Source organism: Methylosinus sp. sav-2 (assembly GCF_004366495.1).
Taxonomy (GTDB): Bacteria; Pseudomonadota; Alphaproteobacteria; order Rhizobiales; family Beijerinckiaceae; genus Methylosinus.
This window is the reverse complement of sequence record NZ_SOEJ01000009.1, coordinates 56225-167910: the sequence shown is the minus strand read 5'-3', so window position 1 is coordinate 167910 and position 111686 is coordinate 56225. Positions and strand designations below refer to the sequence as shown.

The window sequence follows — 111686 nt, the reverse complement described above, 5'->3', positions numbered from 1 at the left end:
GCAACACGTCGCGCAAGGGAATAGAGGCTGTCGCGACCGGCGTGCTGCAGGACGAACTGCTCGGCAAGACGACCTATCGCGGCAGCTACACGCGGCTGACCGAGGTCTACAGCAATTCGCTGGGAACCTATGACTGGCTGAACCCCTATCGCTTCCAGACGCCGAGGACGCAGATCAACTTCGCGCTCACCCATGCCTGGGATAGGTTCACCGGCACGGTCGCGCTCAATCATGTCTCCATGTACTGGTCCAATGGCTTCGCCGTCGACAACGCCTATCACCAGGTCGGCAACTACACGACGCTCGACGCGAACATCGCCTATAATTTCCAGCTCATGGATTGGGACGCGCGGCTCACCTTCTACGGCCGCAACATCACCAATAAGCGCTATGAGACGATCTACACCTACAAGGCCTGGGGCGCCGTCTGGGGCTCGGAGCTCAAGCTCTCCTGGGGCGAGCATTCCTCGCCCGCGCCGCTTCCGGGCATGGCGTGGCTGGCGACGGCCGACGACTCGCCGTCGCCCTGGAGCGGGCTCTACGCCGGTCTCAACGCCGGCGGCGTCTTCGGCGACGGCCATGGAGTCAACACGGTTCCCGGCACCTCCACCATTCTCGGCGACGGCGGCGACGACAAGGGCGCGGTCGGTCGCCCGGCGACCTTCTTCGGCCGCACGAGCGCCTCGAGCGCGGCGAGCACGATCCCGATGGGAATCGGCGGTGGAATCGGCGGCGCGCAGCTCGGCTATAATTGGCGTTTGCGTCCCGATGTGATCGGCGGTTTCGAGGCCGATCTGCAGGGAGTGGCGGGGGCGAGCGCATCGGGCTCCGCGTTGCGCTCGGCGACCGAGCCGGTCACGGGCGCGAATGTCGTGACGGCGACCAAGGCGACGAAGAGCCTCTCCTATCTCGGCACGGCGCGCGGACGCATCGGCTATCTCGTGACGCCGACGCTGCTGCCCTATCTCACCGCCGGTCTCGCCTATGGCGAAGGCGGTTTCTCGACCTCCTTGACGCAGGTCTCCACCTCGGCGTCCTTCGCGCCGAATAGCGGAACCATCGGCTCCTCGTCGATCCGCATCGGGTGGAGCGCGGGCGCGGGCGGCGAATGGATGTTCCGTCAGAATTGGAGCGCCAAGCTGGAATATCTCCGCTATGACCTCGGCAATCAGGGCGCTTACGGCGATATGGCGGGCTACAACCTCACCGCGGCCGGCAATCCCGGGCTCTATGCGTCGGCGGTGATTTCCTCGACGCGCCTCGCGGGCCATATCGTGCGCGCCGGCGTCAACTATCATTTCGAATAGAGGCCTTGCGACGCCGGAGCAGGCGATTCGCGAGCATTGGGAGAAGGCCGGCCTTCGCGTCAGCTCTCTCTTTTGCGTTCGGGCCTGAGCCGTCTCACTCGGCTTTCGCTGCTCGGAGCGGGTCGCCGAAAGGCGCAATCGGCTATTGCAAGAAATTTCCGCAAATTACCAAAAAAGATGCAACCTGTGCGAGAAACTGACAATATCGCCCCGGCTGGCCGTTTCGATCGAGCTTTGCATTCTGTCGTCGCGGCGATTATTTCCTCATTACTTTAGACTTACGTCGGTCGCCCAGCGCAGAGACACGTTATAGTGGCTGGCTGAAAATCAGGCGCCGGCCTCCGACGCCTTTGACTGCGCCCGAATTTTCCCGTTGACGCGATCTCGGTGGATTCGCAATGTATTGAATATAGATATCGCGGCGACGAGGCGGGCTCATCATGGGCTGGCGAATGTCGAGAGCGACGCGCATCGGGCTCTCGACATTCGTCGTCGATCGCCGCTGCTGGAGAATTGCGCAATGCAAATGGAATGGTTGTCGACGGCGATCGATTTCGGCGTCATCGGGCTGCTGGCCGCGCTCAGCGTCATCGTCGTCGCTGTGGCGCTGGAACGGCATTTCTTCTACCGGGCGATCGACATTACGACTTTTACCAGCATCAAGGCGCTGGAACTCGAGCTGAGCAAGCGGCTCATCGTCATCGCATCCGTCGCCTCCAATGCGCCTTATATCGGCCTGCTCGGCACCGTGCTCGGCATCATGCTGACCTTCTATAATTTGGGTCTCGACGCTTCGGCGGACGCCAGCAAGATCATGGCCGGCCTCGCGCTCGCCCTCAAGGCGACGGCGGTCGGGCTCGTCGTCGCGCTATTGTCGGTGGTGTCCTACAACGTCCTTTTGCGCAAGACGAAGGTGCTGCTGCTGAAGTGGGAGATCGCCAATGGATGAGAAGCCTTTCGAGACGCTCAACGTCATTCCTCTCGTCGATGTCATGCTGGTGCTTCTCACAATGGTGCTGACGACGGCGAATTTCATCGCGACAGGCCGCATACCGGTCGCCTTGCCGCAAGCTGCGCAGACGCAGGTCGACCGCCAGAAGGACAAGACGATCGAGATCGCCGCCGATGGAAGCGTCTATTTCGACGGCCATGTCGCGACCAAGGATGAGTTGCGGAGCCGGCTCACAGGGTTGCCGCCGGAAACGGGCTTCCTCATTCGCGCCGATCGCGCTGTGGCCTTGCAGAGCTTCATCGACGTCGCCGAGCTGCTCAAGCGCATGAGCTTCACCAAAGTCGCCGTGCAGACCAAGAACAGTCCGAAGTGAGAGGCGTCGAAATGGCTTTCCTGGCGGCGTCCGCGCCCACGAAAATTGCGAGACCGGCGAGCCGCTTCTCGCTCTATCACGGTCTCGCGCTCTCCTTGGCGCTGCACGCCCTGCTATGCGCGCCTTACGTCCTGCATCGTCTCTACACGACGGAAGAGGAGGCTTCGGTTCTCGTCTTCGAGCTCGATGGTCTCGTCGATGATGAGCAGACCGATGAGAAGCTGCAGCAGGATAATGCCGGCGAGACACACCAGACCGCGACGCAGGCGACCGTGGCGAAGCCTGTCGAGCAGCGCGAGCAGGCGGATGAAGGCGAGGCCAATGCAGCCGCTGTCGCCGCGGCGGCCGCTTCGCAGTCGAAGCCCGATCCGGCCGGTTCCGCCAATGTGGCCGGCGCGCAGGAGCAGCAGGTCGCGCGCACCATCTCTCGCCGCGCGGAAACCGAGGAGGACCGCATTCGCGTCTATATACGGCAATTGTCGAAGCGCATTCACACGCGGCTCGTCTATCCGGAGGAGGGGCGTCGCGCTGGGCTGCGAGGCGTCGCAAAAGTCTCCTTCGGCATTCTCGCGAGCGGACAAATCCGCGAAGAAACGCTCAAGATCGTTGCGACGAGCGGTCAGGAGCGTCTCGACGTCAGCGCGTTGAAGACGGTGCGGTCGAGCATGCCCTTCGGACCTCCGCCGCGGGAGATGAATGTGGCGATCGACGTTGTGTTCGGCCCTTCACGCTGATCGTGAATTCGGGGACGAATTTTTGGCGGAGCTCGGAAAACATCGCTCGCTCGCCGCTGGCGGTCGGGCGATGTTTCCCGCATTTGCGGCGCTCGCCGTCTATGCCGATAGGGCCTCTCTATTCGGCGTCTGCTCGGACTCGTCGGCGATGGCGGGAGCAGCCACGTCGGCGGCGGCAATTTCGGCGGCAGCCATGTCGAGACGCGGGCTGAAGAGCGAGGTGATCTTCTTGGCGATGATCGACCAGTCGAATTGCTCCTTGGCGATGGCGCGCGCCTTGGCGCGGATCGCCTCGCCGCGCTCGGTTTCCCAAACGCGCTCCCGCAGCAAGCTCTGCAGCTCGCTCGCATTCTGAGCCGCTACATGCCATCCGTCCGCGGAGACTCCGCGCGCGCCGAAGTCATTGGCGACGATCAGACATCCGGCGGCCATATAGTCGAAGAGCTTCAAATTGGTCCCGCCGCCGGAAAACAGCAGCTGCAGAGCGATGTCCGCCGAGCTCAAGAGCGCGATCTTGAGATCTTCCTCGACGTAATCGAACCAGAGTTCGTCGAAGGGCACATCGGGCCAGCCGGTGCGGTCGGCCTGCGCGATCGAGCCGATCAAGGCGACCGCGCCGTCGAATCCGGCCTCCGCCAGCAGCTGCCGCGCCTTGAAATAGGATTCGACATTCGGCCCATAGCCGCTGCCCAAAAAGACGGCCAGCGTCTTGTCGCCGATCTGCAGCTTGCTGCGAAGCTCGTCGCGGCTCGCCTTGTCCCAGATCGGATATTGCGAGCAATCGACGCCATTGGGCGCGACAGTGATGTTGCTTCTCGGCACGTCGTATAATTGCGCCATGCGGTCGGCGTCATGGGCGCTCACTGTCGTCACGAAATTCGCCTCGCGACAGGCCATTCTCTCGCCGTGGTACACAGTATCCACGAAGGAATCGAGCTGCGCTGCGCCCAGGCCGCCGCGGAAATGCTGCTCCTTTATGTCATATTCGACATTGTGCGCCTCATATATCTTGATGGCGTTCCGCTTGGCGAAGCCGAAGCCCAGAAGCGCGAGATAGGGATGCGAGGCGATGACGACATCCGCCGCGCCGATGATCTGCCGCGCATCGCGCACGAACTCGTCCGAGAAATGATATTCCCTGATGCAGAGAACATCATGCGCGAGGCGCCGCGTCTTTTCCATTATGTGCCAGACGTGATGCTGGTCGCCGGGCGCCGCGGGGAAGACGATCACGTCGAAACGATCGGCGAGCTTATAGCGCCTGATGTGATCGGTCTGCTTAAAATCATAGGCGATGAGCGTTACGTCATGCTCTTTGGCGATGTTCTTGTAGACCGAGACGTAACGCGTCTGCCCGCCGTCGCGGACCGGGGTGATGTCGAATGTGGAAAGGACAACGATCTTCATCGGCGCGTTCCTCTCAAGACATCGACGATTGTTCCGGCGACGCGATCCCAGTCGAAGCGCGACGCGGCTTCCTTCGCCTTGGAGGCGAGGCGCGAGCGCAGCTCGGAATTGAGCGAGAGCTCGCTCAGCCCTTGAGCGATCGAGCTCACCGACAAAGGATCCACGAGAACGGCCGCGTTCTTCGCTATGTCCTGCATGCTGGTTTCCTGTGAGGTCAAGACCGGGACGCCGCAGGCCATGGCCTCCAGCACCGGCATGCCGAATCCTTCATAGACGCTGGGATAGGCGACGAACATCGCGCCCGAGTAGAGCGCCGACAAATCCTCATTGTCGACGCCGCTCAGCACTTTCACATGCTCGGAGAGTCCGCTGTTGGCGATCAGCCTCACCAATTCGTCATATCCCCAGCCATGGGAGCCGACGATGGCCAGCTGCGGCGGATGCTCGGTGCCGCGGCGAAATTCGTCATAGGCCTGAACCAGACGAACATGATTCTTGCGCGGCTCCAGCGTCCCGACATTGAGAATATAGTCTCGACGAAGGCCGAATTTGGCGATCGCGGCGTCGACCACGGGAGCAGGGCGCGGCCCGATCGCGCCGGGTCCGATCCATGAGGTCGTCAGACGCTCGGGAGAGACGCCGACATTTTCGATAATGTCCTTGCGGGTCGTCTCGGAGTTGCAGAAAATATGATCGGCGCGCTTGAACACATCGATGACATTGGCGAAATTTTCGATCGCGTCCTTGCCGAAGAAGTTCGGAAACAGGATCGGGATCACGTCATGCGCCCAGCTCGCGAGAGCGAGGCCGGGGATGGCGATCGGAATGAAATGATTCGCGAAATAGACGGTCGCGCCCATTTCACGCAGCTCACGGCCCAGCTCCTGCAAATTGAAGGCGCGCCGCTGCTCGATCGCAGCTTGCACGACCCCATTGTAGCGACGATCGAAACGGCCGTCCGCGAGGCTATAGACGACCTTGTGCCTGATGTGCACTCCGATGCGCGCTCTTTCGACGCGCGGGAAAAATTCGAGCGGGATTTCGGCGGCGCCGTTCGTCCAGCGCCAAGCGCTCTCCGGATCGTGATAGCCATTGGCGAGGCGGGCGTCGTCGAAGGAGAATTCCTGCGAGCCCTTCTCCGATTCGATGACGATCTTGCTGACAGCGACCCCGAGGCTGCGGCTGTCCGGCGAGTTCATCGTGTCGCAAGGACGGGCCGCTCGGCTGCGCAGAAACACCGCATGCCGGGGCGTCGGGCCTTCATAATGATACCACATGCCGTCCGGCGTCGCGGTCTGCGTCGTCGGCATGATCCGGCCGTCGACCTCGAAGCGCGCGCGCTCCCGATTGGTGCGCAGAGAGAAGGAGCCGGATGATTTCAGCACGCTGCGATAGATCACCCGCGGCGTGAAGGTCAGGGCCGCCATGGCGTCGGGCCGCACCTCGCCGAAAAACGGGTCGGCGACGAAAACGAATTCGGTGTCGGGGGCGACCCTGGCGGCGGCGTTCAGAAATCCGACGGATACATTGAAAATTCCACCGCTGATCGATTGCTGAAAGGCGCCGGCGTCATATGCGATGATCATGAGTGCAACCCCGCGGAGATGTCGACGAATCCCTCCAAGAATGAGAGCCACCGTCTCGCGGTCGCTTCGGAGTAGAAGTCGGTCGCACGGTCCGCCTGCTCGCGAACGATATTGTTGCGCAGCGTCTTATCGCGGCGCAGGAGCTCCAGATAGCCTGCGGGAATCGATGGATCGAGCGTGTCGAATTTGATGCCGGCCGGCCCCATCGTCTCGCCCACTGCGGTTCCCGCATAGGCCAGCACCGGACAGCCGACCGTGAAGGCCTCCAGCACGGGCACCATGAAGCCTTCGTGCTCGCTCATGGAAATATAGGCGTCGGCGGCGGCGAACAGCGTCTTGATCGCGAGGCCGGTCGCATTCTGATAGATTTTGATGTCGGCGAGGACGCCGCCCTGCACCGCCCGGCCGAGCAGCGCATGGAAATATTCGTCGCCCCAAATCTTGCCGCCGAGATGCAGCGAGGCCGAACGGCCGAAGAGCCTCTTATAGGCGGCCAGAGTGTCGATCAGAAGATCGTGCCGCTTATTGGGAACGAAGCGCCCGACGAAGACGATATTGACCTCGGAGGCCGCCTTTATGTCGAAGTAGAGCTGATTGTCGAGCTCGCGCGACGAGAAAAAGGCGTCGTTGAAGAACACGGGGATCGTCACGGGATCCCGAAAGCCGAACTCTCTCAGCTCGGCGGTGTTAAAGTCCGAATCGCCGACGCCTTTCTCGAATGCGCCGGCGAAGCGCCGCATCTGCGCGCGCGAATGGTCGCACATGTCCCCGAGCCAGCTCATCGAGCCCTGGCCGCGGAAAAAATGGCCCGGCGTGACATTGTGATAGATGAGAATCTTGCGGACGGGCAGGTCCAGCAGCGCTTCGAGGTCTTCATTGAAGAACGAATAATGCAGCAGCAGCAGATCCGTATCGCTCCAAGCCATGCGCTTCAGCATGGAGACCGACAGCGTCGCATAATCGCTGACGGCGATATTGGAATCCGAGCACGCCACATAGGACGCCACGCCTCGTTCCCGAAGGATCTGATGCAGGGAGGAAATCGAGGCGCCGATGGCGTCGGCGCTAATTACCGAGGGATGATATTGAACAACACGTGACATTCATCCTCACCAGACAGATGTTTTGAAATCGAGCCCCCGTGACCGGGAGCGAAGCGGCCCGCTCGAAAACACCGTCCGTGCGATCGAGCCGCTTTCCATCGTTCCGGAGAAGCGACGCATCAAAGCCCCGAGGCTTCCGTCTCCGTCGAGGAGGGAGCGCGCGCGAGAGGCCCGAACACCTCCATTTGCTGCTCCAATTGCTGCGTGACCCCGGCGACGACGGCTTCGGCGACGTCGTTCATCTCCTGCTTGGCGTCCTCGAGAGCCTGCCTAAGCGTCTCTCGCTCGCGTCTCAAGCCATCCACTTCGCCGGCGACCTTGGCGACTTCCGTGGACAGGCGATCGATGGTCGAGGAGAGGGTGATGATTTGCGCGGAAATCTGCGCCGAGAATTTGAGGAGGTAACTTCTTTGCTCAGTCAAATGAAGCAGCAGAGAGTCCATCGTCGAAACGCCGCTCGTGAATGTGAGAGGCGGCAGCTCGCTCGACGTTTCGCTCTGTGGTTGCGATCTCGCGCGAGTGACGAGCGCATGAGCGAATTCCGACAGGCGCCGCTTCTCGGTCACCGATATCACTTTATTCATAAGAGCCTTCCATTTTTGCCAGCTCACAGCGAAAGATGTATAAAGTGGGCGGTGGATATGTCAATGAGCCTGCATTGTTATCGAAGCACATGACATGTCCTTCACGTACGCTGATGCGGCTCGGGGCTCGCGAATCGAACGACGACATTTCGTGTCGCCGTCGCTGACGAGGACGATGGCGCCCAGCGAACGGGCGAGCGCCGCTCGCTTTGTTTGCGGCGCGCCCATGCGCGAGGCAGCCGATCGCCGAAATCCGACTCGACGACGTGAAGGACGGCGCGAAGGCGCGGTCACAATCAACCGGCGAGGGCGCCGATGGTCGATCTCGCGCTTTGCGACATGCGCGTTTCGGCCCATTCGATCTGGTCGGCGAAGGACGCCGGCTCGGCCGATCCGCGCCGCGCCCGAATTTACCTATAGGTAATTTAACGCATTGTTAACCATGACGGCGTGAGATGACGGCGCAGCTGGAGCCCAGTCCGCCGTTGACCCAACCTTCGACTCACATTCGTTTTCGTGGCCGATCCTTTCCCGTCCTGGCCCTGGAGCCGGATGCGCCGATCGCCGGATGGTTCGAGCGGCTCGACGCCTGCCTCGAGCATTCTCCCGCCTTCTTCTCCCGCAAGGCGATCGTTATCGACGTCACCAAGCTCGGACTCGATCGCGACACCGTCGGGGATCTGGTCGAGCAGCTTTCGGGCCGTGGCGTCCGCATCATGGGGCTGACCGGCGTCGATCCCTCCTGGGCGTGCGACGACCTGCCGCCGATTCTTACCAATGGCCGCTCCATTGCCGCCGACGAGGCGCCCGCCGAGGGCGGCGAGGATGCGCTGAGCCTGACGCCGAGCGAACGCGCCGCCTTCGACGAGATCGCCCAGGCGCTCGCCGGCGGCGAGGCCGGGCCTGCGTCGCAGACTCACGATCCGGAGCCGGAGAGAAGCGCCGCGCCGCTCATCGTCGAGACGGCGGTGCGTTCGGGTCAGTCGATCTTCCATCCGGACGGCGATGTGATCGTCATCGGCTCGGTCTCCTCCGGCGCCGATATCGTCGCGGGCGGCTCGGTCCATGTCTATGGAACCGTGCGCGGCCGAATCATGGCCGGCGCCTATGGCGATTCGCGGGCGCGCATTTTCTGCCGCCGCCTCGAGGCGGAGCTTCTCGCCGTCGGCGGCTTCTATATGACGGCCGACGAAATTCGAGACGACGTTCGTGGACGCGCGGTTCACGCAAGGCTCGAGGACGAAACGATCAAGATCACAAAGCTCGACTGAGAGGGACGGTAAAAAATGCCCAAGATATTGGTCGTCACTTCCGGCAAAGGGGGCGTCGGCAAGACGACGTCGACCGCCGCGCTCGGCGCAGCGCTGGCTCAGTCGAATCAGAAGGTCGCGGTCGTCGATTTCGACGTCGGCCTGCGCAATCTCGATCTCGTCATGGGAGCGGAGCGGCGGGTCGTCTATGACCTCATCAATGTCGCGCAGGGCGACGCCAAGCTGCATCAGGCGCTCATTCGCGACAAGCGGCTCGACAATCTCTATCTGCTTCCAGCGTCCCAGACGCGCGACAAGGACGCGCTCACCGAGGAGGGCGTGCGCCGCGTCATCGACGAATTGCGCGAGCGCTTCGACTGGATCGTCTGTGATAGCCCGGCGGGCATAGAGCGCGGGGCGACGCTCGCCATGCGCTTCGCCGATGTGGCCGTCGTGGTCGCCAATCCGGAAGTCTCCTCGGTGCGTGATTCTGATCGCATCATCGGCCTGCTCGACGCCAAGACCGAGATCGCCGAAAAGGGCGGCCGCATGGAGAAGCATCTGCTGCTGACGCGCTACGACGCCGGCCGCGCCGCGCGCGGCGAGATGCTGAATGTCGATGATGTGCTGGAGATTCTGTCGATCCCGCTGCTCGGAATCATTCCCGAGAGCGAGGATGTCCTGCGCGCCTCCAATGTCGGAACGCCGGTCACGCTCCACAGCGGCACGAGCGCGCCGTCGCGCGCCTACGCCGATGCGGCGCGGCGCCTCTGCGGCGCCGAGGTGCCGATGGACATACCGTCCGACAAAAAGGGACTTCTCGTCAGATTGTTTGGTCGGAGGGCGGCATGAAGCTGTTCAACTTTTTCAATCGCCGCGCATCTGCGCCGGTCGCGCGCGAGCGTCTGCAGATTCTCCTCGCGCATGAGCGCGCGTCGGTGTCCAATTCCAATCTCGTCGCTCTGTTGCACAGAGAGGTGCTCGCCGCCGTCTCCAAGCACATAGAGATCGACCCGGACAAGGTAGAGGTCAAGCTGCGCGAAGGCGACAACATGTCGCTGCTCGAGATCGATATTGAGATTTCGGCGAGCGCCTCGGCGCGCGAGACGATCGCCGACGCCGCGGCGTGAGGCCTGACGAGACGAAGCGAGCGGCGGCGATCGGCCGCTCGCATCACGTAATCGTCGCGAATTGACGCGCGCCTCTCTCGTCGCCTAAGCCTCGTCGCATCGACGTCGGAAGACGTCCGCGACGAGCGGAGGAGGCGATGGCGGTTTCGACCACAAGGGCGCGCGCATTGCGTCTCTCGGGCGTCGTTCTCGTCAATGTGGCGTTGGCGATCGGCCTGCTCGCGGCGACGGAATTCATTCTCCATCGCGTCTATAATTGGACCAACCCTTTCCTCGATCACGGCGAGAATGCGCTGCGGTCGCGCGATCCCGTGTTCACTCATACGCTGCGCCCCAATTTCGACGGCTATGACGTATGGGGGCCGTACACGCCACGAATATTCACCAATTCGTTCGGCTTCAAGGATGTGGCGGCGCGCAGCGTTCCCTTGCGCTCTGACCGTCAGCGGATCGTCTTCATCGGCGATTCCTTCACCGAGGGCGTCGGTCTGCCTTATGAGCAGACTTTCGTCGGCCGCTTCGCGCAGGCTTTTCCCGAGATCGACGTGCTGAACGCGGGCGTGTCGAGCTACGCGCCCTCCGCCTATTACGAGAAGCTGAAATATTATCTCGACAAGGGCCTGAAATTCGACGAGGCGATCGTCTACATCGATATTTCCGATATTCAAGACGAGGCCATCTCCTATCGTTATGACGAAAACGGCGTTTTGGAGCTTGGCGTCTTCACGCCAAATCCAGAAAAATGTCTGCCGAGCGCCTATCAGCTGCTGCCGCGCTCGCCGCCAGGGTGGCTGGAGAAACGATCCTTCGTCGCCGAATTCGTTTCCAATCTCTTATTCGTCAAGAAAGCCAATGCGGCGAACGCCAGCGCCAGCCTGTCGGAGCTGATGCTGCCGGGGCGCGTCTATAGCCGCGATTGGAGCCGCGCCTCCTGGACCTTCGACGATGCGGCGAGCTGCTATGGCGATGCAGGCGTCGCCGGCGGCGTGCGCAAGGCGCTGCAGCAGATGGATCGTCTCCACGAGCTGCTGGCCGCGCGCGGAATCGCCCTCTCGGTCGGCGTCTATCCCTGGCCGCATCAGCTTCTCTACGATGTCGAGAATTCACGCCAGGCGCAGATCTGGCGCGATTGGTGCGCCGGAAAATGCAAGCGCTACTTCGACCATTTTCCCGCCTTCTTCTCCTATAAGGACGGGCATGCGGATTATGCGCGCGATCTGTATTTCTGGGCCGATGTGCATTTCAACGCCGAGGGCAACCGCCTGCTCGCCGCGGATCTCATAGAGAAATATCGTCGCCGATGAGGCGTCAGGACGCCAAGGCCAGTCCGCCCATCATCAGTCCGAGCGCGGCGAGCCAGCTGCCGAGCGCGCGAATGGCGATGGAGCGCCATGCGCGCGCATCGGCGCTCTCGCCGCGAAATGCGAGCGTCGCCGCAGAGACCAGCGTGACGACGACATAGCCGGCGATGGAAAGGCCGACGACGAATAGCAGCCGATTGGTCTCCGGCCCGATAGCGGCGGCGTTGGCCGCGCCGCGCATCGCTGCGAGAACCAATGCGAGCCCACCCAGCGCGGCGGCGGGAATGCGCAGGTCCGACGCCAGCAGCGCGCCGAGCAGCACCAGAGCGCCGGCGGCGAGCAGCACGCCCTCAGATGTCGCATTCAGCGCCATTGCGCTCGTCACTCCGGCGGCGAGGCCGAAGGGGAAAAGCAGCAGCAGCGGCCGCGCTTTCGACGCGCCGAGCGATCCGGCGAGCATGCCCAATGCGACCCAGAGGGTCACGTCCCTCAGATCGGTGAGAGGATGCGCCGCGCCGGCATAGAAATCGCCGAGCCGCGCCCCGATGATATGCGCCTTCGCGCTCGTCGCCGAGAGCAGCAGGAAGAGCGCGCCGACGCCGGCCTGTCGCGAGCGGCGGGTCATCCTGCGACGCCCGCGCCGATGAACAGAAAATAGCCGCCCAGCAGCGCGATCGTCGCGCCGAGACCCTGGATGACGCGCGCGCCGAGCGGCCATCGCGACAAAGCGCCGATGAGAATTCCAAATCCGTGCAAAAGCCCAGTGGCGGTGACGAAGCCGACGCCATAGGCCATGGGGTCGGCGGCGCTGGGCAGCTCGGCGCCATGCGCATGGCCGTGGAATATGGCGAAGAGCGCGACGATGAGCGCGGCGACGACGACAGGCGGCCGGATGCGCATCGCCACGGCGGCGCCGAGAAGAAGCGCCGAGAGCGCGATCATCATTTCCGGAGCCGGCAAGGCAATGTGCAGAACGCCGAGCACGCCGCCCAAAGCCATGACGAGAGGAAAGGCGATGGGCAGCAGAAAGATCGCCGGCGCGCCGAGCTGCGCGCCCCACAGGCCGACGGCGACCATTGCGACGAGATGATCCGCGCCCGTCAACGGATGCAGAAAGCCGCTCGCGAGGCCGCCCGCCACGCCTTCGCCATCATGCGCGAGAGCGGGCGAAGCGAGCGCGACGCCGACTACAACAGCGGCGGTGAAGAGGCGGGGGCGAGACGACATGGGTAGAGCGCTCCTCAATCGATCGCGAGCACGCGAAGAAGTCGGCCGATGAACCAGAAGGCCGCGATCGAGCCGATCGCATAGCCGGGAAGAAGATCGCGCGAGCCGGGGACAACGGCGCCGAGACGGCGATGCGCCCAGATGAGCGCGAGAGTGAGAAGCACGAAGGCGAGCTGTCCGATCTCGACGCCGATATTGAAGAAAGCGAGCGCCGCCGGCAGCAAGCGCCTTTCGATGCCGAGTCCGGCGAGCGCGCTCGCGAAGCCGATTCCGTGAACGAGTCCGAAGCCGCCCGCGACGGCCCAAGGGTAGCGCGCCGTCAATCCCGCTTCGCCGCGCCGCTGCTTCACGATCTCGACGCCGACGAAAACGATGCTGAGCGCGATGCAGGCGTTGAGCGGCCGCTCCGGCACGCCGATCACGCCGAAGGCCGCCGCCGCGAGCGATATGCTGTGCCCGATGGTGAAAGCGGTGATCGTCGAGACGAGCCTTCGGCCGATTCCGACGATCCATATCAATCCGAAGACGAAGAGAAGATGATCGGCTCCGAGCAATATATGGTCGACGCCGAAATTCAGATAGGTCGCGCCGAGCGCCATCCAGCTCTCCAGCGTCGGCGCCTCGGGGCCGAGAATCGACACGGTCGGATTGGCGGAGGTGATGGTGTAGCTGCGCGCCTCGCCTTGCAGCGGGACGATCTTGATGAGCGCCGCGGACATGCGCGAGCCGAGATTGCCGATCGTCATCGCGCCGACGAGGCCCTTTGCGCCGCATTCGAGCTGCGGCATGCGCAAGAAGCAATGCGGCGGCGCGCGCAGATCGACGCGCGCGGCGCCGATCGTCGGCTCCATCGTCCAGCGGCCGACATAGGCGCCCTGCCGCACCTCGCGCAATTCCAGCACGCCGAGCGAGGATTCATGCGCCAGCAGCGCGGCGGGCGCGAGCAGCGTCGCTGCGACGATCCATGCCGCGAGCAGTCGCATCGCTCGTCTCACGGCTCCATCCGCACGGTGTAGGAGGCCTTCAGCCGGTTGACCGCTTCCCATGCGCGCGAACGCGTCTCATCGACGCGCCATTGCCGCAAGACCTCGTCCCGTACATCCTCGAAATGCGCGGGATCGCCGGGACGGCGCGAGTCGAGGCGGACGATGTGCCAGCCTTCTTTCGATTGGAGCTTGGTCCAAGTTCCTTGCGGCAGCGCGAGCAGATCGTCGCGAAATTTCTCGCCGAAGGCGGGCGCGAGGCTGGTGACGGGGCGCGCGAGAATGGCGCGCGTGCGCTCGCGAAGCTCCTCCGATTCATGGCCGGCCGAGATGTCCTCGAGCCAATGTGTGGCCTCGGCGGAATCGGCGGCGGGCGTGAGATAGAATCCCACACGCTCCGGCTCGTCGAAGCGTTCGTGATTTTGCTCGAACCAGGCGCGCAATCGCTCCTCGCTCGGCTGCGGCAGCTTGATCTGATCGAAGATGAGCAGTTGCAGCTTATAGGCGATGCGGTCGCGGATCATGTCGTCGCCGCGATCGACGCCGAGCGACTTGCCTTCGCGATAGAGAATCTCGCTCGCCACCCAGCTGTCGATCATCGTCTGCAGCTGCGCGTCCGAGGGGGCGCGCGCTTTGTCCTCGTCGAAATTATCGATGAAGGATTGGCGCAGCGCCTTGCTCACCGTGATGACGCGCTCGTCCTTGGGCGGGGGATGCAGCGCGGCGTCGGCGGCGAAGACGAGCGCGCCGATCGCCAGAAAATGCAGGAGAGGCTCGCTTCGAAGGCGCTGCGCCGAAGCGCGGCCCGCCGACGCCGCATCGCCGAGCCGACTCCGAAGGAGAGCGAAGGAGAGGGACTTCACCATCGAGCCCATATGCTTTTCGAGTGCGTCACAAGGGCAGCCTTATGCATCGGCGCATGCCTTTTGTCATCTGCGCCATGATGAAAAAAGCGTGTTTCAGCAAGAATAAAAGCGCGTCCTTGTAATGAAACAGTCACAAGACTGTCGTTGTCGTTCTTCCATATTCCGCGCGCCGATGCGTCGCTCGACGCCGGGGGGCTCGTCTAGGTTTTTGCGGGGGATTGGCATGCACCGTTCGAAATCTGCCGTTTTGTTGACTGCTGCGTCTGTCTCGCTCGCTTTGGGTCAATCGGCGTCCGCCGGGGGATTCGGCGAGGAGTCGCGCAAGCATAATCCGTATGTCGCAGGCGACATGCACAACCACAACACCTGCACCGACGGCTCTGTCGCTGCGGGCTACACGATCGATCGCGCGGTCGGAACCGGTCAGGCCGCCGCCGGCGGAACCAATTTCGATCTCGATTGGTTCACGCTCGGCAATCATGGCGGCTCGGGCAATCGCGATTGCCGCTTCGCCGACACCAGCGCCAATATTCCGGGCGAGACGACCACCACCTGGTCGCAAACCCTCGGCCAGACGATTCAGGGCATCACCATCACCGGCCTGAAAGGCTCGGCGAATGGCTCGAACATGTGGCGCTGGCAGTCGATCGGCGAGGTCGAATATCCGATCATCGTCAATCGTTCCGCGCAATATGACAAGGTGCTCGTCGAAGGTCTCGAATGGATCGTTCCGGGCCATGAGCATACGGATGTGGCGGTGATCGCCGGCCAGCATCCGCGTCATGGCGGCGACGCCGACAAGATGGCGGAGTTCGAGTTTCGCTTCGACCGCGCCGACACCGACAGCATCGGCCCGGTCGACGTCAGCAATAATCCGCTGTGGCCCGGCAAGGACAATGTCAACAATGCAGGAACCGCCGGCCATGGAAAGGCGCTGGAAGGCGTCAAATGGCTGCAGGCGAACTACCCGCTGCAGTCCTACGCCATCCCGACGCATACGGAGCGCCAGGGGCCGTTCTCGGCGACGGCCAGCAAAGGTTACAATATCGAGCATTTCCGCGACTTCAACAATGCGGCCCCGACGGTCGCTTTCGGCATCGAGTCTCCCGGCCATATGGCGGAAGGCGGCTTGACCGGCGGCTCGGGCTCCTATGGCTCCGGCGCGGTCGGCGGCGGCACTTACGGCATGGTCGGCGTCTATACGGCGAAGGTCGGCGGACTCTGGGACGGCCTGCTCGCGGAAGGCCGCAACTTCTTCATGTTCATCAGCTCGGACTGGCATAGCCGCGGCGCTTTCGGCGCGCGTGATCGCTACACCACGGCGGACTTCATTCCGGGCGAATATACGAAGCTCTATGTCCCGCATACGGGCGGCTTCCGCAATCAGTCGATCATCGACGGCATGCGCTCCGGCAACAGCTATTCGGTGAATGGCGATGTCATCGGACCGGACTTCGAGTTCCGCGCCAGCGCGCATGGCCAGTGGAAGACAATGGGCGAGACGATCGTCGCGCATCCCGGCGAGAAGATCGTGCTCGAAGTCGAGCTGACCGTTCCGGCGACGAACAACAGCCCTTATAGCTTCGACAATCCGTTGCTGGCGCAGATCGGCCAGCATCAGCCGCTGAACAAGCCGTCGATCGATCACATCGATCTCATCACCGGCAAGATCACCGGCGTCGTGTCGCCGAGCGCGCCCAATTACGCCGTGGCCAACGCCGCTGGCGTCGCCGGCGCGTCGATCGTCTATAATCCCACCGCGGCGATCGCCAAGCAGATCAATTGGCGGAACATGAAGGTCAAGAAGCAGCGCGACGGCTCGACGCGCCTCTCCTTCGAGACCACATTCACCATGGGATCGGAGCCGGGCTATATTCGCGCGCGCGGCACCAATATTCCGGTCGCGACCCCCAATGTGACGGATAGCGCCGGCAATCCGCTGCTCGACGCCAATAATGCGGCGGTCAGCTGCACGGACAGCTCCTGCCCGGCGCATCTCGAATCCGTCAATGGCGTCAAGAAAGTGACCCATGACGTGCAGGCTTGGTCGAATCTCTGGTTCTATGGGAACCCGATTTTCCTGCGTCCCGTCGGCTCGCCGAAGCTGCTCGTCGAGCAGAACGCCGAGCTCGCGCGGCGTCTCGCTTTCCAGCACGGTTTCGATCGCTGGCGTGAGGAGCACGCCGAGCGGGAACACGCCGAGCGCCATTGATCGCGCTTTTTTAGCGTAGCTTAAACGCCGGCGGCGATTTATCGTCGCCGGCTTTCTCGTTTTGCGGGTTGTTCGACGATGCGGCTTCTGCTTGTTTTCATGGCGAACATTCTCGTTTGCGCGGCCTTGCTGCTCGCAGCGCGGCGGGAGCCGCCCGCGACGCCGAGCGCGCCCGCCGCGCCCGCCGCTGCGGCCATCGAGACGACAGCGTCGGAGGACGCCGAGCCGACCCGAGAGGATTGCGTCGCCGCAGTGGATAAGGCGCAGGCGCTCGCCAATGCTCTGCCGAAGGAGCATCCCTCGCGCTACTTTGCGGAGCGCCATCTGCATCAGTCGATGGCCGAGGCCGGCAATGGCGAGTTCGACGACTGCCTCTATTGGGCGGCGGCGGCGTTCGATGAGGTGCGCGAGCTGCGGCATCAGCTGCAGCCGGGGGAAACGCTCGGCGTGCTGCGACCGGACGAGACGCCCGCCGCGCTGGCGCCCGTTCCGAGCGCGGAGAAGAAGCCCATGCGCGACAAAGCGCGAAAATAGGCCGAGGATGGAAGATGGATCAGATCGAGCCGCTTTTTCCCATTCCGCTCATGCGCTGTCCCGGCCTTTTGGACGCGGCGCTCGTCGAGGCCGCCGTCGAAGCGATCGGCAATGCGCGCATAGAGAAAAACCTTCGCTCGGAGCAGCTGTTTCATACGGAGATCGCCGACCCGCGCAGCGACGAGCTGTTCCGTCGCATGTCGGATCTCGCCATTCCCAAGCTCGTCGATTTCGGCGGGCTCCTCTTCGGAGAGCGACTGGAATGGATGGTCAAGGAAATGTGGACCAATGTTCTCGAGCCCGGCGGCAGTCAGGCGCTGCATTCGCACGCCAACAGCTTCGCCTCGGGCGTCTTCTATCTCACGCCCTCGCATCCCGGCAGCCGCACCGCTTTCGTGCGGCCGCCCGGCGGATTCGAGTTCAATTTTCGGCATCACACGCGCTCTGCGGCGATGGGGCCGTTCAATGCCGGAAAATATGTGGTTCCCGAGGCGGAGCCGGGCGATCTCATTCTCTTTCCGAGCTATCTCTATCACGAGGTGCCGCGGAATCAGGGCGGCGTGCGCGTGACGGTCGCCTTCAACGCGATCCCCGATCGTCTCGACTGCTGGGGCTATCAGATCAAATTCGCTCCGTGAGAATGGCGCGCGTTCATTCGCCGCCGTTCTCGCGCGTCATTGTTTCGCGCGCCTTGCGTCTTTGCGGCGCGGCCTCGTCGATCGCCTGCAGTAGACGCGCCGCCTCTTCGCCGCTCGACGCCACGAGCGATCGCGCCATGGAGATCAGCGGCGCATAGGCGGGATCGAATTCCGGGCTGATACGAAGCGTCTCCAGCAATCCCGGCGCGGCGGCGTCGACGAGCGCGCGGCCGCGCGGATCGCCGGGCAGAGCGGCGCCGACCTCGAGGAAGTGGTTTCGTGCGCGCCAATAGGCGGCGAGGCGCTGCGCGAGAGCGTCGTCCTCGCGCGCGAGCTCTGCGGCGTCGGGCGTCATCTCGCGCATGACGGCGAGCAAAGTTGTCCAGGGCGGCGCCGTCAGCGCGCGAACATTGCGGCGCGCGTCGAAGGTCACGAAAGGCGCATCATCGACATTGAGCGGTCCGGAGCCGGCGAAAGCCGCGAGCGCATGCGGGCCGCCGGCGTATTGGCCGAGCAGATCGATCGGCGCGGCGAAGCCGAGCGGCCTCACGACTGCGGCCATCGCAGGCTCGTTCAGTCGCGCGGCAAGAGCGTCTATGTCGAGAGGCGCATCGTCGCGGCGTCCGACGAGCGCGAGCATGGGCGTGCGCACGCTGTAATGATTGAGCCAGGCGGAGGCGCCGGGATAGACGGCGCGAAAGCTGCGAATGATCGCGCGCAGGGACGGCAGATCGAGCTGATAGAGCGGCAGCCATTGGCAGAAGAGACCGCCGGGCGCGAGCCGCTCGCGCGTCGCCGCGAAATGCTCCACCGTGTAGAGCGCGCCGCTTCCATCCAGCGCCGGATGAAACAGATCGGCGACGATCACGTCATATTTCGCGCGATCGGCGAGAATGTAGCGGCGGGCGTCGGCGACATGCACTTTCGGCTCTAGCGAGCGCGTTTCATCGGCGAACCATGGCAAAAGCGCCACGACTTCCGGCGACAGCTCGACGCCCTGCGCTTCGACGCCGGGCGTCATGGCGCCGCCGATGAGAGTGGCTCCGGTCCCGACGCCGAGGAAGAGCGCCTCGCGCGGCGCCGGATGCAGCAGCAGCGGCAGCATGGCCTGCCGAAAGTCGGAGCGCGCCGAGCTGGTGCCGCCCATGCGAAAATGGCCGTTGACGTCGAGGTAGCGTACGCCGGCGGCGTCGACGACGACGCTGGCGGTGACGGTCGGTCCATCGCGCGTCGCCAGCACGCGTCCGCCTTGTGGCGCGCGAATGAAGTCGGGCGCGGGGAGCGAGAGCAGCAGAGCGCCGGCGAGCGTCGGCGCCGCGATGGACGTGAGCGAGGCGAGACGAGGGCGCAGCAGCAGCAGATAGCAGAGCGCGATCGGGATGGATGCGCGCCATGCGCCGAATGTCGGGATGAGAAATTGCGCCGTCACAAAGGGTGCGAGCGCGGCGCCGAGACTGTTGACGCCGACGGCCCAGCCGAGAGAGCCGCGCAAATCCTGGGCCTGCTGCGCCAAATGGCCGAATAGCGCGCCCATGGCGATGGAGGGCAAGGCGAAGAGCGCGAAGGCGGCGAGGAGCTCGCCGGCGGCGCCGAATCCGCTGGCGCTTTCGGCGGCGTGCAGCACGCTCGGCGCGAGCGCCGTCGTCAAAAGGCAGGCCGCGGCGGTGGCCGCGAGCAGCCAGCCTATGCTGGCGTCGCCGAAGCGCCGGCCGAATTTCTGCCACGCCAGGCCGCCGACGGCGGAGCCGAGGAGATAGGCGGCGAGCAGGCTCGCGAATGTGTAGACAGTGTCCTCGAGAACCTGCGCGGCGAGTCGCACGATCGTCATCTCGAAGGCGATGCCGAGAAAGCCGGTCGTGAAAAGAGCGCAGAGCAGGCGCGTGGCGGTCGCGCGCGGCATGCGGGGGGAAGGGCTCGGCTCCACCCTTCTCTGCAGCGCGACGGCTCCGATCGCGCAGGCGGCGTTCACGCAGGCGAGGACGAGCAATGTTCGTGACAGGCCGAGCTGCGGCATCAGCGCGAAGGCCGAAGCAAGCGCGCCGAGCACCGCGCCCGCCGTATTGGCGCCATAGACGCCGGCGGAGACGCGCGCATCGCCCGACAGCGCCTTGGTCATGCGCGCGAGCGCGGTCAGCGTTCCGCCCATCGCTGTCGTCGCGGGAAGCAGCAGCAAGGCCGGCAGGGCGAAGCCGAAAGCCCATAGCGCGGCGGGGGAGGGGTCGACGCCGAGCAGCGCTGGCGCAAGGTGCGCCGCCTGCTCGAGGACGAGGACGCTCGCCGCGCCCCAGAGTCCTATGGCTGCTTCCAGCAGCGCATAGGCGAGAAAGGGCGAAGACGTGTTGCGGATGATCGCGTCGAGGAGGAAGGCGCCGAGGGCGAGGCCGGCGAAAAATCCGGCGATCACGCCGAGAACGGCCATCATCTCGGAGCCGACAACGAGGCTCGCCATGCGCGTCCAGACGATCTCATAGCCGAGACCGGCGAAGCCCGATGCGACGGTGATCGCGATCAGCGCCGTGAGCTCGATCCGCGCCCGGCGCGCCGGATCGATATAAGTCCGCATCGTCTCATCATCCGTGAAGCCGCGAAACTTCCCGACTATCGCGGCTTCGATACGGTTTGATGACGATCAGCGCAGCGACAGCAGATGGCCGCGGGTCATGCGCTCGATCAGCAGGCTCACGAAAATCATGCCGACGCCGAATTCGAGCACATAGGCGCGGTCCAGGAAGCCGGCGCCCACGCCATCGTAATAAGCGTAGCGCATCCATTCGATCGATTGCGCGATCGGATTATAGGATTGCATCGTGCGATAGGGCTCCGGCAGATTGTCCGGCAGAAAAACGGTGCCCGAAGCGAGCCATAGCAAAATGCGGAGCAGCGCGAACATCAGCGCCCACATCGGCATGGCGAGAGCCAGCGTGCCGTTGAAGAATCCCACGCCGACGCCCAGTATGATCGCGGCGCCATAGGCGAGGGCCGCCTGCTCCAAGTCTCGCGGCATCAGATTCTCGCCGAAAGCCACTCCGATCACAATGAGAATCAGAACGACAGTGCAGGAGGAGAGAACCTCCAGCACGATGCTCGCGAGCAGGGCGTCCATCACCTTGACTTCTGGAAAGGCGAAAAGCGGCCGGCTCATGAGCACGGAGGTCATCATGAAGGTCGAGAGATAGGATTGCGCTTGATAGGGGACGGCCCCGGTCGCCACGAAAAGCGTGGTGCTTTCCCCGACGGGCGCCATGCGGCCATTGACGCCGAAGAGAGCAATGATGATCAACGTATGCACGAGGGGCCAGGCGATCGCGACCAGATAGCCGAGGCCGTGACCGAAGTAGCGCGTGCGAATATTGCGCAGCATCAAGGCGAACAGCACGAGCCGCTGGCGCCGAAACGCGTCCCGAAACTCCGATGTCGCGCTCTGCGTGGCGTACATGGGCTGCCTCCACTCGGGTTTGGCGATCTCCCGGTCGGAGCGCGCGGATCAGGGGCGAAGGATATCGCCTCGAATAGGTTTCGAATATGGCGCCCGTGCGGCGCAGCGTGCGCCGCCTTTCGGTCGGCGCGGCGCGGAAACTCGATAGAGCCCGGCGTTCGACGGATCGACTCGATATCGCAATCCTCCGGCGGCGGCAAGATCGGCGCCGCCGCCGCGAGAGGCGAGCTGCTTGATCCGACGGCGGCTTTCACCTAATAGAATTGCTCGACGCCAGCGCGTTTCGCATTGGCGGTCTCTTTGCGGAATGGGGCGTTTCGATGCGCGGAGCCGCGAGCGTCATATCGATCTGCGCCCTTACGCTCGGCGCGCCCTGCTTTGCGGCGCCGTCCGGCGTCAGCGTGGAGCCGGAGGCGCTCGCGCATTATTCCTATTGCGTCAACGAGGCGAAGGACCGCAGCTTCGTCTATGTCCTGTCACGCCAGATCCTCTATCGCTGTCACGGCGACGTCGCCATCTCCTATTTCAACTATCTCGGCCATCGTCATGTCCAGGAGCGGCGTCTCGAGGACGAGACCGGCGTCTATCTGTTTCGAATGATCAGCGGCGTTGGACGATGCTGGACCAAGATTCTCGACGAAGCGCGTCTTCCCGTCTCGGCCTTCGGCTGCGAGATCTACGTCGATATTTGAGCGTTCCGGCGCGCCGCCGCGCTGCGCTCGTCGAGACGGCCATCCGGGCGGCGACCGCGCGCGGCGAGGCGCGCGCGCTGGCGCATGTCGTCTGGATCGCGCTCGCCGCTCTCGCCTTCGCCTTTCTCGATCTCGCGCAGCTCGGATATTGGGCGGCGCCGACGCTGGTTCTATTCGCCGCGCTGGCTTTCGCCTCTGTCTTCGACGCGCGCTTCCTCATCATTCCCGATGGGCCGCTGATCGTCCTGCTGCTGCTCGGCCTCGCACTGCTGCCGTCCGATGGCGAAGAGGCGGCGCTGCGTCTCGCGGGCGCGGCGGGCGGCTATGCGACTCTGCGGGCGATCGATATGTCCTATCGGCTGCTGCGGGGGCGCGCCGGGCTCGGCCTCGCGGACGCGCATCTGCTGGGCCTCGCGGGCCTGTGGCTGGGGCCGGCGGCTCTGCCCGGCTGCCTGCTCATAGCGGTGGTCTCGGCCTTCCTCTCGGCGCTGATTGCCGCGCGTGACGGCGCGCTCGGCCATATGGCGCAGCCCATCCCCTTCGGTCCGCATCTCGCGCTCGGCTTTTGGCTCTGCTGGAGCCTCGGGCCGCTGGAGGCCGCTCAGAGCGGGTTTTGACGAATGCGCACGGTGAAGGAGGCGTCGATGCGCTTGCCGCGGCGTGTTCCCGCCAGCCGCACAGAGATGAGCTTCGGCGACGTGTCGCGGTCCAGCCACTCATTGGTCCAGACGGCGGGAGCATTGGGCTCCGGCGCGCCGAAATAGGAAAGCTCGAAGGTGGCGAGGCCGCGCAGCGCGGCAGCGGAGCGCGACTGGCCGCCGCCGCCGAACCACGCCTCCTGCCGCAGCACGCCGGAGCGCACGTCCAGATCGTCGCCGGAGGCGGAAATCTCGGTCAGCGTCAGGCCGCCCCAATCCGCGCCGCCATCGCTCGTCGTCACCAGGCGAATGCGGCTCGCGCGGCCTTCGAAGGCGACCGTCGGTCGGCCGTCCCGCCTGTCGAGCTGAACGGGAAAGGCGCGGGACAAGATCGCCTCCAGCGCGCCGGCCGCCTCCTCCACCTCCTGCACGCCTTCATAATCACGGCCGGTCTCCCAGACGCGCTTGCCGAGCCGAAAGCCGCCGGCGATGGTCCCGACGATCAGCGACATCAGCGCGATGGAGAGCAGCGCCTCCAGCAGGGTGAAGCCGCGGGCGCGGCGCGGAATTCTCATCGCGCGGGCCGATTTGCGTCGATTTTGACCGTGCGCAGCGTCAGCGCGTCGCCGGGGGCGGCGTCGCCCGGCCGGCGTATGGCGAGCGCCACCGGGCAGGCGACGATCTCGCCGAGACCGCCGGGGTCGGCGGAGGAGCGGCACGGGCCGACCGAAAGGCTCCAGACGAGTCCGTCCGCATAGCGCCCGGCGCTTTCGCCCATGGTGAGCGGCGCCGCGACGCCCAGCGCCTCCAGCTGCGAGCGTCCCTGCCGCGCCGCGCGCAGCAGGAAATCGCCGCGGCTCTCATTGCGGGCGCCGAAGCCGACGCCCTGCAGCAGACCGCCCAGCACCAGCGCGAGGATCAGAAAGGCCGCCAGCGCCTCGATCAGCGCGAAGCCGCGCCGCGCTAATGGAAGGCGCATCGCGTCGCTCCGGTGAGCCAATTGACGTCGATCTCCGCGCGCGCGCCGGCGACGCCGATCGTCAGCCCGCCGCCCGAGGAGCCGCCGTCGGGGAAAAAGGCGATGGCCCCGCGCGAGGGCTCCGTCCGTTCGCGCGCCGAAACGGCCAGCTCTATGGCGGCGTCCTCCGGCAGCGCCGTCTCGGCGACGGCGGGGGAGAAGAAGGCTTTGCGCCGCAGATCGATCGTCAGCGCCTGCTCGCTCGCGGTGGCGATGGCGCGCATGCGCGTCGCGCGCAGTCCGGCGCAGAGCGCGCGCGTCGCGCTCTCGACGCGCAGGCGCGGCGACGGCCGGCGCGCGAATTGGCCCGCCATTCCCGCGAGCAGCGCGACGATCAGCAGAATGGCGAGCATCTCCAGCAAGGAGAAGCCGCGCCGGCGCCGCACGCTGCGCGTCACAGGCGGTCTCATCGCAGAGCGAGATCATTGATGCCGAGAACGGCGTCCATCACCGTCATCACCAGCCCGCCGACGACGGCGGCGATGAGGATCGTCAGGCTCGGCGTGATGAGTCCGACGGCGCGCTCCAGGCTGCGCTGCGTCTGCCGCTCGAACATCGCCGCGAGGCGCAGCAGCATGTCGTCGAGCCGCCCGGCCTCCTCGCCGATGCGCGCCATCGTCGCCGTCGTCGGCGGCAGGCGCTCGACCCGCTCCAGCGCGGCGCTCAGCGCGCCGCCGCCGCGCACGGCCTCGATCACCTTGGCCAGCTCCGCCGAGAAATAGCGATCCGACAGCACGGCGCGCGCGCTTTCTAGGCCTTGCAGCAGCGGCACGCCGGCCTTCAGCGAGGAGCCGAGCGTGTAGGCGAAGCGCGCCGTCTGCAATTTGGCGCTCAGCGGCCCGGCATAGGGCAGAGCGAGCAGCGCGCGATCGAAACGCACGCCGAACTCCGGGCTCGCCGCCGCATATCGGCGCAGCGAGACGATGAGCGCGATGAGGAGCGCGAGCGCGCCGACCGCCCATCGCCAATGCGCCGCGACATCGATGACGAATTGCAGGCCCGCCGGCATGGGCTGGCCGCTGTCGACGAAGATCGGCGCGATATTGGGGACGAGCGCGCTCAGCACCACAGCCGTGGAGACGATGGCCAGCACGATCAGCAGAGCCGGATAGACGAGCCCGCTCTGAATGCGCGCGCGCATCTCGAGGCGGCGCTCCAATATATCGGCCATATCGCCGAGCGCCTGCGCGGCGGCGCCCATGGTCTCGCCGGCGCGCACGATGTTGATGTAATCGGGGCCGAAGAGATCGGCGCGCGTCGCCAGCGCGTCGGAGAGAGACGCGCCATCGACGACGCGCCGCAATATCTCATCCGCCAGCGCCCGCAAGGCCGGCGTCGCGCTCTGCGTCGCCAGCAGGCGCAGGCTGTGGTCGAGCGGCACATCGGCCTGCTCCAGCGTCGCGAACTCGCGCGTGAAGGAGGCGATGTCGGCGGGAGAGGGCTTGCGCGCGCCGAGTTGCAGAGACAGCAGCGAGCCCTTGGCGCCGGCGCGCGTCTCGCGCAGCGAGAGCGGCGTGAGCCCGCGTCGCCACAATGCGTCCTCGGCGTCCTCGCTGGAGCGCGCTTCTATGTCGCCCTCGATCAGATCGCCGATCGACGAATAGGCGCGATAGCGAAAATTGGACATGTCAATCGACCTGCGTCACGCGCAGCACTTCGTCGACGCTGGTCTCGCCGCGCCAGGCCTTGCCCATGCCGCATTGATACATCGTCGTCATGCCGGCTTCGCGCGCCGCCGCCGCCATCGTCGCCTCGGGCGCCGCCTCGCAGACGAGCCGTCGCATGGGCTCGGTCATGATGAGCATTTCCGCGATGGTCGAGCGGCCGGCATAGCCCGTGTGGCGGCAGGCGGGACAGCCGACCGGCTGCCTGAGCCGCTCCGGCTCGCGCGTGAAGCCTTCGCCGGCGAGGCGGCTGCGCCAGCTCGCGCGCTCCGGCAGTGGGGTGCTGCAGGATGGGCAGAGACGCCGCACCAGCCGTTGCGCCATGATCGCCTTCACTGTCGAGGCGATGAGATAGGGCTCGACGCCCATGTCGATGAGGCGCGTGATCGAGCCCACCGCGCTATTGGTGTGCAGCGTCGAGAAAACGAGATGGCCGGTCAATGAGGATTGTATGGCGATCTTCGCCGTCTCCGCGTCGCGAATCTCGCCGATCATGATGATATCCGGGTCCTGGCGCAGCATGGCGCGCAGGCTGCTCGGAAAGTCGAGGCCGATAGCCGGCTGCACTTGCACTTGATTGACGCCGGCGAGCTGATATTCGATCGGGTCCTCGACGGTGAACACTTTCACTTCGGGATTGGCCAGCTCCTTGAGCGCCGTGTACAGCGTCGTCGTCTTGCCGCTGCCGGTCGGGCCGGTGACGAGCGCGATTCCATTGGGGCTGCGCATCACCTTGCGCAGCGAGGCGATGACGCCGGGCTCGAAGCCGAGCGCGTCGAAATCGAGCGCGACTTGGCTGCGGTCGAGAATGCGCAGCACGATGCTCTCGCCATGCGCGGTCGGAATGGTGGAGACGCGAAAATCGATATCGACGCCGCGCACGGCGAGCTTTATGCGCCCGTCCTGCGGCAATCGCCGCTCGGCGATATCGAGCCGCGCCATGATTTTTATGCGCGAGGTGATGGCCGCTTTGAGTCCCGGCGGCAATGTGTCGACCGTGCGCAGCGCGCCGTCGATGCGATAGCGCACCTGCACCGCGTCGAGCCCGGGCTCGATGTGAATATCCGAGGCGCGCGCCTCAATCGCGCCGCCGACGATCTGATTGACGCGCCGAATGACCGGCGCCTCATTGGCGATGTCGCGCAGGCGCTGCAGATCGAAATCGCTGGCGTCTTCCGCGCGTATATCGGTCTCGACGAGCGCCGAGCCTTCCGAGCGCTCGCCATAGAGGCTGGCCCAGGCTTTCTCGAACAGCGCCGGCGTCGCGATGCGCAATTCGAGCGCGAGGCCCGTGGAATAGGCGAGCGCCTCCATCGGGCCGTTCTCCAGTGGATCGGTGACGGCGAGCGTCAACCGCTCATGCGTCGCGGCGAGCGGGAGAATGCCATTGGCGCGAATGAATTTCTTGGGGATTTTCGCCTCGAGCACCGGCTCGCCGGGCGTCTCCTCGGCCGACATCACGGGAATGCGCAGAAATCTGCCGAGATGAATGCAGAGATCATTCTCGGACACGAGTCCGAGCTTGGTCAGCACATGGTCGAAACGCTCGCCGCTCTGCCGCGCGGCGCGCTGCGAGCGTTGCAGCGCCAGCTCGTCGACGACCTTCTCGCTCAGCAGATAGGCGCCGAATTCCTCCAGCAACGCGCCGCTCTGCGCGTTCGGCCGCGGCGGCGTCGCTTGCGAAGACGTTCCTTGCGAATATGCGCCGTCCATCATCGCGACCACTCGTTGGGAAAAGCTCGGAATATCCCCGCCGCCCTCTGCTGTCGAGGCTCTGGCGCTATGCGGGATCGGATGGTAGCCTCGCAGCGTTCCAGGCGCAATCGCGCCGAGCAGCGAACGAGCGAGCGTCAATGTCGTCGGCGTCGGTGGAGCCGAGGCGCCGCCCCCTCGGAAGGGGCCGGCGCGCGTCTCATATTTTGTTATTTTTCGCGGCGATCGCGTCCGTTTGTCTCGTCGCGCCGCGCACTGTGGCGGGAACGTCATATTTATTCGCTACGGCGGAGGCCTGCATCGCTTCCGGGCGATTCTCGCGACAGGGGTGCGCGCATGCATTCGGCAATTCGCTGATCGAATTGCGCGAGCGCATCGCGCGTTTCCAGGCGCGGTGGAAATGCGAAGCGAAATATCGTCTATGCGAAAAAGACGCCGGCGCCGAGGAGGCCTATCGGCCGACATTGCTCGGAGTCGAGATCGTGACCGGCGGCGAGCCGAAGGTCACGCCGATCCTGGCCGTCGAGACGCCGCCGCGCACATTCATGGCGCAGCCGATCTCCCGTGCGATCGAGCCCATGCCGCATTTCGCCGTAGGTTTCGCGCCCATTCTGCCAGCCGGACGCTTTCATGCGAAAGCGAAGGGCGCGGCGGAGGAGGCCTCGCAGAACATCGACGAAGAGGTGGTCGATATCGACGCGCCGCCGCCGCGCGAGGATGTCGGCCCGGCGCGGCGCGAATCTTCTGCGGCGCGTCGCCAACGCCTGCGCGCGGCGCCTTTCGTCGACTGACTTTGTCGTCTGGCGAGCGGAGCGTCGCTGGGATTGGCGACTAGAGCGCGACTGTGCTAAGACCGCGGCGTATATCATTCTGCACTTGAAAATGAACTGTTTGGGGAGACGCTATGAAAATCGCCAAGATGAAAATCGCTAAGAAACTGATGCTCGCCGGAGCTTTTATTGCGCTGTCGTCGGCGACGGCTTCGGCCCATGGCCGACAGAATTCTTGCTCGAACCTGCCGAGCTGGTCCCAATTGCGTTCGGCGCTGATCGGAGCGCGCGGCGTGGCCGGCAACAACGGCCTCGGCTTGCACATGTGGGCGACGATCGTCGCCAATGACGGAACCGTCTGCGCCGTCGCCTTCACCGGCTCCGACTACCGCAGCCAATGGCTCGCGAGCCGCGTCATCTCGGCGCAGAAAGCCAATGCCGCCAACGGCCTCAGCCTGAGCAAGGGCGTCACGCCGAGCGGCAGCGCCGTGGGAACGAACGGTCTCGCGCTGTCGACCGCCAACCTCTATTCGGCGGTTCAGCCGGGCGGCAGCCTGTTCGGCCTGCAGTTCAGCAATCCAGTCGATCCAGACGCCGCTTATGAGCAGAGGAACGGCCGACCGGCAGATGCTGCGACCTTCGGCCAGCCGAACGATCCGATGGTCGGCGATGCGATCGGCGGCGTCAACGTCTTCGGCGGCGGCCTCGCTCTCTACGGGCCGAATGGCGTCAAGATCGGCGGCATCGGCGTGAGCGGCGACACGTCTTGCACTGATCACATGGTCGCCTGGCGAGCGCGCCACAGCCTCAATCTGGATTATTTGTCGGGCGTCGGCGGCGTGAACGCCACGGACGCGACGCGGCCCGACAACATCATCTTCGACATTTCGGGCGGCGCCAGCGCCAGTGGCTGGGGGCATCCCAATTGCGCCGGCGTGGGCAATGGAACGCCGGTTCTGAGCACGCTGCCCGCGGTTCAATGAACGCCGGCTGACGAAATTCGACGGGGAGCGCGACGCCGCTCCCCGTTCCTTATAGATGAGTTCATGCGCGTCGGAGCCTCGATGTCGTCGTCGTCCATCTGGCGTAGAGAACTCTTCGAAGGCTCGCTCGCGAGTTCCGCCAGCCGCGCGTGGAATTGGTATCGCGCCGAGTTCTTCGCGCTCTTCTCTCCAGGGACGCTCGCATGGCTGCTCGATCGCGGCGAGCGGCGCCTGCTGTTGCGCGCCGGGCGCGGGCGCGAGCCGCTGCAATTGCTCTCCGCGGATGGACAGGCGCTCGCCGAGCCCGTTTCGGCGGATGAGCTGTCGGGCTCCTCGATCGACGAAGCGCTGGAGCGTCGCGGCGCGACGCGTGCGGCGACGAAGATCGTTGTGGAAATTCCGCGCGAGGCGTTTTTCGTTCGGCGCTTCGACGCGCCGCTCGCCGCGCAGTCCGATCTGCCGCGTCTTCTCGCGGCGGAAGTGGAGCGCAAGACACCCTTCCTGCTCGCCGATATCGTGCATGGCCATATCGCCCAGCCGCATCCGCAATCGCCGAGCAAGCTCGTCGTCGAGCAATGGATTTTACGCCGCGATCTGCTGCCGGCTCTTCTCGACGGCTCCGGCCTTTCCATCGACGATCTCGACATTGTGCAGCCGGCGCTCGATGGCGCCGCTCTCGTTCCGACGCTCGCCGTCGGCCGCGCGGTGGAGGCGCCGCATCGGGAGCGCGCCGCGGCGCTGATCCTCGCTCTCGTCGCGATCGTTTTTCTTCTCGTCGGCGTCGGCGTCACGCTCTGGCGGCAGGACGTCGACGCCGCGGCGCTCGATGTCGAGATCGCCGAAGTGTCGCGCCGCGCCGCAGATGCGCGCAAGCTCGCCGAGCAGGCCGCCTCCGAGAGCCGCCTTCTCGCCACGCTCCGCGGGGAGCGCGCGAAATATCCGGCCTTCGCCGATCTCTGGGAGGAAGTCTCGCGCCTTCTGCCGGACGGCGCCTTCGTTTCCGATATGCGTCTCGTCGAGGCGCGCGAGGGCGAGCGCTCCATCGAGATCGTCGGCCTCGCCGATTCCGCCGCCAGCCTTCCCGCGCTGTTCGATCGCTCGGCGTTGTTCGCGGACGCCAAGCTGACGGCGCCGATCACGCCCGATCCGATCGAGAAGCGCGAGACATTCTCGCTGCAGGCCAAAGTGAGACGCAATCCATGAGCCGGTCACGCCGATGGCGCTGAGCCCGACATCTCTCTCGCATCCGCAATGGTCGCGGCGCGCGTTGTTCTTCGGCGCCAATGCGCTGGCGGCGCTGCTGATCTATTTCATCGTCGTCGAGCCGCTGCGCGCCTTGCTCGCCGAGCGCGCCGAGGGAATCGTCGATCGGCGCGCCACGCTCGCGCGCTATGCGGCCGTCGCCACGCAGGAGAAGGCGGTGCGGCTCTATGCGCAGCAGGTGGCGGAGAGCAATGCGCAGGGTGAATTGCTCTCCGGCGCGACGGAAGGCGTCGTCGACGCCAATCTGCAAGCGCTGCTGAAGGCCGCGGCGGATCGGTCCGGCGCCACGGTGAACTCTATTCGCATGCTGCCCGCCAAGACGGTGAATGGCGCGTCGCTGGTCGGCGCGCGGCTCGATGTGAGCGGCTCGATCGAATCGCTGCATGCGCTGCTCCGCTCGCTCGAGAATGAGACGCCGCTGCTGCTGGTGCTGACGGCGTCGCTGCGTCGTCAAATGCCGATCTGGGGCGCGCAATCCGCCAATGACGGCATGCTCGCCGCGCAATTCGACGTCTTCGGCGGCGCCTCGCCGAAGGAGCGCTCATGACGCGCGCGCTCGCCGCGCGCATTCGCACGCTCATGCGTGAGCTGCGTTTGTCGCCGCTCGCCGCGATGCTGCTCGCGTCGTTGGCGGCGTTGGACGTCGCCGCTCTCGCTTTCGCGCTTCTCGCATGGATCGGCCTGGACGAATCGGCGCCGCCGGCGACATCGGATTGGCGCCCGCCCAGCGTGCTCTCGTCCGCCTCCGGGCCGGCGCCGCTCGCGCGCGAGGACGCGCAGACATTGTCGCGCCCGATCTTCTGGAAATCGCGGCGTCCGCGCCCGGCGGTCGCCAAATCCGATCGTGACGGCTTTGCCGGAATTCCCACCGCGCCCGCCGGCCTCGCGGTCTCGGCGATCGTGCGCTCCGGCGGAGCGGTGCGCGCTTTCGTCGTTTCCGGCGATGATCCGGAAGGCCGCTGGCTCACGCCGGGAGAATCCGTGCAGGGCTGGACGGTCGCCGAGGTCGGCGAGCTGGAATTGAAGCTCGTCAATGGCGTGCAATCGGCGCGCCTGCAACTTTATCCAGAGCAATCGCAATGATTCTCCGTCACTTTGCGCGAGGAGGCGTGTGGCGTGTGACCGACAATCATGTTACGTGGCGTGAGCTTATCTATTCGGTAGCGTCCCAGAGGCGAATGTGCGTCTGCCTTTATTCCATTCGAGCCTGATCGCCCTCGTCGCAGTCTCTGGTTGTCAGAGTGCGAGCGACCCTCCCATCGCCGAATGGAGCCGAGAATCGCTCGACGTCGCCGCCGCTTCCAAGGGCGGGACGAAAAGCGGCGTCCCCGCCGCGCGCGGACGCCTTCCCGCGGAGGCGATCGTCGGCAGCGGGCGTTTCGTCGGCGAGAGCGTGGCGCGCCGCAAGGACGACGCCCGCGACGAGAAGGAAGGCGTCAGCCTCAATCTCGCCAATCTGCCCATTGCGCAAGCGGCGAAAGTGGTGCTGGGCGATATCGTCGGCGTCGATTATGTCGTCGATCCGCGCATCGACGGCAGAGTGACCGTGCATACGGCGCGGCCCGTCAAGAAATCCGTCGCGATCGACTTGTTCCAATCGGCCTTGCGCGTCTCCGGCGCCGCCATTGTCGAGAATGACGGCATCTACAAAATCGTGCCGCTGGATCAGGCGGCGGCCGGCTCCACGCTCTCCGTCGCGCCGCAGCCGCTCGAGTCGGAGCGTCTCGGCAGCGGCGCGCGCATCGTGCGTTTGCGCTATGTCTCGGCGTCGGAGCTCAAGCGCGTGCTGGAGCCGATCACGCGCCAGGGCGCCGTCGTGCGCGCCGACGATCAGCGTCGCACGCTGACCTTGACAGGCAGCGCGCAAGAGATCGCGGCGATGGAGGACGCCATCGCGCTCTTCGACGTCGACACGATGCGCGGCATGTCCTTCGCCGTCGTGCCGGTGACGAGCGCCGATCCAGACGCGCTCGCCGAGAATTTGCGCAAGGTTTTCGGCTCCGAGCGCGAAGGGCCGATGAACGGCATGATCCAGTTCATCGGCAACAAGCATTTGTCGGCCATATTGGCGATCACGCCGCAGCCCGGCTATCTCGCGCGGGCGCGCGCCTGGATCGAGCGTCTCGACGCGCGGGCGGAAGGCGTTCAGAAGCAGTTCTTCAGCTATCGCGTGCAGAATCGCCCGGCCAAGGAGATGGTGCAGGTCGTCGCGTCTATGTTCGGGCGCGACGCCGGCGTCTCCAAGAGCAATGAGGTCTCGCCGCGTTTCGGCTCCTCGGCGCTCTCCACTTCCTCGAGCGGCCTGTCGTCGGGCGCGGGCGGCGGCGGCTTCGGCTCTTCAAGCCTCGGAACCTCAGGCGGTCTCGGCTCTTCTGGCGGTCTCGGCTCGTCGAACGGCTCCTCCTCGGGACAGCTCGGCTCGATCGCGCCATTGAATTCGGGCGGCTCGGGCGGCGGCTCTGCCTTCGGCGGCGGCGCGGCGAATAGCGCCGCCAATTCCAATAGCGCGCAGGATCAGTCGTCATCGACGGCTTCCGCGCTCGGCGAGGACAGCCGTTTCAAGATCGCCGTGGACGAGGCCAAGAACGCCATTGTGGTGATGGCGACTCCGGAGGACTACAAGCGTCTGCTGCGCGTCATCGAGAAGCTCGACGTGCTGCCCAATCAGGTGTTCATCGAGGCGACGATCGCAGAAGTTTCGCTCAACGACGATCTGCATTTCGGCGTGCGCTGGTTCTTGCAGAAAAAATCCTCGCTCTCCGGCTTTTCCAACGGCGACGCCGGCACGCCGGCGGCCAATGACACGCTCGGCAATAATCTGCTCGGCACTGCGGTCGGCGCGGCGTCGCCCGGCTTCGCCTACGCATTGCGCGCCACCAATGCGCAAGTTACGCTCAACGCGCTCAATCAGATCACCAATGTCAACATCGTCTCGACGCCCTCGCTCACCGTGCTCGACAATCGTCAGGCGGTTCTGCAGGTCGGCGATCAGGTGCCGGTGACGACTCTCTCCGGCGCGACGGCGCAAGGCGGCATCACCACATTCAATTCGGTGAATTATCGTGACACCGGCGTCATTCTCGCCATCACGCCGCATATCAACGAGAGCGGCCGTGTGATGCTGGAGCTCGAGCAGGAGGTTTCCAACGTCGCCTCCGGCGCGAGCTCGACGACGACGACGCCGACGATCCAGCAGCGCCGCGTGAAGACGCAGGTCGTCGTCAATGACGCAGAATCGCTGATGCTCGGTGGCCTCATTCAGGATTCGCGCACGCGCGGCTCGTCCCAGGTGCCTGTGCTCGGCGATGTGCCTTTGATCGGCAACGCATTCAAGGACAAGACCGATTCCTCGGGCAAGACCGAGCTGCTCATCATGATAACGCCGCATGTGGTGCGCACGCTCGGCGAGGCGCGCGACATCACTGACGAATATAAGCGCAAGCTGCTGAATATATCGACGCGCGCGAAGGTGCGTCCGCATAATATCGAAGGCGCGGCGCGGCGCATTCTGCTCGACGAGTAGACGCGAATTCCGTCAGCAGGGCGCCGCTACGGCGCCGGAGAGCAGGTTCTGATTGCGCGCCGGCGCGCGGCGCGTCTCCAGCACGGTGAAGGGGAGACGCTCGTTCGGCCGCAGCGTCACGACCATCTCCACGACGCCGATCGCGCCATTGAGCAGAGCGGCCTCCGCGTGAATCGAATAGGTTCCGCCGCTAAAGACGCCGTTCTGGCGATATTCCTGCGGAAAGCGCGGATCGCGGCGATCGAGGCCATTGGGAAAAGGCTTGGCGGAAAAAGCGAGAACATCCGCCGCCGAATAGCGCGCCAGCGCCGCGAACAAGGCCGGCGGCGCCGTGCGCGCATCGACTCCGACGCTATGCGAATGAATGGTGACGACCGGCAGCAGCGCGCGCAGCAGCTGCGGCTCCATGCCCTCGACCTGATCCAGCTCGAGCGCGGTTTGGAAGGGCGCATGCTTTGGCGCGAATGGCCGCTCGGAGGAGGGCGGCGGCGCTGCGAGCCGCGCGAATTCGGAAGTTTGCGCCTCGCGAAAAGCGATGATCGCGCGGGACAAGGCGTTGGGGTCGGCCGCGCCGAATCCGCGCAGCGCCGCTTCGAGAAGCTGGGGAGATGCGGCGTTGAGATCGAGCTTGCCGCTCTCGTCCTCGATCGAGATTGCGACAGCGGCGCCGGCGAGCGAGCAGAGGCGCGGCGCGCCATCGTGAACGGGTGGCTCGGCCTGCTGCGCATTGGATGGCCGCTGCTCGGCGATCAATCCGAAAATCGCGAGATTGACGGCGCCTTCGGCGATGAGCCGCGTCTTGATCGATGCGGAATTATCGACGGCGCTGCGCAGGCGCAAGCGCGCCGTCGCCATGAAGGAGGTCATCAGCAGAATTATGACCCCGAGGCCGAAGATCACGATGAGAAGCGCGAAGCCTTTTCTCTCGGCGATCTTTCGGCCATGCATCATGCGACCGACGAATATGGTCAGCGCGCCGCCGTGTCGCGGCTGCGCGTGAGCGATCCGGGGCCGCCCTCGCGGCCGTCGGGGCCGAGCGAGCCTATGTCATAAGGCCCGTTCTGTCCGGGAGCGCGATAGAGATAATCATGTCCCCAAGGATCCTTCGGCACATTGGCGGATTTCAGATAGGGGCCGTTCCACACAGAGGCGCCGGCGGGCCGCCGTGCGAGCGCGGAGAGGCCTTCTTCCGTCGCGGGATAGCGGCCGACGTCGAGATAGAAAAGATCGAGCGCGCTCGAAATATTCTCCATCTGAATCTGCGCGGTCTTCACCTTCGACTCGGAGAGATAGTTCAGCACGCGCGGGCCGACGAGGCCGACGATCGAGCCGATGATCGCGAGCACGACCAGCATCTCGACGAGCGTGTAGCCGGCGCGCGCGGAGCGAAGCGCGCGGCGTTTCGAAAGGGTCGAGGCTTTGAGCGGAAGAATGGCGCGCATCGGACTCGTAGGGCTGGGCGTTTCACACGCGGAAAAAAGCGTCGCGAGACTAGGCAGAGCGGGCCGACGAGTCCAGCCGCGCGACGGCTTTCTCGGCAAAGGAATTCGCGCCTTTCGTCATCGTCGCGACATGCGAGCATGTCTTAGCGGGCGATGCGCGTTCGCGCCGCGGCTTGACACTCCTTCGTCCGTGGCGATCAACTCCGCTCATGCGCAGACGAATCGCACGACGGCCCTCGGCCGCGAGGCCGTATCCATGAAAGTCGTCGGCCTCTTCGCCGGCATAGGCGGGCTCGAGCTCGGGCTCGCTCGCGCCGGACATGATTGTCTCATGTTCTCCGAAAACTGGCCGCTGGCCGCAAAGGTGCTGGCGACGCATTTTCCGCAGACGCCCAATGTGGGCGATGTCGCTGCGCTGCGCGCGCTGCCGGGCGAGACGGAACTGGTCACGGCCGGCTTTCCTTGCCAGGATTTGAGCCAGGCCGGCCGCACGCAGGGCATTGGCGGGCGCAAATCCTCTCTGGTCGAGCATGTGTTCCGCCTGCTCGACGAGACGCGCTCGCCGCATGCGTTGCTCGAGAATGTCTCCTTCATGCTGAGCCTCGATCGCGGACGCGCCATGGCGCGGCTCGTCTCGGCTTTCGAGGAGCGCGGCTATCTCTGGGCCTATCGCGTCGTCAACACTCTGGCCTTTCTGCCGCAGCGGCGCGAGCGCGTGCTGTTTCTGGCCTCGCGCCTCGCCGATCCGGCCAATATTCTGCTCGTGGACGAGGCGACGCCGCGCCCGCGCGCCACGGCGCTGGCGACGCACGCCCATGGCTTTTATTGGACGGAGGGCGTGCGCGGCCTCGGCTGGGGGCAAGATTGCGTGCCGACATTGAAGAACGGCTCGACGCTCGGCATCGCCTCGCCGCCGGCGATTCTGCTGCCTTCAGGAGAGGTGGTGACGCCCGATATTCGTGACGCCGAGCGGCTGCAGGGTTTTCCTGCGGACTGGACCGCGCCGGCCGAGGCGCTGGGCCGTCCCGGCTGGCGCTGGTCGCTGGTCGGCAATGCGGTGAGCGCGCCGGTGGCCGAATGGGTCGGCGGCCGGCTCGAGGCGCCGGGGCGCTATGATCCGGCCCGCGACGGCCCGGTTCTGGAGGAGGGCGCCCGCTGGCCCCGCGCCGCGCGCTATGACGGCGAGCGGCGCCTCGGCGTCGAGATTTCGGCCTTTCCCGTCTGGCGCGAGCGCGAGCCGCTGCATGTTTTTCTGCAGCATAAGGGCAAGCCGCTGTCCGAGCGCGCGAGCGCTGGGTTTCTCGCCCGCACCATGCGGGCGAAGCTGCGATTCGAGCCCGGATTTCGGGAGGCGGTGGCCGCTCATCTCGAGGCGATGCGCGCCGGCCCCGGCCTCGCCGCCGCCCAATGAGGACGCCGCCGGCCAGCGATCCGGCGCGCGCAGCGCTGATGAAGCGGGTGCGGCAGTCCCGCACCGGGGCGGAGGAGGCGGTCGCCGCGGCGCTGCGGCTTGCCGGGCTCCATTACCGGCGCAACGCCAAGGGCCTGCCCGGCGCGCCGGATTTCGCCAATCGCAGCCGGCGCTGGGCGCTCTTCGTCAATGGCTGCTTCTGGCACCACCACAAGAATTGCCGCCGCGGCACGATCCCCAAACAGAACAACGCCTTCTGGCTGGAGAAATTCGCCGCCAATCGCGCTCGCGACGCCCGCAAGGCCAAGGCTCTGAGGGCGCTCGGGTTTCGCGTCGCGATCCTGTGGGAGTGCGAGGCGCTGGACCCGCCCCGCCTGACGGCGCGCGTTTCCCGGCTCGCCGGGCTGTGGGGGCTGGGACAATTGGACGGGCCGCAGTAGAGGGTGGTTCACGCCGATCGCCCACGCTTCTGGCCATGCGCCCGTCGAATTGCTACAAGCCGCGCAGGGAGCGGTCTATATTCCGTTCCAGCCCCTCGAGATTCACCGCGAGCCAGTCGAGCCATGCGCAGCGCCAAATACGAGCGCGACACGAAAGAGACCCGTATCGCCGTCGCCGTCGATCTCGACGGCGAGGGCAAATCCGATATTTCGACCGGGATCGGCTTTTTCGACCATATGCTCGACCAGATCGCGCGCCACGCGCCGCTCGACCTCACCGTCGCGGCCAAGGGCGATCTGCACATTGACGGCCATCATACGGTCGAGGATGTGGGCATTGCGCTCGGCAAGGCGGTGGATCAGGCGCTCGGCGACCGCAAGGGCATCGCCCGCTATGGCGACGCCCATGTGCCACTGGACGAGGCGCTCTCCCGCGTCGTGGTGGACGTCTCCGGCCGGCCCTTCCTCGTCTTCGACGTCGCCTTTCCGGCGGCCAAGATCGGCGATTTCGACACCGAGCTGGTGCGCGAGTTCTTCCAGGCTTTTGCCACCAATGCGCGCATCGGCCTGCATGTGGAGGCGCTGCGCGGCGTCAATTCGCATCATATCGCGGAATGCTGCTTCAAGGGCTTCGCCCGCGCCTTGGGCAAGGCGACAGCGCCCGATCCGCGCCGCGGCGGCGTGGTGCCCTCCACCAAAGGCACGCTCACCGGCTGAAAGGGAGGCGGGCCTATGGCCGTCTACACCGTCCTTATACCCAAGGCCGCGCCGGGCGAGGCTCCGCCGCCGGAGCGAATCGTCTTTCTGCGCGACGGCTTCTCGACGCCGGCCTTTCTCTTCGGCCCTTTGTGGCTGCTGTGGCGGCGTGCGTGGCTGCCGGCCGTCCTATGGACAGCTACGCTCGCGCTGATCCTCGGCGGCGGCGCGGCTCTGGGGATCAATCCCGCGGCGGCCTCGGTCTTGCAGCTGGCGCTCGGCCTGCTGCTCGGCCTCGAGGGGCCGCGGCTCGTCGCCTGGTCGCTCGAGCGCAAGGGTTACACGGAGAGCGCCGTAATGGTCGCGGCTAGGATCGATGAGGCCGAGGACGTGTTTTTCGCCAATTGGCGCCCCTCCGGCGTCCTCCCGACGACAGTGACGCCGCGGCCCGGCGGCCGGGCGGCGATGCGTTCGGTCATCGGCGGCCTGTTCGAGGAGCCGCGCGCGTGACCACGGCGATCATCGATTATGGATCGGGCAATCTGCACTCCGCCGCCAAGGCATTCGAGCGCGCCGCGCGGGAAGGCGAGGGGGCGGAGATCACCGTCACCAATGATCCAGATGTCGTGCGCCGGGCCGAGCGCATCTGCCTGCCGGGCGTCGGCGCCTTTCGCGATTGCCGCAACGGCCTCTCCGCCCTCGCCGGGCTGGACGAGGCGCTGCGCGAGGCGGTGATCGAGCGCGGCCGGCCGTTCCTCGGCATATGCGTCGGCATGCAGCTGATGGCGACGCGCGGCCTCGAGCATGGCGAGGCGGCCGGCCTCGGCTGGATCGCCGGCGATGTCGCGGTCATCGAGCCCGCGGACAAGAGTCTGAAAATCCCCCATATGGGCTGGAACACGCTGGAGCTGACGCGCCCGCATGCGCTCTTTTCCGGCATCCCCACGGGAAAGGACGGGCTGCACGCCTATTTCGTGCACTCCTACCAATTCCTGCCCGCTTCGCCCGGCCATATCGTGGCGACGACCGATTACGGCGCTCCGCTGACCGCGGCGGTGGCGCGCGACAATCTCGTCGGCACGCAATTCCATCCCGAGAAGAGCCAGAGGCTCGGCCTCGCTCTCATCGCGAATTTTCTGAGGTGGCGTCCGTGATCCTGTTTCCTGCGATCGATCTCAAAGAGGGTCAATGCGTGCGCCTCGTCGAAGGCGAGATGTCTTCGGCGACTGTGTTCAACGACGATCCGACCGCGCAGGCGCAGGCCTTCGCCGCCCAAGGCTTCGAATATCTGCATGTCGTCGATCTCGACGGCGCCTTCGCCGGCGCGCCGATGAACGCCCTCGCCGTGGAGGGCATTCTCGCCAACATAAAGATTCCGGTGCAGCTCGGCGGCGGCATTCGCGAGATGCGCACCATCTCGCGCTGGCTCGACAAGGGGATTTCGCGCGTCATCATCGGCACGGCCGCGGTGCGCGATCCGGCGCTGGTGCGCGAGGCGGCGCGTCTCTATCCGGGCCGCATAGCGGTGGGCATAGACGCCAAGGACGGCTTTGTCGCCGTCGAGGGCTGGGCGCGCCGCACCCATGTCTCGGCGCAGGATTTGGGCCGCAGCTTCGAGGACGCCGGCGTCGCCGCCATCGTCTACACTGATATTTCGCGCGACGGCGTGCTGAAGGGGCTCAACATAGAGGCGACGCTGGCGCTCGCTGACGCGCTGAGCATTCCGGTCATCGCCTCGGGCGGCCTCGCCTCGCTTGCCGACATTGAGCGTCTGCTGCAGCCCGACTGCAAGAAGCTCGCGGGCGCGATCACCGGCCGCGCGCTCTATGACGGGCGGCTCGATCCGGCGGAAGCGTTGGCGCTGATCCGCGCGGCGACGGAGGCGGCATGAGGCCGGAAGACGTCATCGCCCGCTTGACGTCCCGCGCCGGGGTGGTGCGCGTGAGAAACGTCATGAACCATGTCTTGTGGTTCATGACGGTGGGGACGCTCGCCTTTCTGACGGCGGCCTACGAATTCCAAGCCGACCCGGTGTTGAAGTATGTATTCGTCTTCTTTGCCGCCGTTCCGAGCGTCGTCTTTGTCATCACGCATTTCTACTTTATGTTGAAAAGCCCAGATCGCCTTCAGTCCGAAGAGTTTGTGGTGCGGCAGCACGAGCTTTGGATCGAGTCCCGAAGCAAGAGCGGTCTTCCGCAGAAAATCGAAGGAGAAGGCTTGGAGCTTCCCAATGTGATCGAGGTGGATCCGAGCGAAGGAGAGCAACCGTGAACGCTTTTCTCCTGGTTTACGATAGTTCGAGGACGTCGCGCGACCTCGTGTCCCGGCGCCTGGACAAGATTGCGGAGATCACGAACTGGTACGCCGTCTTCGACAATACTTTCTGCATCTCGTCCGAGCGCGACGCGCGGTGGCTCGCAGCGCAGATCAGGGAAGAGGTGATCCCTGACGTTCGATTCATCGTTACGGAAATCGAGACGAAGAAGAAGGGCGGCTGGCTCCCGAGAATTATCTGGGACTTCATCAATCGCCCGCAGTCTCCGGAATCCTCGGCCGCCTGATGCTCAAATCCCGCGTTATCCCCTGCCTCGACGTGAAAGAGGGCCGCGTCGTCAAAGGCGTCAATTTCGTCGATCTGCGCGACGCCGGCGATCCGGTCGAATGCGCCATCGCCTATGACGCCGCCGGCGCCGACGAGCTCTGCTTCCTCGACATCACCGCGAGCCACGAGAATCGCGGCATCATGCTCGATGTGGTGCGGCGCACGGCGGAGGCCTGCTTCATGCCGCTCACCGTCGGCGGCGGCGTGCGCAATGAGGACGATATTCGCAATCTCCTGCTCGCGGGCGCCGACAAGGCCTCGATCAATTCGGCCGCTGTGGCGGATCGGCAATTCGTGCGCGAGGCGGCGGAAAAATTCGGCTCGCAATGCATCGTCGTCGCCATCGACGCCAAGCGCGTCGGCGATCATTGGGAAATCTTCACCCATGGCGGCCGCCGCCCGACGGGCATAGACGCGGTCGAATACGCCAAGGAGGTCACGAGCCTCGGCGCGGGGGAGATATTGCTCACCTCCATGGACCGCGACGGCGCCAAAATCGGCTTCGACATCGGGCTGACCCGCGCCGTTGCGGATGCGGTCGATGTGCCGGTCATCGCCTCGGGCGGAGTCGGAACGCTGGATCATCTCGTCGAAGGCGTGCGCGAAGGCCATGCTTCCGCCGTTCTCGCGGCGTCTATTTTCCACTTCGGCGAGTTCACCATCCCGCAGGCGAAGCGATATATGGCGAAAGCGGGCATTCCGATGCGTCTCGACGGCCTGGAGCCCTCATGAGCGATTTCACCCTCGCCGATCTCGCGAAGATCATCGCATCGAAGCGGGGCGCAGACGCCGCGCAATCCTACACCAAGAGCTTGTTCGAGGCCGGAACGCCCCGCATCGCCAAGAAATTCGGCGAGGAGGCGGTGGAGACCGTCATCGCCGCCATGGAGGGCGACCGCAAGAATCTGACGAGCGAGGCGGCCGACACGCTCTATCATCTGCTCGTGCTGCTGGAGGCGGGCGGCGTCTCGCTCGCGGAAGTTCTCGCCGAGCTGGAGACGCGCACCGTCCAATCCGGCCATGCGGAAAAAGCGTCGCGCGGAGAGCGGAAATGAACGCCGAGGCTTATCTGGGAGCCGGCGTCGCGCTGTCGCCCTATCGGCGCTTCACCCGCGCCGAATGGGCGAGCCTGCGCGCCGACACGCCGCTCACGCTCACGATCGACGATTTGACGCGGCTCAAATCGCTCGACGATCCGATCTCGCTGGAAGAGGTCATCGAGATTTATCTGCCGCTCTCGCGCCTGCTCGCGCTCTATGTCGCGGCGACGCAAGGGCTGTTCAAGGCGACGCAGCGGTTTCTGGGCGCCGAGGACGGCAAGATGCCCTATATAATCGGCGTCGCGGGCTCGGTCGCCGTGGGCAAATCCACGACGGCGCGCATTCTCAAGGCGCTGCTGTCGCGCTGGCCCAACACGCCGAAGGTGGAACTCGTCACCACCGACGGCTTTCTCTATCCCAACGCCGTGCTCGAGCGCGACGGGCTGATGGACAAGAAGGGCTTTCCCGAGAGCTACGACAATCGCGCGCTGCTGCGCTTTCTCTCCGATGTGAAGGCCGGCCAACGCAATGTCGCAGCGCCGGTCTATTCGCATCTCATCTATGATGTGGTGCCGGACGAGTTCTTCTATGTCGATCGGCCGGATATTCTCATCGTAGAAGGCGTGAATGTGCTGCTCGCCAGCCGTCCGCGCGGCGATGGGCGCGAAATTCCCTTCGTCTCGGATTTCTTCGACTTCTCGGTCTATCTGCACGCCGAGGAGGCTGTGCTCGAGCAATGGTATGTCGAGCGCTTCCAGCGCCTGCGCGAGACGGCCTTCCGCGATCCGCTCTCCTATTTCAAGAAATACGCCGATCTCGACGATGCGGAGACGATGCGCGTCGCCAAGGACATTTGGACGCGCATCAATCTCGAAAATCTGCGCCGCAACATTTCGCCGACGCGTCCGCGCGCCAGCCTGGTGCTGACCAAAGGCGCGGACCATCGCATAGAGGAAGTCGCGCTGCGCAAGCTGTGAGCGAGCCGCGACGGCGCGTCCAATTCATTGCAGAGCCGCGCCGCTTCGATTGGCGCGGGCCTCATGTCATTGCGGAGGAGCGATCATGTCGGAGGCGCCGCATTCGGCGGATTACATTCACGACGAGCGCTTCGATTGGTGGAGCCGCGATTTTCTCCGCCTGCTGAAGTCGCGCGCCATAGGCGACGAGATCATGACGAGCCTCGCCGATTTCGGCGTCGGCGAAGGGCATTGGAGCCTCGGCCTTCTCGACGCCTTCGTCGATCTGCGGGAAGTGACGGGCGTCGATCGGGAGCGCGAATGGTGCGAGCGCTCCGCAAAAAATATGCTGAGCGCGCGCCGCATATCGCCTATCGCGCTGTCGAATCGGATGTGAGCGACACCGGCCTGCCCGGCGGCTCGTTCGACATCGTCACCGCGCAGACTTTGCTGATGCACAGCCTCGCGCCGGAAAAAATCGTCGCGGAAATGCGTCGCGTGGCGAAGCGCGGCGGAACGATCGTCTGCGTCGAGCCGGTCAATCATTTGAATTGGGCGCAGACGTTCGAATTGACGCATTTTCTGACGCCGTCTGAACGCGCCGCCTTCTATGGCGTCTGGGTCAGGTTCGTTGATTTCGTCAAAATCCGCAGAGGCGACCAGGATATCGGTCTGCGTCTGCCGACCCTGCTGGCGCGGGCGGGGCTCGAGAATATTCGCATATGGTCGAATGATCGCGTGCGTCTCGATCCGATCGAGACCTACGACATTGATTTTCTCGAAGAGGAAATGGGCCGCGACTGGGTAAGGGAGGCGTTGGCCGGCGCCGCGATCGGCGACGCCGAAATCGAATTCGTGAGGGCGATCGTCGCGAGAATTCGCGCCGAAAAACCGCGTGAGCTCGACTTCGTGCCGCGTGCGTCGTCGTGTTTCGTTTGCGTCGCGACTGCGCCGTGATCGCGCATCGGCGCAGGAACTTTTCCGCGCCGGGCAGAGTTGGTTCGAGCCGCCGGGCGCGCTCCATCCGGTGAGCGAGAGCGCCGGCGACACAGAGCGGGCGCGTTTGCTCACTATATTCGTCGATGATTCGAGCGAGACATTTCTGACGCTTCCCGACGTCCCAGCAGGAGAGAGAGAATGACCAGCCGTCTCGATTACGCTCACGCCGCGCCCGAAGGTATGAAAGCGCTCGGCGTCGCGCATTCCTATGTCGCCGCCAGCGGACTCGGCAAAGCGCTCATCGAGCTCGCCTATTTGCGCGTGTCGCAGATCAATGGCTGCGCCTATTGCCTCGATCTTCACACGCGCGCGCTCATCAGTGAAGGCTTCACCGTGGAGAAGCTCGCGCTGGTCTCCGTGTGGCGCGAGGCGGAGGCGCTGTTCAGCGAGCGCGAGCGCGCCGCTCTCGCCTGGGCGGAGACGGTGACGCGCGTCGCCGAGACCGGCGTTCCCGATGAGGAGTTCGCCGCGGTCTCGACGCAGTTTTCCGAGAAGGAGCTCGCCGATCTGACGATCGCGATCGGCCTGATGAACGCCTATAATCGCATCGCCATCTCCTTTCGCGCGACGCCCGGAGCGGTGAAGCGCGCCGCGAGCCATGCGTAGCGAGAGAGGGCTCGACTGGGTGAGCTTTCTGCTCGCCGATGTGCAGAGCGGCGTCGGGCCGTTTCTGGCCATTTATCTGTGGTCGAGCCAGCATTGGGACGCCACCCATATCGGCGTCATCATGACCATTGCCGGCGCGGCGACAGTGGCCGCGCGCGCTCCCGCCGGCGCGCTCGTCGATTGGACGCGCGGCAAGCGCGGGCTCATCGCCGCGGGCGCGCTGCTCGTCGCGGCGGGCTCTGCGGCGCTCGGTCTTTTTCCGTTTTTCTGGCCCGCGGCGGCGGCGCAGACCATCATCGGCGCCTGCGACGCGGTGTTTCCGCCGGCCATAGCGGCGATCAGCCTCGGCGTCGTCGGCCGCGCGCTTTTCGCCGAGCGCATCGGCCGCAATGAGGCCTTCAACCATGCCGGCAATGTGGTGACGGCGATCGCGGCGGGGCTCGCCGGTTGGCTGATCGCGCCGGTCGCCGTGCTGTGGCTCGTCGTGCTGCTCGCCTGCGCCAGCGCGCTCGCGCTGGTGATGATCGACGCGCGCGAGATCGACCATCGCGCCGCGCGCGGTCTTTCGGATGGCGACGACGATCCCGCCGATGGCGAGCGCCCGAGCGGGCTGCGCGTGATCTTCGAATCGCGTCCTCTGCTGATCTTCACCGCAGCGATCACGCTATTTCACTTCGCCAATGCCGCAATGCTGCCGCTGGTTGGCGAAAGGCTGAGCGAGGGGCGCGATCAGACCGGCTCGCTGTTCATGGCCGCCTGCGTCATCGCCGCGCAGGCGGTCATGATCCCCATGGCGGCCCTCGTCGGCGCCAAGGCCGATCGCTGGGGCCGCAAGCCGCTGCTGCTCGCCGGCTTCGCCGTGCTGCCGATTCGTGGGCTGCTCTACACGCTGTTCGACGATCCGCTCTATCTCGTCTCCATCCAATTGCTCGATGGCGTCGGCGCGGGCCTCTTCGGCGCTCTGTTCTTCATCGTGATCGACGATCTCACCGAGGGGACGGGCCATTACAGCCTCGCGCTCGGCGCCTCCGGCGCCTGCTGGGGCGCGGGCGCCGCGCTCAGCAATGTCGTCGCCGGCGCGCTCGTCGACACCGCCGGTTTCAATGCCGCTTTTCTGTTTCTCTCCGCCGTCGCGGCGCTCGCTTTTCTGCTGCTCTGGCTCGGCATGCCGGAAAGCGCTAAGCCAGAGCGATCCGCCGCTTGAACGCGTGAGTCCGAATGGCTGAAAAAGAACGCTCGCCCTTTGTCGCGGCGCTGCTGGCGGTCGCGCTCGTCTTCGTCGGCGCGCTCGCAGCTGGGGCCGGCGCGACGCTTCTCGCCTCGCTTCCGGCGCTGCTCGCGGGCGGCGCGTCGCCGGCCTGGACGCACGCTATCGCCATCATCGTCTTCGCCGGGACCTATGTCGTCATCGCGCTCGGCGAGGCGCCGGGCTTGCGGCTCGATCGCGCCGGCGCGGCGCTGCTCGGCGCCAGCCTTATGGTCGGGCTCGGCGTGCTGCCGCTGGACGCGGCCTATCGCGCCATCGATTTCGATACGATCACTCTTCTGCTCGGCATGATGATCGTCGTCGCCAATTTGCGTCTCTCCGGCTTTTTTCGGCTGGCGAGCAATTTCGTCGTCGCGCGTGCGAAGACGCCGCTCGCTCTGCTCGCCGCAATCGTGCTGGTGACGGGCGCTTTTTCCGCCTTTCTCGTCAATGACGCCATCTGCCTCGTGATGACGCCGCTCACCCTCGAGCTGACCAGACGCCTGAAGCGCGATCCTCTGCCCTATCTGCTCGCCGTGCCCATGGCCTCCAATGTCGGCAGCGTGGCGACGATCACCGGCAATCCGCAGAACATGATTATCGGCGGCCTGTCGCATATTCCCTATGGCGCCTTCGCCGCGGCGCTTTGGCCGGTCGCCGCCTTTGGCCTTCTCGCCACTTTCGTGCTGGTGGCGCTGTTCTACCGCGGCGAGTTTCTCACACGCGAGAGACTGCCCGAGGCGGCGCCGGCGCCGGCGCGGGCGCGCGGCTTTCTCGTCGTCAAATCGGTGCTGGTGACGCTCGCCATGATGGCGCTTTTCTTCGCCGGCCAGCCGGTCGCGAAAGTGGCCATCGTCGGCGGCGCGCTGCTGCTCGTCACCCGCCATGTGAAGGCGGAGAAGGTCTATCGCGAGATCGATTGGCCGCTTCTCTTGATGTTCGTCGGCCTGTTCATCGTCGTCGAAGGGCTCGAGACGACGGTGCTGACGCCGCAGGCCGTCGCCTCCATCGGCAATTTCGATCTGTCCGATGCGGGCGTTCTGTCGGCGGTTTCCGCGGTGCTCTCCAATGTCGTCAGCAATGTGCCGGCGGTGCTGGCGTTGAAGCCCTTCATCGCCGGCGCGGCCGATCCGCAGCGCGCCTGGCTCGTCGTCGCCATGGCCTCGACGCTGGCCGGAAATCTGACGCTCATCGGCTCCGTCGCCAATCTCATCGTCGCCGAGCGCGCCCGCGCCGCGGGCGTCTCCATCGGCTTCTGGGCCTATTTCAAAGTGGGCGCGCCGCTCACGCTGATCACCATCGCCTTCGGCGCATGGCGCCTGTGACCTTCGGCAACTTTTCGCCGCGCCGGGCGTTTCCATTCATCCGAGGGCCGGGGGCTCACGTGGGAGGTCGAAATGGCGACCGCTATCCCTGAACTCCAAATGATCTCGAGCGAGCATATCGTCGGCGCGAAAATCTTCGATCAGAGCGGCAAGGAAATCGGCGAGATCGATCATCTGATGATCGATCCCATCACCGGCCAGGCGCGCTACGCCATCGTCGATTTCTGTGGCTTCATGTGCCTGCGCAAGGGCCATCACGCCGTGCCGTGGAAGGCGCTCTGCTACGACCAGGACAGGCGTCGTTATACGACTTCTGTGACGGAGCAGATGCTCGAAAAGGCGCCGGAATATAGCGAGGCGAGCTGGACCGATCGCGACTGGGAGACGCGCATCCACCAGCATTACGGCGCAGCGCCCTATTGGGAAGGCGCGGCGCTGGAGGGGCGCCATTGATTTGATGCGAGCCTGACGGCTAGCGGGCTAAACGCCGCGAGCCGTCAGGCTCGCTCGGCGTCCTCCGTCAAATATGAATCGCCCGCCCGAAGGCGTCGAGCGCGCTCTCATGCATGGTCTCGGAGAGCGTCGGATGCGGGAAGATGGTCTCCATCAGCTCCGCCTCGGTCGTCTCCAGATTCATCGCGATCACGAAGCCTTGAATCAGCTCCGTCACCTCGGCGCCGATGAGATGCGCGCCGAGCAGGCGTCCGCTCTTTGCGTCGAAGATGGTTTTCACCAGGCCCTCCGTCTCGCCCATGGCGATGGCCTTGCCATTGGCGATATAGGGAAAGCGCCCGATCTTCAGCTCATGTCCCGCCGCTTTCGCCGCCGCTTCCGTGAGGCCGACCGAGGCGATCTGCGGATGGCAATAGGTGCAGGCGGGAATGCGCGTGCGCTCGATCGGATGCGGCGACAGGCCGGCGATCGCCTCGACGCAGACGACGCCCTCATGCTCCGCCTTATGGGCGAGCATTGGCGGGCCGGCGACATCGCCGATCGCATAAATACCTGAGACATTGGTGCGGCCGAGGCCGTCGGTGAGAATGACGCCGCGATCGGTATTCACGCCCAGAGCCTCCAGCCCCAGCCCCTCGCTATTGGGAACGACGCCGACGGCGGAGATGACGCGCTCGGCCTCTATGCTCTGCTCGCCGCTCTCGGTCGCGATCGTCGCGACGACGCCATTGTCGCTCTTGTCGAGCTTCGCGAGCTTGGCGCTGGTGATGATTTTTATCCCTTGCTTCTCGAAGGATTTGCGCGCCAGCGCGGCGATCTCGGCGTCTTCCGCCGGCAGGATTTGCGGCAGCGCCTCCACCAGAGTCACCTGCGCCCCGAAGGTCGAGTAGAAGGACGCGAATTCGACGCCGATCGCGCCGCCGCCGACGACGAGTAGTGATTTCGGCATGGAAGGCGGCAGCAGCGCCTCGAAATAGGTCCAGACGCGCTCGCCGTCCGGCTCGAGGCCCGGCAGGGCGCGTGGCCGCGCGCCGGTCGCGACGATGATATGTTTGGCCGAATAGACGCCTTCGCCGAGGATGTTTTTCGGCTTGGGGAGTTGCGGACGCGCGCCGAAACCCTTGGGCGCGGCGACGCGAAGCTCGCCCGGCGCGGTGAGCGCGGCCTCGCCCCAGATCACATCGATCTTGTTCTTCTTGCACAGGAACTCGACGCCGGCGTTGAGCCGCCCGGCGACAGCGCGCGAGCGTTTCACCAGCGCTTCGGCGTCGAAGGAGACCTCGCCCTCTATGCGCAGGCCGAAATCCTTCGCATGTTTTGCGAGACGAAAGACATCGGCCGAGCGCAGCAGGGCCTTGGTGGGAATGCAGCCCCAATTGAGGCAAATGCCGCCCAAATGCTCGCGCTCGACAATGGCCGTCTTCAGCCCGAGCTGCGCGGCGCGGATGGCGGCGACATAGCCGCCCGGCCCGCCGCCGATGACGATGAGATCATAAGAATTGGCCATGGAACCCTCGCGACCGCCGGCGCCGCTCGAATGATTCCCTTCGAGCCGCTGCGCGCTCATATGTGGCCGATGCGAGCGCCGGGCGCCATAGGCGCGGGGCGTCAGGGCCGCGTCAGCTGCCGGCGCAGTTCCGCGCGCCCGCGCCGCTCGAAATGCGCGCGGGCGGAAGGGTAGCGGCCGCGCGCGATCAGAAAGGCGACGTCGGGATTGCGCGCGACATAGGCCTCGGCGTCGAAATCCTCCGGCGTGGCGGGCCGGTCGCGCGGGATCATCTGCACGCGCCCCTCGTAGCGGCCATAGCGCGCAAAATGCGCGCGGCCGGAGAGAATGCTCCCGCTGCGCACCTTATCGGCGACATCCGGATTGGCGTAGAGATAGGCGCGCTCGTCGAAATTCTCGAGCGTCGCGATTTGCGCGAAGCTCGCCTCCGGCGGCAAAATGGGCGAAGGCGCAGCCTCGCGCGGGGTCAGCGGGCGCAGCTCGCGCAAAAAGGCGAGGGCGCGGCGCAAGGCGCGGTCGCCCGATATCGCCGCCGCCTCCAGCCGCAGCGGCGCCAGCTCCGCCGCGCCGATGCGCGCGCCGCGCCGATCGGCCTCGGCGGCGATGTCGTAGAAGCGCAGAAAATGCGCATAGCCCCGCGGATCGCGGGCGTAGAGCTGCGAGAGCAGATCGGTCCCCGCCGGCGCGGCCGCGAGGCGGCGCGCATCCTCGGCCTTGGGGCCATGGAAATGCACGATGGAAGCGCCCCATGCGACGCCCCAATAGGGCTTCCAATGCATGGCGAGCGGCAGATGATCCCAGCGCCCGGCGAAATGCGCGTTGAGCGCCTCTTGATCGTAATGATGCGGCAGGCCGAGCGCGGCGCGCGCGCTCCGCATCAGCGGCTCATATTCGGCGCGCATGGCCGGGACGTTGAGGAGCAGCACGCCCGAGCAGAATTGCGACCACTCATGCGGCTCGTGCTGGGGCGCGGCGGCGAAATAGCGCGGCCGCAGCGGCGAAAGCTCGACCCGCCGGGCGAACAGCACGTCGCAATCGGTGTAGAGGACGAATTCGTCCTTCGTCTCGATGAGGGGAATTTCGAGCCGCAGAAAGGCGCCGGCGGCGATGGAGCGGCTCCAGTCCGGCGTCTCCGGCGTCGCCTCTATGGCCTCGATGAGGCCGGAGCGCCGGCTGTGGATCTGGACGGGCGCGTCATGGCCGAGGCTGGCGCGGAGCCGGTCCGCCTCGCCGTCGAAGACGAGATGCGGCTCGAGCCCCGCTATGTCGATCGCCGTGCGGACGGCGACGCGCAAATGCTCGGCGTAGCGGTCGAGAGCCGACGCGTTCAGGCAGGAATACCATTTCATCCGAAAGGATTCCCGCGTCGAAGCGTCGGCGCCGACGGATCAGGCCGTCTGCGGCAGCGCGGCCTTGGCCTTCTCGACGATGGCCTTGAAGGCCTCCGGCTGGGTGATGGCCAGCTCGGACAGAACCTTGCGGTCCACGGTGACGCCGGCCTTGGCGAGGCCGTCGATGAAGCGGCTGTAGGTCAGGCCCAGCTCACGCACGGCGGCGTTGAGGCGCTGAATCCACAAAGCGCGGAAGACGCGCTTCTTGGCCTTGCGGTCGCGCGTCGCATATTGCATCGAGCGATCGACGGCGGCCTTGGCGGCGCGGATGGTGTTCTTGCGACGGCCGTAGAAGCCTTTGGCGGCATCTAGGGTCTTCTTGTGCTTGGCGTGCGAGGTGACGCCGCGTTTGACGCGAGCCATGACATGATCCTTTCAGGAAATCCGAAATCGGGGGAAGGGGAGAAGCTCAGCCGTTGGGCAGGAAATACTTCTTGACGTTGTCGCCGTCCGTCTTGAACAGGACGGACGTCCCGCGCAGATTTCGGATCTGCTTGTTGGTGCGCTTGATCATGCCGTGGCGCTTGCCCTTCTGGGCATAGACCACCTTGCCGGTGCCGGTGATCTTGAAGCGCTTTTTGGCGCCCGATTTGGTCTTCAGCTTGGGCATTTTGCTCTCCTGGGCCGAGGCCCTGTTCTGCGCGCCGGTTTCCCGGCGCTTTATTCGCGCGAGCGAAAAGAACCGCCACGGCAGCCCATCACTGGCCGGGCGGTTCGGAAGCGCGGCTTATAAGCGGAAAGACAGGAGGTTGGCAAGCCCGTGTGACAAAGCCCGGCGAGCGCGGCCGTTCCCGAGACGGTCTACGCCCCGCGTCGCGGCTTGGCCAGCCGCCACAGCCATAGGCAGAGGCCGAGCAGCACGATCAGCGCCACCGCGCTCGGCCATAGCGGCATGGAGGCGCCGCCGACCTGAATATCCGGCTGCGTCGCCAGCCGCCCCGCCTGTCCGAGCGCCATCAGGCCGAAAATAACCGCCGCCACTTTCAATCCGGTGATTTGGGAGTCCATCGCTTCGTCCTCCAGAAATCCTCGGTGCTCTCATATAAAAGCGCGCGCGGCGGGGAAAAGGGCGCGCCCCGGGTCAGGGCGCCACATTGCGGCCCGGTCCGGCTCGGCCTATCTGCAGCTCTCATCCAGCGGAGGCTTCGATGCGGCAGCCGGCGATTTTCATCTCTCACGGCGGCGGCCCCTGCTTTTGGGTGGACGGCCCCATGGCCCGCGCCTTCGATGGGCTGAAGGCCTATCTCGCCGGCCTGCTCGCGTCTCTGGCGGAGCGTCCGCGCGCCATTCTCATCGTCTCGGCGCATTGGGAGGAGAAGCGGGTCACTCTGGGCGCGGCGAAAGCGCCCGGCATGATCTTCGATTATTACGGCTTCCCCGAGCACACCTACCGCCTGACCTATCCCGCGCCCGGCGCGCCGGAACTCGCCGAGCAGGCGCGCGGGCTGCTAGCGGCGTCCGGCGTCGAGGCGGCGCTGGACGCCGCGCGCGGCTTCGATCACGGCGTCTTCGTGCCCATGCTGATCGTCGAGCCCGGCGCGACGATTCCGATTCTCACTCTGTCTTTGCGTGACGATCTCGATCCCGCCTTTCACATCGGCGTCGGCGCGGCGCTCGCGCCTCTGCGCGATGACGGCGTTCTCATCCTCGGCAGCGGCAACAGTTTCCATAATCTGCGCACATTCTTCGACGGCGAGGCGCGCGCCGCCGCCGGTTTCGACGCTTGGCTGACAGACGCCGTGACGAAGCCGAGCCCCGAGGAACGCAATGCGCTGCTCGCGCAGTGGAGCGAGGCGCCATTCGCGCGCGCCTGCCATCCGCGCGAGGAGCATCTTCTGCCGTTGATGGTGGTCGCCGGAGTGGCTGGAGCGGACGTGGGACGCCGCGTCTTTCACGATGCGGCCGTGGGCAAGGCGATCTCCGGCTTCGCCTTCGGCTGAGCGTGCGGACCGACTCCCGATCGCGTGCAATGCGCGCGTCGGGAGTGACAAGAGAGGCTCGACCGCTCAGGCCGCGTCGCGCGCTTCCGCCGGGCCGAAATAATCGAGATAGCGCGCATCGATCTCCGCGACGCGCAAGACGACGAACACATCCGTCGTGTTGAACTTGCGATCGACCACGGCGCCGTCGCCGAATTTGGCGCCGCAGCGCAGATAGCCCTTTATCAGCGGCGGCAGCGCGCTCATCGCCTTGCGCGGATCGACGGCCTCTTTCGCCAGCATCTCCATCGGCACATGCATTTCGCGCCGTGCGCTCACGCGCCAATCTTCGTCGGCGCGCGCATGATGCGCGAGGAAGCTCAGCGCCGTCGCATGGGCGAGCGGATTGGCGCCCTCGAGACTCGCGCAGCCGATCATTGCATCGATGCGATGATGCCGGACATAAGCGAGTATGCCGCGCCACAAAAGCTCGATCGTGCGCTTGCCGCGATATTGCTCGAGCACGCAGGAGCGGCCGAGCTCGAGAAAGCGCGTTCCATCGTGACGGGCGAGCAGCGGGGCAATGTCATATTCTCCGGCCGAATAGAATCCGCCCTTCTTCTCCGCGACATCGCGGCGTAGCAGGCGATAGGCGCCGACGACCTTGGGCTTGATCTTGCCGAAGCGATTGCGCGCCGCATGATCGATGACGATGAGATGATCGCAGAATTTGTCGAAACGATCGGCGTCGCGCCGCGTGATCGCGGCCTTGGCGTCGGGAATTGCGCCGCCCTTGCGGAAAAAAACCTTGAAGCGCAGCCGCTGCGCCTTGCGGATTTCCTTCTTGCTGCAGGCGAGCCGCACCTCGAGCGAGCCGAGCAGCGCGAGCGGGCCTTCGAGCCCGCCATGCTTCTTCTTTTTCGGCTTCAGGAGATTTTGCGGCTTCAGCAGGGGAAAGGCGCCTGCGATGATCTTGCGGCCGGCGTCGGCGTGGATCGCCCACATGTCGCGTATCGTCTCCGCTCGTGTCGCGCTCGCGCTTTTCGAGCGCTTGCGATCGAAGCGTTAGATCACGAGCGGGCGAAGCTTTTGTGACGACCTGCGGCGTTTGGATCGCGAGCCTTCAGGCTCGCATCGTGCGCAAATAGCTCATGGAGACGGCGCGCGAAGATGCGCGCCGTCTCGTTTGTCTTTCCTCAGCGCCGATGCGTCTCGGCCTGTGGGCCGCTCAGCAGCGGCGTTATTCGACGCACGGTCACGCGGCGATTCTCGCGCGAGGGACCTTGCGTCTGCACTTTGAGATATTGCTCGCCATAGCCTTGCGTCGTCAGATTTTCCGGCGGCACGCCGAAGTCGCGCGACAATATCGTCGCCACCGACTGCGCGCGCCGATCGGAGAGCGACAGATTGTCGACGTCCGAGCCCACCGCATCCGAGTGGCCTTCGATGAGGAACACTTCGGCGGGATTGCGCTTGATCGCTTCGTTGAGCGCCTCTGCGACCGTTACGAGACGTTGCGCTTGATCCGGCGTGATCGCCCAGGAGCCCGTGTCGAAATTGATCGTGTCGATATCGACGCTGCGCGTATAGGCGCGCACGGACGGGCTGTAGCGAATCTCGTCCAGAGTGTAGCGGCGCTGCATGGGCGCGAGCGGCGGCGCCGTCAGCGTCTCATAGATCAGACGCTCATCCGCGGCGCCGTAATCGACGACATAAGCGTCCGGAGCGATCTCGATCGGCGGCGGCGGCAGCACCACCACCTCCTCCGCAAAGCCGCGCGGCGGACCGCGGAAGCCATTGTCGATGAGAATGATCTCTCGGCCGTCGGGGAAGCGGCGCAAGCGACGCAGCAGCACGCCATTGGCGTCGGTGTAGGTGAGCACCTCGCCGCCGTCGCGGCGGGCGTAGACGCTCACATATTCCTCGCCGCGACGCTCGCTGCGCAGATTGCCGCCGAGCTCGCGGAAGCGCTCGTTCTCGTCGTGACGGATGAAGGCGCCGCCGCTCTCGCGCACGATGGTGCGGCCGGGCTCCTGCACGACCGTCACGCCGTCGCGCTCGAATTGCTGGCGACGTGCGTGGACATCGTCGAGCCGATGCGCGCCCGGCTGGCTCAGCACGAAGCCGCCGACGAGGCCGGCCGCCGCGCCGATCGCCGCCGCTGCGGCCGGCGACACGCGCGGTCCGCCGCCCGCCGGTGGCGCGCCATGCGGCGGAGCCGGCGGGCCGCCATAGGCGGCTCCAGAGGGGGGCGGCCCACCTGCCGGCGGGACGCCATAGGCGGCGCCTCCGGCTTGCGGTGGAACATGCGGCGGGACGGAGCCGGCGCCGGGAGGCGCGCCGGGCGGGATCGCGCCTTGCTGTCCAGGCGGCAGAAAGCGTCCCCCAGGACCTGCGGCCGGCGGCGCGCCCGCATGATCTCCGGCCGGAGCAGCGCCGGGCGGCGGGCCATTGGGACGCGGCGCGGCGCCGGGCTGGGCCGTGGACGGCAGGAAGTTGCCGCCCTGCGCCGGCGTCCCGGCGGGCGGCTGTCCATGCGGCGCCGGCGCCTCGGGCGCGCCGCCGGCCGCTGGTGTGGGATGCGGTCCGCCGAGATGCGCCGGCGCTCCATTCGAGCCATTGGGCGGAAGGTTTTGGCCGCCGCCGGCTGGCGGGGTCGCGGAATGCGCCGGCGGGGCGGGGACGGCGGGCGAGGCGGGAGGCTGCTGTCCAATAGCGGGCGTGACGATCGGAGCGGCCGGCGCGATGCGGGCGGCGGGCGCGCCGGCGCCGGGGCCATGGTCGCCGCTCGGGGCGGGAACAGGGGGCCGGCCGGCCGCGGGAGCGCGATTCTCATGCGGGATGGACGGCGAGGGGCTCTGGGCGGCGGCCGGATTGGCGGGCGCGATCGGATGGGGAATGGGGATGGCCGCAGGCGCCGCCGTAGGATGCGGCGGCGGAGCTTGCCGAATCGGCGCGGCCTGCTGCGGCGGATGGATTATGGCGGGGGCGGGCGGGGCCGGCGGCGCCGCGCGCAGCTGCGGGCGCGGAAACGGCGGGGCGCCGGCTCCGGGATAGGGGGAGGGCGGCGGCGCGGAGGGCGCATGCTGAATGGGCGCCGGATGGAAAGGCGCCGCGGGCGGGGCCGCCGGGGCTGGGTGGGGAGCTGGCGCCGGTTGGGCCGGCCGCTGCGCCGGGGGGCGCTTTTCGTGATTTGGATCAAAGCCTTGCGGCGCGGCCTGCGCCAGCAATAGGGCTTCGCTGGCCGCGGCCGGCGCAATTCCGGCTTGCGGGCCGAGCGCCAGCGACGGCGTCATCAGCCCCGCGAGCAGCAAATTTTTTCGTCTCGACATTGTGTTCTCCCGACAAGGGCGTGAGCCATCGCAATCCCCGCGCTGCCGTTGTGACCTGCGCGCGGGGCGAAATTTTTTCTTTTTTGTGGCTATGGCGGCGCGCGCCGTCAGATCGCCTCGCGATCGCCATTCGCGCGGCGGCGCGCGGCGTCGATCGCCTCGAGAATCGTCCTCGACAAGGCGTCGAACTCGACGGGCTTGGTCAGCAGGAAATCGACCCCGGCTCCGCGCGCGGCGCGCTCGTCCTCCTCGAGCGCGCTGGCGGTCAGCGCGATGATCGGCAGCCGCCGCGCGCCCATGCGCGCCTCCTCCGCCCGAATGAGGCGCGTCGCCTCGAGGCCGTCGAGCTCGGGCATGAAGACGTCCATCAAAATGGCGTCGAAGGGCCGCAGCCGCCCGCCGATGGAGGAGCGCGCCAGCTCGACGGCGCGCGCGCCATCCTCGACGCGCGTCACCAGCGCGCCGAGCTTCTCGAGATGGCGGCAGACGATCAGCGCATTGACGTCATTGTCCTCGACGACGAGCACGCGCCGGCCGGCGAGCGTGCGCTCGGGCGCGACGAAATCCTCGTCGTTGCGCGTCGGCGGCGGGGCGGCGGACAGGCGCTCGACCAGCGAGGCGGCGCGCACCGGCTTCACCAGCCAGCCGTCGAAATGGCGCAGCGCCGCCTCGCCGAAGGCGCGTCGCTCCATGGGCGAGAACATCAGGAACACGCGGCCGGCGCCGGCGCGGCGCGCCTCGTCGGCGAGACGCTCGGTCGCCTCCTCGCCGAAGGCGCAATCGACGATGACGGCGTCGAAACGGCCATCCGGCTCGCCGTCCAGACGGCGCGCGCCATGCGTCTCCTCCCGCGCGATCTCGGTCTGCGCGCCGGCCCCGCGCAGGATCTCGGCCATGAACGGCCCTTCGAAGATCGTCGGCGAGACGATCAGAACGCTCGAGCCGGCGAGCGGCCGCTTGCGCTCACGCGTGCGGTCGTCGAAGAGGGCATGCGGCCCGCGCGGCAGGGTGAAGGCGAAGATCGCGCCGGCGCCCGCCGCCTCCTCTATCTCCAGCCGGCCGCCCATCAGCGCGGCGAGATGGCGCGAGATGGCGAGGCCGAGGCCGGTGCCGCCATGGCGCCGCGTCGACGAGCCGTCGCCTTGCTCGAACTCCTCGAAGATGATCTCGCGGGCCGCCGGCGCGACGCCCGGCCCCGTGTCGGCGACGCGAAACAGCAGCGCGCCTTTGGCGTCGCGCTCGACGCGCAGGCCGACGCCGCCGCTCGCGGTGAAATTCACGGCGTTGCCGGCGAGATTGACCAGCACCTGGCGCACGCGCGCGGCGTCGCCGGCGACGATCTCCGGCGCGTCCGGCGCGATATAGCTCGCGATCTCGAGATGCTTGGCCTGGGCGCGCGGCGCCAGCAGCTCGACGACGCCCTCGACGAGCGGCGCAAGCGCGAAGGGCTCGACCGACAGCTCGATCTTGCCGGCCTCGATCTTCGAGAAATCCAGAATATCGTCGATGAGCTGTGCGAGCGAGCGGCCGGAGGCGGCGATCGCCTCGACATAGCTCGCCTGCTCGGCGTCGAGCCGCGTCGCCGCGAGCAATTGCGCGAGGCCGAGCACGCCATTGAGCGGCGTGCGAATCTCATGGCTCACCGTGGCGAGAAAGCGCGATTTGGCCTGGCTTGCCGCCTCGGCGCGGTCGCGCGCGGCGGCGGCGGCGCGCAGCTCCCAGATTTCGTCGCGCAATCCTTCTAGCTCTGTCTCGACCGCGCGGCGGCGGCGCGCCCGGCGCGCGCGCACGAGCCATAGCCAGACGCCCGGCGCGAGAGCGGCGAAAAAAGCGAGAAGGACAAAAACGCAAGGAGGAACAGCGGGCATGCGGGACGGTCCAGAGCCATTCGACGAAGATGCAATTATTTCACGGCAATCCACAGAAAAGTATGAATTGGGCTCAGGCGGCGACGCGGGCTCCGGCGGAGCCGCCGCGATAGGCGAGAGCTTCGGCGAGATGGCGGCGCGCTATGGCGTCCGAGCCGTCGAGATCGGCGATGGTGCGAGCGAGCTTCAGCGCGCGATGGAAGCCGCGCGCCGAGAGGCCGAGGCGCTCGGCCGCCTCGCGAATCAGCGCCGTTCCGGAGGCGTCGAGCGCGGCGGCTTTTTCGATCGCGCTGGCCGGCGCGCTGGCGTTGGTGGTGGAGCCGGGAAGGCCGAGAGCCGCATAGCGTCGGCTTTGGCGTTCGCGCGCCGCGGCGACGCGCGCCGCCACCTCGGCCGAGCCTTCGGCCGGCGGCGGCAGCACGAGATCGGCCGCCGAGACCGCCGGAACCTCGATCCTGAGGTCGAAACGGTCGATCAGCGGGCCTGAGAGCCGCGCCTGATATTGGGCGATGCAGCGCTCATTGGGCTGGCGGCGGCAGGCGAAGCCCGGCTCCAGCGCATGGCCGCAGCGGCAGGGGTTCATCGCCGCGACGAGCTGGAAGCGGGCCGGATAGACGGCGCGATGATTGGCGCGGGACACGGCGACCTCGCCGGTCTCCAGTGGCTGGCGCAGGCCATCGAGCGCCTGCGCCTGGAACTCCGGCAGCTCGTCGAGGAACAGCACGCCATTATGGGCGAGCGAGATCTCGCCCGGACGCGCATGGGAGCCGCCGCCGACCAGCGCCGGCATGGAGGCGGAATGATGCGGCGCGCGAAACGGGCGCCGATCGGTGAGCTCGCCGCCGGCGATCTCGCCCGCGACGGAATGGATCATCGAGACTTCCAGAAGCTCGCGCGGCGACAATGGCGGCAGAATGGAGGGAAGGCGCGCCGCCAGCATGGATTTGCCGGCGCCGGGCGGGCCGTTCATCAGGAGATTATGGCCGCCGGCCGCCGCGATCTCCAGCGCCCGCTTGGCGCTCTCCTGGCCCTTTATGTCGGAGACGTCCGGCAGCGCCGTCGCCGCCGCGCGCACGGCCGGCTCGGGCCGCGAGAGCGCCTGAACGCCTTTGAGATGATTGACGAGCTGGATCAGCGAGCGCGGCGCGATCACCTCCATGTCGCTCGACGCCCAGGCCGCCTCCGGCCCGCATTGGCGCGGGCAGATGAGCCCATGGCCGCGCGTGTTGGCGGCGACCGCCGCGGGCAGAACGCCGGCGACCGGCGCGATGGCCCCGTCGAGCCCCAATTCGCCGAGCACGGTGAAGCCGTCCAGCGCATCCGAGGGGATGGCGCCGATCGCCGCCATCACGCCGAGCGCGATCGGCAGATCATAATGGCTGCCCTCCTTGGGCATGTCGGCCGGCGCGAGATTGACGGTGATGCGCTTGGCCGGCAGGGCGAGGCCGGAGGCGACGAGCGCCGCCCGCACCCGCTCCCGCGATTCGGCGACCGCCTTGTCGGCGAGGCCGACGAGGGTGAACACGACATTGCCGCTGGCGATCTGCACCTGAACGTCGACGGGCTTGGCCTCTATGCCCTCGAAGGCGACCGTCGCGACTCTGACCACCATGACGAAAGCTCCGAGACCCCGATATCGCTCTGACGCAAACGCCGCCATAGTAGACGGGCGATTTCGCCGCGGCAAGAACAATATGAGAACGAAAATTGGCCATGCTTCGGCAACCGGCCGCTAACCGGCGAGAGCTAGTCTGAGGCCGGTTTCAAGGATCGGCAATTTCGGCTTTTCGCGAAAGCGTCGCCATCGTGCGGCCGCGCTCTCGTGAGCAAAGAGCGCTTTCCGATCGGACAGGGCCGTTCGATCGATCAGAAATTCGCGCTGGGGGGATATCGCCCTCGAGAGCGCAAAGGGCTTCGCCCGAGAGATGGGGTCGGCGATATGTCTCAGAACAAACGGATGACGAGGGCGCTCGGCGCCGCGGCTTTGGCGCTGGCGATCGGCTTCGGCGCGCCGAAGGCGCAAGCGGCCGAATGCGGACGCAATGGCGAGGGATTCGAGGCCTGGCTCAGCAGCTTCGAGAAGGAAGCCGCCGCGGCCGGAATTTCCAAGGCGGCGATCGATTCGTCGCTCCGCGACGTCTATTACGACCGCTCGGTGATCTCGCATGATCGCGGGCAGAAAGTGTTCCGCCAGACATTCGAGCAATTCTCGGCGCGCATGGCCAATTCCTTCCGCGTGAGCAAGGGACGCGCGCTGCTGCAGAAGCATGCGGCGCTGTTCAAGCGCATCGAGCAGAAATATGGCGTGCCGGGGCCGGTCATTGTCGCCATCTGGGGGCTGGAGACGGATTTCGGCTCTTATCTCGGCGACTTTTCGACGATTCGCGCGCTGGCGACGCTCGCCTATGATTGCCGTCGCGCCGACAAGTTCCGCGCCGAGCTGCTGGACGCGCTGCGCATCGTGGAGCGCGGCGATCTCGATCCCGCGCAAATGCGCGGCGCCTGGGCGGGCGAGATCGGCCAGACGCAGTTCATGCCGTCGTCCTATCTGAAATTCGCGGTGGATTTCGACGGCGACGGCAAGCGCGATCTCGTTCACAACACGGCGGATGTGCTCGCCTCCACCGCCAATTTTCTGCATGGCTACGGCTGGAAGCCGGGCGCCGGCTGGGACGAGGGCGATCCGAATTTTCCGGCGCTGCTCGAGTGGAACAAGGCGAAAGTCTATTCCAAGACCATCGCCCTGCTCGCCGATAAGATCAAAGGCGCGAGCGACACGCGCTCATCAGGAATAGACGCTCCGCGATGAGGCGGCCGCTTTTCGGCATGGTCTGCGGAGGGCTTACTCCGCCGGCTCGGCGTCGGCCGTCTTCAGCGAATGGATCGGCCGGTGCCGTAGATAGATGAAGAACATGGCGATGACGCCGACGCCCATGAGCAGATAGAGGGGCAGGGTGCGCATGAAGCTCTTGCCCACGGAGAAGGGGAAGCGCGACACCCAGCGCTCGCCATGGTCGCCGGTCACGGTCACTATGCCGACGAAATAGCCCGCGTCGGGAAAGTCGTGCTCGAAATTGATCGTGCCGGTCGGATAGGTTCGCGGACCGCGATAGGCGACGGTCACAGCGTCTAGGTCGGCGTTCTCTTTCTCCTCGCTGCCGATATCCCTGACGATTCTGATCTCCACCGCCATGTCGCGCAGCTCGTCCTGCTCGGCGTCGAGCGCGATGATCGTGTGGCCGGTCGCGGGAATATCCTCGCAGAACTCATTCTTGGAGGCGTCCGGCAGATAGCCGGTGAAGTTCATAATGTCCGGCCCGATGAACAGCCGGCACCGCCCCTCCGCGGAGCCGAGCCGGCCATGGGCCGAGGCGGGGGCCGCGGCGCCGAGAAGCGTCAGCAGAAGGACGAGAAGAACGGGCGGCGCGGAACGAGTCGCAGGACGCAGAAACCCATCGATCGACCGCCAGAACGGGGCAAGACCGCTGTCGGACATGATGATTCCCCCATGGATCATGTGTTGCGGGCCTCGTTCCGTGGGCGCCTTCGCTCCGACGACGAAGCGAGAGCCGGTTCGGCCGACCCGGTCGCTCGCCGCCTGCGACAATGCGGCATGTTAGCGCATTCTCACGGAGCGGCAAGAGCGTGAACGGGCTCGGCTTTTGTCCGCCTCCCGGCATAGAATTGCGGCCCGTCGCGAGTCCTATACTGCGCCTTTTGCTTGCGTTTTGCTCGGCATGGCGTGAACTTTGCCGCATTGCGCCCGCGGACTCTTGTTTTTCCGCGGGCCGCACGCCATATTCGACGGCGAGGACCGCGCCGATTGGCCGGATAGACCGGGCCGCGCGGCCTTTTTCGAGAGGATGCTATGTCCAATTTCGACCGCAACACGAGCTTCGGCTACCGGGGCGGGGTCTCCAGAGCCGGCACGGCCGAGATCGACCAGGGCCTGCGCGCCTATATGCTCGGCGTCTATAATTATATGGTCCTGGGTCTCGGCGTCACCGGCGTCGTCGCGCTCGGCACGCATATGCTCGCCGTGGCCAAGGAAGGCGGGCGGCAGATCGCGCTCACGCCTTTCGGTCAGATGCTCTACACCAGCCCGCTGAAATGGGTGGTGATGCTGGCGCCGCTGGCCTTCGTGTTCTTCCTGGGCTATCGCGCCGACCGCGTCTCCGCGGCGACGGCTCGCAACCTGTTTCTCGCCTTCTCGGCGGTGATGGGCTTGTCATTGTCGTCGATCATGATCGTCTTCACCGGCGCGTCGATCGCCAAGGTGTTCTTCATCACCGCGGCGGCCTTCGGCGGCCTCAGCCTCTATGGCTATATGACGAAGCGCGATCTCTCTGCCTTCGGCTCCTTCCTGGTGATGGGCCTGTGGGGCCTCGTGCTCGCGAGCCTCGTAAATCTGTTCTTCCAGAGCAGCGCGATGCAGTTCGCCTTGTCGATCCTGTCGGTGTTCATCTTCGCGGGCCTCACCGCCTGGGACACGCAGTCGATCAAGGACGGCTATTATCAGAACGCCGGCTATGGCCAGGAGATGGTGCAGAAGCAGAGTATCTTCGGCGCTCTGTCGCTCTATCTCGACTTCATCAACATGTTCCAGTCGCTGCTCTATCTCTTCGGCGAGCGCAACGACTGATCGGACGATCGATCCGATCCGGGATAAAGGAAGGCCCCGCTCCGGCGGGGCCTTTTCTTTTGCCGGGCGCGCGCCAATTCGCTCAGTCGCGCACCAATTCCAGCTTCTTTTGCAGCACTGCGACGACGCGCGAGAGATCATGGCCGCGGCGCATGACGAGGCCGCCGGCGGCGACGACGCAATAGGCGCCCTGACGGCGCGCCAGCTCGGGATTTTTCTCGATGCGATAGAGCGGCGCCTCGCTGGCGCGGCGAAAGACCGAGAACACCGCCTTGGCGGGCGAGAAATCGATGGCGTAATCGCGCCATTCGCCGGCGGCGACCTTGGCGCCATAGAGATCGAGCAGCAGTCGCAGCTCACGCCGATCGAAGGACACGAGCGGAGCGCTGCGCTCGGGCGCGGCCCTGGCCCGGTCCGCATCATTCGTCGCGCGGCCTGCCACGACAGAGAGCAGGCCGCGCCGCCGGCTGGGATCGGTCGTCTCCGTCTCGCTCATGCCGCTTTCCTCATTTCTTGGGCATGATCGCGCGGCAAATGCGCGAGGGCAAGACAAAGATGACAATGAGACGACGATGGGCCTCGCGCGCCTGGCCGAGATTTCACATTTTCGCCAATATCGAGCCCCTTGTCCGCCAAAGGAGCCGACCAATATCTAGCCCATTGCCTCGACACGCTCGGGAAGCCGTTTTTCCGGATTTCGTCAGCCCCCCAGCCCCCCGGAAGGGCGCTTTTCGAGCACATGAGTTCGTGGCGATGGACGGGCCGGCCGGGCGACGCTCGGGCGGCCCGTCTTGTTTCGGGCTTCTCCACCACGCGCCTCTTCTTTCCACGCTCTCGCAAGTCTCGCGCGATCGAGTCTCGCGCGATCGAGTCGCGCGACCCATGGCGGCCGTCTTGCAACTTCGTGGACGATCCCCGATATCACTCTCGCGTTTCGCTCGAGGCGGCTCGACGGACGCCATTGCCGATCAATGACGATCTCTATATCCCGGCCAGAGCCAGCGCGCCGTCGGCCATGCTTCCATTTGCGGAAAGCGACGCGCGCGGCGGAGCCGACAGAAAAAGCGGAGACGAGCCCGTGACCGACCACGCCGAAACACAGACGATCGACGCAGCCGAGCGCAGCGATTACGGCTTCCAGGCCGATGTCGCGCGGCTCCTGGAGCTCATGACGCATTCCGTCTATTCGGAGCGCGACATTTTCTTGCGCGAGCTCGTGTCCAATTCGGCCGATGCGATCGAGAAGCTGCGCTTCGAGGCGGTGGCGAACGAGGGGCTGGCGGCGCAGGCCGGCGCGCCGCTCGTCACCATCGCGCTCGATAAGGAGGCGCGCACGCTGACCGTCGCCGACAATGGCGTCGGCATGTCGCGCGAGGATCTCGTCGCCGCGCTCGGCACCATCGCCAGCTCCGGCACCCGCGCCTTTCTCGATGATCTCGAGGCCAAGGGCGGCGCCGACAAAGGCGGCTCGCTGATCGGGCGCTTCGGCATCGGCTTCTATTCGGCCTTCATGGTCGCCGATCACATAGAGGTGGCGACGCGCCGCGCGGGCGCTGCGGAAGCATTTTTGTGGACGTCGGAAGGCAAGGGCTCGTTCCAGATCGCGCCGCTGGCCGCGGAGGACGCGCCCGCCGTCGGCACGCGCGTCACGCTGCATCTCAATGCGGAATCGGACGAGTTCCTCGAGCCCTATCGCATCGAGCAAATTTTGCGCGAGCATTCGGGCGCCATCGCCATACCGATCGATCTCGTCGAGGAGAAGGGCAAGGAGCCGCGCCGCCTCACCGACGGCGTTGCGCTGTGGACGCGGCCGAAATCGGAAATCGGCGAGCAGGACTATAAGGATTTCTATCAGCAGATTTCCGGCCAGTTCGACGAGCCGGCGCTCACCATTCATTGGCGCGCGGAAGGACGCACCGAATATACGGTGCTCGCCTTCGCGCCCGGCTCGCGGCCCTATGATCTCTTCGATCCGCAGCGCAAGAGCCGCTCCAAGCTCTATGTGCGGCGCGTGCTGATCTCGCGCGAGGCCGATATTCTGCCGTCCTGGCTGCGCTTCATGCGCATCGTCGTCGACAGCGCCGATCTGCCGCTCAACGTCTCGCGCGAGATGGTGCAGAACAATCCGATCATCGGCGCCATCCGCAAGGCGATCGGCACGCGCGTGCTCAAGGAGCTTTCCGATCTCGCGGCGAATGACGCCGAGAAATTCGCCGCCGTGTGGAAGAATTTCGGCGCCGTCATCAAGGAGGGCCTGCACGACGACCCGGTGCGCCGCGACGAGATTTTCGCCATTGCGCGATTTTCGACGTCGCAGCATCAGGATGGCGGGCGCAGCCTGAAGGATTATGTCGAAAATCTACGGCCCAATCAGACGGCGATCTATTACATCACCGGCGACGACAAAAAGCGGCTCGCCTCCAGCCCGCAGCTCGAGGGCTATCGCGCCAAGGGCATAGACGTTCTGCTGCTGGACGATCCGGTCGACGCCTTCTGGGTGACGAGCGCCGTCGGCTATGACGGCAAGCCGTTCAAATCGGTGACGCAGGGCGCCGCCGACATAGACGCCGTGCCGGCGCCGGAAGGCTCCGAGACGCCGCCCGCCAAGGCGAGCGCCGATGTCGCGCTGCTCACCGCCGTGCTGAAGGAGACCCTGGCCGAGCATATCGACGATGTGCGCGTCTCGACGCGGCTGCGCGAAAGCCCCGCCTGTCTCATCGCCAACGATCACGGCTTCGATCTGCAGCTCGCGCGCATGCTGCAGGAGAGCGGCAATAAGGGCGCCTTCGGCAAGCCGGTGCTCGAGATCAATCCCAGCCATGAGGCGGTGCTGGCGCTCGCGCAAAAGGCCAAGGCCGATCGCGCCGGCGCGGAGGATGGCCTCTGGCTGCTGCTCGATACGGCGCGCATCGCCGATGGCGAGGCGCCGATCGACGCCGCCGCCTTCGCCAAGCGCGTCGCCGCTCTGCTCGCTAAAGGCTGACGCGGCCGCATGATCGCTCCCGCGCTCGAGGATGCGAGCCGCGCCGCAGCGCTCGAGGAGGTCGCGGCCTTTCTCGAGCGCAGCGGAATCGAGGATGCGCGACGCGATGCGCGCGCGCTGCTGTTCGCCGCCGGCAGCTTCGGCGCGGCGGAACTGCTGCTCGAGCCCATGGCGAAGCTGGGGGAAGCGGCGCTCGCGACCTTGCGCGATCATGCGCGGCGCCGCGCGGCGCGCGAGCCCGTTTCGCGCATTCTCGGCATGCGCGGCTTTTGGACGCAGGATCTCGTCGTCTCGCCGCATGTGCTCGATCCGCGTCCGGACACCGAAACGCTGATCGAGCTTTCGCTCGAGCTTATGCGCGAGCGGCGCCACGAGCCATTGCTGATTCTCGAGCTCGGCGTCGGCTCGGGCGCGATTCTCTGCGCTTTGCTCGCCGAATTTCCCTCAGCGCGGGCGATTGGCGTCGATCTTTCCACGGAGGCTTGCGAAGCCGCCGCGCTCAATCTCTCGCGCTGCGGCTTTGCGAATCGCGCCTCATTGCTGCGCGGCCGCTGGGCCGATGCGCTCGGCGCGCGTTTTGATCTCATCGTCTCCAACCCGCCCTATATAGAAAGCGGCGAATTGGAAGCGCTCGAGCCGGAGGTGCGTCTTTATGATCCGCGCCTCGCGCTCGACGGCGGCGCCGATGGCCTCGCCTGCTATCGCGAGATCATCGACGATCTGCCGCGTCTGCTGGCGGCGCAGGGCGTCGCAGTGCTCGAGGCGGGAGACGGGCAGGCGCGCAGCGTCGCCGCGCTGATGGCGGAGAAAGGCCTCGAGCCGGCCGGAATTCGCAAGGACGCGGGCGGACGCGAGCGCGCCGTCGCGGCGCGCCGCCGCAGCTGACGCATCCGCAAGTCGTGACAAATTGGCTACACCCCCTATTTATGTGAGCGACGGAACGTTCGCGCCCTTGGCGAGGCTTCCCCGGTGGACTATAGTCGCTCGCGAAAAGACGCTGAACGTCGTGAGCGACGCCGAGCGCGGATGAGGGGGAATACGGCCGGTCCCCGAAATTTAGCCGATGGCGCGCATCCCGCGCCGCAGAGGCCGGAGTCCGGCGCCGCCGTTCGAACCAGACGAGACGATGCGAGAAGACTGCATGGTCGGGTGTTCGGCGCGACACTAATGTGTTCGAGCAATCGAGCGTGAGCGACGGTTTCGTGATCTGGCTATGACCGCGAAGACGGCGTGAGACACGCAACTCGCTCGCCGCGAGCCGAACGCTTCGACGCCGCCTCTCGAGGACGCGTGATGCGGGATCGGCTCGGAGCGAGGCGCTCGGGTGAAGCGCGCTCGAGTAAAATTGAGAATTCGGCGCAGGCCGTTCCACCAGAACGCCGCGCCGGCCGCGCGATCCATGCCGGGATCGCGCAAGCGACAGAACGGACAGATGCGCCGCTCGAGGTCGAGCGGAGCCGTTCCGTTGGATCGGGCTCTTGCGGCAATGGCCGCGCCCGGCTTCCGCCTCTGACGCAGTTTCGAGCGTTCGTCCCTTTCGGCGCGTTCTGCCGAAGCACGACACGCCGAGCCGGCAAAGCGTAAGGACCTTCTTGGGGATATTCGATGAGACCAGGACAGAATAAACGCATCCGCGGCCGTAATGGCGGCCGTAAAGGACCCAATCCCCTCACGCGTTCCTACGAGTCGAACGGTCCCGACGTCAAAATCCGCGGGACTGCTCAGCATGTCGCCGAGAAATATCTTCAGCTCGCCCGAGACGCGCAATCCTCCGGCGACACCATCATGGCCGAGAGCCTGCTCCAGCACGCCGAGCATTATTTCCGCCTGATCGCCGCAGCTCAATCCGCGCAACAGCAGGCGCAGGGCGGCTATGGCGGCCGTCCCTTCGAGGCGTCGGACGCCGATGTCGACGACGATGACGATTTCAGCGGCATCTCGGATCGTTTCGCGCCGCTGTCCGAGCGCCTGCCGCAGACCGCCGGCTATCAGCCGCCGCCGCAGCAGCCCTATGCGTCCGCGCCTTATGCGCAGCCGACGCCACAGCCGCAATTCGCGCCGCAGCCGCAACCGCAGCCCTATGAGGAGCGCCCGATCGGCGAGCGACCCAGCAATGAGCAGCCGCGCTACGAGCGCCAGCCGCGCCAAGATCGCGGGGGACAAGATCGCGGGGGACAAGATCGTGGCGGCTTCCGCGATCGTCGCGACCGCAACAATGGCGGCGAGCAGAGCGCCGAAGGCGGCGGCGAGCGTCCGCATCGCCCGAATTTCGAGCGCAATCGCGAGCGTCGTTTCCCGCCGCGCGTGCAGCCCGCCGCGCAGGAGGAGGCGCCCGCCGCCGCTCTGCCGTCCTTCATCACAGCGCCGATTCGCGCCGCCGGCCCGGAGGAGGGCGAGGCTTTCGCACGTTCCGAGCGCGCTGTCGTTCGCGAGCATGAGGAAGCCGCCGCCGGCTTTCATCTGAACCAGCGCCGCCGCCGCCGCACTCGCGCGCAGGGCGAGGAGGCGAATGGCAATGTCGCCGACGAGACGCCGCGGACGGGCGAGCTGCCGCTCGCCGATTGATCGAAACGCCGCGGCGCTCCGTCAGAGCGCCGCGCGTCTTTGCCCGCGCAGCGCTCGCTGGGCGAGAATTTTGTCGATCCGCCGGCCGTCCTTATCGAGAACTTCGAAGCGCCAGCCATGCGCGTCGAAGCTCTCGCCGATCTCCGGCAGATGGCCGGCATGCGCCAGAACGAAGCCGGCGGCCGTCTGATAGCTCCTGTCCTCGGACGCAGGCATAGAGAGAAGCTCCAGCATTTCATCGGCGGGCATGCCGCCCGAGATGAGCCATGAGCCGTCGTCGCGCTGCACGGCGTGAGGCTCGGGCGGGCCGTCCGCCGTCCCGAATCCGCCGGCGATCGCCTCGAGAATGTCGGCGTCGGTCACGATCCCCTGGAAGTGGCCATATTCGTCGAAGATCAGAGCGACATGGACGGAGGCGCGCTTGATCATCTCGACCACGTCCAGCGCGTCAGCGGAGGTCGGGACGATCGGCGCCTGGCGCACGAAATCGCTCGGCTGCGGGCTCTCGCCACGCAGATAGGAGTCGAGCAGGTCCTTCGCCTGCAGGACGCCGAGCATGTTCTCGGTCTTGCCGCGATAGGCTGGCAACCGTGAATGGACGCTGGCGATGATCGCCGCACGGATCGTCTCCGGCGAATCGTCGAGATCGATCATGTCGACCTCGCCGCGCGGCGTCATCACGCCGCGAACCGGACGATCGCCGAGACGCATGACGCCGGCGATCATCGCGCGCTCGCCCGGCTCCAGAACGCCGGCCGTCTCGGCCTCGGCGACGAGCGCCCTGATCTCCTCGTCCGAAACGAGATGCGCGCCCGCCGCGCCATGGCCGAGCGCGCGCAGAAGCGCGCGTCCAGAGAGATCGAGAAGGAAGACGAGCGGCGCGGCGAGCCGAGCCAGCACGCTCATGACCGGAGCGACGGCTGCGGCGATCCGTTCGGGGTCGCGCAGGGCGATCTGCTTGGGCACGAGCTCCCCGACGATCAGCGACACATAGGTGATCGCCGCGACGACGACACCGACGCCGAGCGTCTCCGACATGGCCGGAGACAGGCCTTGTGACGCGATCCATTCGGAGAGCCGCGCGCCGAGAGTCGCGCCGGAGAAGGCGCCGGACAGCACGCCGATCAGCGTGATGCCGATTTGAACGGCGGAGAGAAATTTTCCAGGATCGGAAGCCAGGTCGAGGGCGGCGCGCGCGCCGGGAACCCCGCGCTCCGCCGACGCTCTGAGGCGCGCAGGGCGCGCCGATACGACGGCGAGCTCCGCCATCGCGAGCGCGCCATTGACCATGGTCAAGGCGATGACGACGGCAATTTCCAAGTAAGGCATAGATGCGAGCATAGCCGCGCCGTCGCCGTCCCGCGAGTCCCCCCTTTCGGGTCGGCAACGATCGCGTGAGCGCAAAAACGCCGCTTCGCCCTCGCTGTTCGAGCGGGAATCCTCGCGCTCCAGTCGTCGCACCCTCTTTTCGAGCGCGAGGGTCTTTCCCATATCGGCCGTGAAGGTCGCCGCAAGGGGCCGTTTTCACGCCATATAGGGACGAGGCGCGCCGCTTTGCGTGGCGTCTCGAGACCGGAGGGTTTCCATGAATTTCGACAAATACACGACGCGCGCGCAGGGCTTCGTGCAGGCCGCGCTGTCGCTCGCCACGCGTGAGGGCAATCCGCAGCTCACGCCCGAGCATGTTTTGAAAGTGCTGCTCGACGATGAGCAGGGCCTGTCCGCCGGACTCATCGATCGCGCGGGCGGTCGCTCGCGAGAGGCGCTCGCCAAGACGGAAGCCGCGCTCGCCAAGCTGCCGAAAGTCTCCGGCGGCGGCGCCGGACAGCCCTCGCTCAATCAGGCCATCGCGCGGCTCTTCGACAATGCGGAGAAGCTCGCGCAAAAGGCCAGCGATTCCTACGTCACCGTCGAGCGATTGCTGCTCGCCATCGCGCTCGAGAAGGGAACCGACGCAGCGCGCATTTTGAGCGAGGCCGGCGTGACGCCGCAGACGCTCAATTCGGCGATCGAAGATTTGCGCAAGGGCCGCACCGCCGATTCCGCCTCGGCCGAGAGCGCTTATGATTCGCTGAAGAAATATGCGCGCGATCTCACCGAGGCCGCGCGGGAAGGCAAGCTCGATCCGGTGATCGGCCGTGACGAAGAAATTCGCCGCACGATTCAGGTGCTGTCGCGCCGCACCAAGAATAATCCCGTGCTGATCGGCGAGCCCGGCGTCGGCAAGACGGCGATCATCGAGGGGCTGGCGCTGCGCATCGTCAATGGCGACGTGCCCGAATCGCTGCAGGACAAGAAGCTGCTCGCGCTCGACATGGGCTCGCTGATCGCCGGCGCGAAATATCGCGGCGAGTTCGAGGAGCGCTTGAAAGCCGTGCTGAACGAGATCACCGCCGCGCAGGGCGGGATCATATTGTTCATCGACGAGATGCACACGCTGGTCGGCGCCGGCAAGGCGGATGGCGCGATGGACGCCTCCAATCTGCTGAAGCCCGCATTGGCGCGCGGCGAGCTGCATTGCGTCGGCGCGACCACGCTCGACGAATATCGCAAGCATGTGGAGAAAGACGCGGCGCTGGCGCGGCGCTTCCAGCCGGTGTTCGTCGACGAGCCGACCGTGGAGGACACCATCTCCATTCTGCGCGGGCTGAAAGAAAAATACGAGATGCACCATGGCGTGCGTATCACCGACGCTGCGATCGTGGCGGCGGCGACGCTCTCCAATCGTTACATCTCCGATCGTTTTCTGCCGGACAAGGCGATCGATCTCGTCGATGAGGCGGGCTCGCGCCTGCGCATGCAGATCGACTCCAAGCCCGAGGAATTGGACGAGCTCGACCGGCGCATCATTCAGCTGCGCATAGAGCAGGAGGCTCTGCGCAAGGAGACCGATCCGGCCTCGAAAGATCGTCTCACCAAATTGGAGACCGAGCTCGCCGAGCTGACAGAGAAATCATCGGCGCTCACGCAGCGCTGGAAGTCCGAGAAGGACAAGCTCGGCGTCGCCCAGAAATTGAAGGAGCAGCTCGAGAACGCCCGCAACGAGCTGGCGCAGGCGCAGCGCCGCGGCGAGTTTCAGCGCGCCGGCGAGCTCGCCTATGGCCTGATCCCCGATCTCGAGCGCAAGCTCGCCTCGAGCGAGAAGGAAGGCGCGCAGAAAATGCTCGAGGAGGAGGTGACGCCCGAGCATGTCGCGCAGGTCGTCTCGCGCTGGACTGGAATTCCGGTCGATAAGATGCTCGAGGGCGAGCGCGAGAAGCTGCTGCATATGGAAGACGAGCTGGCGCGCCGCGTCGTCGGGCAGAGGGAGGCGGTCGCCGCCGTCTCCACCGCCGTGCGCCGCGCCCGCGCCGGACTGCAGGACCCCAACCGTCCGATCGGCTCCTTCATCTTCTTGGGGCCGACCGGCGTCGGCAAGACGGAGCTGACCAAGGCGCTCGCCAATTTTCTCTTCGACGACGAGACCGCTTTGGTGCGTCTCGACATGTCGGAATATATGGAGAAGCATTCGGTCGCGCGCCTCATCGGCGCGCCTCCCGGCTATGTCGGCTATGAGGAGGGCGGGGCGCTCACCGAGGCGGTGCGGCGTCGGCCCTATCAGGTCGTGCTGTTCGACGAGATCGAGAAGGCGCATCCGGATGTGTTCAACGTCCTGCTGCAGGTGCTGGACGATGGCCGTCTCACCGACGGCCAAGGCCGCACCGTCGATTTCAAGAACACGCTCATCATCATGACGTCGAATCTCGGCTCCGAATTCCTGGTGATGCAGCAGGAGGGCGAGGATTCCTCCGCCGTGCATGCCGAGGTGATGCAGGTGGTGCGCGCGCATTTTAGGCCAGAGTTCTTGAACCGCGTCGATGAGATCGTCCTGTTCCACCGCCTGCGGCGCGAGGATATAGGCGCGATCGTCGATATTCAGATCCTGCGGCTGCAAAAGCTGCTGGACGATCGCAAGATCACGCTGAAGCTCGACGAGAAGGCGCGGGCGCTGCTCGCCGCCAAGGGCTACGACCCCGCCTATGGCGCGCGTCCGCTGAAGCGCGTGATCCAGAAGGAGCTGCAGGACCCGCTCGCCGAGGCGCTGCTCGGCGGCGAGATCGTCGACGGCTCCACCGTGTGGGTCTCCACCGACAGCCAGGGGCTGACGCTGGATGGACGGCCGATCGGACGGCGGAGCTTCGGGGCCGAAAAGGCGGCGTGAGATGGGGGCGCGGCATGCGCCCTCATCCGACCTCGCTTCGCGAGGCTGCCTTCTCCCGCAAGCGGGAGAAGGACGCGCCGCGTCTTTAAATTCCTGTCGTCTTTCAAAAAGGGGCGGTCTCCTTCTCCCACTCGTGGGAGAAGGTGTCGCGCGAAGGCGCGACGGATGAGGGTCCTTCGGCGCGCAACTTGCTTCTCGCGAGCCGGAGGCGCGCAATGAAATTCTATATGACGCCGGGGTCCTGCTCGACCGGAATTCACATTCTGCTCGAGGAGATCGGCCTCGTCTTCGAGGCTTATATCCTCAATCTGCCGCGGGGCGATCATCTCAAGCCCGAATATCTCGCCATTAATCCGCATGGCACGATTCCGACGCTGGTGCGCGACGACGGCACGGCGCTCTGCGATTTTGTCTCGATCGCGACATGGCTCGCCGAGACCTATCCGCGCCGCAAGCTGCTGCCCGAGGATCTCGCCGGCAAGGAGCGGGCGATGGAAGTGCTGAATTTCGCGACGCGCTACATTCACGGCGAGGGCTTCCGCCGCGTGTTCACGCCGGAGCGCTACGCCGTCGCCGGCGATATTGAGGCGGTGAAGGCGCAGGGTCGTGAGATCGTCGCCGAGGCGCTCGCGAAAGTGAGCGGCGAGCTCGACGGCAAGAGCTATGCGGCGGGCGCCTTCTCTATCGCCGACGCCGGCCTGTTCTATGTGGAGTTCTGGGCCGACAAGATCGGCATGGAGCTGCCGGTCAATTGCCGCGCGCATTACGAGCTGATGAAGACGCGTCCCACTGTGCGGCAGGTGCTGGCCGAGGAAGGCTATCGCTGAGATTTTGCTTTTCCACGCGACAACTTGCCGCAGGAGAGCCTCGGCGGGCGCCTTGACCCTTCGCCGCCGCTCCCCTAGCGTTGAGGCTCGCAGCTCGGAGAAGGCGGCCCGTGCAAGTCGAGACTCGCAAGATCTTCAGAATGGAGAGAGCCGTCGTCGGCATGCTGGCGGCTGCTGTCCTTCTGCTGCAGATCGTGGCGGTCGGCTTCGCCACCGGGGCCATGGCCCAGGACGGCGCTTTCGGCGTCGTCTGCGTCACCGCTCAGCCGGGTTCTCCCTCCTCCGACACCGCGCCTGTCGAGAAGCATGTCGGCCCTTGCTGCATGCTCCATTGCAGCTCGGCGGCCGAGGTCGATGGCTCCGATGCGGTGGTCATCGTCCTCGCTTTCGACTTCCCCGCGGCCTCTCCCCCGATCTTCGACGATCGGACGGCCGTGGCCGCCGCTGCGCCGCCGGAATTGCGGCCCCTCTCGCCACGCGCTCCACCCGCCGCCCTCGCCTGATCCCATTGTGACATCGGGGGGCGCATTTCGCCGTCCCCGAGCCGGGAACAGGCCGCGTCTGACGATCGAAGCGCTTCTCGCCGCCGATCGCGACGCCTGAAAGCGGGTTTAGAGAGCGATCGGCTCTTACCCGTCCTTCAATCGATGAATTTCCGCCTGTGTCTCGCTGAGCGATCGCGCGTCTCGAACGCGTGGGCTCGCTGGCTCATCAGGCGATCCCATCGGCGCAGCGCCTCTAGAATGGCGCGCGCCTCTCCTCTTCACTCGGAAGCTCTCCTCCGAGTGGGGCTCCCAACTTTCAACCCCGCCCGATGACGATGGTCTCGGGCGGGTCTTTTTTTGGCGGGGGAGCGGGAAGTCAGGCCGCGGCGGCGGTGACGCGATTGCGGCCGCCGCTCTTCGACTCATAGAGCGCCTTGTCGGCGCGCCGCAGCAGCGCCTCGGCGTTGGCGTCCTTGCCGCGCTCGGCGATGCCGATCGAGGTGGTGACGGGAATGGCGCCGCCGTTGCGATCGATGCAGAAGGGCTCGGACTGTATGGCGGCGCGCACGCGCTCCGCCACTTTGGCGGCGACGACCAGCGGCGTGTCCGGCATCACGATGACGAATTCCTCGCCGCCGAGCCGGCAGATGAGATCGGCGCTGCGCACCACGCGACGCATGCGCTGCGCGAAATGCTTCAGCACCTCGTCGCCGGCGTCATGGCCATGGGTGTCGTTGACCGCTTTGAAATGGTCGATGTCGAGCATCATCAGCGTCAGCGCGCGGCCTTTGTGCGCGGACTGATCGAGCAGAGCGGCGAGATGCGTCTCGAGATAGCGCCTGTTGTTGAGGCCGGTCAGCGAATCGACGGCGGCGAGCTCAATGGCGGCCTGCAGATCGGAACGCAGGCTATCGGCGTAGCGCTTGCGGCGCAGCTGGCTGCGCACGCGGGCGACCAGCTCGTTGCGATCGACCGGCCGCACGATGTAGTCGTTCACGCCGAGATCGAGGCCGCGCAATATGCGGCTGCGATCGTCCATATCGGCCATGACGAGAATGGGCAGCGCGCGCGTGCGCTCGAGCGAGCGAATCTGGCTACAGAAGCGCAGCGCGTCGAATCCCTTGAGGTCGAGGCTGACGGCGATGAGGTCGAAATTCCCTTCCGCGGCGCGGAACAGCGCGTCCTGCGGATCGGAGACGATCGTCACCTCATGCTGATCGCGCAGCGCCATGGTGATTCGCTCGGCCGAGCCGCCGCGATCCTCGAGCACGAGAATGCGGCCGTTCTTGCCGGCGTCGGCCATTGCGCGCGCGCCCTTGTCGCCGAGGCCGAGGCTGGCGGAAGTGTCTGCGCGGGCGCGCAATTCGTCGAGCATCACCTTGAGGCGGGCGAGCGACCGAACGCGCGCGATGAGGGCGATCTCGTCGACGGGCTTGGTGAGGAAATCGTCGGCGCCGGCCTCGAGGCCGCGCAGCCGGTCGGCCGGCTGATCGAGCGCCGTGACCATCACGACCGGAATATGCGCGGTGATGGGGTCGGCCTTCAGGCGCCTGCACACCTCGAAGCCATCCATGCCCGGCATCATCACATCCAGCAGCACGATGTCGCAACGTTCCTCGCGGCAGAGCGCGATCGCCTCTGGCCCGTTAGTCGCCGAGAGGACGTCGAAATATTCGGCCGTCAGACGCGCCTCGAGCAATTTGATATTGGGCAGAAGATCGTCGACGATCAGAATGCGTGCGGTCATGACGCTCGGCCTCTCACCTGTCCGCCAAAAATGCGTTCACGGTTTCCAGAAAGCGGGCCACGGAGATCGGCTTCGAGAGATAGGCCTCGCAGCCGCCCTGGCGAATTTTCTCCTCGTCCCCCTTCATCGCGAAGGCGGTGATCGCGATGATGGGGATGGAGCGCAGCTGCTCGTCGTCCTTGAGCCAGCGCGTGACCTCGAGACCCGAGATCTCCGGCAGCTGAATGTCCATCAATATGAGGTCGGGCGAGTGGCTGCGCGCCAGCGCGATCGCCTCGACGCCGCTCTTGGTCTGCAGCGTCGAATGCCCATTGGCCTCGAGGAGATCGTTGAAGAGCTTCATGTTGAGCTCGTTATCCTCTACGATGAGGACGGTTTTGGGCATTGGCTCCGCTCTCGCGATTCTGCTCTCGTTTCGGCGCGGCTCGCGCCCATTGGCGTCTCGTTCCCGAAGGCGGCGGCGGAAGGTTCCGTCTCGTCTCGAAATCGAAAGCCGGTGCATTCGAAGACGATCTCGCCTTCGGGTTAGCAGATGAAGATTGATGAAATGAAAATCGAAAAGACTAGACACCGTCTCGGTGGCGAAAAGCGGGCGGCCGCGCCATCGAAATCGGATGCGCGATCTATTGCCTTGCGATCATTGGTCTTTCTGGCTGCGGATGATGATCGCATGGGTCGTTTTCTGGCGCTCACCGGCGTCGATCCTGGCGATATTCGCGCGCTGATGGGCGAGGAAGGCTTTCAGATCGCTCTGCTCGCGCATATTTGCGGCGACGAGCCGCTGCTCATCGATTTCGCCAGCGGAGAAAATATTTCGCCCGAGAGCGTCGTCGCGGCGCTGGCGGCGCTATCCGGTCCCATAATGGATTGAGGCGCGAAAGCGGCGCAACAAAGTCGAAGCGCCGAATCGCCGCCGTTTTTCGTCATGATTGCCCATCATCCAGGCTATCCGCCCCCGCTTTCGCGATGATTCCGTCCTGGAAGGATTGCACGCCAGAGACGCCGATCGCTCCCACAATATCGCCGCGATAGACGAGCGGCAGTCCGCCTTCCACGGCCGTGATCCCGGGCAGGCTGAGCATGGCGACGCGTCCGCCGGCGACGATGTCCTCGAGCGCCTTGCTCGGACGCTTGAACAAAGCCGCTGTGCGCGCTTTCTGCGTCGCGATCTCGGCGGAGGCCGTCTGCGTGCCGTCCAGACGCTGCAAGAGCACGAGATGCCCGCCCTCGTCGACGATGGCGACGACGACGCTCCAGTCATTCCTCACCGCTTCGGCCTCCGCCGCGGCGGCGACGCGCCGAGCGTCGGCGAGAGTGAGCGCAAATCTGGTTTTCATCGTTACGGGTCCTCACCTTCGCGGCCGCGGCGAGCGGCGGGCTTGCGCGCCGGCGCCCGCTCGAATAGGGAGGTTACGAGCACGAAACGGCCGGCGCGCGCAAGCCGGCTGCAGCGCCGAGCCACAGTTTCGGCATTGTCAGTGAGACCGCATGTCCCTCCTCATGCCGCTACCCGAGCAGGCGATAATGGCGCGCCGCGAGGAGCTTCTCGCGCGCCTGCGCGCCATTCTGCCCGCCGCCAATGTCATTGCGGACGAGACCGCGCGCCGCGCCTATGAATGCGACGCGCTGGTCATGTATCGCGCTTTGCCGCTGGTCGTGGCGCTGCCGGAGACGGTGGCGCAGGTGAGCGCGATCATGGCGCTGGCGCAGGAGATGAATGTGAAAGTGGTGCCGCGCGGCGCCGGCACCTCGCTCTCCGGCGGCGCGCTGCCGCTCGAGGACGGCATTCTGCTCGGAATGGCCAAGTTCAACCGCATATTGGAGGTGGATTTCGAGAATCGCTGCGCGCGCGTGCAGCCCGGCGTGCAAAATCTCGCCATTTCGAAAGCCGTCGAATATGCGGGCTTCTATTACGCGCCCGATCCCTCCTCGCAGATCGCCTGCACCATAGGCGGAAACGTCGGCGAGAACGCCGGCGGCGTGCATTGCCTGAAATATGGCCTCACCACCAACAACATACTCGGCCTCGAGATCGTGCTGATGGGCGGCGAGGTGCTGCGCCTCGGCGGCAAGCATCTGGACAGCGAGCTCTATGATCTCATGGGGCTGATGACGGGCTCCGAAGGTCTGCTCGGCGTGGTGACGGAAGTGACGGTGCGGCTGCTGCAAAAGCCCGTTTCCGCGCGCGGCCTGCTGCTCGCTTTTCCGACTGTCGAGGCCGGCGCGCGCTGCGTCGGCGCCATTATCGCGCATGGCATTATTCCGGGCGGGCTCGAGATGATGGACGCCGCCACCATTGGCGCTGTCGAGAATTTCCAGCCCTGCGGCTATCCGCTCGACGCCGGCGCCATCGTCATCGTCGAATTGGACGGCACGCCGGCCGAGGTCGATCACCTCGTCGCCGTGGTGGAGGAGATCGCCCGCGCCGAGGGCGCGACAGAGACGCGCGCCTCGCAGAGCGAGGCCGAGCGGCTGCGCTTCTGGGCGGGGCGCAAGAACGCTTTTCCGGCGGTGAGCTGCATCGGGCCGGATTATCTCTGCATGGACGGAACCATACCGCGCGGCCGCCTTCCGGAGGTGCTCACGCGCATGGACGGACTGGCGAAGTTTCACGGCCTTCGCGTCGCCAATGTGTTCCACGCCGGCGACGGCAATCTGCATCCGCTCATTCTTTATGACGCGTCGAAAGAGGGCGATATCGAGCGCGCCGAAAAGCTGGGCGCCGATATTTTGCGTCTTTGCGTCGAGGTCGGCGGCGTGCTGACCGGCGAGCATGGCGTCGGCGTCGAAAAGCGCGATCTGATGGGCGAGATGTTCGACGAGACCGATCTGGAGCAACAGCAGCGCGTGAAATGCGCATTCGATCCGCAGCACAGGCTCAATCCCGGGAAAGTGTTTCCGACTCTGCATCGCTGCGCCGAGCTGGGCATGATGCATGTGCAGAGCGGCAAGCTGCCGTTTCCAGAGCTGCCGAGGTTTTGAGCGCGATGAATGCCCCTTTCCCACAATCTCCGTGCGCGCCCCTTCTCCCACTCGTGGGAGAAGGTGGCCCGGCGCAGCCGGGTCGGATGAGGGTCCGCGCAAAATTCGTGCGCTCGAAAGGGAAGACGATATTTTTTCACAAACGGTCGAGGACCCTCATCCGACCCCGCTTTGCGGGGCCACCTTCTCCCGCAGGCGGGAGAAGGAGTCGCGCGTTTTGTGACGGGAACAGCGTCATATGCCGCTGACTCCGAGAGACGAGAAGGACGTCGCCGAGGCCATCCACGCCGCGCTCGCGCAAGATGCGCCTTTGTCGATCGAAGGGCATGGCTCGAAATCCGCGCTCGGCCGCGCGACGCAGCGTGAGCGCGTGCTCTCGCTCGCCGCGCTCACGGGCGTCACGCTCTATGAGCCGCAGGAGCTGGTGCTGACGGCGCGCGCGGGAACGCCCTTGCGCGAGATCGTCGCTCTGCTCGATGCGCAAAATCAGCAATTGGCCTTCGAGCCGATGGATCATGCGGCGCTGCTCGGCGGCGCGCGCGATGACGCCACCATCGGCGGCGTGATCGCCGTCAACGCTTCCGGCCCGCGACGGATAAAGGCGGGCGCGGCGCGCGATCATCTGCTCGGTTTTCGCAGCGTCACCGGCCGTGGCGAGGTCGTCAAATCCGGCGGCCGCGTGATGAAGAATGTCACCGGCTATGATCTTTCCAAGCTCGTCGCCGGCTCCTATGGCACGCTCGCCGCGCTCACCGAGCTGACGCTGAAGGTTCTGCCCAAGGCGGAGACGGAAGAGACCTTGCTGCTCTCCGGCCTCGGCGAGGAGAAGGGCCTCGCGGCGCTGCGCAAGGCGTCGGGCTCGCCTTATGAAGTGTCGAGCTTCGCCTATGATCCGCAGGCCGACGCCGCTGCGCTGCGGCTCGAGGGGCCGGAGATTTCCGTCACGACGCGCCGCGACGATCTCATGCGCTTTCTTGGTGATTTCGGCGGCGCGACGAGCGTTCTCGCGGCAGACGAAAGCCGCGCATTCTGGACGCACATTCGCGACGCCGAGCCGATCGCGGGGGAGGGCGTCATATGGCGCATCTCGCTCGCGCCGACCAATGGTTTCGCTTTCGTCGAGCGGCTGCGCGGCGCCGGCGCGCCGCCGATCGCGCATTTCTATGATTGGGCCGGCGGCCTCGTCTGGCTGCGCCTCGAGACGGCGGCGGACGCGCATGCGACGGCCATACGCGCCATCGTCGATGCGCTCGGCGGCCATGCGACGCTCATTCGCGCCGATGCGGCGACGCGCGCGCGCGTCGATGTGTTCCATCCGCAGCCTTCCGCGCTGGCGTCGCTCACACGGCGCGTGAAGGAGGCTTTCGATCCGCGCTTCATTCTGGAGCGCGGCCGCTTGCGCGCGGAGTTCTGAAGCGACGATGCTGACGCAATTCTCTCCTGAGCTTCTCGCCGATTCCGACATGTCGCAGTCGGAGAAAATCCTGCGCGCCTGCGTGCATTGCGGCTTCTGCACGGCGACATGCCCGACCTATCTGCTGACTGGCGACGAGCTCGATTCGCCGCGCGGGCGCATCTATCTCATGAAGGAGATGCTGGAGAACGGCCGCGCCGCAGACGAGCGCACCGTGCGCCATGTCGACCGCTGCCTCTCCTGCCTCTCCTGCATGACGACATGTCCGTCGAGCGTGCATTACATGCATCTCGTCGATCATGCGCGCGCGCATATAGAGAAGACCTACCGGCGTCCGCTTCTCGATCGCATGCTGCGCGCGACGCTCGCTTTTGTGCTGACGCGGCCGACGCTGTTCCGCCAGTCCATGCGCGCCGCGGCGTTGGCGCGTCCTTTCGCCGGCCTGCTGCCGCGACGCATGCGAGACATGATCGCAATGGCGCCGGCGCATTTGCCTGCGCCTTCGCCGATCGATCGCCCGCAAATCATCGCCGCGCAGGGCGCGCGCAAAATGCGCGTCGCTCTGCTGAGCGGCTGCGCGCAGACCGTGCTCGACACGAAAATTCATGAAGCGACCGCGCGTGTGCTGACGCGTCTCGGCGCGGAAATAGTGGTGGCGGAGGGCGCCGGCTGTTGTGGCGCGCTGCCGCATCATCTCGGCAAGAGCGCGGACTCACACGCGCTCGCGCGCCGCAATATCGAGGCCTGGACGCGCGAGATCGAGCGCGGCGGTCTCGATCATATCGTCATCGACACATCCGGCTGCGGGACGACGGTCAAAGACTATGGCCATATGTTCCGCGACGATCCCGCGCTCGCGGAAAAAGCCGCGCGCATCGCCGCAATGGCGCGCGACGTGACGGAGATTATTGCCGCTCTCGATTTCGCGCCCTCGGTCGATTTCGACAGGCTGCGCGTCGCCTATCATTCCGCCTGCTCATTGCAGCATGGGCAGAAGATCGCTGATCTGCCGATGGAGCTGCTGCGTCGAGCGGGCTTCGAGGTCGTTCCCGTTCCCGAGAGCCATATCTGCTGCGGTTCGGCAGGAACCTATAATCTCTTGCAGGGCGAACTCGCGAGCGCGCTGCGCGAGCGCAAAGTGGCCAATATCCAATTGGTCGCGCCGCAGGTCATCGCCGCCGGCAATCTCGGCTGCATGATTCAGATCGGGCAGGGGACTGCGATCCCGATCGTGCACACGGTGCAATTGCTCGATTGGGCGAGCGGCGGGCCGTCGCCGTTTCCGTCATCGCGAGCGTAGCGAAGCGATCCAGGGGCCGCCTCGCTGCTCTGGATCGCTTCGTCGTTGCGCTCCTCGCGATGACGGCCGGGTTTTCGCGCCTCAGCGCAGAAAACCGACGATATCCTTCACCGCATCCATATTCGTGCGCGCCAGTTCCCGCGCCCGCGCGGAGCCGTCGCGCAGCACATCGTCGATATAGGCTGCGTCCGCCATCAGCTTGCGCATCTCGGCGGTGATCGGCGAGAGCTTCGCCACGGCGAGATCGACGAGTGCTACTTTGAAGGTCGAGAAATTGGAGCCTCCGAACTCTCCGAGCACGTCGGCCTTGCTGCGCTGCGACAGCGCCGCGAAAATGCCGACGAGATTATCCGCCTCCGGTCGCCCCTCGAGGCCCTTTTCTTCCGAAGGAAGCGCGTCGGGATCGGTCTTGGCCTTGCGCACTTTTTGCGCGATCTGGTCGGCGTCGTCGGAGAGATTTATGCGCGAATAATCGGACGCGTCGGATTTCGACATTTTCTTCGTGCCGTCGCGCAGGCTCATCACGCGCGTCGCCGGGCCGGAGATCAGCGGCTCCGGCAGCGGGAAGAAAGCGTCGTTGAAGCCGTTGCGCGCGATCGATTCGGCGAAGTCGTTGTTGAACTTCTGCGCAATGTCGCGGGAAAGCTCCAAATGCTGCTTCTGATCCTCGCCGACCGGCACATGGGTGGCGCGATAGAGCAGAATGTCGGCGGCCATCAGCACCGGATAGTCGAGCAGGCCCATCGAGGCGTTCTCGCGATCCTTGCCGGCCTTGTCCTTGAACTGCGTCATGCGGTTCAGCCAGCCGATGCGGGCGACGCAATTCAAGACCCAGGCGAGCTCGGCGTGCTCGGCCACCTGGCTCTGATTGAAGACGATGTTCTTCTTCGGATCGATTCCGCAGGCGATGAAGGCCGCGGCGATCTCGCGCGTGTTGTTGCGCAGCGCGATCGGGTCCTGCGGCACGGTGATGGCGTGCAAGTCCACGACGCAATAAAGGCAGTCGAAGCTTTGCTGCAGCTCGACGAATTTGACGATCGCGCCGAGATAATTGCCGAGATGCAGATTGCCGGTGGACTGCACGCCGGAGAAGACGCGCTGCGGAAAGCTGGTCATGAGGAGCGCCGAGTGGTTGAGGCCGGCGGCCCTTATGACAATGCGGGCGCCCGAGCGCAAGAACCCGAGCGCAACTATCCCGCCTCAAGCCCGCTCGGCCGCCGCCCAGGCCTCATAGCCGCCGTCGAGGCTGTAGACCTCGGCAAAGCCCATATCGGCGAAGATGCGGGCGTAGGACTGGCTGGAATTGCCGTGATAGCAGCAGACGATGACCGGCTTGTCCTTCGGCGTCTCGAAGAGATAATAGGTCATATCGTCCTGGGAGGCGTTCTCCGCGCCCTCTATGTGGCCGCGCGCGAAGGATTGCGGGTCGCGCACGTCGAGGACGAGCGTCTCGCCGCGGCTCATCACGTCGCGCGCGGCGGCGACGTCGATCCTGCGAAAGTCTTGCGCCATTGTTCGGTCTCGCGCTTTTAAAGGCGCCCTCGGCGCCGCTCCGGCCGCGCCATGCGAAGACGGGGCCAACCGACCGAACGAGAAGAGCTGAGAGAAGAGGGCGGTTTTACCTCCCTCCCGAGCGCCGTAGGCGATCGGGAGGGAGGGTGAACGCGGTCCAGGGCGCTCGGGTGAAGGTTTCCTCATCCTGACGAGCCGCGAAGCGGCGTCTCGAAGGACGAGGAAACCTTCATGCGCGGCCATCTGGAGCTCCCCCTCGCGCTTCGAGACGCGCCCTTCGGGCGCTCCTCAGCATGAGGGGGAGGTTTGCTGGCCTTCACTCGATCGCCCTAGAACGCGTCCCCCGTCTCTCGACAATCGGCGCCGCCTCGTGTATGGCGACGCGTCCAAATCAAAACAGCGTCCCGAAACGCTCGCCAGAGCCGCCGCGGCGGCAAAAGGCGAAACGGCAGGAGTTTTTTTCAATGCCCTCCATCATCGAGCAACTCGACGCCGAGCAATCGGCCCGCCTTCTCGAAGGCAAATCGATCCCGGAATTCCGCCCCGGCGACACAGTCATCGTCAATGTGAAGGTGAAGGAAGGCGAGCGCTCCCGCATTCAGGCCTATGAGGGCGTGGTGATCTCCCGCCAGGGCGGCGGCATCAACGAGGCCTTCACCGTCCGCAAGATTTCCTATGGCGAGGGCGTGGAGCGCGTGTTCCCCCTCCATTCGCCGCTCATCGACTCGATCAAGCTGGTCCGCCGCGGCAAGGTCCGCCGCGCCAAGCTCTATTATCTGCGCGACCGTCGCGGCAAATCCGCCCGCATCGCCGAGCGCATCGACAATAAGGCGAAGGCCAAGGACAAGCCGGCCCCCGCGGCCGAGTAAGGCTCCCGGAGCCTGTCCCAATATCGCGAGCGTGGCGGAGCGATCCGGCGGTAGGCCGCAGGATCGCTTTGTTGTCTCTATGTGAGAGAATCGATGAGCAAAATCCTGTTTTGGGATTTCGAGGGCGTCGTCGCGCGCCGCGATCCGGATTGGCGGCTCGTGGAGGGCGCGGGGGAGACGCTCGAGGCGCTGGCCGCCAAGGGCTGGACCCATATCGCATTTGCGGCAGGGACGCAGGACCTCGCCGCTGTGGCGGAAGGGCTGGGCCTCGCCGGTCGCTTCGCCTGGCTCCATGACGCCGGCGAGGGCGCGGAGCCGTTGACGCGGGCGATCGAGGCCGCGCGGCCTTTCGATCAGGCTTTCGTCATCGCCGCCAGCGTGTCCGGCGCCGTGCTGCCGGCGCGGGCGGCGGTGGTTCCGTCCATTCTGGTCGGCGACGCCTCGCCGCTGGCGCAATTTTGCTGCGAATCGCCGTCGGAGATCGAGCTGGCGCTCGAAACCTGGACCTCGATGCGGCGGTCTTTCTTCGTCGAGCCGTGACGCTGGCTTTCGCCGAGGATCAGCCGCCCGAGGAATCGAGCGGCGCGTTCAATATCCATCTGTGGCCGAAGGGATCGCGCAGCGCGGCGTAGCGCGTGCCCCAAAAAGTATTGGTCGGCTGCGTCTCGACCTTTGCGCCGAGCTGGGTCGCGCGGGTGACGATCTCGTCCACCTCATGCGCTTTGTCATATTCCAGGCTCACCGAGGCGGTGACCTGCTCGCCGGGCAGCGGCATGCGGGCGTGGCCCAGTTCCGGAAAGACGTCGGCGAGCATGACAGAGCCGCCATTGATGGCGAGCTCGCAATGGGCGATGCGCATTCCGTCGACGGAAGGCATCAGCGCCCTTTGCTGCGCGCCGAAGGCGGCGGTGTAGAAAGCGATCGCGCCGGCGGCCGGCGAGACGGTGAGATAGGGCGCGACCCTCGGGCGCTGCATGTCATTCCCTCGCCGGTGTTTCCCCTTGGACGACTTCGTCGCCCCAGTCTTTCTTTTTTATAGGCGCGAAAGTCGTTTTATCGCGCTTCGCCACCGTAACTTCTTCGATTCCCGCCCTGGTGCAAAGCTTTATCCTTAATCCATGCTTTAGGACCTCCGGCCGCGCCAGCATCCGAGCCGGGGCCGGAGCGATCGCCGCTTCCTCTCTCGTCGCTGCCAGATAGGCGAATTTCTCGTCCTCGAAGGGCGCGTCGGCGCCTTTGAGCAGCTTATGGTCACGCGAGCGGGCGAGCCGCACCGGGAAATGACACCAGTCCGGCGGCTCCAGCGGGCAGGGAGCCGAATGCGGGCAGGGCAGGGAGACGCGCGCGCCCGAGGCGATGAGCCGCGCCCGTATCCGCATCAGCCGCGCATAATCGCGCGGCGTGCCGGGCTCGACGAGAATCAGCGTCCCCGCGCAGAGGCGCCAGGCGGCGTCCATGGCGCGGTCGAGGCTATTTTCCGCGATCTCGGTCAGAGCATAGCTGGCGACGACGAGATCGAATGGCGCGCCGAGATCGGGCGGCGCGGAAAGATCGCCGGCGACGATTCGCGCCTTCTCTAGCGCTTCGCCGGCGAGCCGGCGGGCGAGCGCGAGAAATGGCTCGCTGCGGTCGAGCAGCACATTCTCGTCGATTTGCGGCCAGAGCGCGCGCGCGGCGAGGCTCGCGGTCCCGAGCCCTGCGCCGAGGTCCAGCATGCGCCGCGGCGAAAAATCCGGCGCCCGCTCCGCGAGCCGGCCGAGAACATGGATGGTCGCCGCATAGGTCGCCGGGAGCCGATAAAGGGCGTAGGCGAGAGCGTCGTCCTCGCAGAGGATCGCCTGCGCCGTCGTTCCGCCGGAGCGATAGAGGGCGGAAATGCGCGCCGCCCGCTCCGCCAGAGCCCGGCGCGAGCGCTCGTCCAACAGGCGCTCCAGCGCCGCCGTCAGCGCTTGTGGCGGCGCCGTCGATATTCGCGTCACGTCGAAGGGACCTCCCGCTGGGGCGTCGGCGAGATTACATGCTTCCAACCCGCCCATGTTGCGAGTAGAACAGCCTACCCGGTTCGGTCGAGGCCGAATTACGGTTCTTTTTACGGCTCGGAGCAGGAACGAGACAAATGGCAGGACGCCCGCGCACGCTCTACGACAAGATCTGGGACGATCATGTGGTTCACGAGCAGGAGGACGGCGCGTCCCTCATCTACATCGATCGCCATTTGATTCATGAGGTGACGAGCCCGCAGGCCTTCGAGGGGCTGCGCACCTCCGGCCGCAAGGTCCGCGCGCCGGGCAAGACGCTGGCCGTCGTCGACCATAATGTGCCGACGACCGACCGGTCTCTGCCGATCACCGATCCTGAGAGCAAGGCGCAGGTCGAGCAGCTCGCCATCAACGCCGCGGAATTCGGCGTCGAATATTTCAACGAGCATGATTCGCGTCAGGGCGTCGTCCATATCATCGGCCCGGAGCAAGGCTTCACTCTGCCCGGCACGACGATCGTCTGCGGCGACAGCCACACCTCCACCCATGGCGCTTTCGGCGCGCTCGCCCACGGCATCGGCACCTCCGAGGTCGAGCATGTTCTGGCGACGCAGACGCTGATCCAGAAAAAGGCCGCCAATATGCTGGTGCGCGTCGACGGCAAGCTGGCCGAGGGCGCGACCGCCAAGGACATTATTCTCGCCATCATCGGCGAGATCGGCACCGCCGGCGGCACCGGCCATGTGATCGAATATGCGGGCGAGGCGATCCGCGATCTCTCGATCGAGGGCCGCATGACCGTCTGCAACATGTCGATCGAAGGCGGCGCCCGCGCCGGCCTCGTCGCGCCGGACGAGAAGACTTACGAATATCTCCGCGGCCGGCCCAAGGCCCCGCAGGGCGAGACCTTCGAGGCCGCCGTCCGCTATTGGGAGACGCTGCGCTCCGACGAGGGCGCGCATTACGACCGCGTGATCGTGCTCGACGCCGCCGCTCTGCCGCCGACCCTCACCTGGGGCACCTCGCCCGAGGATGTGATGCCGATCTCCGGCTTGGTGCCGACGCCGGACAGCGTCGCCAATCCGGCCAAGCGTCAGGCCATCGCCCGCGCGCTCGAGTATATGGGGCTCAAGGGCGGCGAGAAGGCCAGCGACATCGCCATCGATCGCGTCTTCATCGGCTCCTGCACCAATGGCCGCATCGAGGATCTTCGCGCCGCCGCGGCGGTCATCGCCGGCAAGCAGATCAACGCCAAGGTCAACGCCATCGTTGTGCCGGGCTCCGGCCTCGTGAAGGCGCAGGCCGAGGCGGAGGGGCTGGACAAGGTGTTCACCGCCGCCGGCTTCGAATGGCGCGAGCCGGGCTGTTCCATGTGCCTCGCGATGAATCCGGATCGTCTCGAGCCGGGCGAGCGCTGCGCCTCGACCTCGAACCGCAATTTCGAGGGCCGCCAGGGCTTCAAGGGCCGCACCCATCTCGTGTCGCCCGCCATGGCGGCGGCGGCGGCCATCGCCGGCCATTTCGTGGACGTTCGCAGCTGGAGGTAAGTCTCGCATGGCCTCGCCTCTCGACGATAGCGCTCTCGCCCAGCTCCGCGCCCCTTCGCTCGAGGACCTCGAGGTGCTGGCCGATGCGGCTTTCGCCTCGCTGCCGTCGCGCTTCACGCGGCTCTGCGAAGGTCTCGTGATCCATGTCGAGGATTTCCCGGACGAGGAAATCCTAGAGGAGATGGAATGCGAGACCGAGTTCGATCTTTTGGGGCTGTTCCGCGGCCAGGGTCTCGCCCAGCGCGAGGCCTCGGCGCATACTGGCGAGCCGCCCAATATGATCTGGCTCTACCGCCGTCCGATCATCGATTATTGGGCGGATGGCGAGGACACGCTGCAAGAGATCATCACCCATGTCCTCGTGCATGAGATCGGCCATCACTTCGGCCTCTCCGACGAGGATATGGAGGAGATCGAGCAAAAGGCGGGGTGAATTTCACTCTGGCGGCGCCGGGAAGCGCAGCTCGCAGCGCAGGCCCCTGTCGGCGCCGGGCTCTATGATGGCGGCGCCGCCGAGCTGCTGACCGAGCGAGCGCACCAGCTTGTGACCCGAGCCGAGGCCCATCGCTTCCATCGAGGCGGGGCCGACGCCATTATCTTCCACGGTGAGGGCGAGATCGTCGCCCTCGCGCGTCAGCCGCACCTTCACCGTACCCGCGCGCTCCTCGGGAAAAGCGTATTTCAGCGCATTGACGACGAGCTCGTTGACGATCAGCGCGACTGCGCGCGCCTCGTCCACCTCGAGCGCGCAATCGGCGACCTCGGTCCGCAGCGCGATCGGCCGCTCGCCGATGAGCGCCAGCCGAAGATTGGCGCAGAGATCGTCGATGAGCGGCCGCATCCACACATCGCGCCCCCCGTCATGCTGGAGCAGCGCATAGACGCGGCTCACCACGGCGACGCGGCTCGACGCCGCGAGCAATGAGGCGCGCGCATTGTCGTCCTCGAGCGCGCGCGCCTCGGTCTGCAGCATTGAGCAGACGAATTGCAGATCATTCTTCGTGCGATGCGCCATTTCCTGGAGATAGAGCTTCTTCAATCGCTCGGTCTTGGTCGCCAGCGTCTGGGCGGCGGTGGCCTCGCTGTCGCTGCGATCGATCACGCCCGAGAGCTCCTGCATCACGAAGACGATGGCGAGAGCGACGGCGATGAACAGCACGAGAGCGAGGGCTTCCGCCGGGTCCGATACGGCGAAGCCTTCGCCAGGAAACAAAAAATAAGCGGCGAGCGCCGCGCCGAAGGCCATCGACCAGCCGCCCGCCTCGCCGCCGAAGAGCAGCGCCGAGAACATCACGGCGGGAATGAAAAGGAGCAGCTGTCCCGGCGGCAATCTCTCATGCAGCAATGTCTGTAGCGCGAACGCGCCCAGGGAAAGGCCGGACGCTCCGAGAAAGCGCGCCCAAATGGGCAGAGCCCGCGAGCGCGCGGCCAGCGCAAAAAGCTCATGCATGGATGCTCGTCTCATTCGTGAGCGCGGCCGTCAGCTCGGCAGCCGCATCGTCAATTCGAATGTAGCGCCCTGTAGCGGCTGCGACCGTGCGGCCAGCGTCCAGCCATGGCGATCGGCGATCGTTTTGCAAATGGCGAGGCCGATTCCGGTGCCCGGATATTCCGCCTTGCTATGCAGGCGCTTGAACGGCTCGAAAATGGCGCTCGCATATTTCGCCTCGAAGCCGACGCCGTCATCGGAGACGGAGAGGCGCAGCAGAGAGTCCTCGACATTCGCGTGGATGGCGATGCGGGGCGTCTCGCCCGGCCGGCGAAATTTTATCGCATTGCTGACGAGATTGTGCATGAGACGTGCGAATTGCGGCGGGTCCGCCTCGAACTCCACGCAGGGCGCGTCGAGGCTGACATCGGCGCCCGATTCCTCGATCAGCTCGGAGAGATCGGTCAGCGCCGATTGGATCTCGACGCGCAGATCGCGCCGCTGCACTTTGAGCGGCGCCTCGACGACGCGCGAATAGACGAGCAGATCCTCGACCAGCTCCCGCGCGCGCAGCGCCGAGCCGCGCATCACTTCGCTCGCATAGGAAATGTCCTTCTGATCGGAGGAGGAGACGGCGGCGTCGAGCATTTGCGAGAAGGCGACGATCTTGCGCAGCGGCTCCTGCAGATCATGCGAGGCGACATAGGCGAAGCGGGCGAGCCGTTCATTGACGCGCTCGAGCTCGACGATGCGCTGCTCTAGCGCGCGCTCGGCCGCGAGCCGGGCCGCCTCCTCGCGCCGGCGCTCGGTCACATCCTGCGCATAGCCGTGCCAGATGGTGGAGCCGTCGGCCTGGCGCACAGGCTGCGCTTGCGTTTCCAGCCAGATCGTCCCCTTGGAGGGGTGGTCGTAGCGGAACTGCTCGCGCAGAAGCGTCATCTGCGCCGCCGAGCGCGCGAAGCTCGCACGCATGCGCTCATTGTCGGCGCCGTCGATGCGGCGGAGCATTGGCGCGGCGTTGTCGCAAATCTCCTCCGGCGCGACGCCGAAGACATTGCGCACATTCTCCGCGAGATAAGGGCAGGAGCTGAAGCCGCCGGTGTCGAGCCGGAAGGAGAAGACGACGCCGGGCGCCGCCAGCGCGACATTGCCGAACTGCTCGACGAGCCGCGCATTCTGCGCCGCGAGCCGCTCCATCGCATGGCGCGTCTCCAGATTGTCGACATGCGTCAGCGTGCGCTGGAAGGCTTCGCCGACAACGACGATGAGGCTGTTGGTCGTGAGGAATGTCGCGAAGGCGAGCGCATCCTCGAGGCCCTCGATCCGCGCGAGCCAGAGCTGGGCGACGGCGGCGCTGATGACCAGCGTCAGCGCGCCGGAGACCGCGCCGCCGGTGAAGGAAGCGACGAGGACGGGAAGATAGAAGGTGACATAGGTGTGGCCGCCGCTCTCGCCGGCGATCAGCAGCCGCCAGACGACTCCCGCGGCCGCGGCGAGCACGCCGATGGCGATGCGCCAGGGCAGCGGGGAGCGATACCAGCGTACGAGCTGCGGCGCGAGCGTGGCGAAGATCGTGCGGATACGGCCATGCTCGGCGCGAGGCAGATCGGAACTCGCCGCAGGCGAAGGCGGACCTTTGAGGCTCGACATGGTTCGGCTCGCTCGAGACGCGGCGGGCGCCGGGCCTTCGCGCCCTATGCGCGCGCTCTCCGGCTCATTTATGACCGAAAGCGGCGCATGGAAGGTCCTGCGACGATAAGTGCGTCACACCGCGCGGTTTCCGGGCGTCTGGCCCTGCTCGTAATTGGTGCCGAAGACGTAATCCCACCAGATCGCATGGACGCCGAAGCCGCGCTCCGGATCACGGAAATGGTGCAGCATATGCAGCCGGCGCACCAGATGGCCGAGCTTGGATTTGGGCTGGCCGTGATGCGTCCAATAATGCACGCAGTCATAGAGCACATAGCCGGCGATGAAGCCCGCCAGCATGGGCCAGGCGAAATCGCCGCCGAAGACGAGGCGGATGAGCGAGAGCGCGATCAGCATGATCGGCGTCGACAGCAGCGGCGGCATGACGAGCCGCAGCGGATCGCTCGGATAGATGTGATGCACGCCGTGGATGAGGAATTGGAAGCGCGGCCCGAGCCCGAAGGGCAGCGGAAACACCGTGTGGAACAGGAAGCGATGGCCGAAATATTCGGTCAGCGTCCAGGCCACATAGCCGGCGACGAAGGCGAGGAGGATATAGCCCGCGCTCGCATAATTGCTCGCATAGGCGATGAGCCAGAGAATGATCGGCCCATAGACGAGCGGCGGGGTCAGATGATGGACGCGCGAATATTTGTCGAGAAGGTCGCTCTCGAAGAGGCGCGGCGATGCGTCGAGCGTCTCGTGTTCAGTGGCAGTCATGGGAAACTCTACTCCGCCGGGACGGGAACGAGCTGCGCGGCGCTGGCGGTCTCCACATTGGCGGAGCGCGTCTGCAGCGAATAGCGCGGGTCGAAGACAAAGGTGACGAGCAGGGCGAACCACGAATAATGGGCGCCGAGCGGCTTGTAGAACTCGGGCGCCATTTCGGTGAGCTCCGGCAGACGTCGCCACGGAATCTCGTGAAAGTCGTGATGCTCGTTGTGATAGCCGATATTGAGCGCGACCTTGTTGAGCGGGCCGTAATAGTCGAACGTGCCCTGATTGGGGCCGAAGGCGAAATGCTCCTGCACCCAGCGCGCGCTCAGAGGATGCAGCCCGCCGACCGAGAACCAGAAGGACAGCACGAGATAGAGCAGCGCATTGGGGCCGAAGGCCCAGAGCACGAAGACGTCGAAGAGCAGGATGACGGCCGTGTTGATATAGGTCCACAGGCCCATGATCGGCACAGTGCCCTTCAGCCGCGAGAGGCGCGCCAGCTGGATCGCCGGGAAGAAGAACAGCCACAGCGCCTTGCGCCATGTGCTGTTGCCCACCCACTCCACCTCCCAATGGCTAGGAATGTCGGCGTCGTAATCATAGGCCGACAGATGCGAGTGATGCTTGATGTGATAGCAGCGAAAGCCCATCGCCGTCGGAAAGGCGTTGGGGAGATCGGCGAGCAGAGCGGTGAGCTTGTTGTAGAGCGTGTTCTCGAACACGCAATTGTGGATCGCGTCGTGAATGGCGACGAAAGCCGCATGATTGGCGAAGGCGCCGACGCAAATGGCCAGCAGCAGGGCGAGCGGCCAATAGGAGGGGCCGAGCCAGCCGAGAATGGCGGCGATCGTCAGCTGGCCGGCGAATATGCCGGCGGTGATCTTGAAGGTGAGATCGTCCTTGCCGAACAGCGTCCTCACTTCCGGATGCGCCTCGAGAATGAGGCGGCGACGCTCGACATGCGAGCGATCGGCGGAGGACGTCGAAGAAATCGAGATGACATTCATGGCGTCGCCTCTTCTCTCACAGCCTCGGTTGCAGCGGGCGGCGCGCCCGCCACGCGCTTTTCATAGACGCGGTGAATCTTGTCGATCTTGCCGCCGAACATTTCGATCGGCTTGCGCATGCCCATATTGTCCTCGAGCACCCAGCCGGCCTCGAGGGCGACGATGCTGGCGTCGACGCAGCTGCGCCGCCGCATGTCCTCGATCAGCGACAGCAGGATCGCGCCGCCCGTCGCGCTGTTCTGCAGCGTCTTGCGCGTGCCGAGCAGCAGCAGGCGCGCGGTCGAGAATTTGTGCTTGCGGATGCGCGAGATCAGCTTGAACAGATTGAAGGGCAGGAGCTTGCCGTCGAAATCGGCGGTGATCTCGTGCAGATTGGGCAGCGCCACCGCGAAGGAGACCGGCTCGCCGTCGAATTCGAGCACAATGCCGAATTCCGGCGGCATCACATATTTCATGAGGTCCGCGAAGCCGTCGAGCTCGTCCTTGCCGAGCGGCACGAAGCCCCAATTGCCGCGCCAGGCGTCGTTGAAGAGATCGGACATCAGCGCGGTTTCGCCCTGCTTCAGATGATCGCGATCGAGCTGGCGAATCTTCAAGCGGTTGCGCCATTCGGGGCGATCCGCGATGCGGCGTTCCTTGCTGAGATCCTGCTCCGCGGAGAGATGCCGGTAGGAGATCAGATCCTTCGCCTTGTCATAGCCCAGCGCCTCGATGAGCCGCGACAGATAGGGCGGATGCCAGGGCATCAGAAACATCGGCGTCGCTTCGAAGCCGTCGATCAGCATGCCGCTTTCGCCATTGATGTCCGGTGCGAAGGGGCCGACGATGGTCTCCGCGCCGCGCGCGCGCAGCCATTCCTCTGCGGCCTGCGTCAATGCGCGCACCACCTCTATGTCGTCGATGGCGTCGAGCGAGCCGAATTGCCAGCGCGAGGTGGAGACGGGCTGAATCTCGGGCTTATAGACCTGCGCGCCGATGCGGCCGACCCATTTGCCGTCCTTGCGCGCCAGAAATTCCTGCGCCTCCACATGCTTGAAATGCGGATTGAGCTTGTGGCTGTAGAGATTCCAGCGCTCGACGTCGAGCGAAGGCGCGAAGCCTTTCTGGCCCTTATAGATGAGACGCGGCAGCTTGCAGAAGGTCAGGAATCGCGAAAGATTATCGACAGGAACAATCTCGATGCCGGCCATGGCGAACACCTATCGAGCTAGAGAAGCGAGCGAAAGCTGGCATATCGACGCGGGAGAGCGGAGCGAGTGGGGGCAGGCGGCAGGCAGTCGCGAGCGGCGGCCTGCGTTTTCTCTATTCCCCGCTCACTCCCTCATTTCCCTCACAGGCTCGCGCCCGCCATCGCCTTTTTCACCAATTCATGCGCCTCTGCGGCCACCGGCGGCAGATCGCGCAGCGCGTCGAGCACGGCGCGAATCTCATCCTCGGAATGATTGGCGGAGAGGAAGAAACGCAGACGCGGCTGGTCCTTGGGCACGCCGATCTGCACGATCGGCGGCACATAGAAGCCGAGGCCGAGCAGATGCTGCGAAGCCCACATGGTCTCGACGCTGTCCTGGAACAGAATCGGCACCACGCCGCGGCCGATCGCCGGCCCGGTGCTCAGCCCATTGGCGTGGGCGTAGTCGCGGAAGAGCTCCGCATTGCGCGCGAGCTTGCCCACGCGCCAGCTCTCCTCCTGCATCAGCCGCAGGGCGGTGCGTGCGGCGGCGAGGATCACAGGCGACAGGCCGACGCTGTAGACGAAGCCCGGCAGAGTATAGCGGAACCAGTCGATGACCGGCTTCTTCGCGCAGACGAAGCCGCCGCAGGAGGCGAGCGTCTTGGACATGGTGCCGACGACGAGATCGAGCCGGCCGGGATCGACGCCCTGCAGCTCGGCGAGGCCGCGGCCGGTCTCGCCCAGCACGCCGAGCGAATGCGCTTCGTCGACCATCAGCCAGGCGTCATGGCGCTCTTTCAGCTCCACGAGGCGCGGCAGATCGGCGGTGTCGCCGTCCATGCTGTATATGCCCTCGACGACAATGAGCACATGGCGGAAGTCTTCGCGCTTATTGGCGAGAAGATGGTCCAGATGCTCGAAATCGTTGTGGCGGAATTTGATCACCTCCGCCGAGGAGGCTTCGCAGCCGGCGACGATGCTGTTATGGGCGAGCTCGTCGATGAACAGAGCGTCGCGCTTGCCGAGCAGCCAGGAGATGGTCGTCACATTGGCGAGATAGCCGGAGACCAGCGTCAGCGCCGCCTCCATGCCGAGAAATTCGGCGATCTCCGCCTCGAAGGGCTTGTGAGTCGAGCGCTCGCCGCCGACGAGGCGCGAGGCCAGCGCGCCGACGCCGAGCCGATGCAGCTCGTGATCGGCCTCCTCCAGAATCTTGGGGTGATTGGCGAGGCCGAGATAGTCGTAATTGGCGAAGCTGACGAAATGCGTCCCCTTCGCCTCGAAATCGGCGCGAAGCCGATCGATCTGCGCGAAGAAGGGATCGTGATATTGGAGGAGCGCATTGCCGGCGAAACGAAATCGTCTCGATGCGTAATCCGAAAGGCTGTTATGCTTCGCCACTTAGTGCGTCATCCCTCGAGTCTGCGGCCGCGCGCGCGTCTCGCGGCGCCGCATTGGAAGAGGACGCCCGATTCCTCGGAACGTCCGCGGTCGGCCCGCAGGCTTAGCACCCTTCGGCGCCATAGCGCCAGCGAAAGCATCGTGGCGCGGGGGAAGTCCTCCTCTGCAGGCGCGCCGGAGGCGGGGATTTCCCCTGCGGCGGAGTTGCTCTATTGGCTCTGCCGATGACCGACATTCCGCATCCTCCGTCCCGTCCCCATGCCGAGCGCGCCTCCGCCCTGCGCCTGCGGGTAGAGGATCTCGCCATCGCCCGCGGCGGGCGGCGCGTGCTCGCGGGACTCGGCTTTACGCTCGCGAGCGGGGAGGCGCTGATCGTCACCGGCCGCAACGGCGCCGGCAAATCGACGCTTTTGCGCGCGCTCGCGGGCCTTTTGCCGCGCCTTTCCGGCCATATCGTGATCGAGGGCGCCGCGGAGGCGGAAGAGCCGGCGACGCTGCTGCATTATCTCGCCCATGCCGATGGGCTGAAGGCGCCGCTCACCGCCCGCGAGAATCTGGAGTTCTGGGCGCAATTTCTGGGGGAGGAGCCGGATCGGCGCAGTCTCTCGCCGGCGGAGGCGCTGGAGCGGGTGGGGCTCGCGCATCTTTCGGAGACGCCGGTCGCCATGCTCTCCGCCGGGCAGAAGCGCCGCATCGCGCTCGCCCGTCTGCTGGTGGTTTTCCGGCCGCTATGGCTGCTCGACGAGCCGACCAGCGCGCTCGACGCCGCCTCGCGGGTGCGGCTCGCGCGGCTGATGACGGAGCATCGCGCGCTCGGCGGTATGATCATCGCCGCCACGCACGAGCCGCTCGGCCTCGAGGATGCGCGCGAGCTGGCGCTGGGAGCGACTTCGTGAAATATCCGCTTCTCGTTCTCTTCCTGCGCGATTTGCGCGTCGCCCGCCGCATCGGCGGTTCGGCGACCATGGGCGTCGTGTTTTTTCTGGTGATGGTGTCGATCGCGCCCTTCGCCATCGGCCCGGACCCCAATCTCCTCGCCCGCATCGGCCCGGCGATCTTGTGGATCGCGGCGCTGCTGGCGAGCCTTCTCTGCCTCGATCGGCTGTTTCAGGCCGATCTCGAGGACGGCTCTCTCGATCTCTTTCACCTCGGCCGCGCGCCGCTCGAGCTGGCGGTTCTGGTGAAATGCGCCGCCCATTGGGTGACGACCGGCCTGCCGTTGACGCTCGCCGCGCCCTTTCTCGGCCTGATGCTCCAGCAGGAGGAGACGGCGCTCGCCGCCGTGACGCTGACGCTTCTGGCCGGCACGCCGGCGCTGACGCTGATCGGCGCCATTGGCGCGGCGGCGACGGTGACGCTGCGCCGCGGCGGCCTGCTGATGGCGCTGCTGGTGCTGCCGCTGACGATTCCGGTGCTGATTTTCGGCGTCTCGGCGGCGGAGGCGGCGACAGGCGGCACCGTGTCCTTCGCCGCGCCTTTCGCCATTTTATGCGCGATCAGCCTCGGCGCGCTGGCGCTGTGCCCTTTCGCCGCGGCGGCGGCGCTGCGGAGCGCGGGGGAGTAGAGGCGGGAACGGCGATAGCTGTTTCTGCTGGGCGACTTCGTGATAGTCTTCGCAAATGACGAAGCGAGACAATCCTATTGCCCGGCGGCGGTCCCTTACCTTGGGGCTGGTGGGCTTTTCGCGCATCAGCGCTGTCGAGGGCGTGCGTCTCGACGCCGACAGCAAGAGAATGTTCGCCAATTTCGAGCGTCGTGGCTTGACCGATGCGGAGCGTCGCTGCGCGATCTACGAAAAGCACGCGAAAAAAGCTTAAGGCGCAGTGTATCGCGCCGTCGTCGATCCCTATTGCTATAGCGGAACGAGGGTTCTGAAAAATCGTCTTGGACTTCGCGCGCAGGCCGATCTCGACGCATTCGAAGCGGATGCGACGGCGCAACGGTTTTCCGAACCGCTGCCGACGGGGCGCTTCGGCGTTCGACATTATCGCGCCGTCCATCGCCATATTTTCGGAGACGTCTATCGCTGGGCCGGCTGTTTCCTTTCCGTGAGAATCGCCAAGGGCGCGAGCATGTTCTGCTACCTGGAGCATATCGCCGCCGAAATGGCGCGGATATTCGACGGCCTTCGAAACGACGGCTGTCTCAGGGACTTGCCCGTCGATCTCTTTGCCGCGCGATCCGCTCGCTTCTTATCGGAGCTCAACGCCGTTCATCCGTTTCGAGACGGCAACGGCCGGGCGCAACGCGCGTTTTTTTGCGCTCCTCGCCGATCACGCGGGGCGCACGCCGAAGCTGCACAGACTGAAAGCGGAGTCCTTCCTCGCCGCCATGATCGAAAGTTTTCACGGCCGGGAGGAAAAGCTCATAAGCGAGATCGGGCGGCTGGTATCCTGATCCGAACTCCCGCCCCGCTTCAGTACAACCCGCCCGTCCCGCTGCCGACCTGCTTGTCCACATCCTGCGCGGCGCCGGACTGCAATCCGCCGTCGCTGCCGGCCGGGGAATAGGAGTCCGGCGGCGCGGTGCCGGGCTTGAAGGCCTCGAGGATGGAGCCGGAGCCCTTCGAGCGCAGGCCCGAATGCGGATCGACCGAGATCAGCTTGATGCCCGGCGGCACGCGGAAAGGCACGTCGGGCTTGTCCTTCAGCGCCACCGTCATGAAGTCGCGGAAGATCGGCGCGGCATAGGTCGCCGCCTGGGCGCTCTTGCCCTCGCCGACCGGGCGGGGGCGGTCGTAGCCGATATAGACGCCGACGGCGAGATCGGGCGAGAAGCCGACGAACCACAGGTCCTTGGCCTCGTTGGTCGTGCCCGTCTTGCCGGCGAGATGCTTGCCCACAGCTTTGATCGACTGGCCGGTGCCGCGCTCGATGACGCCTTCCATGATGGAGGTGATCTGATAGGCGGTCAGCGGATCGAGCACCTGCTCGCGCTTGTCGATCAGCTTGGGCTCGTTCTGGCTCTCCCATTTGGGGGCGTCGCAGCCCAGGCACTGGCGCTCGTCATGGCGATAGATCGTCTTGCCCCAGCGGTCCTGAATGCGGTCGATCAGCGTCGCCTTCACGCGTTTGCCGCCATTGCAGAGCATGGAATAGGCGGTCACCATGCGCATCACCGTCGTCTCGCCGGCGCCGAGCGCCATGGGCAGATAGAGCGGCATGTCGTCGTAAATGCCGAAGCGCTTGGCGTATTCGGCGATCAGCGGCATGCCGACATCCTTGGCGAGGCGCACGGTCATCATATTCTTGGAGTGCTCGACGCCATAGCGCAGCGGATGCGCGCCAGTGCCGTGGGCGCCCTCGAAATTCTCCGGCGTCCAGCTCTCGCCATTGGCCTGCACGATGGTGATCGGCTCGTCGAGGATGGAGGAGGAGGGCGTGTAGCCATTGTCGAGCGCGGTGGCGTAGACGAAGGGCTTGAAGGAGGAGCCCGGCTGGCGCAGCGCCTGCGTCGCGCGGTTGAACTCCGACTGATCATAGGAAAAGCCGCCGACCATGGCGAAGACGCGGCCCGTATACGGGTCCATCGCCACCATGGCGCCGGAGATTTCCGGGATTTGGCGCAGCCGATACTGCCCCGGCCGGCCGGAGAGCGGCTCGACATAGATGACGTCGCCCGGCGTCACTGCGGCGCGAACGCTGCGGCCGGCCCAGCGCATGCCCTCTTGCGAGAGCTGGCCGGTCTCGCGCTCGCGCGCCACCTCGCCGGATTTCTCGCGTCCGGGCTGCAGGCCGATGCGGGCGAAGCTGTCATTCGTCTCCAGCACCACGGCGAGACGCCAGGGCTTCACATCGCCGAGCGCGGGAATATCGGCGAGCGGCAGGCCCCAATCATAGGAGATGTCGATATGGCGCATCGGCCCGCGGAAGCCATGCGCCTCGTCGAAGCGCACCAGACCGTCTGCCAGCGCCTTGCGGGTGATGGCCTGCATCTTGGGGTCGAGCGTCGAGCGTACCGAGAGGCCGCCCTCATAGAGCTTCTTATCCCCATATTTGTCGAGCAGCTCGCGGCGCACCTCCTCGGCGAAATAGCCGGCGACATAGGTGTTGGGCGAGGTCACGCGCGGATTGACGCCGAGCGGCTCGGTCTTGGCCTTGTCGCCGTCCTTCTGCGAGACGAAGCCGTCGGCGACCATGCGGTCGATGACGTAATTGCGGCGCTCGAGCGCGCGGTCGCGATGCTGGAACGGATGGTAGTTGTTCGGCGCCTTGGGCAGGGCGGCGAGATAGGCCGCCTCCGGTATCGTCAGCTCATAGACCGATTTGTTGAAATAATTCAGCGCCGCGGCGGCGACGCCATAATTGCCGAGGCCGAGATAGATCTCGTTGAGATAGAGCTCGAGGATGCGGTCCTTGGGATAGGCCGCCTCTATGCGGAAGGAAATCAGCGCCTCGCGAATCTTGCGCTCGAAGCTGCGCTCATTGCCGACGAGGAAGTTCTTGGCCACCTGCTGGGTGATGGTGGAGGCGCCCTGCATGTGCCGGCCGCCCTGGGCGAGGATCGAGGCCGCGCGGGCGATGCCCTCGAAATCGACGCCATTATGCGTGTAGAAATTCTTGTCCTCGGCCGAGATGAAGGCCTGCTTGACGAGCGGCGGAATGGCCGCGCTCGGCAGGAACAGCCGGCGCTCGCGCGAATATTCGGCGAGGATGGAGCCGTCATTGGCGTGGATGCGCGTCGTGACCGGCGGCTCGTAATTGCGCAATTGCGCCGTGTCCGGCAGATCCTTCGAGAACACGTAGACGACGCCGGCCGCCCCGGTCACGGCGATCAGGAACACGATGGCGCCGGTCGCGAAGAGGAAGCCGAAGAACCGGACGAGCAGACGCATGAAGGATGATCCTCGAGGGAGACGCGTTGCTTCAAATCTGGAGCGCGTCGCGCCGACGGCGTCCCGTTTAGAGCATATTTTGTCGTGACGGAAACCCGAATCGGCCTCCCGCCATCCCCATCCTTATCCCAATTTTTATGTTTTATTGTGGGCGCTGTGTCGTGGCCACGGCCTGAGAGGGCGCGCTGGCCTGAAGCTGCGCCGGTTCCCGGCGCTCGTCGAAATAGCGCTCGATCGCCTGCGCCGTGGCGTCCGCGGCGCGCTCGCGCCATTCCGGCGACAGCAGTCGCGAGAGATCGCGGTTGCTGGACAAATAGCCGAGCTCCAACAGAACGGACGGAATATCGAAGGCTTTCAGAACGACGAAGCCGGCCGAGCGGCTCGGATTCTTGTTGAGATGGCCCACGGTCTGCCAATAGGCGATCAGCGTGCGGGCGAAGACATGGCTATAGGCGCGCGTCTCGCGGCGGGTGAGATCATAGAGAATGTCGCCGACCTCGCCCGCTTCCTCGGATTTGCGCTCGAGCCCGGCGGCGCGATCGGCGAAATTTTCCTTCTCGGCGATCTTGGCCGCCTCGGCGTCGGAGGCGCGGGCGGAAACGGTATAGACCGTCGCCCCCTCCACGCTGGTCTCGCCCAGCGTATCGGCGTGGATCGAAAGGAACAGCTCCGCCCCTGCCTGGCGCGCGACGCGCACGCGCTCGTCGAGCGCCATGAAGGCGTCCTCATTGCGGGTGAGCAGCACGCGCATCTTGCCGTCCGCCTCGAGCTTGCCCTTCAGCGCGCGGGCGAATTCGAGGACGATGGTCTTCTCCTGCTCGCCATGCGGGCCGGCGGCGCCGACATCGACTCCGCCATGGCCGGGATCGATGACCAGCAGCGGCTTGGCGTCGGCCGCGGGGGGCGGCGCCTCGGCCGCGGTTCTGGCGGCGGGGGCAGGGGCGAGCCGGGACGCCTCGGCGGCGAAGCTCGCCGCATCCGTGGGCTCGAGCTCGATGACGAGGCGCGGGGTCTCGAGCTTCGAATCGCTCGCGGCGCGAATGATCTTGGCCGGCCGCGCGAGGTCGATGACGATTCGCGAGCGTCCGGGCGCGAAATGACCGAATCGGAAGGAGGTCACGAGATCGTCGCCGCCGCGCTTGTCCTTGGCCGGGCGGCCGATCTCCGGGTCGAGGCGGAAGGCCATCTCCGGGAGATCGACGACGATTCGATAGGGATCGGCGACCGGAAATACCGTCGGATTCACCTCCGCCGTCGTCTCGAAGACCAGACGGGCGTGGTCCTTCTGCTGCTCCATGCGGACGGCGATGGCCGAGAGCGGCTCGGGCGCGGCCGGCCCGGCCGCTGCGGGCGAGCCGGCGAGGGCGAGACAGAGGGCCGCCGCCGCAAATCGCAGCGCAGGCGCACGTCGCCCGCCTCTCCGCGAAGGCCCGGCCTCCGTCGGTCGCTTCTCGTCCATGTTCTGAATCGCCCCGCTTGCGCGTTCGCCCGTTGATAATATGGCGCGGCTCGCGCATGCGCGCGACCCCGAAATCTTTCTGAGGATAACTGGTTAACGCGACGTTAGAGCGCGTTCCGATCGAAAGGAATTCGTTCGATCGATCAGAATTCGCTCGACAAAAGAGAATGATGGCGCGTTCCGATCGAACGGGTTCGTTCGATAGATCGGAACTCGCGCCCCAAAAGCGATCAATGGCGCGGAATCGTCCGATCGCTCGGAACTCGCTTCGAAAAAAAGAGAATTGCGCGCTTTTTCGGCCATTTCGGGTGCCAGCCTGTGGGCGGAGCCTTCGGCCAACTTGCGGTGTCGCCTTCGAGACATTATGTATGGAAACGTTCCGTGGAAGGGTTCGAAATACGCCTCGCGCAATTTCGGCATTTTACGGCGCCGGGAACCGTCTCGGGACGGACGGCGTTTTTTCCGCGGAACGAATTACGTTCGAATGCACGCCTCGCGCGCGGGTTCCGGACGGGCGGGCGCCGCCGTAAGGCGCTGTGACATAAGGTTTTTGTGACGAGCTCATGGCGAAGTCCATGACATGCCGCCAATCGAGGCCCCGCTCCGCGCGAGAGTATCGCGCGCCGGGGGGCGTATCGATTCGCGCTGTCGCGCCGAGCCGTCGTCACTTCGGCTCCTGGTCGGTCCCGCTTCGGCGGCCGGTCGGGCCTCTCGCCCAGTTCGCCGGCGGTCGCGCCGGTTCGCGTATCCGATGTTTCGCGATCGACACCAACTCCCAGAAGACACGCGTCGACGCTCCGACGCTTCGCCGGACCGCGGTCGCATCGTCCCTCACGGGACGTTCGCTCGAGACCGCCGGCGTCGCCTCGCGTCGCGCCGCAAAGAGTTTCTCATGGCCAACAAAATGCTCATCGACGCCTCCCACCCGGAGGAAACCCGCGTAGTCGTGCTACGTGGCAATCGCGTTCAGGAATTCGACTTCGAAGCCGCCGACAAAAGGCCTCTGCGCGGCAATATCTATCTCGCCAAGGTCACGCGTGTGGAGCCTTCGCTCCAGGCCGCCTTCGTGGATTACGGCGGCAATCGCCACGGCTTTCTGGCCTTCGCCGAAATTCATCCTGATTATTATCAGATTCCCGTCGCCGATCGGATCGCTCTGCTCGAGGAGGAGAGCCGCGTCCATCAGCAGGAGGACGAGGAGCCGCGCTCCCATGGCGGTGGCGGTGGCGGAGGTCGTCGCCGCTCGCGCCGCCGCCATTCGGACGGCGCCGAGAAGCGCGCCAATTCCGACGAGGTGATTTCCGAGAGCGCTTCCGAGAGCGAGGAGACCGACGCCGCCGAGGAGGCTGTGTCGGCCGAGGCGCCGGCGGAAGAGATCCGCGCCGAGAGCGCGGAGCCCGAATCGCTCGCCGAGAGCCCTTCTGCCGAGGCGAGCCCGCAGGAGGCCGACGAGGCCGAGCCGATCGCCATCGATCCGCAGGGCTTCGGCGTCGTCGAGGTCGGCCATGTCGAGGAAACGCCGGCCGAGCCGGCCGAGGCCGATCACGAGGTCAAGGCCCGTCGTCAGGACGAGCGGGACCAGAGCGAGCGCTATGTGGAGCATGAGGTCGAGCGCGAGGAGGCCGAGGCCCGCCGCCGCCGCGACGACGACCATGACGACGAGGAAGAGCACGAGGACGAGGAAGAGCACGTCGAGCATATCGGCGGCGACGCTATGGAAGAGGTGCCGCACCGGCCCTCGCGCTCGCGCCGTCAATATAAGATCCAGGAGGTCATCAAGCGCCGCCAGGTTCTGCTCGTGCAGGTCGTCAAGGAGGAGCGCGGCAACAAGGGCGCGGCGCTGACCACCTATCTCTCGCTCGCCGGCCGCTATTCCGTGCTGATGCCCAACACCGCGCGCGGCGGCGGCATCTCCCGCAAGATCACCGACGGCGCCGATCGCAAGCGCCTGAAGGAGATCGTGCAGGAGCTCGAAGTTCCGGAGGGCATGGGCGTCATTCTGCGCACTGCCGGCGCCACCCGCACCAAGGCCGAGGTCAAGCGCGACTTCGAATATCTCCTGCGCATGTGGGAGAGCGTGCGCGAATTGACCCTGCGCTCCAGCGCGCCGACGCTCGTCTATGAGGAAGGCTCGCTCATCAAGCGCGCCATCCGCGACCTCTACGGCCGCGACGTCGAGGAGGTCATCGTCTCTGGCGAGGAGTCCTATCGCGAGGCGAAGGACTTCATGCGCATGCTCATTCCGAGCCACGCCAAGAATGTCCGCCTCTATCGCGATCCCAATCCGATCTTCGCCTCGGCCGGCGCGGAGGCGCAGCTCGACGCGTTGTTCTCCAATCAGGTGACGCTGAAGTCGGGCGGCTATCTCGTCATCAATCAGACCGAGGCGCTGGTCGCCATCGACGTGAACTCGGGACGCTCCACCCGTGAGCATAATATCGAGGACACGGCGCTGCGCACCAATCTGGAGGCGGCCGATGAGGTCGCCCGCCAGCTGCGCCTGCGCGATCTCGCCGGCCTCATCGTCGTCGATTTCATCGACATGGAAGAGAGCCGCAACAATCGCGCCGTCGAGCGCCGCTTGAAGGATGCGCTGAAGAACGACCGCGCCCGCATTCAGGTCGGCCGCATCTCGCATTTCGGCCTGCTCGAAATGTCGCGCCAGCGCATTCGCGCCGGCGTGCTCGAGGGCTCGACCGTGCCTTGCCCGCATTGCGCCGGCGCCGGCACGGTGCGCTCCACCGCCTCGATCGCGCTGCATGTGCTGCGCGTGCTCGAGGATGCGCTCATCAAGAGCGCAGCGCATGACATCAGCCTGCGCACGCGCACTGTGGTGGCGCTCTATATTCTCAATCAGAAGCGCAACCATCTGCAGGCTCTGGAGCGCCGCTTCGGCGTCGCCATCACCGTCTCCGCCGACGACAGCCTGACCGGCACCTCTTATCATGCGCTGGAGCGCGGCGAGCCGGCCACCGGCGTGCGCGAGCTTCCGGCCCAGAACGCGCTGCGCGTCGATTCGCTCGCCGATCTCGAGGATGAGATCGAGTCGATCGAGGCCGAGCCGGTCGCGGAAGAGGACGAGATCGTCGAACGCCGGCCCGAGGTCGCCGAGCGCCGGCCCGATGCCGCGCGACGCGAGGAGCGAGCCGCGCGCCCGCCCTTCGTCGAGGAAGAGGGCGACGATCAGCCGCGGGCGCGCCGTCGGCGCCGTCGTCGCGGACGCGGCGGCGGACTCTCCGGCGGAGAAGCGCCGGCGCCGGGCGCCGAGCAGCCGTCGGATGAAGGCCTCGCCATTGTCGCGGAGATCGACGGCGTTCCCACCGCGCCCTCCAATGAGGTTCCGCGTCCCGCCGAACGGGGTAGCCGCGGCGGACGCGGTCGCCGCGCCGGCCGTTGGACGCGCTCCTCGCCGCTGCCGCCCGAATTTCGCGAGCAGGGCGCTTTCCCGCTCGACGAGGGCGCCGCCGACACGGCCGTTTCCCCGGCCGAGGCGCATATCCCGCCTTATGAGGCGATCGAGGCGCCTCCGGCTCCCGTCGTGACGGAGTCCGCCACGATCATCGAGGCGTCGGTCCCGGAGGCTCCGGCTTCGGAAGCCCCCGCCTCGGAAGCGCCAGCCGATTCGGCTCCGCCGGTCGCGGCCGCCGCCCCTAGAGCGCCTGCGCCCGAGGCGCCTGCGGAGGCTTCGGCTCCCGCGGCCCCTGCGCCGGAGCCTGCGGCTCCGCCGTCTCCGATCGTGCATGAGGCCGCCACTCCGCCGGCTCCGCCGCGCAAGCCGACCGAGACGATCATCACGGAGGCCGACCCCAATCGTCCCAAGAAGGGCGGCTGGTGGCAGCGGGCCAAGGCCTCGCTCGGCGGCGAGTGACGAAAAAAGCGCGACGGCCTTGAGCAGGCCGTCGCGCCTTTCTTTTCCGTGAGCTTACGTGCCGAGTTACTTGCCGAGCGCCTTCGCGCAATCCGGCCCGAGTTCCGATGCATGGTTCTGCAGGCAGGCGATGATGCGGCCGCCGCCCGGCATGACGCCGCTGCAGAAGCGCTGATAATCCTCCTTGCAGGCTTTCTTCATCGCATCGGCCTTGGCGCCGGCGGGCGCCGTCTGCGCTGCGGCCGGACCCGCGGCCAGGGCGAGCGCCACTGCGGCGAGGGCGTAAAGCGTCGTTTTATTCATCGTCATTCTCCTCTTTTTGAAAAAACTCAGGCTGTGATGGCCTTCGCCTCTCTGTGGCGGGGCGTTTCCTCGGATGCGCCGGGCGGCGCGAACAATGCCCGCAGCGCAGCGCGCCAATCGGCGGCGGCGGCGGCGTCGCGGAACATTGCGGCCCATTCGCCGAGCGCGATCTTCAGCGGATTGAAGCTCGGCGTTCCGCCGACGAGCCCGTAGCGCAGCGCTTCCTGCTTCGGCGCCTCGGCGAATGTGCCGAACAGGCGATCGAAGACGATCAGCACGCCGCCGTAATTCCTGTCGAGACAGGATTCGTTGGAGGCGTGATGCACGCGATGATGCGCCGGCGTGTTCAGCACATATTCCAGCGCGCCCAAGCGCGGGCAGAACTCCGTATGGATGAAGAACTGGTAGAGCAGATTGCCGGTCAGCATCAGCGCTATGGCGATGGGGTGGAAGCCGATGAAGGCGAGCGGCAGGAAGAACAGGAAATTGCCCGAGAGCCCCGCCGTCCATCCAAGCCGCACCGCCGCCGTATAATTCATGCGCGTCGGTGAATGATGAACGCTATGCGTCGCCCACAGCCAGCGCACGCGATGCGAGGCGCGATGGTCCCAATAATAGAAGAATTCGACGCCGATGAAGAGCGCGACGAGAGCGAGCGCGCTGGTCGGATCGAAATCGAGGAGGCGATGCTCATAGGCGAAGGCGTAAGGCCCGGCCAAGATCAGCGCCTCGGCCCCGCGCAGCAGCGAGCGCCCGAGCGCTACGCCCAGTGAGGCGGCGCTCTCGCGCAGATCGTGACGCTCGTGCGCGGTAAAACGCGCGAATGCATATTCGAGCGCCATGAAGCCGATGGCGGCGGCGAGAATGATCAGCCTCGCATGGAGGTCGATCGGGGAATTGGTGAGTTGCGGCATGATGGGTCTCCTGCTCTCAACGCGAGACAGAGCGCGTGTAGTCATAGGAGCGGCCGCGCGGACCAGAGCCTTGGCCGCTGACATTGCAGGAGCCGCCGCCGCAATTCGCCGAGCCGGAACGGCTCCAGGCTCCGCGAGGGCCGGAACCACCGCCGCTCCAGGAGCACGAGCCGCCGGCGCAGCTTCGCGAGGAGCCCCAATTGCTCGTCCCGCGCGGACCGGTGAAAGAGCCGCTGCGCGTCCAGGCGTCGGCCTCGGACACGGCGGCGAATGTCATCAGCGCGGCCAGAGCCGGAGCGGCGATGGATCGAAACATGTGAAATCTCCTCTTCCTCTTGCCGTCGATGCTTCGACGTGAGGATGAGGATGCGCGCGCTTCGTTCTGCGCCGATCACCGCCGCGCGACTTTTCGTCTCCTTTTGTCGCGCTTTCGTAACATCGTGTAACAGCGCCTCTCGCGCTCTTGCCTGAAAGGCGCGGTGGATCGACATTTGCCTCATGAGCGCGCCCGCGGCCCGAATTCTGATGGTGGAGGACGATCCAGAGATCGGCCGGCTGGTCGGCGATTTTTTGCGCCGCGAGGGCTTCGAGCTCATTCTCGCGCAGGACGCGCGAGCGATGGACGAATCGCTCTCTCTCGCGCGGCCGGATTTGTTGATCCTCGATCTGATGCTGCCGGGCGAGGACGGCCTCTCCATCTGCCGGCGCTTGCGCGCGAGCGATTCTCTGCCGATCCTGATGCTGACGGCGAAAAGCGACGAGATCGATCGCGTCGTCGGCCTCGAAATGGGCGCCGATGATTATCTGACGAAGCCTTTCGGGCCGCGCGAATTGCTCGCCCGCGTGCGCGCGCTGCTGCGCCGTGCGCAGGCGGAGCCGAGCCGGCCGGCGAGCCGGCGCTATTCTTTCGATCGCTTCGTGCTCGATCTCGACGCGCGCAACTTCGAATCCGCCGGCGCGCCGATCGCGCTGACCAGCGCGGAATTCGATTTGCTCGCCTGTTTCGCCCAGCATCCGCGCCGCGTGCTGACGCGCGATCAATTGCTCGATTGGACGCATGGCCGCAACGCCGATCCTTTCGATCGCGCGATCGACATGCTGGTCTCGCGCCTGCGCAAGAAGCTCGATGCGGCGGGCGCGAGCGGCGATCTCATCGCCACTGTGCGCAATGGCGGCTATTTGTTCAAAGCCGAGGTTCGGCGCCTCTCATGATGTCGCGCTGGACCATAGCCGCGCGCCTCACGCTCATCGTCATCGTGAGCCTGACCGCCGTTTGGGTCGCCGCCATCGCCGCTCTCTATCGCTTCACCGCGGATGAGAGCGCGCGCGCACGGCCGACCCCCGAACATGTCGCCGCCGTCGTCGAGCTGATCGAGCGCACGCCGCCGCAAATGCGCGCGCTGGCGCTGGAGGCGGTGGCGTCGCCGCTATTCGCGCCGCGGCTTCTGCCGGCCGGCGTGGTCGCGACGCCGTCCGGTCCGCTCGTCGCGGAAGACATTCGCCGCGACTATGCCGCCGCGCTGGACGGCCGCGCGCTGGTTTTGGAATGGCGCCCCACTTTGCCGATCGGCCGCCGATTTCCGCGTCTCGCGGGCGCGCTCTCTAATGCGCTCGAGTTCCGCATCTCATTGAGCGGCGGCGAGACTCTGCTCATCGACACGCGCGGCGCGATGATGGTGGCGCGTTCGGGCGTTCCGGTCGGGCTGCTCGCCGGCCTTTTCGGCACGCTCGTGGCGCTCGCCGCGCTGCTCGTCATGCATCGCGAGACGAAGCCGATCGCGCGTCTCGCCGCCGCGGTCGACGCGATCGATCTTTCCGGCGAGCCGGCGCCGCTGCCGCGCCAGCGCGGCAATGCGCCGGAAGTGCGCGCGCTCGTCGCCGCCTTCGAGCGATTGCAGGCGCGGCTCTTCGGTCTCCTGCGCGCGCGCATGGCGCTGATCGGCGGCATTTCGCATGACGTGCGCACATTCGCGACGCGCCTGCGGCTGCGCGTCGAAGCGATCGCCGACGATGGCGAGCGGAGCCGCGCCATTGCGGATATAGACGATATGATCCGGCTGCTCGACGATGCGCTTCTCTCGAGCCGCGCCGGCGCGGGTGAGCTCGCGCGCGAGATGATCGATGTCGCGGCGCTGCTTCGCGCCGAGATCGAGGATCGCGCGCAGAGCGCAGCTGTCGATATAGATTTGGGCGGCGTCGCCGATGCGATCGTTCTCGGAGATCGATTGGCGCTACGTCGCGTCTTCGCCAATCTTATCGACAATGCGCTGAAATATGGCCATGCCGCGCACGCTTCTCTCACATTGCGCGGCGCCTGCGTCGAGATCGCCGTCGAGGACGAAGGGCCGGGAATCCCGGAGGCGCAGCGCGCGCTGATGCTGGAGCCGTTCAGCCGGCTGGAGACATCGCGCAGTCGCGGCGCGGGCGGCGCCGGCCTCGGCCTCGCCATTGTGCGCGCGCTCGTCGAGGCGCATGGCGGCGAGGTGACGATCGGCCGTGCCTCGAAAGGCGGCGCGCGCGTCGCCGTTACGCTGCCTTTGTTTTAAAAGGTCGGTTCACTTTCCGAGCCAGGCTGCGAGACGCTCGAGGCCGAGACGCACCTCGCTCTCCGGCCCGGCGTAGGAGAAGCGCAGCATGCGCTTGCCGCGCGCGCGATCGAAATCGATTCCGGGTGTGACGGCGACGCCGGCCTCCTCCAGCATGCGCTTGCAGAAGGCGGCCGAATCCGCGGAAAAGCGCGAGATATCGGCGTAGATGTAAAAGGCGCCGTCCGGCGGCGCGAAATCGGCGAAGCCCAATTGTGGCAGCCGTTCCAGCAAGAGCGCGCGGCTGCGCGCATAGCCGGCCTTCACCGCCTCGAGCTCCGCCTTCGCGTCGAAAGCCTCGAGCGCGGCGATCTGCGCCAGCGTCGGCGCGGAGATGGCGAGCGATTGTTGCAGCCGCTCCATCGGCCGCACCAAGGATTCTGGCGCGACCAGCCAGCCGAGCCTCCAGCCGGTCATCGCGTAATATTTGGAGAAACTGTTCACGACGATGGCGTTGCGCGAATGCGCCAGCGCCGTCTCGCAAGCGCGCTCATAGGAGAGGCCGTGATAGATCTCGTCGGAGACGAAAAGAATTCCGGCGTCCTCGCAAAAGGCGCAGATTTTTTCAAATTCGTCGCTCGGAATCATCGCTCCGGTCGGATTGGCCGGGCTCGCCAGCAGCGCGCCGTCGAGGCGCTTTGCGCGATGCGCCGCCTCGAGCAGAGCGGCGGTCGGCGAATAGCGCGTGTCGGCGCCGACATCGATCAGCACGGGCTCGAGGCCGAGCGAGGCGAGGATATTGGCGTAGGCCGGATAGCCCGGCGCCGTCATGGCGATGCGCGCGCCCGGATCGAAACCAGCGAGAAAGGCCAGCAGAAAAGCGCCCGACGATCCGGTGGTGACGATGACGCGCTCCGGCGAGACTTCGACGCCATAGGCCTCGCCATAATGGCGCGCGATGCGCTGGCGTAGCGCTGGCCGGCCGAGCGCTTCCGCATAGCCGATGGCGCCTTCGGCGAGCGCGCGCGCCGCGGCCTCGCGCACGGCGAGCGGCGCCGGCGCGCCGGGCTCGCCCAGCTCCATATGGACGATGCGGCGGCCCTGCCGCTCGAGCTCGCGCGTTTCGCTCAGCACATCCATCGCGATGAAGGGCGCGATGGCGCTGCGTTTGGAAGGGGAGGGAGGCGTCGTCATGCGATCAGCATAGCGGCGACGAATATGACATTCGTGGGGCGCGCCGCTGCGCTCTCGTTCGGCTAACGGGCGAAGCCGCGCTGGCGCAGCAGCGCATCGACATTCGGCATGCGGCCGCGGAAGGCGACATAGGCCTCGGCCGGGTCCTGCGTTCCGCCGGCGGCGTAGATGTGACGGCGCAAGCGTTCGGCAATGTCGGGCGCGAAAGGATCGCCGGCCTCGAGGAAAGCCTCATAGGCGTCGGCGTCGAGCGTCTCCGCCCAGAGATAGGAGTAATAGCCGGCCGAATAGCCGTCGCCGGCGAAGACATGGGTGAAATGCGGCGTCCTGTGGCGCATCACGATCTCTTCCGGCATCGATATGCGCGCGAGGCTCTCGCGCTCGAAGCGAGGCGCGTCGAAGCTCTCGTCTATGGCGCTTTCGTGCAGATCGAGATCGACATAGGCGGAGGCGCAGAATTCGACGCTGGCGAAGCCCTGGTTGAAGTGCCGCGACTTTTGGATGCGCTCGAGCAATTCCTCCGGCATGGGCGCGCCGGTCTCGGCGTGGCGCGCGAAGCTACGGAGAATTTCCGGCTCCAGCAGCCAATGCTCGTAGAGCTGCGAGGGCAGCTCGACGAAATCGCGCGCGACATTGGTGCCGGCGACGAGCGGATAGGTGACGTCCGACAACATGCCGTGCAGCGCATGGCCGAACTCATGGAACAAAGTGTGCGCGTCGTCGAGGCTGAGCAGCGTCGGCGCGCCATCGGGCGCGCGTGAGAAGTTCAGCACATTGACGACGATGGGACGAATGCGTCCGCTGAGATTTTCCTGGCTACGGAATTCCGACATCCAGGCGCCGCCGCGCTTGGAGGGGCGCGCGAAATAATCGCCGAGGAAGAGCGCGACATGCTCGCCCTTCGCATCGCGGACATCGAAGGCGCGCACGCTCGGGTGATAGAGATCGAGGCCTTCCACCTCGACGAAGGAGAGGCCGAACAAACGTGTTGCGACATGAAATGCCGCAGCGATCATCTGATCGAGCTGGAAATAGGGACGCAGCTCCGCCTGGTCGAGATCATAGCGCTCCTTGCGCACGCGCTCGGCGTAATGGCGCCAGTCGGAGGCGCCGATCGCGACATTGGCGCCGTCGCGTTCGGCGAGCGCCTGCAGATCGTCGCGCTCCGCCTTCGCCGCCGCCAGCGCCGGCGCCCAGACGCGATCCAAGAGTTCGCGCACCGCTGTCGGCGTCTTCGCCATCGTGTCGTCGAGCTTATAGGCGGCGAAATTCGCAAAGCCGTTGAGCTGCGCGCGCTCCTCGCGCAGGCGCAAAATCTCGGCGATCAGCGCGCGATTATCGGTCGCGCCGCCATTCTCGCCGCGGCTGGCCCAGGCGCGGAAGGCGGTCTCGCGCAGATCGCGGCGCGTCGAGCTCTGCAGAAAAATCTCGACGCTCGAGCGCGCCAGAGTGACGCCAAATTTGCCCGGCACGCCGCGCTCGCGCGCGACATTGGCGGCGGCGGCGCGAAAATCCTCGGAGAGGCCGTTGAGATCGGTCTCGTCGAGCAGCAGAAGATAATCGGCCTCGTCGGCGAGAACATTCTGCGCGAAAGCGGTGGTGAGATTGGCGAGGCGCTCGGATATTTCGGCCATGCGGCGCTTCGCCGTCTCGTCGAGCTTCGCGCCGGCGCGCAGGAAGCGCTTATGCGTCAGCTCCAGCACGCGCGCCTGCTCGTCGGTCAGCGCCAGCGCGTCGCGGCGGGCATAGAGCGCATCGACGCGGGAAAACAGCGCGGCATTCAGCAATATTTCATTCTCGTGCCGCGCCAGCGCGCCGGATATGTCGCGCTCGATCTCCTGCAGCTCGGGCGTGGTGTCGGTCGCGGCGACATTCCAGAAGACGCCGCCGACGCGCGCGAGGAGGCGGCCGGAGCGCTCGAGAGCGGCGATCGTGTTCTCGAAATCGGGCGGCGAAGGATCATCGGCGATGCGCGCGATCTCGGCCAGATTTTCCGCCATGGCGGCCTCGAAGGCGGGACGGTAGTGCTCGGCCTTCAGCGCGCCGAAGGCCGGCAGGCCGAAAGCTTTGGTCGAGGCGGAGAGCAGCGGATTTTCGGTCGTCATCGGATCCCTCGGACTTCGCGGGAGATTTAAGGGCTCGGAGGCCGACGCGCCAGCCGACTCGGCGGTTGTTGTCGATCCTTTAGTAGTGTAGTAGATTTATAGACTGAATATAATGAGGCGACGGTTTCCGCCGCCTGTCGAAGGAGCGGCGCGGTGACGGAAGCAAAGCATGGGCCGCATGCAGGAAATGGGTCCGAGCTCAGCGGCTTTCCGCAGCTCGGCCGCATCGTCGCGGAGCTCGGCGAATTGCGCCGCGCCGCGCAGAAGCGCCGCTATCGCGATGGGCGCCTGCCCGAGCTGCCCTCGCGCGAGGCGACGATGGAAATCATCGATGGGCTCGCGGCGAGCCTCTATCCGCGCCATTTCGGTCCGCCGGAGCTGACCACCGACGGCGCCGACGGCTTCGTGCTCTACACGCTGGACAAGAGCCTGCGCGCCTTGCGCGAGCAGGTGCGCCGCGAGCTGCAATTGCTGGCCAATGGCTCGGACGACGGAACCATAGACCATCGCTCGCACGCGCATGAGATCGTCGATGCTTTCGGGCAGGCGTTGCCGCGGATACGCGCGCTGCTCGACACTGATATTCGCGCCGCCTATGAGGGCGATCCCGCGGCCAAGAGCCTCGACGAGGTGGTGTTCTCCTATCCCGGACTTTCGGCGATCATTCGCCACAGGCTCGCGCATCGTCTCTATCTGCTCGGCGCGCCCATGCTCGCGCGGCTCGTCTCGGAGATCGCGCATTCGGCGACGGGAATCGACATTCATCCCGGCGCGGAGATCGGCGAAGCCTTCTTCATCGATCACGGCACCGGCGTCGTCATCGGCGAGACCGCCGTCATCGGCAAGAATGTGCGGCTCTATCAGGCGGTGACGCTGGGCGCCAAGCGATTCGAGGTC

110 protein-coding genes (2 of these 110 running past the window's edge) are annotated in these 111686 nt (G+C 65.8%); 61 read left to right on the top strand and 49 right to left on the bottom strand.

Annotated elements, in window-relative coordinates; all coding sequences use genetic code 11:
* The 4 genes from EDE12_RS15575 to EDE12_RS15560 all read left to right on the top strand — a co-directional run.
* Positions 1–1307 carry the end of a TonB-dependent receptor plug domain-containing protein gene (locus EDE12_RS15575; protein WP_166671860.1) on the top strand. It extends 1696 nt beyond the left edge of the window, so 1307 of the gene's 3003 nt are visible here — the last part of the coding sequence; its start codon lies beyond the left edge, outside the window; the stop codon is at positions 1305–1307.
* A 520-nt stretch (positions 1308–1827) separates the two neighbouring features.
* A complete protein-coding gene (exbB, locus tag EDE12_RS15570) occupies positions 1828–2256 on the top strand; it encodes a TonB-system energizer ExbB (protein WP_024880750.1) in 429 nt (142 codons plus the stop codon).
* Positions 2249–2632, top strand: coding sequence for a biopolymer transporter ExbD (locus EDE12_RS15565; RefSeq protein WP_018264657.1), 384 nt, complete (start codon positions 2249–2251; stop codon positions 2630–2632). Before exbB ends, EDE12_RS15565 begins: the two co-directional genes overlap by 8 nt.
* 11 nt (positions 2633–2643) lie before the next feature.
* Positions 2644–3366 (top strand): TonB family protein, encoded by a 723-nt coding sequence (locus tag EDE12_RS15560; protein WP_026599151.1) that lies wholly within the window; start codon positions 2644–2646, stop codon positions 3364–3366.
* A gap of 99 nt (positions 3367–3465) precedes the next feature.
* Here EDE12_RS15560 and EDE12_RS15555 read toward each other — a convergent pair whose 3' ends face one another.
* From EDE12_RS15555 to EDE12_RS15540, 4 genes are all read right to left on the bottom strand, one after another.
* Entirely contained in the window at positions 3466–4773 is a 1308-nt protein-coding gene (locus EDE12_RS15555) for a glycosyltransferase (protein ID WP_026599150.1), read from the bottom strand.
* Positions 4770–6359: a glycosyltransferase family 1 protein gene (locus EDE12_RS15550; protein ID WP_051592518.1), complete on the bottom strand. Its 1590-nt coding sequence runs from the start codon at positions 6357–6359 to the stop codon at positions 4770–4772. Before EDE12_RS15550 ends, EDE12_RS15555 begins: the two co-directional genes overlap by 4 nt.
* On the bottom strand, positions 6356–7462 hold the full coding sequence (locus EDE12_RS15545) for a glycosyltransferase (RefSeq protein ID WP_084768553.1): 1107 nt from the start codon (positions 7460–7462) through the stop codon (positions 6356–6358). Before EDE12_RS15545 ends, EDE12_RS15550 begins: the two co-directional genes overlap by 4 nt.
* 119 nt (positions 7463–7581) lie before the next feature.
* Complete coding sequence (locus tag EDE12_RS15540) at positions 7582–8046, bottom strand: hypothetical protein (RefSeq protein WP_026599148.1); 465 nt, start codon at positions 8044–8046, stop codon at positions 7582–7584.
* 485 nt (positions 8047–8531) lie between these two features.
* Here EDE12_RS15540 and minC point away from each other — a divergent pair, with 485 nt between their 5' ends.
* From minC to EDE12_RS15520, 4 genes are all read left to right on the top strand, one after another.
* Positions 8532–9317 (top strand): septum site-determining protein MinC, encoded by a 786-nt coding sequence (minC, locus tag EDE12_RS15535; protein ID WP_245275793.1) that lies wholly within the window; start codon positions 8532–8534, stop codon positions 9315–9317.
* Positions 9318–9332: 15 nt separating this feature from the next.
* Positions 9333–10148 carry a septum site-determining protein MinD gene (minD, locus tag EDE12_RS15530; RefSeq protein ID WP_026599146.1) on the top strand — a complete coding sequence of 272 codons (816 nt, stop codon included), beginning with the start codon at positions 9333–9335 and terminating at the stop codon, positions 10146–10148.
* A complete protein-coding gene (minE, locus tag EDE12_RS15525) occupies positions 10145–10426 on the top strand; it encodes a cell division topological specificity factor MinE (RefSeq protein WP_026599145.1) in 282 nt (93 codons plus the stop codon). The genes minD and minE overlap by 4 nt, the downstream gene beginning before the upstream one ends.
* Positions 10427–10563: 137 nt before the next feature.
* Positions 10564–11730, top strand: a complete 1167-nt coding sequence (locus EDE12_RS15520; protein ID WP_026599144.1) for an SGNH/GDSL hydrolase family protein — start codon at positions 10564–10566, stop codon at positions 11728–11730.
* 4 nt (positions 11731–11734) lie between these two features.
* Here the strand turns inward: EDE12_RS15520 and EDE12_RS15515 are convergent, their stop codons facing one another.
* From EDE12_RS15515 to EDE12_RS15500, 4 genes are read right to left on the bottom strand one after another with little or no spacing between them, the layout of a single operon-like run.
* On the bottom strand, positions 11735–12352 hold the full coding sequence (locus EDE12_RS15515; RefSeq protein ID WP_026599143.1) for a HupE/UreJ family protein: 618 nt from the start codon (positions 12350–12352) through the stop codon (positions 11735–11737).
* Entirely contained in the window at positions 12349–12954 is a 606-nt protein-coding gene (locus EDE12_RS15510; protein ID WP_026599142.1) for a HupE/UreJ family protein, read from the bottom strand. The genes EDE12_RS15515 and EDE12_RS15510 overlap by 4 nt, the downstream gene beginning before the upstream one ends.
* Positions 12955–12968: 14 nt before the next feature.
* The gene (locus EDE12_RS15505; protein WP_134188159.1) at positions 12969–13937 is read right to left on the bottom strand and encodes a HupE/UreJ family protein; all 969 of its coding nucleotides are present in this window, start codon (positions 13935–13937) and stop codon (positions 12969–12971) included.
* 8 nt (positions 13938–13945) lie between these two features.
* On the bottom strand, positions 13946–14803 hold the full coding sequence (locus EDE12_RS15500; protein WP_245275792.1) for a peptidylprolyl isomerase: 858 nt from the start codon (positions 14801–14803) through the stop codon (positions 13946–13948).
* 223 nt (positions 14804–15026) lie between these two features.
* Here EDE12_RS15500 and EDE12_RS15495 point away from each other — a divergent pair, with 223 nt between their 5' ends.
* From EDE12_RS15495 to EDE12_RS15485, 3 genes are all read left to right on the top strand, one after another.
* Positions 15027–17015 carry a hypothetical protein gene (locus EDE12_RS15495; RefSeq protein ID WP_024880736.1) on the top strand — a complete coding sequence of 663 codons (1989 nt, stop codon included), beginning with the start codon at positions 15027–15029 and terminating at the stop codon, positions 17013–17015.
* A gap of 99 nt (positions 17016–17114) precedes the next feature.
* On the top strand, positions 17115–17549 hold the full coding sequence (locus EDE12_RS15490) for a hypothetical protein (protein ID WP_245275791.1): 435 nt from the start codon (positions 17115–17117) through the stop codon (positions 17547–17549).
* A 14-nt stretch (positions 17550–17563) separates the two neighbouring features.
* Positions 17564–18187 carry a 2OG-Fe(II) oxygenase family protein gene (locus EDE12_RS15485; protein WP_024880734.1) on the top strand — a complete coding sequence of 208 codons (624 nt, stop codon included), beginning with the start codon at positions 17564–17566 and terminating at the stop codon, positions 18185–18187.
* A 13-nt stretch (positions 18188–18200) separates the two neighbouring features.
* On the opposite strand, the gene EDE12_RS15480 is transcribed toward EDE12_RS15485, so the two are convergent.
* Together EDE12_RS15480 and EDE12_RS15475 are read right to left on the bottom strand one after the other, a co-directional pair.
* Positions 18201–20750 (bottom strand): spermidine synthase, encoded by a 2550-nt coding sequence (locus EDE12_RS15480; protein ID WP_026599139.1) that lies wholly within the window; start codon positions 20748–20750, stop codon positions 18201–18203.
* A gap of 66 nt (positions 20751–20816) precedes the next feature.
* Complete coding sequence (locus EDE12_RS15475) at positions 20817–21623, bottom strand: ABC transporter permease (protein WP_026599138.1); 807 nt, start codon at positions 21621–21623, stop codon at positions 20817–20819.
* 320 nt (positions 21624–21943) lie between these two features.
* On the opposite strand from EDE12_RS15475, the gene EDE12_RS15470 reads away from it, so the two are divergent.
* Together EDE12_RS15470 and EDE12_RS15465 are read left to right on the top strand one after the other, a co-directional pair.
* Positions 21944–22315: a hypothetical protein gene (locus EDE12_RS15470; protein ID WP_026599137.1), complete on the top strand. Its 372-nt coding sequence runs from the start codon at positions 21944–21946 to the stop codon at positions 22313–22315.
* Entirely contained in the window at positions 22312–22932 is a 621-nt protein-coding gene (locus EDE12_RS15465) for a prepilin peptidase (RefSeq protein ID WP_026599136.1), read from the top strand. The genes EDE12_RS15470 and EDE12_RS15465 overlap by 4 nt, the downstream gene beginning before the upstream one ends.
* Here the strand turns inward: EDE12_RS15465 and EDE12_RS15460 are convergent.
* From EDE12_RS15460 to EDE12_RS15440, 5 genes are read right to left on the bottom strand one after another with little or no spacing between them, the layout of a single operon-like run.
* Positions 22917–23528: a type II secretion system protein gene (locus tag EDE12_RS15460; protein ID WP_026599135.1), complete on the bottom strand. Its 612-nt coding sequence runs from the start codon at positions 23526–23528 to the stop codon at positions 22917–22919. The two genes, EDE12_RS15465 and EDE12_RS15460, sit on opposite strands and share 16 nt — an antisense overlap.
* Positions 23525–23932 carry a hypothetical protein gene (locus EDE12_RS15455; RefSeq protein ID WP_026599134.1) on the bottom strand — a complete coding sequence of 136 codons (408 nt, stop codon included), beginning with the start codon at positions 23930–23932 and terminating at the stop codon, positions 23525–23527. The genes EDE12_RS15460 and EDE12_RS15455 overlap by 4 nt, the downstream gene beginning before the upstream one ends.
* Positions 23917–24381 carry a prepilin-type N-terminal cleavage/methylation domain-containing protein gene (locus EDE12_RS15450; RefSeq protein ID WP_026599133.1) on the bottom strand — a complete coding sequence of 155 codons (465 nt, stop codon included), beginning with the start codon at positions 24379–24381 and terminating at the stop codon, positions 23917–23919. The genes EDE12_RS15455 and EDE12_RS15450 overlap by 16 nt, the downstream gene beginning before the upstream one ends.
* Entirely contained in the window at positions 24378–25598 is a 1221-nt protein-coding gene (locus EDE12_RS15445) for a type II secretion system F family protein (RefSeq protein WP_026599132.1), read from the bottom strand. Before EDE12_RS15445 ends, EDE12_RS15450 begins: the two co-directional genes overlap by 4 nt.
* A 1-nt stretch (position 25599) precedes the next feature.
* On the bottom strand, positions 25600–27351 hold the full coding sequence (locus tag EDE12_RS15440; RefSeq protein ID WP_026599131.1) for a GspE/PulE family protein: 1752 nt from the start codon (positions 27349–27351) through the stop codon (positions 25600–25602).
* Positions 27352–27710: 359 nt separating this feature from the next.
* On the opposite strand from EDE12_RS15440, the gene EDE12_RS15435 reads away from it, so the two are divergent.
* From EDE12_RS15435 to gspD, 6 genes are all read left to right on the top strand, one after another.
* Entirely contained in the window at positions 27711–28139 is a 429-nt protein-coding gene (locus EDE12_RS15435) for a hypothetical protein (RefSeq protein ID WP_134188153.1), read from the top strand.
* A 272-nt stretch (positions 28140–28411) separates the two neighbouring features.
* Positions 28412–29101 carry a heme-binding protein gene (locus EDE12_RS15430; RefSeq protein ID WP_245275790.1) on the top strand — a complete coding sequence of 230 codons (690 nt, stop codon included), beginning with the start codon at positions 28412–28414 and terminating at the stop codon, positions 29099–29101.
* An 81-nt stretch (positions 29102–29182) separates the two neighbouring features.
* Positions 29183–30304: a PilN domain-containing protein gene (locus EDE12_RS15425; RefSeq protein ID WP_036291708.1), complete on the top strand. Its 1122-nt coding sequence runs from the start codon at positions 29183–29185 to the stop codon at positions 30302–30304.
* Positions 30305–30317: 13 nt separating this feature from the next.
* A complete protein-coding gene (gspM, locus tag EDE12_RS15420; RefSeq protein WP_026599128.1) occupies positions 30318–30911 on the top strand; it encodes a type II secretion system protein GspM in 594 nt (197 codons plus the stop codon).
* Positions 30908–31447, top strand: coding sequence for a hypothetical protein (locus EDE12_RS15415; RefSeq protein ID WP_026599127.1), 540 nt, complete (start codon positions 30908–30910; stop codon positions 31445–31447). The genes gspM and EDE12_RS15415 overlap by 4 nt, the downstream gene beginning before the upstream one ends.
* 97 nt (positions 31448–31544) lie before the next feature.
* Entirely contained in the window at positions 31545–33887 is a 2343-nt protein-coding gene (gene gspD, locus EDE12_RS15410; RefSeq protein ID WP_036291066.1) for a type II secretion system secretin GspD, read from the top strand.
* A gap of 12 nt (positions 33888–33899) precedes the next feature.
* Here the strand turns inward: gspD and EDE12_RS15405 are convergent, their stop codons facing one another.
* Together EDE12_RS15405 and gspG are read right to left on the bottom strand one after the other, a co-directional pair.
* Entirely contained in the window at positions 33900–34838 is a 939-nt protein-coding gene (locus EDE12_RS15405; protein WP_026599125.1) for a type II secretion system protein GspK, read from the bottom strand.
* 17 nt (positions 34839–34855) lie between these two features.
* Positions 34856–35329, bottom strand: coding sequence for a type II secretion system major pseudopilin GspG (gspG, locus tag EDE12_RS15400; protein WP_024880717.1), 474 nt, complete (start codon positions 35327–35329; stop codon positions 34856–34858).
* A 256-nt stretch (positions 35330–35585) separates the two neighbouring features.
* Between gspG and dcm the strand changes: the two genes are divergently transcribed.
* The 17 genes from dcm (at position 35586) to EDE12_RS15320 (ending at position 47103) form a co-directional block, all read left to right on the top strand.
* A complete protein-coding gene (gene dcm / locus EDE12_RS15395) occupies positions 35586–36740 on the top strand; it encodes a DNA (cytosine-5-)-methyltransferase (RefSeq protein ID WP_026599124.1) in 1155 nt (384 codons plus the stop codon).
* Entirely contained in the window at positions 36737–37180 is a 444-nt protein-coding gene (locus EDE12_RS15390) for a very short patch repair endonuclease (RefSeq protein WP_026599123.1), read from the top strand. Before dcm ends, EDE12_RS15390 begins: the two co-directional genes overlap by 4 nt.
* Positions 37181–37303: 123 nt before the next feature.
* Complete coding sequence (hisB, locus tag EDE12_RS15385) at positions 37304–37897, top strand: imidazoleglycerol-phosphate dehydratase HisB (protein WP_026599122.1); 594 nt, start codon at positions 37304–37306, stop codon at positions 37895–37897.
* Between the two features lie 15 nt (positions 37898–37912).
* Entirely contained in the window at positions 37913–38386 is a 474-nt protein-coding gene (locus EDE12_RS15380) for a DUF2628 domain-containing protein (RefSeq protein WP_026599121.1), read from the top strand.
* Positions 38383–39030: an imidazole glycerol phosphate synthase subunit HisH gene (gene hisH / locus EDE12_RS15375; protein ID WP_026599120.1), complete on the top strand. Its 648-nt coding sequence runs from the start codon at positions 38383–38385 to the stop codon at positions 39028–39030. Before EDE12_RS15380 ends, hisH begins: the two co-directional genes overlap by 4 nt.
* The gene (hisA, locus tag EDE12_RS15370) at positions 39018–39767 is read left to right on the top strand and encodes a 1-(5-phosphoribosyl)-5-[(5-phosphoribosylamino)methylideneamino]imidazole-4-carboxamide isomerase (protein ID WP_134188152.1); all 750 of its coding nucleotides are present in this window, start codon (positions 39018–39020) and stop codon (positions 39765–39767) included. The genes hisH and hisA overlap by 13 nt, the downstream gene beginning before the upstream one ends.
* Positions 39764–40147, top strand: a complete 384-nt coding sequence (locus EDE12_RS15365) for a hypothetical protein (RefSeq protein WP_024880710.1) — start codon at positions 39764–39766, stop codon at positions 40145–40147. The genes hisA and EDE12_RS15365 overlap by 4 nt, the downstream gene beginning before the upstream one ends.
* Complete coding sequence (locus EDE12_RS15360; RefSeq protein WP_024880709.1) at positions 40144–40437, top strand: hypothetical protein; 294 nt, start codon at positions 40144–40146, stop codon at positions 40435–40437. The genes EDE12_RS15365 and EDE12_RS15360 overlap by 4 nt, the downstream gene beginning before the upstream one ends.
* Entirely contained in the window at positions 40437–41210 is a 774-nt protein-coding gene (gene hisF / locus EDE12_RS15355; protein ID WP_026599118.1) for an imidazole glycerol phosphate synthase subunit HisF, read from the top strand. The genes EDE12_RS15360 and hisF overlap by 1 nt, the downstream gene beginning before the upstream one ends.
* The gene (locus tag EDE12_RS15350) at positions 41207–41533 is read left to right on the top strand and encodes a phosphoribosyl-ATP diphosphatase (RefSeq protein ID WP_024880707.1); all 327 of its coding nucleotides are present in this window, start codon (positions 41207–41209) and stop codon (positions 41531–41533) included. Before hisF ends, EDE12_RS15350 begins: the two co-directional genes overlap by 4 nt.
* A complete protein-coding gene (gene coaA, locus EDE12_RS15345) occupies positions 41530–42495 on the top strand; it encodes a type I pantothenate kinase (RefSeq protein WP_026599117.1) in 966 nt (321 codons plus the stop codon). The genes EDE12_RS15350 and coaA overlap by 4 nt, the downstream gene beginning before the upstream one ends.
* 85 nt (positions 42496–42580) lie before the next feature.
* Positions 42581–42871: a hypothetical protein gene (locus tag EDE12_RS21890; protein ID WP_026599116.1), complete on the top strand. Its 291-nt coding sequence runs from the start codon at positions 42581–42583 to the stop codon at positions 42869–42871.
* Positions 42796–43431: a methyltransferase domain-containing protein gene (locus EDE12_RS15340; protein ID WP_166671859.1), complete on the top strand. Its 636-nt coding sequence runs from the start codon at positions 42796–42798 to the stop codon at positions 43429–43431. The genes EDE12_RS21890 and EDE12_RS15340 overlap by 76 nt, the downstream gene beginning before the upstream one ends.
* Positions 43432–43611: 180 nt before the next feature.
* On the top strand, positions 43612–44079 hold the full coding sequence (locus EDE12_RS15335) for a carboxymuconolactone decarboxylase family protein (RefSeq protein WP_024880704.1): 468 nt from the start codon (positions 43612–43614) through the stop codon (positions 44077–44079).
* Complete coding sequence (locus EDE12_RS15330; RefSeq protein ID WP_024880703.1) at positions 44072–45283, top strand: MFS transporter; 1212 nt, start codon at positions 44072–44074, stop codon at positions 45281–45283. Before EDE12_RS15335 ends, EDE12_RS15330 begins: the two co-directional genes overlap by 8 nt.
* A gap of 14 nt (positions 45284–45297) precedes the next feature.
* Positions 45298–46650, top strand: a complete 1353-nt coding sequence (locus tag EDE12_RS15325; RefSeq protein ID WP_134188150.1) for an anion transporter — start codon at positions 45298–45300, stop codon at positions 46648–46650.
* A gap of 72 nt (positions 46651–46722) precedes the next feature.
* A complete protein-coding gene (locus tag EDE12_RS15320) occupies positions 46723–47103 on the top strand; it encodes a PRC-barrel domain-containing protein (RefSeq protein WP_024880701.1) in 381 nt (126 codons plus the stop codon).
* A 67-nt stretch (positions 47104–47170) separates the two neighbouring features.
* Here the strand turns inward: EDE12_RS15320 and lpdA are convergent, their stop codons facing one another.
* The 5 genes from lpdA to EDE12_RS15295 form a co-directional block, all read right to left on the bottom strand.
* On the bottom strand, positions 47171–48610 hold the full coding sequence (lpdA, locus tag EDE12_RS15315; protein WP_026599113.1) for a dihydrolipoyl dehydrogenase: 1440 nt from the start codon (positions 48608–48610) through the stop codon (positions 47171–47173).
* A gap of 101 nt (positions 48611–48711) precedes the next feature.
* Entirely contained in the window at positions 48712–49959 is a 1248-nt protein-coding gene (locus tag EDE12_RS15310; protein WP_051592516.1) for a hypothetical protein, read from the bottom strand.
* A 39-nt stretch (positions 49960–49998) separates the two neighbouring features.
* On the bottom strand, positions 49999–50364 hold the full coding sequence (gene rplT / locus EDE12_RS15305; protein ID WP_018264711.1) for a 50S ribosomal protein L20: 366 nt from the start codon (positions 50362–50364) through the stop codon (positions 49999–50001).
* A 46-nt stretch (positions 50365–50410) separates the two neighbouring features.
* Positions 50411–50611 (bottom strand): 50S ribosomal protein L35, encoded by a 201-nt coding sequence (gene rpmI, locus EDE12_RS15300; RefSeq protein WP_018264712.1) that lies wholly within the window; start codon positions 50609–50611, stop codon positions 50411–50413.
* Positions 50612–50802: 191 nt separating this feature from the next.
* Entirely contained in the window at positions 50803–51009 is a 207-nt protein-coding gene (locus tag EDE12_RS15295) for a hypothetical protein (RefSeq protein ID WP_026599112.1), read from the bottom strand.
* 140 nt (positions 51010–51149) lie between these two features.
* On the opposite strand from EDE12_RS15295, the gene EDE12_RS15290 reads away from it, so the two are divergent.
* Complete coding sequence (locus tag EDE12_RS15290; RefSeq protein ID WP_026599111.1) at positions 51150–51941, top strand: class III extradiol ring-cleavage dioxygenase; 792 nt, start codon at positions 51150–51152, stop codon at positions 51939–51941.
* Between the two features lie 66 nt (positions 51942–52007).
* Here the strand turns inward: EDE12_RS15290 and EDE12_RS15285 are convergent, their stop codons facing one another.
* The 4 genes from EDE12_RS15285 to EDE12_RS15270 form a co-directional block, all read right to left on the bottom strand.
* The gene (locus EDE12_RS15285; protein ID WP_026599110.1) at positions 52008–52925 is read right to left on the bottom strand and encodes a GNAT family N-acyltransferase; all 918 of its coding nucleotides are present in this window, start codon (positions 52923–52925) and stop codon (positions 52008–52010) included.
* A gap of 191 nt (positions 52926–53116) precedes the next feature.
* The gene (locus EDE12_RS15280) at positions 53117–55252 is read right to left on the bottom strand and encodes an OmpA family protein (RefSeq protein WP_134188149.1); all 2136 of its coding nucleotides are present in this window, start codon (positions 55250–55252) and stop codon (positions 53117–53119) included.
* A gap of 107 nt (positions 55253–55359) precedes the next feature.
* Complete coding sequence (locus EDE12_RS15275) at positions 55360–57120, bottom strand: ATP-binding protein (protein ID WP_026599109.1); 1761 nt, start codon at positions 57118–57120, stop codon at positions 55360–55362.
* A gap of 73 nt (positions 57121–57193) precedes the next feature.
* Positions 57194–58732, bottom strand: a complete 1539-nt coding sequence (locus EDE12_RS15270; protein WP_026599108.1) for a YifB family Mg chelatase-like AAA ATPase — start codon at positions 58730–58732, stop codon at positions 57194–57196.
* 327 nt (positions 58733–59059) lie between these two features.
* Here EDE12_RS15270 and EDE12_RS15265 point away from each other — a divergent pair, with 327 nt between their 5' ends.
* On the top strand, positions 59060–59929 hold the full coding sequence (locus EDE12_RS15265) for a lytic murein transglycosylase (RefSeq protein ID WP_083967449.1): 870 nt from the start codon (positions 59060–59062) through the stop codon (positions 59927–59929).
* Between the two features lie 33 nt (positions 59930–59962).
* On the opposite strand, the gene EDE12_RS15260 is transcribed toward EDE12_RS15265, so the two are convergent.
* Positions 59963–60637, bottom strand: a complete 675-nt coding sequence (locus EDE12_RS15260) for a hypothetical protein (protein ID WP_245511936.1) — start codon at positions 60635–60637, stop codon at positions 59963–59965.
* A 351-nt stretch (positions 60638–60988) separates the two neighbouring features.
* On the opposite strand from EDE12_RS15260, the gene EDE12_RS15255 reads away from it, so the two are divergent.
* A complete protein-coding gene (locus EDE12_RS15255) occupies positions 60989–61762 on the top strand; it encodes a Bax inhibitor-1/YccA family protein (RefSeq protein WP_024880689.1) in 774 nt (257 codons plus the stop codon).
* Between the two features lie 82 nt (positions 61763–61844).
* Here the strand turns inward: EDE12_RS15255 and EDE12_RS15250 are convergent, their stop codons facing one another.
* Complete coding sequence (locus tag EDE12_RS15250; RefSeq protein ID WP_026599107.1) at positions 61845–62258, bottom strand: DUF2794 domain-containing protein; 414 nt, start codon at positions 62256–62258, stop codon at positions 61845–61847.
* Positions 62259–62777: 519 nt separating this feature from the next.
* On the opposite strand from EDE12_RS15250, the gene htpG reads away from it, so the two are divergent.
* The 3 genes from htpG (at position 62778) to EDE12_RS15235 (ending at position 67310) form a co-directional block, all read left to right on the top strand.
* Entirely contained in the window at positions 62778–64745 is a 1968-nt protein-coding gene (htpG, locus tag EDE12_RS15245) for a molecular chaperone HtpG (RefSeq protein WP_084768638.1), read from the top strand.
* A 9-nt stretch (positions 64746–64754) separates the two neighbouring features.
* Positions 64755–65630 carry a peptide chain release factor N(5)-glutamine methyltransferase gene (gene prmC / locus EDE12_RS15240; RefSeq protein WP_026599105.1) on the top strand — a complete coding sequence of 292 codons (876 nt, stop codon included), beginning with the start codon at positions 64755–64757 and terminating at the stop codon, positions 65628–65630.
* A 720-nt stretch (positions 65631–66350) separates the two neighbouring features.
* Positions 66351–67310, top strand: a complete 960-nt coding sequence (locus EDE12_RS15235) for a DUF4167 domain-containing protein (protein WP_026599104.1) — start codon at positions 66351–66353, stop codon at positions 67308–67310.
* Between the two features lie 21 nt (positions 67311–67331).
* Here the strand turns inward: EDE12_RS15235 and EDE12_RS15230 are convergent, their stop codons facing one another.
* Entirely contained in the window at positions 67332–68639 is a 1308-nt protein-coding gene (locus EDE12_RS15230) for a hemolysin family protein (protein WP_026599103.1), read from the bottom strand.
* A gap of 256 nt (positions 68640–68895) precedes the next feature.
* On the opposite strand from EDE12_RS15230, the gene clpB reads away from it, so the two are divergent.
* The 3 genes from clpB to EDE12_RS15215 all read left to right on the top strand — a co-directional run bounded on the left by clpB (position 68896) and on the right by EDE12_RS15215 (position 72841).
* On the top strand, positions 68896–71511 hold the full coding sequence (clpB, locus tag EDE12_RS15225; RefSeq protein WP_026599102.1) for an ATP-dependent chaperone ClpB: 2616 nt from the start codon (positions 68896–68898) through the stop codon (positions 71509–71511).
* A 215-nt stretch (positions 71512–71726) separates the two neighbouring features.
* Positions 71727–72338 (top strand): glutathione S-transferase N-terminal domain-containing protein, encoded by a 612-nt coding sequence (locus tag EDE12_RS15220; RefSeq protein WP_024880684.1) that lies wholly within the window; start codon positions 71727–71729, stop codon positions 72336–72338.
* 140 nt (positions 72339–72478) lie between these two features.
* Positions 72479–72841: a hypothetical protein gene (locus EDE12_RS15215; protein ID WP_024880683.1), complete on the top strand. Its 363-nt coding sequence runs from the start codon at positions 72479–72481 to the stop codon at positions 72839–72841.
* A gap of 358 nt (positions 72842–73199) precedes the next feature.
* Here EDE12_RS15215 and EDE12_RS15210 read toward each other — a convergent pair whose 3' ends face one another.
* Together EDE12_RS15210 and EDE12_RS15205 are read right to left on the bottom strand one after the other, a co-directional pair.
* Positions 73200–74570 carry a PleD family two-component system response regulator gene (locus EDE12_RS15210; RefSeq protein WP_026599101.1) on the bottom strand — a complete coding sequence of 457 codons (1371 nt, stop codon included), beginning with the start codon at positions 74568–74570 and terminating at the stop codon, positions 73200–73202.
* A gap of 13 nt (positions 74571–74583) precedes the next feature.
* A complete protein-coding gene (locus tag EDE12_RS15205; protein WP_024880681.1) occupies positions 74584–74955 on the bottom strand; it encodes a response regulator in 372 nt (123 codons plus the stop codon).
* A gap of 147 nt (positions 74956–75102) precedes the next feature.
* Here EDE12_RS15205 and EDE12_RS22475 point away from each other — a divergent pair, with 147 nt between their 5' ends.
* Positions 75103–75441 carry a DUF3572 domain-containing protein gene (locus EDE12_RS22475; protein ID WP_024880680.1) on the top strand — a complete coding sequence of 113 codons (339 nt, stop codon included), beginning with the start codon at positions 75103–75105 and terminating at the stop codon, positions 75439–75441.
* Between the two features lie 52 nt (positions 75442–75493).
* On the opposite strand, the gene EDE12_RS15195 is transcribed toward EDE12_RS22475, so the two are convergent.
* On the bottom strand, positions 75494–75907 hold the full coding sequence (locus tag EDE12_RS15195) for a heme-binding protein (RefSeq protein ID WP_026599099.1): 414 nt from the start codon (positions 75905–75907) through the stop codon (positions 75494–75496).
* Positions 75908–76058: 151 nt separating this feature from the next.
* On the opposite strand from EDE12_RS15195, the gene EDE12_RS15190 reads away from it, so the two are divergent.
* The 3 genes from EDE12_RS15190 to glcF all read left to right on the top strand — a co-directional run bounded on the left by EDE12_RS15190 (position 76059) and on the right by glcF (position 80266).
* Positions 76059–77552 (top strand): FAD-linked oxidase C-terminal domain-containing protein, encoded by a 1494-nt coding sequence (locus EDE12_RS15190; protein WP_026599098.1) that lies wholly within the window; start codon positions 76059–76061, stop codon positions 77550–77552.
* A 238-nt stretch (positions 77553–77790) separates the two neighbouring features.
* Entirely contained in the window at positions 77791–78966 is a 1176-nt protein-coding gene (glcE, locus tag EDE12_RS15185) for a glycolate oxidase subunit GlcE (RefSeq protein ID WP_026599097.1), read from the top strand.
* Positions 78967–78973: 7 nt separating this feature from the next.
* On the top strand, positions 78974–80266 hold the full coding sequence (gene glcF / locus EDE12_RS15180; RefSeq protein ID WP_026599096.1) for a glycolate oxidase subunit GlcF: 1293 nt from the start codon (positions 78974–78976) through the stop codon (positions 80264–80266).
* A gap of 81 nt (positions 80267–80347) precedes the next feature.
* Here glcF and trpS read toward each other — a convergent pair whose 3' ends face one another.
* Both trpS and glpE read right to left on the bottom strand, forming a co-directional pair.
* Positions 80348–81382, bottom strand: coding sequence for a tryptophan--tRNA ligase (gene trpS, locus EDE12_RS15175; RefSeq protein ID WP_026599095.1), 1035 nt, complete (start codon positions 81380–81382; stop codon positions 80348–80350).
* 84 nt (positions 81383–81466) lie between these two features.
* Positions 81467–81778, bottom strand: coding sequence for a thiosulfate sulfurtransferase GlpE (gene glpE / locus EDE12_RS15170; RefSeq protein ID WP_024880674.1), 312 nt, complete (start codon positions 81776–81778; stop codon positions 81467–81469).
* A gap of 464 nt (positions 81779–82242) precedes the next feature.
* On the opposite strand from glpE, the gene rplS reads away from it, so the two are divergent.
* Together rplS and EDE12_RS15160 are read left to right on the top strand one after the other, a co-directional pair.
* Positions 82243–82647 carry a 50S ribosomal protein L19 gene (rplS, locus tag EDE12_RS15165; RefSeq protein WP_024880673.1) on the top strand — a complete coding sequence of 135 codons (405 nt, stop codon included), beginning with the start codon at positions 82243–82245 and terminating at the stop codon, positions 82645–82647.
* A 93-nt stretch (positions 82648–82740) separates the two neighbouring features.
* Positions 82741–83187 (top strand): hypothetical protein, encoded by a 447-nt coding sequence (locus EDE12_RS15160; RefSeq protein WP_026599094.1) that lies wholly within the window; start codon positions 82741–82743, stop codon positions 83185–83187.
* Between the two features lie 19 nt (positions 83188–83206).
* Here the strand turns inward: EDE12_RS15160 and EDE12_RS15155 are convergent, their stop codons facing one another.
* Both EDE12_RS15155 and EDE12_RS15150 read right to left on the bottom strand, forming a co-directional pair.
* Complete coding sequence (locus tag EDE12_RS15155) at positions 83207–83623, bottom strand: VOC family protein (RefSeq protein WP_018266312.1); 417 nt, start codon at positions 83621–83623, stop codon at positions 83207–83209.
* Position 83624: 1 nt separating this feature from the next.
* Positions 83625–84626 carry a small ribosomal subunit Rsm22 family protein gene (locus EDE12_RS15150; protein WP_245275788.1) on the bottom strand — a complete coding sequence of 334 codons (1002 nt, stop codon included), beginning with the start codon at positions 84624–84626 and terminating at the stop codon, positions 83625–83627.
* A 137-nt stretch (positions 84627–84763) separates the two neighbouring features.
* Here EDE12_RS15150 and leuC point away from each other — a divergent pair, with 137 nt between their 5' ends.
* Both leuC and EDE12_RS15140 read left to right on the top strand, forming a co-directional pair.
* A complete protein-coding gene (gene leuC / locus EDE12_RS15145; RefSeq protein WP_026599092.1) occupies positions 84764–86173 on the top strand; it encodes a 3-isopropylmalate dehydratase large subunit in 1410 nt (469 codons plus the stop codon).
* Positions 86174–86180: 7 nt separating this feature from the next.
* Positions 86181–86606, top strand: coding sequence for a metallopeptidase family protein (locus EDE12_RS15140; protein WP_026599091.1), 426 nt, complete (start codon positions 86181–86183; stop codon positions 86604–86606).
* A gap of 3 nt (positions 86607–86609) precedes the next feature.
* On the opposite strand, the gene EDE12_RS15135 is transcribed toward EDE12_RS15140, so the two are convergent.
* The 6 genes from EDE12_RS15135 to EDE12_RS15110 form a co-directional block, all read right to left on the bottom strand.
* Entirely contained in the window at positions 86610–87623 is a 1014-nt protein-coding gene (locus EDE12_RS15135) for a histidine kinase dimerization/phosphoacceptor domain -containing protein (RefSeq protein WP_026599090.1), read from the bottom strand.
* Between the two features lie 30 nt (positions 87624–87653).
* Positions 87654–89252, bottom strand: a complete 1599-nt coding sequence (locus tag EDE12_RS15130; RefSeq protein ID WP_024880666.1) for an ATP-binding protein — start codon at positions 89250–89252, stop codon at positions 87654–87656.
* Between the two features lie 114 nt (positions 89253–89366).
* The gene (locus EDE12_RS15125; RefSeq protein WP_024880665.1) at positions 89367–90011 is read right to left on the bottom strand and encodes a sterol desaturase family protein; all 645 of its coding nucleotides are present in this window, start codon (positions 90009–90011) and stop codon (positions 89367–89369) included.
* An 8-nt stretch (positions 90012–90019) separates the two neighbouring features.
* Positions 90020–91015, bottom strand: a complete 996-nt coding sequence (locus tag EDE12_RS15120) for a fatty acid desaturase (protein ID WP_024880664.1) — start codon at positions 91013–91015, stop codon at positions 90020–90022.
* Complete coding sequence (locus EDE12_RS15115) at positions 91012–92205, bottom strand: hypothetical protein (RefSeq protein ID WP_024880663.1); 1194 nt, start codon at positions 92203–92205, stop codon at positions 91012–91014. Before EDE12_RS15115 ends, EDE12_RS15120 begins: the two co-directional genes overlap by 4 nt.
* 140 nt (positions 92206–92345) lie before the next feature.
* Complete coding sequence (locus tag EDE12_RS15110) at positions 92346–93587, bottom strand: aminotransferase class I/II-fold pyridoxal phosphate-dependent enzyme (protein ID WP_026599089.1); 1242 nt, start codon at positions 93585–93587, stop codon at positions 92346–92348.
* 224 nt (positions 93588–93811) lie between these two features.
* On the opposite strand from EDE12_RS15110, the gene ccmA reads away from it, so the two are divergent.
* From ccmA to EDE12_RS15090, 4 genes are read left to right on the top strand one after another with little or no spacing between them, the layout of a single operon-like run.
* The gene (ccmA, locus tag EDE12_RS15105) at positions 93812–94483 is read left to right on the top strand and encodes a heme ABC exporter ATP-binding protein CcmA (protein WP_198029900.1); all 672 of its coding nucleotides are present in this window, start codon (positions 93812–93814) and stop codon (positions 94481–94483) included.
* The gene (gene ccmB, locus EDE12_RS15100; protein WP_026599087.1) at positions 94480–95151 is read left to right on the top strand and encodes a heme exporter protein CcmB; all 672 of its coding nucleotides are present in this window, start codon (positions 94480–94482) and stop codon (positions 95149–95151) included. The genes ccmA and ccmB overlap by 4 nt, the downstream gene beginning before the upstream one ends.
* Positions 95152–95206: 55 nt before the next feature.
* On the top strand, positions 95207–95404 hold the full coding sequence (locus EDE12_RS15095) for a hypothetical protein (protein WP_134188148.1): 198 nt from the start codon (positions 95207–95209) through the stop codon (positions 95402–95404).
* Positions 95405–95410: 6 nt separating this feature from the next.
* Positions 95411–96097, top strand: coding sequence for a Fic family protein (locus EDE12_RS15090; RefSeq protein WP_348625817.1), 687 nt, complete (start codon positions 95411–95413; stop codon positions 96095–96097).
* On the opposite strand, the gene EDE12_RS15085 is transcribed toward EDE12_RS15090, so the two are convergent.
* Positions 96004–98421: a penicillin-binding protein 1A gene (locus EDE12_RS15085; RefSeq protein WP_026599086.1), complete on the bottom strand. Its 2418-nt coding sequence runs from the start codon at positions 98419–98421 to the stop codon at positions 96004–96006. The two genes, EDE12_RS15090 and EDE12_RS15085, sit on opposite strands and share 94 nt — an antisense overlap.
* 142 nt (positions 98422–98563) lie before the next feature.
* Positions 98564–99880, bottom strand: a complete 1317-nt coding sequence (locus EDE12_RS15080; RefSeq protein WP_245275787.1) for an N-acetylmuramoyl-L-alanine amidase — start codon at positions 99878–99880, stop codon at positions 98564–98566.
* An 892-nt stretch (positions 99881–100772) separates the two neighbouring features.
* Here EDE12_RS15080 and EDE12_RS15075 point away from each other — a divergent pair.
* Positions 100773–103748: a ribonuclease E/G gene (locus EDE12_RS15075; RefSeq protein ID WP_026599083.1), complete on the top strand. Its 2976-nt coding sequence runs from the start codon at positions 100773–100775 to the stop codon at positions 103746–103748.
* A gap of 66 nt (positions 103749–103814) precedes the next feature.
* Here EDE12_RS15075 and EDE12_RS15070 read toward each other — a convergent pair whose 3' ends face one another.
* The 3 genes from EDE12_RS15070 to EDE12_RS15060 are packed head-to-tail and all read right to left on the bottom strand — an operon-like array spanning position 103815 to position 105281.
* On the bottom strand, positions 103815–104051 hold the full coding sequence (locus EDE12_RS15070) for a cysteine rich repeat-containing protein (protein WP_026599082.1): 237 nt from the start codon (positions 104049–104051) through the stop codon (positions 103815–103817).
* Positions 104052–104077: 26 nt separating this feature from the next.
* Positions 104078–104965 (bottom strand): sterol desaturase family protein, encoded by an 888-nt coding sequence (locus tag EDE12_RS15065; protein ID WP_051592514.1) that lies wholly within the window; start codon positions 104963–104965, stop codon positions 104078–104080.
* 16 nt (positions 104966–104981) lie between these two features.
* Positions 104982–105281 carry a hypothetical protein gene (locus tag EDE12_RS15060; protein ID WP_245275786.1) on the bottom strand — a complete coding sequence of 100 codons (300 nt, stop codon included), beginning with the start codon at positions 105279–105281 and terminating at the stop codon, positions 104982–104984.
* A gap of 182 nt (positions 105282–105463) precedes the next feature.
* Here EDE12_RS15060 and EDE12_RS15055 point away from each other — a divergent pair, with 182 nt between their 5' ends.
* Complete coding sequence (locus tag EDE12_RS15055; protein WP_024880651.1) at positions 105464–106177, top strand: response regulator transcription factor; 714 nt, start codon at positions 105464–105466, stop codon at positions 106175–106177.
* Complete coding sequence (locus EDE12_RS15050) at positions 106174–107511, top strand: ATP-binding protein (protein ID WP_245267355.1); 1338 nt, start codon at positions 106174–106176, stop codon at positions 107509–107511. Before EDE12_RS15055 ends, EDE12_RS15050 begins: the two co-directional genes overlap by 4 nt.
* Positions 107512–107520: 9 nt before the next feature.
* On the opposite strand, the gene EDE12_RS15045 is transcribed toward EDE12_RS15050, so the two are convergent.
* Together EDE12_RS15045 and EDE12_RS15040 are read right to left on the bottom strand one after the other, a co-directional pair.
* Positions 107521–108684, bottom strand: a complete 1164-nt coding sequence (locus EDE12_RS15045) for an aminotransferase class I/II-fold pyridoxal phosphate-dependent enzyme (RefSeq protein WP_026599079.1) — start codon at positions 108682–108684, stop codon at positions 107521–107523.
* Positions 108685–108746: 62 nt separating this feature from the next.
* Positions 108747–110789, bottom strand: coding sequence for a M3 family metallopeptidase (locus tag EDE12_RS15040; protein ID WP_024880650.1), 2043 nt, complete (start codon positions 110787–110789; stop codon positions 108747–108749).
* Positions 110790–111014: 225 nt separating this feature from the next.
* On the opposite strand from EDE12_RS15040, the gene epsC reads away from it, so the two are divergent.
* Positions 111015–111686, top strand: partial view of a serine O-acetyltransferase EpsC gene (epsC, locus tag EDE12_RS15035; RefSeq protein WP_051592666.1) — the 5' portion only. The gene runs 219 nt beyond the window's last position; 672 of the gene's 891 nt are visible here — the first part of the coding sequence; the start codon lies at positions 111015–111017; its stop codon lies off the right edge, out of view.

Bases quoted from the DNA above. Each gene is read 5' to 3' on its own strand.
- exbB (WP_024880750.1), top strand. From the start codon at position 1,828: ATGCAAATGGAATGGTTGTCGACGGCGATCGATTTCGGCGTCATCGGG.
- EDE12_RS15565 (WP_018264657.1), top strand. From the start codon at position 2,249: ATGGATGAGAAGCCTTTCGAGACGCTCAACGTCATTCCTCTCGTCGAT.
- EDE12_RS15560 (WP_026599151.1), top strand. From the start codon at position 2,644: ATGGCTTTCCTGGCGGCGTCCGCGCCCACGAAAATTGCGAGACCGGCG.
- EDE12_RS15555 (WP_026599150.1), bottom strand. From the start codon at position 4,773: ATGAAGATCGTTGTCCTTTCCACATTCGACATCACCCCGGTCCGCGAC.
- EDE12_RS15550 (WP_051592518.1), bottom strand. From the start codon at position 6,359: ATGATCATCGCATATGACGCCGGCGCCTTTCAGCAATCGATCAGCGGT.
- EDE12_RS15545 (WP_084768553.1), bottom strand. From the start codon at position 7,462: ATGTCACGTGTTGTTCAATATCATCCCTCGGTAATTAGCGCCGACGCC.
- EDE12_RS15540 (WP_026599148.1), bottom strand. From the start codon at position 8,046: ATGAATAAAGTGATATCGGTGACCGAGAAGCGGCGCCTGTCGGAATTC.
- minD (WP_026599146.1), top strand. From the start codon at position 9,333: ATGCCCAAGATATTGGTCGTCACTTCCGGCAAAGGGGGCGTCGGCAAG.
- minE (WP_026599145.1), top strand. From the start codon at position 10,145: ATGAAGCTGTTCAACTTTTTCAATCGCCGCGCATCTGCGCCGGTCGCG.
- EDE12_RS15520 (WP_026599144.1), top strand. From the start codon at position 10,564: ATGGCGGTTTCGACCACAAGGGCGCGCGCATTGCGTCTCTCGGGCGTC.
- EDE12_RS15515 (WP_026599143.1), bottom strand. From the start codon at position 12,352: ATGACCCGCCGCTCGCGACAGGCCGGCGTCGGCGCGCTCTTCCTGCTG.
- EDE12_RS15510 (WP_026599142.1), bottom strand. From the start codon at position 12,954: ATGTCGTCTCGCCCCCGCCTCTTCACCGCCGCTGTTGTAGTCGGCGTC.
- EDE12_RS15505 (WP_134188159.1), bottom strand. From the start codon at position 13,937: ATGCGACTGCTCGCGGCATGGATCGTCGCAGCGACGCTGCTCGCGCCC.
- EDE12_RS15500 (WP_245275792.1), bottom strand. From the start codon at position 14,803: ATGGTGAAGTCCCTCTCCTTCGCTCTCCTTCGGAGTCGGCTCGGCGAT.
- EDE12_RS15495 (WP_024880736.1), top strand. From the start codon at position 15,027: ATGCACCGTTCGAAATCTGCCGTTTTGTTGACTGCTGCGTCTGTCTCG.
- EDE12_RS15490 (WP_245275791.1), top strand. From the start codon at position 17,115: ATGGCGAACATTCTCGTTTGCGCGGCCTTGCTGCTCGCAGCGCGGCGG.
- EDE12_RS15485 (WP_024880734.1), top strand. From the start codon at position 17,564: ATGGATCAGATCGAGCCGCTTTTTCCCATTCCGCTCATGCGCTGTCCC.
- EDE12_RS15480 (WP_026599139.1), bottom strand. From the start codon at position 20,750: ATGCGGACTTATATCGATCCGGCGCGCCGGGCGCGGATCGAGCTCACG.
- EDE12_RS15475 (WP_026599138.1), bottom strand. From the start codon at position 21,623: ATGTACGCCACGCAGAGCGCGACATCGGAGTTTCGGGACGCGTTTCGG.
- EDE12_RS15470 (WP_026599137.1), top strand. From the start codon at position 21,944: ATGCGCGGAGCCGCGAGCGTCATATCGATCTGCGCCCTTACGCTCGGC.
- EDE12_RS15460 (WP_026599135.1), bottom strand. From the start codon at position 23,528: ATGAGAATTCCGCGCCGCGCCCGCGGCTTCACCCTGCTGGAGGCGCTG.
- EDE12_RS15455 (WP_026599134.1), bottom strand. From the start codon at position 23,932: ATGCGCCTTCCATTAGCGCGGCGCGGCTTCGCGCTGATCGAGGCGCTG.
- EDE12_RS15450 (WP_026599133.1), bottom strand. From the start codon at position 24,381: ATGAGACCGCCTGTGACGCGCAGCGTGCGGCGCCGGCGCGGCTTCTCC.
- EDE12_RS15445 (WP_026599132.1), bottom strand. From the start codon at position 25,598: ATGTCCAATTTTCGCTATCGCGCCTATTCGTCGATCGGCGATCTGATC.
- EDE12_RS15440 (WP_026599131.1), bottom strand. From the start codon at position 27,351: ATGATGGACGGCGCATATTCGCAAGGAACGTCTTCGCAAGCGACGCCG.
- EDE12_RS15425 (WP_036291708.1), top strand. From the start codon at position 29,183: ATGTCGTCGTCGTCCATCTGGCGTAGAGAACTCTTCGAAGGCTCGCTC.
- gspM (WP_026599128.1), top strand. From the start codon at position 30,318: ATGGCGCTGAGCCCGACATCTCTCTCGCATCCGCAATGGTCGCGGCGC.
- EDE12_RS15415 (WP_026599127.1), top strand. From the start codon at position 30,908: ATGACGCGCGCGCTCGCCGCGCGCATTCGCACGCTCATGCGTGAGCTG.
- EDE12_RS15405 (WP_026599125.1), bottom strand. From the start codon at position 34,838: ATGATGCATGGCCGAAAGATCGCCGAGAGAAAAGGCTTCGCGCTTCTC.
- gspG (WP_024880717.1), bottom strand. From the start codon at position 35,329: ATGCGCGCCATTCTTCCGCTCAAAGCCTCGACCCTTTCGAAACGCCGC.
- dcm (WP_026599124.1), top strand. From the start codon at position 35,586: ATGAAAGTCGTCGGCCTCTTCGCCGGCATAGGCGGGCTCGAGCTCGGG.
- EDE12_RS15390 (WP_026599123.1), top strand. From the start codon at position 36,737: ATGAGGACGCCGCCGGCCAGCGATCCGGCGCGCGCAGCGCTGATGAAG.
- hisB (WP_026599122.1), top strand. From the start codon at position 37,304: ATGCGCAGCGCCAAATACGAGCGCGACACGAAAGAGACCCGTATCGCC.
- EDE12_RS15380 (WP_026599121.1), top strand. From the start codon at position 37,913: ATGGCCGTCTACACCGTCCTTATACCCAAGGCCGCGCCGGGCGAGGCT.
- EDE12_RS15365 (WP_024880710.1), top strand. From the start codon at position 39,764: ATGAGGCCGGAAGACGTCATCGCCCGCTTGACGTCCCGCGCCGGGGTG.
- hisF (WP_026599118.1), top strand. From the start codon at position 40,437: ATGCTCAAATCCCGCGTTATCCCCTGCCTCGACGTGAAAGAGGGCCGC.
- EDE12_RS15350 (WP_024880707.1), top strand. From the start codon at position 41,207: ATGAGCGATTTCACCCTCGCCGATCTCGCGAAGATCATCGCATCGAAG.
- coaA (WP_026599117.1), top strand. From the start codon at position 41,530: ATGAACGCCGAGGCTTATCTGGGAGCCGGCGTCGCGCTGTCGCCCTAT.
- EDE12_RS21890 (WP_026599116.1), top strand. From the start codon at position 42,581: ATGTCGGAGGCGCCGCATTCGGCGGATTACATTCACGACGAGCGCTTC.
- EDE12_RS15340 (WP_166671859.1), top strand. From the start codon at position 42,796: ATGGTGCGAGCGCTCCGCAAAAAATATGCTGAGCGCGCGCCGCATATC.
- EDE12_RS15335 (WP_024880704.1), top strand. From the start codon at position 43,612: ATGACCAGCCGTCTCGATTACGCTCACGCCGCGCCCGAAGGTATGAAA.
- EDE12_RS15330 (WP_024880703.1), top strand. From the start codon at position 44,072: ATGCGTAGCGAGAGAGGGCTCGACTGGGTGAGCTTTCTGCTCGCCGAT.
- EDE12_RS15325 (WP_134188150.1), top strand. From the start codon at position 45,298: ATGGCTGAAAAAGAACGCTCGCCCTTTGTCGCGGCGCTGCTGGCGGTC.
- EDE12_RS15320 (WP_024880701.1), top strand. From the start codon at position 46,723: ATGGCGACCGCTATCCCTGAACTCCAAATGATCTCGAGCGAGCATATC.
- lpdA (WP_026599113.1), bottom strand. From the start codon at position 48,610: ATGGCCAATTCTTATGATCTCATCGTCATCGGCGGCGGGCCGGGCGGC.
- EDE12_RS15310 (WP_051592516.1), bottom strand. From the start codon at position 49,959: ATGAAATGGTATTCCTGCCTGAACGCGTCGGCTCTCGACCGCTACGCC.
- rplT (WP_018264711.1), bottom strand. From the start codon at position 50,364: ATGGCTCGCGTCAAACGCGGCGTCACCTCGCACGCCAAGCACAAGAAG.
- rpmI (WP_018264712.1), bottom strand. From the start codon at position 50,611: ATGCCCAAGCTGAAGACCAAATCGGGCGCCAAAAAGCGCTTCAAGATC.
- EDE12_RS15295 (WP_026599112.1), bottom strand. From the start codon at position 51,009: ATGGACTCCCAAATCACCGGATTGAAAGTGGCGGCGGTTATTTTCGGC.
- EDE12_RS15290 (WP_026599111.1), top strand. From the start codon at position 51,150: ATGCGGCAGCCGGCGATTTTCATCTCTCACGGCGGCGGCCCCTGCTTT.
- EDE12_RS15285 (WP_026599110.1), bottom strand. From the start codon at position 52,925: ATGTGGGCGATCCACGCCGACGCCGGCCGCAAGATCATCGCAGGCGCC.
- EDE12_RS15280 (WP_134188149.1), bottom strand. From the start codon at position 55,252: ATGTCGAGACGAAAAAATTTGCTGCTCGCGGGGCTGATGACGCCGTCG.
- EDE12_RS15275 (WP_026599109.1), bottom strand. From the start codon at position 57,120: ATGCCCGCTGTTCCTCCTTGCGTTTTTGTCCTTCTCGCTTTTTTCGCC.
- EDE12_RS15270 (WP_026599108.1), bottom strand. From the start codon at position 58,732: ATGGTGGTCAGAGTCGCGACGGTCGCCTTCGAGGGCATAGAGGCCAAG.
- EDE12_RS15265 (WP_083967449.1), top strand. From the start codon at position 59,060: ATGTCTCAGAACAAACGGATGACGAGGGCGCTCGGCGCCGCGGCTTTG.
- EDE12_RS15260 (WP_245511936.1), bottom strand. From the start codon at position 60,637: ATGATCCATGGGGGAATCATCATGTCCGACAGCGGTCTTGCCCCGTTC.
- EDE12_RS15255 (WP_024880689.1), top strand. From the start codon at position 60,989: ATGTCCAATTTCGACCGCAACACGAGCTTCGGCTACCGGGGCGGGGTC.
- EDE12_RS15250 (WP_026599107.1), bottom strand. From the start codon at position 62,258: ATGAGCGAGACGGAGACGACCGATCCCAGCCGGCGGCGCGGCCTGCTC.
- htpG (WP_084768638.1), top strand. From the start codon at position 62,778: ATGCTTCCATTTGCGGAAAGCGACGCGCGCGGCGGAGCCGACAGAAAA.
- prmC (WP_026599105.1), top strand. From the start codon at position 64,755: ATGATCGCTCCCGCGCTCGAGGATGCGAGCCGCGCCGCAGCGCTCGAG.
- EDE12_RS15235 (WP_026599104.1), top strand. From the start codon at position 66,351: ATGAGACCAGGACAGAATAAACGCATCCGCGGCCGTAATGGCGGCCGT.
- EDE12_RS15230 (WP_026599103.1), bottom strand. From the start codon at position 68,639: ATGCCTTACTTGGAAATTGCCGTCGTCATCGCCTTGACCATGGTCAAT.
- clpB (WP_026599102.1), top strand. From the start codon at position 68,896: ATGAATTTCGACAAATACACGACGCGCGCGCAGGGCTTCGTGCAGGCC.
- EDE12_RS15220 (WP_024880684.1), top strand. From the start codon at position 71,727: ATGAAATTCTATATGACGCCGGGGTCCTGCTCGACCGGAATTCACATT.
- EDE12_RS15215 (WP_024880683.1), top strand. From the start codon at position 72,479: ATGGAGAGAGCCGTCGTCGGCATGCTGGCGGCTGCTGTCCTTCTGCTG.
- EDE12_RS15210 (WP_026599101.1), bottom strand. From the start codon at position 74,570: ATGACCGCACGCATTCTGATCGTCGACGATCTTCTGCCCAATATCAAA.
- EDE12_RS15205 (WP_024880681.1), bottom strand. From the start codon at position 74,955: ATGCCCAAAACCGTCCTCATCGTAGAGGATAACGAGCTCAACATGAAG.
- EDE12_RS22475 (WP_024880680.1), top strand. From the start codon at position 75,103: ATGAAGATTGATGAAATGAAAATCGAAAAGACTAGACACCGTCTCGGT.
- EDE12_RS15195 (WP_026599099.1), bottom strand. From the start codon at position 75,907: ATGAAAACCAGATTTGCGCTCACTCTCGCCGACGCTCGGCGCGTCGCC.
- EDE12_RS15190 (WP_026599098.1), top strand. From the start codon at position 76,059: ATGTCCCTCCTCATGCCGCTACCCGAGCAGGCGATAATGGCGCGCCGC.
- glcE (WP_026599097.1), top strand. From the start codon at position 77,791: ATGCCGCTGACTCCGAGAGACGAGAAGGACGTCGCCGAGGCCATCCAC.
- glcF (WP_026599096.1), top strand. From the start codon at position 78,974: ATGCTGACGCAATTCTCTCCTGAGCTTCTCGCCGATTCCGACATGTCG.
- trpS (WP_026599095.1), bottom strand. From the start codon at position 81,382: ATGACCAGCTTTCCGCAGCGCGTCTTCTCCGGCGTGCAGTCCACCGGC.
- glpE (WP_024880674.1), bottom strand. From the start codon at position 81,778: ATGGCGCAAGACTTTCGCAGGATCGACGTCGCCGCCGCGCGCGACGTG.
- rplS (WP_024880673.1), top strand. From the start codon at position 82,243: ATGCCCTCCATCATCGAGCAACTCGACGCCGAGCAATCGGCCCGCCTT.
- EDE12_RS15160 (WP_026599094.1), top strand. From the start codon at position 82,741: ATGAGCAAAATCCTGTTTTGGGATTTCGAGGGCGTCGTCGCGCGCCGC.
- EDE12_RS15155 (WP_018266312.1), bottom strand. From the start codon at position 83,623: ATGCAGCGCCCGAGGGTCGCGCCCTATCTCACCGTCTCGCCGGCCGCC.
- leuC (WP_026599092.1), top strand. From the start codon at position 84,764: ATGGCAGGACGCCCGCGCACGCTCTACGACAAGATCTGGGACGATCAT.
- EDE12_RS15140 (WP_026599091.1), top strand. From the start codon at position 86,181: ATGGCCTCGCCTCTCGACGATAGCGCTCTCGCCCAGCTCCGCGCCCCT.
- EDE12_RS15135 (WP_026599090.1), bottom strand. From the start codon at position 87,623: ATGCATGAGCTTTTTGCGCTGGCCGCGCGCTCGCGGGCTCTGCCCATT.
- EDE12_RS15130 (WP_024880666.1), bottom strand. From the start codon at position 89,252: ATGTCGAGCCTCAAAGGTCCGCCTTCGCCTGCGGCGAGTTCCGATCTG.
- EDE12_RS15125 (WP_024880665.1), bottom strand. From the start codon at position 90,011: ATGACTGCCACTGAACACGAGACGCTCGACGCATCGCCGCGCCTCTTC.
- EDE12_RS15120 (WP_024880664.1), bottom strand. From the start codon at position 91,015: ATGAATGTCATCTCGATTTCTTCGACGTCCTCCGCCGATCGCTCGCAT.
- EDE12_RS15115 (WP_024880663.1), bottom strand. From the start codon at position 92,205: ATGGCCGGCATCGAGATTGTTCCTGTCGATAATCTTTCGCGATTCCTG.
- ccmA (WP_198029900.1), top strand. From the start codon at position 93,812: ATGACCGACATTCCGCATCCTCCGTCCCGTCCCCATGCCGAGCGCGCC.
- EDE12_RS15095 (WP_134188148.1), top strand. From the start codon at position 95,207: ATGACGAAGCGAGACAATCCTATTGCCCGGCGGCGGTCCCTTACCTTG.
- EDE12_RS15085 (WP_026599086.1), bottom strand. From the start codon at position 98,421: ATGCGTCTGCTCGTCCGGTTCTTCGGCTTCCTCTTCGCGACCGGCGCC.
- EDE12_RS15080 (WP_245275787.1), bottom strand. From the start codon at position 99,880: ATGGACGAGAAGCGACCGACGGAGGCCGGGCCTTCGCGGAGAGGCGGG.
- EDE12_RS15075 (WP_026599083.1), top strand. From the start codon at position 100,773: ATGGCCAACAAAATGCTCATCGACGCCTCCCACCCGGAGGAAACCCGC.
- EDE12_RS15070 (WP_026599082.1), bottom strand. From the start codon at position 104,051: ATGAATAAAACGACGCTTTACGCCCTCGCCGCAGTGGCGCTCGCCCTG.
- EDE12_RS15065 (WP_051592514.1), bottom strand. From the start codon at position 104,965: ATGCCGCAACTCACCAATTCCCCGATCGACCTCCATGCGAGGCTGATC.
- EDE12_RS15060 (WP_245275786.1), bottom strand. From the start codon at position 105,281: ATGTTTCGATCCATCGCCGCTCCGGCTCTGGCCGCGCTGATGACATTC.
- EDE12_RS15055 (WP_024880651.1), top strand. From the start codon at position 105,464: ATGAGCGCGCCCGCGGCCCGAATTCTGATGGTGGAGGACGATCCAGAG.
- EDE12_RS15050 (WP_245267355.1), top strand. From the start codon at position 106,174: ATGATGTCGCGCTGGACCATAGCCGCGCGCCTCACGCTCATCGTCATC.
- EDE12_RS15045 (WP_026599079.1), bottom strand. From the start codon at position 108,684: ATGACGACGCCTCCCTCCCCTTCCAAACGCAGCGCCATCGCGCCCTTC.
- EDE12_RS15040 (WP_024880650.1), bottom strand. From the start codon at position 110,789: ATGACGACCGAAAATCCGCTGCTCTCCGCCTCGACCAAAGCTTTCGGC.